This window comes from Pantoea anthophila, from assembly GCF_026104315.1.
In the GTDB taxonomy this organism is placed as follows: Bacteria; Pseudomonadota; Gammaproteobacteria; order Enterobacterales; family Enterobacteriaceae; genus Pantoea; species Pantoea anthophila.
Map to the genome: position 1 here is coordinate 283,064 of NZ_CP110471.1, position 115,343 is coordinate 398,406.

A 115,343-nucleotide genomic window follows, 5' to 3' on the forward strand; every position below is an offset into this window, starting at 1 on the left:
CTGAACCTGCCCGACACCCTTAAGGGTCAGCACACCGCGCGGCTGACCACCGGCCACTGTTTTTACTCTGATATGGGTCGCGTCCTGGCGGCTATCGTGGCGGACAGCTGCGGCTGGCATGACCCGTTCGGCGGCGTCCTTAACGCCGAAGAGACGCACGACAAGTACGGCAGCGGACGCTATCAGGAACTGCGCAACGGTTTCTACCGTAACGGCGTCGATAACCTGCTGGTGGAGATGGGTAAATGGGATCTCGGCCTGCAAGACCTGCTGATGGTGGTGAACTTTTTCAGCAAAGTCACGGTGGATGAGGCGGGGCGCTTTGCCTTCATTTCAGGCAACAGTCAGCCCGGCGATTTTGTTGAGCTGTATGCGCCGATGGACGTGCTGATCGTCCTGACCGCGCTGCCTCACCCTCAGGATCCCGCCACTGAGTATCTGCCACGCCCGATTCAGCTGAACTGGTATCAGGCCGATGCGGGTCAGGCCCTCAGCGACGTCATTTTCACCCGCGATGAAAATCAGCGCGCCATGCAAAACACCCAACACTTTTCCCTGTAAGGAGGCTGTGATGACAGCGATTACCCCTGATTATCATCCTGAAACGGCAGTCTGGCGTCATGTGATCCCGGCCGGGGAGCCCTGTCTGTTTGAGGTCAAAAAAGGGCAGCGGCTGCGGCTGCTCGACCTCGAAGGTAACCAGGCGATCGATACCCTGTTCTATCGCGCCGATAACCCCCGCGAGCGTTACGATCCCCAGCGCACCCTGCGTCGTCAGGGAAAGGTCTATCTGACTACCGGCAGCGTGCTCTACTCCAATCTCGGTAATCCGCTGCTGACCCTGGTTGCCGATACCTGCGGACGCCACGACACCCTGGGCGGGGCCTGCTCCCAGGAGAGTAACACCGTGCGCTATGCCCACGATAAGCGCTACATGCATAGCTGCCGGGATAACTTTCTCTGCGCCTGCCTGCATGATGGCCGCCTTCACAAGCGCGATATCGGCGCCAATATCAACTTTTTTATGAACGTTCCGGTGACGCCGGAAGGGCGGCTGACCTTTGAAGATGGACTGTCAGCCCCCGGCAAATATGTTGATCTGATCGCGGCGTGTGACGTGATGGTGCTGATCTCGAACTGTCCCCAGCTCAATAATCCCTGCAACGGCTGGAACCCGACGCCTGCAGAGGTGCTGGTGTGGAACTGAATCTGCATCCGACAGCGCAACATCCGGGCCTGACATTCCCGCTCTGATCGATCGCCTGTCTGCCTCTACCGCCGCTGCACTGTCAGGTGCCGGTCATCCCCGGGGACGGCCCCAGGGAATAGCGAATTCTGCGGGACGACCCGCCTCCCTGTGAGCATCACCTATGTTTGATACGTTACTGATTGCCAATCGCGGCGCGATCGCCTGCCGCATTCTGCGTACCCTGCACGCCATGCAGGTGAAGGGCGTCGCCGTTTACTCTGAGGCTGACCTGAGCAGCCTGCATATCCGTGAGGCGGATAGCGCGATCAGCCTGGGCGACGGGCCCGCCGCGCAAACCTATCTGGTGGCGGAGAAGATCATCGCCGCCGCACGGCAGAGCGGGGCGAAAGCGATCCACCCCGGCTACGGTTTCCTCTCGGAAAATGCCGCCTTTGCCGAGGCGTGCGAGGCGGCGGGCCTGATTTTTGTCGGCCCCACGCCGCAGCAGCTGCGTACTTTCGGCCTGAAACACACGGCACGCGCGCTGGCGAAAGCCGAAGGCGTTCCGCTGCTGGAGGGAAGTGAACTGCTGGCGGACCGCCATGAAGCCCGCCGGGCAGCGGCCCGGGTCGGCTATCCGGTCATGCTGAAAAGCACCGCAGGCGGCGGCGGCATCGGTATGCGCGTCTGCCGCGATGAGGATGAACTCGCCGACGCGTTTGACACCGTGCAGCGTCTTGGCCAGAACAACTTCAGCGATGCCGGGGTCTTTCTCGAAAAATATATCGAACGCGCCCGTCATCTTGAGGTGCAGATTTTCGGTGATGGCAAAGGCGGAGTGATCGCGCTGGGGGTGCGTGACTGCTCGGTTCAGCGCCGTAATCAGAAAGTCATTGAAGAGACACCTGCACCCAATCTGCCTGACGGCATGGCAGAGGTACTCTGTTCCGCCGCCATCGCGCTGGGCAAAGCGGTGAACTATCGCAGCGCCGGAACGGTTGAATTTGTCTATGACAGCGCGGCGCAGCACTTCTATTTTCTGGAAGTGAACACCCGCCTTCAGGTCGAACATGGGGTCACGGAGCAGGTGTGGGGGGTTGACCTGGTGCAGTGGATGATAGAACTGGCCGCCGGGGAGCTCCCGCCGCTGGATCGTTTAGCCGCCACGCTGAAACCACAGGGCCACGCCATTCAGGCCCGGATCTACGCGGAAGATCCGGGACGGCAGTTTCAGCCGTCACCCGGCCTGCTGACCGATGTTTTTTTCCCGCCAGCCGGAGGAAAGACGCTGCGTATCGACCGCTGGGTGGAGGCGGGCAGTGAAGTGCCGCCCTTTTTCGATCCGATGCTGGCGAAAACCATCGCCTGCTGTCCTACTCGCGACCAAGCCATTGCCACGCTGGCTCAGGCGCTGGTGGAAACCCGGTTATATGGTGTCGAGACCAATCGCCTCTATCTGCTGCAGATACTGGCTTTTGCGCCATTCACCACGGGGGAACCCTGGACCCGCTGTCTGGAGCAGCTCGGTTATCAGGCGGCCACGCTGGAGGTCTTGAGTGCCGGAACCCAGACCAGCGTGCAGGACTATCCCGGCCGTCTGGGCTACTGGGCGGTGGGGGTGCCGCCTTCGGGACCGATGGATGACCGCGCGCTGCGCTTCGGCAACCGCCTGCTGGGCAACGCTGAGGGCGACGCCGCGCTGGAGATCACCCTTAACGGCCCGACCCTGAAACTGAATACCGACGTGCAGGCGGTGGTCTGCGGAGCGCCGCTCCCCGTCACGCTGGAGGGGGTCGATCAGCCGATGAATACCGTCTTTACTGTTCCGGCGGGCTCAACGCTGAAGCTGGGCGCGATCGCCGGTTCAGGCGTCAGAAGCTACCTCTGCCTGAGCGGCGGGATTCAGGTGCCGGATTATCTGGGGAGCAAAAGCACCTTTACGCTCGGCCAGTTCGGCGGACACGGAGGCCGGGCGCTGCGCAGCGGCGATGTGCTTCACCTGGCACCGCGCCCGGCAGACGTGACGGGCACATCACTGCCCGCCTCGCTCTGCACGGGGCTGGCCGCGGTGCGCACGCTGAGGGTAATTTATGGCCCCCACGGCGCGCCGGAGTTTTTTACGCCCGACTATATCGGGACTTTCTTTGCCACCGAATGGGAAGTGCACTTCAACTCCAGCCGTACCGGTGTTCGCCTGATTGGACCGAAGCCGATCTGGGCCCGCGAGAGCGGGGGTGAGGCAGGACTGCATCCTTCCAACATTCATGATAATCCTTACGCGATTGGCGCAGTGGATTTCACCGGCGATATGCCGGTCATTCTCGGCCCCGATGGCCCCAGCCTGGGCGGCTTCGTCTGCCCGGTGACGGTCATCGAAGCGGATCTCTGGCAGCTGGGGCAGCTTAAAGCCGGTGATAAGGTGCAGTTTGTGGCGGTGGACATTCCCACCGCCCGCCGACTGGCCGCAGGAGGACGTGCCGAGCTGGCAACGCTCGAGCCACAGGCGATCGCCTGGCAGCCGGCACCGCTCACGTCGCCTGTCGTGATGACCTGCGGTGAAAAGGATAAGCGTCTGGTGGCGCGTCTCTCAGGCGATACGCATCTGCTGCTGGAAGCTGGCGAGCCGGAACTGGATCTGGTGCTGCGTTTTCGCATCCACGCGCTGATGCAGGCGATGGAAGCGCAATCCCGTCCGGGGGTCGTTGATATCACGCCCGGCATCCGCTCCCTGCAGATCCATTTCCAGCCGGAAACCCTGACCCCGGAGGCGCTGCTGGCGTGGGTGCGGGAGGCGTGGGAGGGGGTCTGCACAAGTGATGACCTTCAGGTGCCGACGCGCGTGGTGCATCTGCCGCTCTCCTGGGACGATCCCGCCTGTCAGAAAGCGGTCGAAAAATATATGACCACCGTGCGGCAGGACGCCCCCTGGTGCCCGGACAACCTGGAGTTCATCCGCCGGATCAACGATCTGCCGGATAAACAAGCCGTATGGCAGACGGTGTTTGATGCCCGCTATCTGGTGATGGGGCTGGGCGACGTCTATCTCGGCGCGCCCGTCGCCACACCGCTGGATCCCCGCCATCGTCTGGTCACCACGAAATATAATCCGGCACGCACCTGGACAGCCGAAAACTCGGTGGGCATTGGCGGGGCTTATCTCTGTGTCTACGGCATGGAAGGGCCTGGCGGCTATCAGTTTGTTGGCCGCACGCTGCAGATGTGGAATCGCTATCGCGATGTCGCCGATTTTGGCGGTAAGCCCTGGCTGCTGCGCTTTTTCGACCAGATTCGTTTCTATCCGGTTTCGGCTGATGAGCTGCTGCAGATCCGTCGCGATTTTCCCGTAGGACGCTATCCGCTGCGCATAGAACAGGGCACGCTGCGGCTGGCGGAATATCAGCATTTCCTCGACCGCGAAGCCGGAAGCATCAGCGCGTTTCGTCAACATCAGCAACAGGCGTTCAATGCTGAGCGTGACCGCTGGATAGCCAGCGGACAGGCACATTACACCACTCAGGAGAGTGAGGTGGCGGAAACGGGAGACGCGCCGCTTGAGGCCGGGGAGCAGGGCGTTGAGAGTCCGGTTTCCGGCAACCTGTGGCAGGTTCAGACCGCAGCGGGATGCCGCGTGAGGGCGGGCGATACGCTGGTGGTGCTGGAATCTATGAAAATGGAGATTCCGCTGCTGGCCCCCTGTGACGGGGTGATTCAGCAGGTCAGCGTGCAGCCGGGCAGCGCCGTGCGGGCAGGACAGCGGGTGGCCATCATCCTTGAAGATCGGTCTTAACAGTTCTGCGTGACAGGGTCACCTGTCACGCAGAACGCTTCTTAGCCTGCGCCCGCTTCACGTAGCCAGGTAATCAGCGCCTCGCTGCCCGGCTGACTCAGCGTGCGCTGCGGCCAGGCAAGATAATAGGGTTTGCTCAGCGGCAGACTGAAATCGTCGACAATCACCAGTTCGCCCCGCGCCAGCTCCGCCGCGATCAGGCGGCGCTGCCCCAGCAGCAGACCGGCCCCCGCCACGGCAGCATCAATTGCCAGCGAGGTCAGATTGAAACTGAATGCGGGCTGCGGAGCCGGTTCATCCACGCCTCTGGCCTGAAACCAGCTTCGCCAGTCCGGCAGGAACCGGCCCTCATTGCCCCAGTCGAGGTGAATTAAAGGTGCCTGACGGAAGATCGTTTCTGACGTATAGCGCTGGAGTAAGGCGGGGCTGGCAACCGGCAGCACCTCATCATGGAATAACCACTGTTTGTCCAGCTGCGGATAGCGATCTTCGCCAAAGCAGATGACGAAGTCTGCAGGCATCGCTGTGAAATCAACCTGCGCGTGCGTGCCATGTAACGACAGATCGCTATCGGGGCAACAGGCGCGCCAGCTCGCCAGCCGGGGCAACAGCCATTTGGACGCCAGCGCTGGTAAGGCATAGAGCGTGAGTGTCGGCGCTTTCGCCGCATGGCGGATATTCTGCTGACCCAGGTGCAGGATATCAAAGGCTTCGGTGACGTAACGCAGATAGGCCTTGCCGGTGTCAGTCAGCATCACGCCGCTCTGGGTGCGTAAAAAGAGCGCGCTGCCGAGCTGCTCCTCCAGCTGACGAATCTGCTGGCTCACCGCCGCCGGCGTCAATGCCAGCTGGGCCGCCGCTTTCGCCAGGCTGCCCAGTTCGGCGGCCACTTTAAAGGACTGGATAACACTGATTTTAGGCAACCGGGGTGAGTGGGCAGGCATTAACGCTTCCTTATCAGGGTATTAAGTTTTTATCGTTACACAGGCTTAGCAGGCGACAGGTAGAGTAGCATCACTCCTGCTCATGATGAGAACTGTTGCTATGACTGACTCCCTGGTTCGTCTCGATCTTCATCCGCTGGCCGATCGTGGCTGGCGTCACCGCTGTCGTGAACAATTAAATCACGCTGGCGCGCTGGTCCTGCGTCAGTTCTTACAGACCGCCGCTCTGGAAGCGATAGTTCAGGAGGGCAACGCGCAGCGTCACCTGGCTTATCACACGCTCAGCAAACATAACGTTTATCTGATGAAACCTGATGCGGCCTTCAGCGCCGATCATCCGCGCAATCGTGACGTAATCAGCACCAAAGGCTGCATTACCGATGACGCTATTGCGACCGACTCCCCGCTGCGTCAGCTTTATACGGATGAGCTGTTCAAACAGTTCCTGTGCGACGTGCTGGGAGAGAACGCGCTCTATCCCTATGCCGATCCGCTTTCGTCGATCAACCTGCATTATGCGCCTCACGGCCAGGAGCTGGGCTGGCACTTTGACAACTCCTCTTTTGCTATCACCCTGCTGGTGCAAAAACCGCAGGCGGGCGGGGTGTTTCAGTATGTGAAGGATCTGCGGGATGCCGATGCCGGTGAGATGAATTATGCAGGCGTCGCGGCGGTGCTGGATGAACGCCAGCCGGTCGAGGCCCTGGCGATTGAGCCCGGCGATCTGGTGCTGTTTCGCGGGCGCAACTCCCTGCACCGCGTGACCCCGACCGAAGGTGAGGTGACCCGCATGCTGGCGGTGCTGGCTTACAACACGCAGCCCGGCATTGCGCTATCCGAAACCGCGCGGATGACTTTTTACGGCAGACTGTGAAATCAGGGCACGCCAGCCGCGCTCAAAGATTTGCTGCGTGCGGAAAGCCACTAACGCCCGCCAGTCTGCATCGCAGGGCCAGAATCCTTCGACAAGGTTTGCTTTGATCCTCTGGCCCTCTGCACTGGCGGGGTCGCCAGAGAGATGAAGCCAGTGATCGTCCCGCACCCGCCGATGCATCTCTTCCCCTTCATAAGTTCCGCATTCGACCACCAGCGGTAAAATCAGCGTACCGTCGAGGGCGGTAAGCAGATACTGTGACAGATAGCCTGTTGCGGTTGCCGTAATGCCGGTGGCGCTGTCCCGCCCGGCGCCGGTATAGAGCAGCGTCAGCCACTCGCTATAAATGTCTTTGCCCCACTCATGGGCGGCATAATGCTGCTCTGCAATGGAGAGCAGCATGGGATGGCCCCAGGCTCCGGCTCCGGTGTGGAGATCGAAGCTGATGATGGTTTTCGCCACGGAGAGATGCTGCGCAACGATCTCCGCCATCGTGTTAAAGGACCAGGCGGGCTGTGTTCCACCAAAGAAAAAGCCTTCAGCAGACGTATACTGTCCCGCTTCTGCAATGCGTTTAACTGCCTGCCAGCCGGTGTCACGCAGGACTTCGGCCAGCTGCCGATCAGCGCTGTCACGGTCGCCATGATATAGGGAGTGTAACCCGGCGTAGGCGGGGTTAGCGGGCAGCGGCTGGCTGAAGTCGATAAAATGACGGTTAAGATCGATATTATCTTCATTGACACGCCGCAGATGAGCTGCGCCCCAGGGATTAAGCAGATGCACCAGCACCAGCGCCGTGTCAGCAGGGAGCGCGTTTTCGTCGCGCGTCTCCAGCCAGTCTATCTGGCAATCCGAACCATAATAACCTTCGACGCCGTGTATGCCGGAGATAACCAGCATCACGCGTGACGCGTCGGCAGGACCCCGTCGGGCCACATCCGTATAGAGCGCCTCGCCCTGCGGGCCAGGCAGGGGATGGCGGTAAGAGGTCACCACCGCACCTGTGCGCTCTGCAGCCACCAGAAAGCGTGCGCGCTGAACCTGATAGTCGGGCAAGGCCATAGTATCCAGACGCCTGCAATCGTCGCGCGGGACCGTCACGGGTAAACCCTGAATCTGAAGTACTTTCTGGTCAGCTGGTCGTAGGTGCCGTTGTGATGAAGCTCCGCCAGCGCCGCGTTGATCATCTTCAGGTTAGCATCATCGCCCTTGCGTAACGCGATACCCACACCATCGCCAAATATCGCTTTATCCACCAGGGTGCCTTTAATGGCGTAGGGTTTGCCTTCCTGAGTGGTGAGAAATCCCTGCTCAGCGGAGACCGCGTTGGCCAGGCTGCCATCGAGACGCCCGGCAACCAGATCGGGATAGACCTCCATCTGATTAGGGTAAGAGATGACTTTCACGCCCTGGCCTTCCCATTTAGTTTTGGCGTACGTTTCCTGAATGGTGCCCTGAGCCACCCCGATCGTCTTGCCGCGCAGTGAGGCAACGTCGGTCGTCAGATTACTGGCCGCCGGTGCCAGTAACGCACTGGGGGTGTTATAGAGCATGTCACTGAAAGCCACCTGCTGGCGACGCTTATCGGTCATCGACATCGCTGACAGGATGGCATCAAATTTCTTCGCCTGAAGGGCAGGGATGCTGCTGTCGAATCCCATCTGCACCCACTGACACTTCACCTTTGCCTGCGCACAGATGGCATTACCAATATCGATGTCAAAACCCTGAAGCGACCCATCTGCCGCCTTAGATTCAAAGGGGGGGAATGTCGGGTCAACCCCGAAGCGCAGCGTCTGCTGCGCCAGAGCCACCTGTGAGAAAGCGGTGAGCGAAAACAGTAACGCGAGAGAGACGTTCTTTTTCATGTTTATTTCCCGGAATCAGGTGAATGTCATAGTGACCTCAGATTTAATAGCATGGGGGTTCTCTCATCACCAGCGAATAACCGCACTGAACCAGAGCAAAATCTTATAGTAATAAAGGGGTTAGCGGGTTTTTATGCGGTATTAACTTTTGCTTAATTACGGGCATTTATCCTCTGAGGGACGTGAGCCGCTGATGCAGGAAATCGATAAACGATCGAACTTTCTCAGGCACATGGCGCGTATTGGGGTAGAGCGCATAAATCCCCTGCTGCGGAAAGTGATGATCGGGCAGCAAGCGCACTAATCCGCCATTCGCAATGTCATCTGCGACAAGCCACTCAGGCAGGATCGCCACACCTGCCCCTGATAACGCAAAAGCCCGTAAAGATGAGGCGCTGTCGGCGACAATCCTGGCGGGGTGACGGGCACTGGGAAGCACACTCTCTCCGTCCGGGGTCACTATCTGCCAGCTTAAGGGCGTCGACAGACGACTGTGCGCTATCCATGTTGCTGACGCGAGCTGTTCGGGATTCTGGATGGCGGAGTGAGCCAGGGTGTTGAGGTAAGAGGGCGCTGCGACCGCATAAATCGCAAACTGATCGAGGCGTCGCGCATGATGAGTCGAATCGGCAAGATGACCCAGTCGTATCGCCACATCAAAGCGCCCGGCAATAAGGTCATCGGTCTGAGACGATGACACATGCTGTATTCGCAGTTGAGGATGTTTTTCCGCAAACGCAGCCAGGGCTGGCACAATGACGCGCGCACCATACTCAGGGGTAGTCGTAATCCTGAGTGAGCCGCTTAACCCTGTGTGGTCGCCGCGAACATCCTCCAGCACGCTTTCCGCATCCTGAAGCAGCTGAAGGCAGCGATGATAAAATCGTTCGCCGGTATCGGTGGCTGAAACACGTCGGGTGCTTCTGACGAGTAACGAGACACCCAGCTCTTCTTCAAGCTGTTTGATGTTGAAGCTCACGACGGCCCGTGTCAGTCCGAGCGTCTGAGCGGCCCCGGTAAAACTGCCAGCCCCGACGACGGCGACGAAGATTCCCAGCCGCTGCATATTGATCATTGTGCTTCCTTTGGATGAAACCATTGTCAAAACAATTTTGACAGTGTAACAAGCGGCAGTGAATTTATCCCCATTCTGGCTCCCCCTATACTGCGTGCCTCCTGTTCTCTACGCCGGAAAAAATATGAGTTATCGCGGGCGCGTGGCCAGCCTCTATCTGCTGGGTTTTTTCGTCGACTTAGTGAATATGTTTATCGCCAATGTGGCATACCCTGAGATCGGCAGACAGTTTGATGCACCGGTGAGCCAGCTGGCTTGGATAAGTAATGGTTACATCCTGGGTCTGACACTGGTCATCCCGCTGAGTGGCTGGCTGGCCAGACGTATAGGGTCCAGACGCCTGTTTATGCTTTCACTGCTGGTTTTTATGGCTGGCACCTGTGGCACAGGCGCATCAACCTCAATGGCTCAGCTCATCCTGTGGCGTTTCATCCAGGGTCTCGGTGGTGGGCTGTTGATCCCCCTGGGTCAGACGATGACTTATCAGCTCTACAGGAGCAGTGAACGCGCAAAGTTATCGTCTGCCGTCATGCTGGTAGCTTTGCTCGCACCTGCACTTTCGCCTCTGTTGGGGGGTGTGCTGGTGGAGAGTCTGAGCTGGCGCTGGGTGTTCCTGAGCAGCCTGCCACTCGCGTGTGTGGCGTTTGTCCTGGCGGCATGCTGGCTGAAAGCAGAGAGGGCGGAGGAATCATCTGAAGCTCTGGACCTGGTGGGTTTAATCAGCAGCTGTACCGCACTCACGCTGATCCTTCTCGGACTGACCGCGCTGGGTGAAGCTGACCGCTTTGCTCAGGGGGCCGGGATGCTGCTTATGGGTGTGATAACGCTGGCTGGCTACGTGAAGAACGCGCTGGGAAAGCGCCATCCCCTGATTAACCTGCACCTTGTCAGGGAGCCGCTTCTGCAGACCGCCATGCTGATTTATCAGTTCATACCCGGGGTGTTCACCGGGGTCAGTATGCTCACCATGCTCTATCTGCAAAACCAGCTTGCTATGCATGCAGGCTTTGCGGGCGCACTGATGCTGCCATGGTCACTGGCTTCCTTTGCCGCCATCAGTCTGACCGGCAGGCGATTTAACCTCTGGGGACCGCGCCCGCTGTTTATCGCTGGATGTCTGGTGCAGGCCGCAGGCATTGGCATGCTGGCAATGACAGACCAGCCAGCAGATGCCGTTGTTTTTGTCATCGCATTCACGTTGATGGGATTGGGTGGCAGCTTGTGTAGCAGCACGGCTCAGAGTTCTGCATTTATTCAAATCACCCATAACGATCTGGCTGATGCCAGTGCCATATGGAATATCAACCGGCAACTCAGTTTTTGCCTGGGTGTCACACTGGTCAGCCTGCTGTTTAACCTGCTGGTGAATACAGGCTTCCCGGTGATGCGCGCTTATCATCTCTGTTTTGTTATAGCGGCATGCAGCGCTGTCATCCCTGTGCTGTGCTGTTTTCGTATTTCAAATCAAAAGGTTGTCAGTACACTTAATGAGGAGTGAAAAATGAACCGTTACTGTCAGGAAGTTCTGGATGCCCATACGCTGATCAGCCGCTGGCTCGGCGATGAAGCGGCTCACGATGACGTTTGCGAGAAACTGCTGGGCCGTTTTAGTCCTGCGTTCTCCATGGTGACACCGGGCGGCGCCGTGATGGACTTTGCTGCTCTGAACACTTTTTTCCGCACGCAGCGCGGGGCAAGACCGGGTCTGAACATTGATATCGGCGATATGCAGGTCATTGCTGAAGGCGAAAAATCTGCCACCGTCGTCTATAAAGAGTGGCAGCAGCTTCCCGGACAAAGCGCCACACTCCGTTTTTCTACGGTGGTGTTTGAATCAGAGGATGATGGCAATATACGATGGCGCCATCTGCACGAGACAGCGTTGCCGCAGGCATAAAATCAGATGGCTGCTAAATGCGCACAATCTATCTTATGTTAAATGTGAGGCTTTCTGATACAATAACGAGCGGCTTAATTCGGCAAGTATTTCATTCAAGATATTATCATCCCTATCTTTGATGACTGAAAAGGCCGTCAGTGCGGCCTTAAAAATGACCAGCTCTAGATATAACCATTATGTTCATAACAAGCGGATTTTCTGTTAGTTCATGAAGTTATTTTGAAGTGAATTGAACCGCACATTAATAAAGTTCATTTAAAAAATAGATATGGTACATTCATCTTATAAGCTGGATACTCGCCCGACATAATTTAAATTCCCTACTAAGTTCCTTTACTTCACCGTTTACATCCACACATAGATAAATCAATACGTTGTGTTTTCAAAAACACTCCTCGTTTCATGCGTTGGGTTCAGAGTACAGTTATTTAACAGCCACATAGAATATCATGTAACTTACACTGATATGCTAAGTTATTGCTTTCTTTGCAAGAATATTTACACAAATACCCGCACTTCAGCGTGGTGTGTTCACGGGGAAGGAAATGCGGGGATACCAATTTGAAGAAAATCAACCCTGTATATGGTTATAATTACACCAAGCTGTGAATGGCGTAACATTTTGATAAGCCCATGTCCATGCATGCATACCGATATAAGGCTCGTGGATCTTATCTTGTTCGGCCATCATTCTGGAGTGTTCGGTGTAGTCAGTACTACTACTTACCGCCCTGTCCATCTCAGCTTTTACGGCCGGAGATGCACTAATATATTCCTCAGAACCCTTCACTTTTTGCGTGACACTGATTTTTGCGTCTTCTGGTTTCACTACATTATTCAGTTGATGATTATAATCAGCCGCGGCCTGTAAAATAATGGAACTGACCTTGCTACAATAATCCTGAACTTTGCCTTGAAGTGGATCGCCTGCCGCCATCGTTGGTACAGAAAAGGCTGATGCGGCTAGAATGATTAATAAATTCTCTCTGAACATAAGCTAATTTTCCTATTATCAATTAAAATACACCAATTTATTACTGCTTATAATCACCGGCTTTCATTATATTGAAATATTCAACCTCAGAAAGGTTACACTGGCCAAACGTCAGATAGATGACCCTAGCGGTTGCACATCTTGCGTCTAACATATTGTCAGTTGAATTACTTTATATCTGGTATCAACTTGCAGCCAAGAGCATTGCTTATTTCTCGAAGTAACGAGCCAGAGACTGGAAAAAGGCTATGGACGTTAACCGATATAGAATCCACGCTCCTTGACATCAGAACCCCACCCAATTGAAAATATAGACATGAATCCGATTCATAACCATTAACCCGATCGACATTGATAATGGGTAAACCAATTTCCATCTCCAGGCTAGATAGCACCCCTCTGTTCTCATAACAATGCTTCAATGCCTCTTTTAGAGTATCAAAATCAATCTCAGCGAAAGTTCGTATAATACCAGCCTTTAATAAATGAACCTCATTCTTATGTATAGTATAAAATGCATAAGCATAGTCACCATCTTTAAGGCTCTGTGCCTCATACTTAACTAATGGATATCTATTGTGTTTCAAGTAGTTATTAAGTTCCAAAAAAATATTATACTTATGGCCAAAACCTGTTCTATTGCAGTAAAGGAAATGCGTAAGACGGTAATATTCCTGAATGGCCTCGTTGGGAAGAATGTCAATCTTCCCATTTTTTTTCGTCAATTCTAAGAATGCAGGATCTTCAGACTTAAGCACCCTCCATTTAACCAGCTCTTCTTTAAAAACATCACCCCACATAAAATAAAACTCATTCCATATGTCGTTTTTAGGCTCAAACTTCTCTTCAAGAATTGGTTTTAAACGTTGTAGATATTTACTCCATGACTCTTTCTTTGTAATTAACTCGTTAGTGATCTTCTTATATTGAACGCTATTAATAACATCTAAAGGGGCATTCATCTTAGTTGCAATGGCGATATAATAATAATCTATCAATGACGCATATGCATTCAACAATGAATCTGCATTAACTTGAGATTTAAAAAACACATCATTATCGATTGGATTAACATTATTGCTTCCAAGTTTTAAAAAAAGATTAATAGCATCTGTAAGTGAAGAATTAAAACTATTAGCGAGGTATGTTATTTTTTGAGCTTGATACTTGATATTTTCAATTGCTTCCTGATACATATATTCATTATACATATACTATCCCTTTTAAAAATAATCTTACCAATCAGAATTATTTTTAACCCTATCAGAGCAAAATAGTAAGGGTTATAATGCCTTGTAAGTCTTACAAACTGCACCAACATGCCACTAGTACTCGCTTCACCCCCGCTCGTCCAACATAGATCTCAACAGTCCTCTAACCAGACTGATACCCCTCAGATAAAACAAGCCTGCCTTGGCAACGCTGCCGCCCTTAGCGATATCAGTTCTGGTTAAGTATTGTTGATGTATCTATACATTAACGTAATTCATAAATTTCTCAAGAAGGCAAACAGATAAACCCTAAAAATTTATGATACTGGCTATGCGATTACGAAAGGTAATAGCCCATGAACTGGATTAAAATAAGCTGACATTAAATTCCCATAAGAAGAACATTCTATTTTAATTCATTGACTTATATGTAAATTAGTTGGTTTCTAAATTAGCAATTTCCATTTAAAAAATTTTATGCGGCGCATTTGCTTTATGAACTGAATACTTACCTAACATAGTTTAAATGAGCAAATTCAGCGAGCACACCACTATGCGAACCGTTGTTGTTGTGCCCTACGATAATCAATGGCCTGCACTGTTTGCGGCCGAAAGTGTCATGCTAAAAACATTACTGAATGGCGCGGTTATCGGCCTTCATCATATCGGCAGTACGTCAGTACCCGGACTTGCGGCCAAACCCATCATTGATATCCTGCTGGAAGTGACTGACATCAATGCACTGGATACCTGTTCCCCTGCATTGAGCCGCGCCGGATATCTTGCGCGCGGTGAATCGGGCATTGCCGGACGCAGATATTTCACTAAGGGAGGCGATCAGCGCAGTCATCATCTGCATGCGTTCGCGGCGGGAGATAAAGAGATTTTGCGGCATCTTGCCTTTCGTGATTACCTGAGAGAAAACAGACGGGTTGCTGATGATTACGCTGAGCTTAAACAGGCGGCAGCTTCACTGTGCCGCAATGACAGCCAGCGTTACAGCGCGCTCAAGACCGATTTTATAGAACACCATCTGCGGATGGCGCTGCGTGCCATGAACAGTCAGTCGTGACGCGCCGTTATGTTAAATAAGCATGCATCTGGTCAATCCGGTGACTGACTTCCGGCAGAGAAGACAACCCTCTGACATTTATGTAATCATTCAGTAAAATTCCTGTTCTGGTTATGCCTCTATGCTCTCGGTGCCCTTTCCCGTCATTACGCTGATTGCTCTGCTTTTGCTGATCGCGGCCCTCTGCACAGCAGGCGCGCGCCATAATGGCGCACTGCGTTTTCTTTTTGCCAGCTTCATCCTGATATTAACCAATACGCTGCGCTGGGAGTTTCACTCCGATCTACTGAGAAACCTGCAGTCAGTCATGGCCAATTTTCTGCCCGCTATTGCATGGAGCAGTTTCGTGCCGCCCGGCGAGCACAGGCAGAAGCGCTATGTGCTGATGCTATTTGTACCCGTCGTTTTGTCACTACTGATCCGACTGCTGTGGGCGCCGGCTACAGATGTCGTGCTGGGCATACTGTTTTTCAGTTATGGCGTGGCTCTTTTCAGAGCGACGGGAAAGCCCCCCTTTCACTCTCTGCGACCGGGTGAGATTTCTCACTCTGACAGGCTCGCGCTGTTTGCGGGTTTCTTTCTCTGCTCCTCTGCGCTGACTGACCTTCTGATTGCTGTCGACTTCGGCTTCAGCGGGGGGAAATATGCCACCTCGATCGTGGCAGTTACGCAATTTGCGCTGCTGCCTCTGGTGGGAACGCTTATCTTCAGACTCATCAATCCGCCCACGCTCATCGGGTCAGCCCCCGGTCAGGAGCAGAACAGAGATAAAGAGAGAGCCGGGACGGCTGAGTTGACCGCCTTATACAGTAAGCTGGAAAAGCAGGTTCGTGAGGATGAACTCTACCTGAATCCGGATGTGACACTGGCGCTGCTGGCGAGGAAAACCGGCATACCTGCCCGCCATGTTTCTGCCGCCGTTAACTCGGTCAGACAGTGCAATGTTTCACAGTGGATTAATGGATTCAGGATTGAACGGGCAAAAGCGTTGCTGATTAACACCGCTCTGCCCGTGACGCACATCATGATGGAATCAGGCTTTATGACGAAGTCTAATTTTAATCGTGAATTCCTGCGGCTTTCCGGAACGTCGCCGGGGGCGTATCGTCAGCAGGCGCGGGATAATTCAGGGCTGACTGCAGAAAAAGCGTGATTTGACTCGTCAGTTGCTGATGCAGTGCTCTGCGGTCAGCGCCCCGATCATCCTGACACACGATGCCGTCACCGGGAGAAGCTTCATCTATAAGCTTCTCGCCACCCGGTTTGCATAACTGCATAAAACTGAAATGCGTAGCCCCCTTAACGATGCGGTAATGGTGCAGAGATGCAGGCAGGTTATCCGCAATATAGGCAGACTCCTGCGCCGCGGGTAGCTCTCCCAGGCTGTCATTACCCGCCGCCAGGATAAGAATGGGCAGCGTCATTCGGGTGAGACTTTGGGAAGTAAAACCCGGCGCTAAACCCGCATCGAGTGAAACCACGGCACCGATCCTGCTATCACGAAGATCAGAGAAGCGATCCTGTGCGGCCACCTCATTCATTCCCAGCTTATTTGTCAGCCTGCAGTCACCACGACGTGGAAATCGCTGACAGTTGCTCAGGAAAAGCGAAGGGTCGAAACGCGCTCCGGCCAGTGAAAGCACCGTCCATCCGCCAAGCGAGTGCCCGATAGCCGCGATTCGTGTGGTGTCCGCAGCGCCAGCAAGATCGGAATGGAGGCTGATGAAATCAATTACCCGCGAGAGTTCACGGGGGCGCCGCCACAGTTTTTTGGCCGCGTCAGGATTCTGATCGAACGTCGTCGTACCGGGATGATCGGGAGCGGCGACAATGTATCCCTGCGCGGCCAGGGCGGCTGCCAGCCAGGAGAGATTTCTCCAGCTTCCGTTGTAGCCATGTGAAATCACAACGAGAGGATGCCTGCCAGGTATCGGGGAGGCATCAGGGATCACGCTGATCCCGACAAAAGCGGCATTTTCTCCGACCGTTTCTCTCTTCCCTTGCTGGATTGCCGGATACCAGATGGCCACACTGAGAGGACTTCCCGCTGAGTCTGATAACTCCACCTGCCGGAATCCCGGCGCTGCCTGTCCTCCTGCACAGAAAAATAAAAGGGATAACGCGATAAGGCGTGTTCTGACCATGAGTGATGCCCTGCTGTAATGAGTGAAGGCACAGTAATAATCCGCTGCAGGGTTTCAGCGCGTCCTCAAACACGATCCAGGTCCTGATTTTTACCGGCTGCGTGGTTTTTCGCGCTTTCAGACCCTCAACAGCCTCATGACGTGACCCGATTCAGAAGGAAGATCCCGACGTGCCCATCGGCAGCGTCGGGACAGCAGGGGGCGTTACTCTTTCGCGATCGGCGTCTCGCTCTCGTCAATCTTCGTCTCGCCCTGAATGCTTCTGATGCGTTTCTCTACGTCACTGACCTGCTCGCTGCTGTGCAGCAGGGTGTAAGTCAGATCAAACGCGGTGCTGGCACCCGGCTGCAGCTGCTTCACGCGCTTCTGCTCACGTTCAATCGTCACCGGATAGGCATAACTGGTACCGGGTTCAATGCCGGTGACATAACCCTGTTTCAGGGTGTCGGTATTTTTCCACAGGGTTAGCAGCGGCAGCTGGCGGGTATCAAACTGAATTGAGGCACCGCCTGTCCCGGCTTTATTGATGACTGCGGCAACGGTCTGGTGATTGCTGTCCGACAGCGGCTTGATGTTAAACACCATCTCATCAAAATCTTTGGTCGGACCTTTATAGTTCTGCCACTCTTTTAATCCGGCTTTGGCATAGTCGTTGAACGGACTGATACCGGACATCGGTGCCAGGAAGCGTGCGCCCTCTTCCAGAATCGGCGTGCCGAAGTTGCTGTGATAGATGATCTGATAGTCATGCGGATAGTCAGCATGGTTGGTCAGCACATCATGCAGGCTGAAGCTGTTACTGCCCGGCACATAGCGCAGTTCGGTCAGGGTCTGCAAATCGGCTTTCTTAAAGGTGCTCTCTTTAATCAGACCCCGAATGCGGATCTCATGGGGTGCCGCATCAGCCACTTCAACTTCCAGCTGAGAGACAGGTGTGTTACCGGCTTTGCCGTGCAGCGTATAGATGCGCCCTTCGTCCGTCACCGGATGACCGGTCCATTCATAGCCGCAGCGCACCATCATCTCATTAAAGCCATCCAGCCAGCCCAGGCCATTACGGCTTTCAAGATTGATGTAAGCCGGGTTGACCACCTCTTTCACGGGAGAATCCCAGCCCATACGGGAACCAAATCCTTCCACGCGCAACAGATTCATCCCGCGGGTCGGACTCAGCGTAATGGTCAGGCCATCCTGACTGCGAATCGTCAGGATCTTACTGCCCTCCTGCTTACCGCCGTGGAGCACTTTCTGTTCGATGCTGAACGGTTTACCCTGCAACTTCAGCTCAGCGCTGGAAATCTGCCAGTTTCCCTGCTCCGTGCCCTGTTCAGCACTCGTCAGCACCCAGGTTTTTGCCGCAGCAGAACCTGAAACCAGCACCGCCAGTACCGTTAACGCCAGTTTAATCTTCATTCATCGCTCCGTTAGCTGAATCGTTTTTTCATAACATAAGTAAAATTTACTGACTGAAGGTTAAAAGAAACGTGACGATGCTCACCTGACGTGAAATGGCTCTGTTTTAGCGACAGTAATGCGGACTGAATCACATAAAAAGCGTCCGGAAATGAATAATCACGACGGATTTTGTGAAACTGAACAGGCCTGGCTTTACTCGATTCAGCGTGTAACACGCACTGTTCGCATAACCGGCAGATAACAGTCGATTAAAAAAACGATAAAAAAATTTTCAGACGCCGCAACTTTTTCCGTTTTTGAACGAACCTGTTTACAGGGACGTCAGACAACCCCGTCTGATCGTCAATGGAGAGAGAGTAAAGCCAATGAAAAAGACCCTGAAAACCCTGGCTGTCGCGACGCTGCTGGCCCTGAGTGTTCCGGCAACCTCCGCCTTTGCGGCATTACAGGCTGGAGAGAAAGCGCCAGATTTTAAACTGGATGCGGCCCTGGCGGGTAAATCCACCACCTTTTCACTGCAACAGGCCCTGAAAAAAGGCCCGGTTGTGCTCTACTTTTTCCCTGCGGCCTTCAGTGCGGGCTGTACGCTGGAAGCGCACGATTTTGCTGAAGCGACCGACGAGTTCAGTAAACTGGGTACGACCGTCATTGGCGTGACCGCGGGTAACACCGATCAGATTGCGAAGTTCTCTCAGCTTGAGTGCCGTGACAAGTTTACCGTTGCCGCCGATCCGGGTGCGAAAGTGGCCGCAGAGTATAAGAGCACGATGGAGATGAAGGGGCAGAAGGTGTCAGACCGCACCTCTTACGTCATCGCGCCCGATGGGAAAATCCTGCTGAGCTACACCGATAAAAACCCTGACGCGCATATCCAGAAAGCCATGGATGCCGTTAAGAAATATCGTCAGGCCAACCCGGCATAACTTCATCATCTGAGCAGGTAAACCATGCTGACTGCGATTGCAGCCGCCTTTCTGGGCGGCATTATACTGAACCTCATGCCCTGCGTGTTTCCGGTGATTTCACTGAAAGCGCTGAGCCTGATCCGCCATCACGCTACCCCTTCGCACGCCAGAGCGGAGGGCGTGGCGTTTCTGCTGGGCGTCGTGGTGACCATGGTCGCCCTGACGGCGGTACTGCTGCTGGCACGGGCAGGCGGTGCATCGGTGGGCTGGGGCTTTCAGCTGCAATCGCCACTGGTCATTGCTGCCCTGATTCTGGTGATGCTGGGTTCGGCGCTGAACCTGCTCGGACTGTTTGAAGTCGGGCTGTCGATACAGCGGGTTGGCGGCGTGGGAAGCGACCGCGGTGGTCTGGTGGGGTCGGCACTGACCGGCGCGCTGGCTATTATCGTCGCCACACCCTGTAGCGCACCTTTTATGGCGAGCGCAGTAGGCTACGCGCTGACGCAGCCCCCGCTGGTCAGCCTGGTGATCTTTATCGCGCTGGCGCTGGGCTTCGCTGCCCCCTTCACCCTGATCTCCTTTTTTCCGGTGCTGGCGCGGATTCTGCCAAAACCGGGCGCCTGGATGAACACGCTCAAACAGGGCCTGGCCTTCCCGATGCTCGGCGCGGTGGGCTGGTTGATCTGGGTGCTGGAACGTCAGGCAGGCTCAGCCGCTCTGGCCGCGATCCTGGCCTGCTGCCTGCTGCTGAGTTTTGCAGCGTGGCTGTATGGCATGGCGCAGAAACGCCGTATGATGGGTCAGCGTCACGGGATGCTGCATGTCGCCACCGCGTTTTTCCTCGCGCTGGTCGTGGTGCCTTTGATGAACCTCAATAGTTTTGCCGCCGCGCCTGCCGACACAGATACCGCCTCACAGGCGGCCGCTGCCGTTGCCTGGTCACCGCAAAACGTTGACGCGATCAAAGGCCAGGGCAAGCCCATTCTAGTGAACTTCACGGCCTCCTGGTGTATCACCTGTCAGGTCAACGACCGCACCTCGCTGTCGACGCAGGCGGTAAAAGCCGCGATGGCGCGCACCAGTACGATCTACATGGTGGCGGACTCTACCCAGTACAATCCTGATGTGGAACAGGCACTCAGCGACTTCGGTCGTGGCGGACTTCCGCTCTACGTGGTCTACCCGGCTGACGGGGGGAAACCGGAAGTGCTGCCACAGGTGCTGACGCCGGGGATTGTCATATCAGCGCTGGATAAGGCGACGGAAAAAGGAAAGAAAACCTGAAACGACTGAACCAACAGGCGCCTGGGGCGCTGACCGGCTGATGTCCGATGCCAGAAACTGATCGGCGCGCACAGCAGTGGCCAGCGCTGATGGCACGCGCACAGGCGGGCGACAGAGCGGCCTATAACCAGTTACTGAAAGCGATGGTTCCGGCCATCCGGGCACTGGTGTGCAAAAAAATCCGCGACGAGGCCCTGGTTGAGGATGTGATTCAGGAGACGCTGCTGGCGATCCACCGGGTGCGGCATACCTACGATCCGCAGCGGCCTATCCTTCCCTGGGTAGCGGCTATCACCGCTGCCCGGACCATTGATGCGCTGCGTCAGCATGGCCGACGTCAGGAAGTCCAGGATGAGGAGGTGCTGCAACGCCAGCCTGCTGCAGGGGCTGACACCGCCGCCGATGCCGATATCCTCTCGGGTTATCTGGACACCCTTCCGCTGCGTCAGCGGGAAATTGTTGAATCCGTACATCTGCGTGAGCAGAGCCTGGCGCAGGCGGCCGCTGAAACGCATCAGTCGCTCTCTGCGGTTAAATCCCTGTTGCATCGCGCAATGGTTAATCTTCGTAAATATGGACGGGGTCATCATGAAAAATCATGACCAGTTAATCAATCAGCTCAGCGCCTCTGCGCAGCCGGTACGACGGGTGTGGCCAACACCCTGGCGCGTGGCGGGCTGGATCGCGCTGGCCCTGCCGTGCGGTGCGCTGAGCAGCTGGGCATTTCACACCAGGCAGACAGACTGGTCACAGCCCGGCGCGTTACTGGCGCTTGCTGGCCTGGTGCTCTCACTTATCATCGCGGGCAACATGCTGGCGGCGGCCTTTACACTGAGCATTGCGGGCAGGAAACCTCTCAGCCTGCGCGGTTCGGCGGTGCTGATGGCAATCTGGCTGGCGCTGAATCTGATTAACATGTCATCGTCGGAACCGCCAGCGGGTGCTGGCCGGTTTGGTGAAGGGATACACTGCTATCTGTTTATGCTCTCTGCCAGTGTGCCGATGATGCTAATCTCTGTGGTTGCCCTGCAGCGCACCCGATCACTCCATCCGGCGCGCAGTCTGGCCCTGACCGGCTGCAGCAGCGCATTCACCTCATCTATGCTGCTGTCGCTATGCCATGAAACCCACCTGCATGCCATCGACTTCTCCATGCATCTGGCCGCAGGCCTGACCATCGTGGCTCTGACGGTGCTGGCGGGCCGCCGCTGGGTCAGGCTGGAGAGGTAACCGCGACGGCGTTCACACTCTGCAGCCACTTCACCCCGCGCTGACCACCCCCGCTCTCCGTGTTAACAACAAATCCGGCGCGGAGGCTGCCAAAACTCAGGCTTTGGCGTAGGCTGAAAGCTGGCTGGAAACACGACACGGGAGAAGGCAATGCATGAAGAACTAACGGCTCAATGCCACTGTGGCGCAGTGGCATTCAGGGTGACGCTGAAAGATGGGTTTAACACGGTGCGCCGCTGCAACTGCTCATTTTGCCGGATGCGCGGCGCAGTCGTGGTATTTGCCACTAACGTGGCGTTAACGCAGGGTGACGCGCAGCTCACCGAATATCGCTTTAACAGCAAACAGGTGGGACACTACTTCTGCTCGGTCTGCGGCATCTACACCTTCCATCAGAGCCGCTCGCAACCCGATCAGTTCGGCGTGAACGTCGCCTGCCTGGACGGGGTTTCGCCCTTTGATTTCACCGACGTGCCGGTCTCCGATGGCATGAATCACCCCAAGGATGGCGGTGCCGGTGGGATCGCGGGTCATCTGGTTTACACGCCGACCCGCTGAGCCAGCCGGGAAGCACTATTCCCGGCTCGGTTTGCCGCTGAAACGGGTGATCGGTTTCTCCTCTTCCCTGTCGATCTGCTGAGAGAAGACATCCAGCGCCGTCAGGAGAGGACGCAGGCCGCGCCACAGCTCCTCATCATTAAGCAGACGGATGATGCCGCGAATGCCCGGCGCGGCTTTTTCCTGACGGGCCTCTTCCCGCGCCGGTTTGACGGCCATTGCCGCATCACGGATCGCCTGCAACAGATGATTGAACCGCTCGGGCGGTACGCTGCCCAGCGTCATCATCAGCAGCGAAATGTTCTGAAGGGCATTCTGCGTGCCGGGCTGATTAAGACCCGACACCAGAATCTTACCCACCTCGCTATTCGACTTCACCAGATCGTTCGCCAGGCGCAGAAAACCGTGCTGGTGGAGATTTTCAATCAGCTCATCCATCGCCTCTCTGGCGGTCGGTTCGGTTCGCGCAGGCGTAACCTGATGTGTTATCCGTTCAGCCATTAAAATTTCTCCGGTTTTTCAACATGTTCAGGCGGCTCACGATAGCCAGCCTGCTGCCACTTTTGCTCAATGGGCAGATGATCGAGTGGGGTCCGGCTGCCGTGCCGGAAGTTGTGAAGCGGCATCGGATCGGGCTGCGGCCGGCGGTCAATGCGCTTCATATTGACGGCAATCTCTTTATAGGCGGGTGTGTTGACATCAGGATCGTGATGTTCCCCGGTCAGGGCATTAACGCCATCCTTTCCGTGGTGGATTGGCATAAAGAGAATATGACCGGCCACGCGTTCGGTAATGACAACCGGCACATCGACCGAACCGCGCCGCGAGGTGATACGCACCCACTCCCCTTCGGTCAGGCTGCGCGACGCCGCCAGCGCCGGTGAGATCTCCACAAAGGCGTTGGGCGAGAGTGAGAGCATGCGTCCGCCCTGCCCGGTCTGATTCATCGACTGAAAATGCTCCAGCATCCGGCCGTTATTCAGCAGCAGATTATATTCCGCATCCTCCTGCTCGGCGGGAGGCTGCCAGCTCAGCGGATAGAGCCGGGCTTTGCCATCCGGGAAGTTAAACCGCTCGGTATAGAGCCGCGGAGTGCTTTCGCCCGCCGCGCTCACCGGCCAGAGCTGCGACTGCCAGCCGACCAGCTGTTCATAGCTGACGCCCGCAAAGATTTCTGCAATCCCTGCTGCCTCCGCCATGATCGCACCGGGATTCGGATAGTGCCACGGGTGGCCCAGACGGGCGGCGAGTTCGGTGAAGATCTGCCAGTCAGGCCGGCTGTCACCCAGGGGTTTCATCGCCGGAGAGAAGTGCTGGATACGCCGCTCGGTGTTGACATAGGTGCCCTCTTTTTCGACGCTCGGGCAGCCAGGCAAAACAACATCGGCAAATTCAGCGGTGCGCGACATAAAGATGTCCTGCACCACCATAAATTCCAGTTTACTGAAGGCAGCGTGCACCGACGCGGAATCGGCATCGGCAAACGCCGTATCCTCCCCGGTGATGTACATTGCGCGAATCGTGCCCTCACCGGCCTCTTTCACCATTTTAAAGTTATCGGCACCCACTTTATCGGAGAGCGCTTCCGGTGCCACGCCCCAGGCACGCGCCCATTTTTCACGCATTGCCGGATCGGTCACTTTCTCATAGCCAGGGTAGAGATTACTCAGACAGCCAAAGTCACTGGCGCCCTGCACATTGTTATGGCCCCGCATCGGATAGCCACCGGTGCCGGGCCGGCCATAGTTGCCGGTGACCAGCAGCAGATTCGACAGTGCCGTGCTGGTGTCTGCGCCGTGGCTGTGCTGCGTGATGCCCATCGCCCATAAAATACAGGCACTGCCCGCCTGGCCGATCATCTCTGCGGCTTCGATCAGCGCCGGTTCGCTCAGGCCACAGATCTCGCTGGCAAAAGCCAGGGTAAAGGGAGCCAGTGAAGCCCGGTACGCCTCCACCTGATTAACCCGCTGCGCCAGAAACGATTCATCGGCATAACCGTGGTCAAACATATATTTCGCCATCGCTGAGGCCCACACCAGATCGGTGCCGGGACGGATGCGCAGATAGCAATCGGCACGCTCTGCCATTTCATGACGGCGCGGATCGACAACCAGCAGCTTCTGACCGCGATGTTTGTGACTCTGTTTGATGTGAGAGGCGATAACCGGGTGATTTTCAGAGAGGTTACTGCCTACCAGGACTATCAGTTCCGTCTGCTGCAGGTCTGCAATCGTTCCGGCGTCACCGCCATAACCCACCGTGCGAAACAGTCCCTCTGTCGCCGGGTTCTGGCAGTAACGGGAGGAGTTGTCGACGTTGTTAGTGCCGAAGATCAGCCGGGCAATTTTCTGCGTCAGATAGGCTTCTTCGTTGCTGGCTTTACTGGAGCCGATAAAGCCAATCGCATCCCCGCCGTGACGCTGCGCCACGGCCTGCAACCCCTCCGCCACCCGTTGCAGCGCCTCATCCCAGCTGGCGGGGCGGAAACGTCCGTTTTCACGGATCAGCGGGGTGGTCAGTCGTTCAGGACTGTTCACGAAGTCCCAGCCGAATTTGCCTTTCACGCAGGTCGAAATACCGTTGGCGGGGGCCTCTGCCACCGGCTGAATTTTCAGGATGTGGCGATCGCGGGTCCAGATTTCAAAACTGCATCCGACGCCGCAGTAAGTACAGACCGTTTTAGTCCGTTTGATTTCCGACTGCCGCAGTGCCACATCAATTTTTGAAACGCCGGTGATCGGCTCCATGCCGATGCTGTTCTCCAGCGCTTTTACGAAGTCGATAAGCGGGCGCTTCAGCCCTTCATCCATCGCCGTGAACGGCCCCGCATCGGGCTGCATGGTTTTTTCCAGCAGCGCATTACAGGGGCAGACGGTGACGCAGTGACCACAGCTGACGCAGCTGGAGCCGGCGATTTCGGTGCCGCCATCCCACAGCACACGCGGGTGCGCCTGGGTGTAGTCAATGGAGAGCGTCTCGTTAACCTCGACATTCTGGCACGCTTCAACACAGCGGCCGCACAGGATGCACTGGTCAGGGTCGTAGGTGTAAAACGGATTAGAGTGATCTTTCGCGTAGGGCTTGGGCTGATGAGGATAGTACTGAATCGGAATGTGCATATCGGCCACGGCGTTATGCAGCGTGCAGTCCCCGGTATTGTGTTCGCAGACGGTGCAGTAGAGCTCATGACGGTTAAGCAGGCGATCCATCCCCTCCTGCTGCATCGCCTCCAGCACCTGGCCTTCACTCTGCACCGTTAAGCCCTCTTCGGTTCGCAGCGTACAGCCCCGCACCCGCTCACCGTTGGCTTCCACCCAGCAGACATCACAGCTCTGTAAGGGCGACAGCGCCGGATGGTAACAGACATGAGGCAATTTTTTTCCCTGGGCATCCAGAAAATCGATCAGCGGCTGGTCGGCCAGGCCCTGCATCCGTTCACCATTGAAAACAATAGTGCAGTAATTTTCACTCATATAAGCCCCATGGCGACATTGCGAATAGCTTCCGGCTGGAAAAATACCCCTGAATTTATAGGGTTGCCTCACAAGCTTAGTGAGGATTAGCCACTACGCCATCTGTACGGCTACGCTTATCCGGGTTAATCGCTGACAGTTAAGGCTTTTTTTAAATGTAATGACTTTTTACCAGACAGAATCAGCGCGCCTGATGAGACAGGCGTCGGACGATGCCCGCCTCAATGGGGTTCCGCTGCTAAGCGATATTTATGCCGCTGCTGAAGAAGGGTGTCCAGGCCTCTTATCAGGTATGTTGTAACTATGAAAAAGTGAGAAGCCATTTATCTGAAACGTCACGCGCGTTTTATCCTGCCTTGTATAACGCTTTTTTCGGCAGAAAACGTCTCCGTGTTTATCTGACAGGTGCCGGTTTACCGTACCGCTTATTAACTGAGTGTAATAACGCACCGTCACTTCATTATTTCAGACGAAATAAGGCTGAAACGATTTTATCGTCTCGGCCGCTCTATGGATTATTATGATGCCGCAACAGTCCTATTCTCCTGTCCGCTGGTCACTCCTCTCAGCCTGTTATAAACAGGAGGATGAACTGAGCCTGTCCCGATATTGCCCACCGTGAAATTCGCGATCATATCAGGCGTGGGCGCTCATCATTTAGCCATACCAATCAGCCATTTATCCGAATCAGTGCGCCCCTGCAATAAAAGGATGATAATGATAATTGTTATGGTAATATCCTGTTAACCCTGCCCGTGACTTTCTTATCAGGGCCTTCTGGTACGTCATGATTAATTAACTGACCAGTAAACAACTGGCTGGAATGAGGTTCCAATGAATCCCATCGTATATATCGTTGACGACGACGCAGCAGTGACCTCTGCATTGTGCAATCTCTTTATTGCTGACGATTACACGGTTATCGCTTTTTCTTCTGCGCAAGCGTTTCTGGCGCACACGCTGACGTCCCTGCCCTGTTGCCTGATTCTGGATATTAATCTGCCGGACGCAGATGGGTTTGATATCGCCCGGTCGTTAATCGATCGCGGATATGCCATTCCCACCATCTTTCTGACCGGCTTCGGCACGATTCCGGTCACGGTGCGGGCGATGAAAACCGGCGCGTATGAGTTTCTGACCAAACCGGTCGATCCCGACCGTATATTGCAGGCGGTATCGGAGGCCTTACGCATCGCTGAGCAGAATATGGCTTCCTCTGAGGAGCGGCGTGAGTTACTGCAGCGACATCAGACGCTGACCCCGCGTGAAAGTGAGGTGATGCTGCTGGCAATCAGTGGCCTGCTGAACAAGCAGATTGCCGCCGAGATGGGCGTCAGTGAAATCACGGCAAAAGTCCACAAGCGGCGGGTGATGGAGAAGATGAATGCGCGTTCGCTGACCGATCTCGTCCGGGCGGCAGAACGGCTCAACATCGATCATACCCGGCGTCGCTGAGTGCCTGCGCAGCGACGCCGCGCCATTATCCCAGCGGAAGCGTGAACCAGAAGCGGCTGCCGCCTTCCGCCCGGTTCTCCGCACCTAACTCACCGTGATGCTTTTTGATGATCCCTTTGCTGATGGTCAGTCCCATCCCCATGCCGCTTTTTTTCGTGGTGTAGAACGACTCAAAGATCCGCTCACGCACCTCATCCGGTAAGCCGCAGCCGCTATCCTGCACCTCAAACCGCAGCGTTTCCGGCGTCGGGTTTTCGGAGGTGAGACGCAGCAGGGCTGCACGGGGTAATTCATCGGACATGGCATCGATAGCATTGATCACCAGATTCAGCAGCACCTGCTGAATCTGCACGCGATCGCAGAAAATATCCGCCTTTACGGCCCTGAACTTCAGCTCCAGGGAGATCCCCCGTCGCTCCAGCTCAATCCTGGAGAGCGCCAGTATATCCCGGGCGATCAGATGCAGATTCTCAGAGGCGAAGTTCGATTCGTTGTTGCGGGTCAGCGCCTGCAGACCACGAATAATCTCCCCGGCTCGCTTACCCTCATTGATAATCTCATTAAGACCGCTGGTAACATTTTCCAGCATCAGCGGTTCCCGCTTTAACCAGCGCAGGCTGGCTCCGGCGTTAGCGACTATCGACATCAGCGGCTGATTAATTTCGTGCGCGATGGACGCAGTGAGTTGCCCGACCGTGTTAGCGCGTGTTACCCGCGCCAGATCGGCCTGCGCCATTCGCGCACTATCTTCAGCCGCGCGCTGTGAGGTGATATCCGTAATCGTGCCGAAGTACTCTTTAACGTCGGGGTAGTTTTCCACCGGTTCGCCGATGCCTTTGATATAGCGACACTCACCGTCCGGTCTGAGCACGCGGAACTCAGCCTGCATACTGCGTCCCTGACTGACGCTGTGCGTAACGAGTTCACTGATGCAGGTGTGGTCATCGGGATGCACCCGGGTCAGAAAGTCAGCCATCGACAATCTTTTCTGGCCGGCGGGCAGGCCCATAATGCGGCCATACTCATCGGATACCCGCATCATGTCCTCAGTGACCTCCCAGCGCCAGGTGCCGGTATGGCTGATCTTCTCGCCGAGCATCAGCGAGGTTTTACTGGCGCGCAGCTGTTTCTCTACCCGTCGCCGGTGGTTGTTCTCCTCCAGCAACTCGGCATAGAGCCGTGCCGTCTCCAGCGAGACGGCTGCCTGCGCACTCAGGGTTTTGACAATGTGCGAGTGTTCAGCGGTAAACGCGTCGGGCATCAGGCGATTTTCCAGATAGAGCACGCCAACCAGCGTCGCCTGCCTGAACATCGGCACACACAATACGGCGGCACCCGACGCCACCAGATAGGGGTCCTGACTGAAGGGGCTGAACGCTTCCGGTTTGCCGGTGCGGATCTCCTGACCGGTGCGGATGACGGCAGAGAGAACCGACAAAGGGAGATCGGTCGCGACAGGTCGCTCTTTGACTATCTGCACCCGCACGCCATCGGCCGTACTTTCGGCCCAGGCCTGCGTCTCCGGAAGACTGCCCTCCAGAACCCGGATGAGCCTGCAACGCTGGGCCCCGGCGCGTTCCAGCAGCATACGCATCAGGGTATGCACCAGCCGATCCAGATTGATCTCCTCGGTCAGGGCACGCACAGCCGTCAGCATGCTCTCCAGATCGTAAAAAGAGGCATTCTGCATAAAGGGGATGGTGGTCAGTGCACTCTCCGGTACTGGCACGGTCTGATGCGGAACGTGCTGCTCCAGCTGGTGCACCAGCGCCTGCGCACCCCAGTTTTCCCAGCTCGCCATCGCCGCTTTAAGATAGGCGTCCGCGGCGGTATCAAGCTGCAGGGCTTTGCAGCAGCGGCCCGCCAGCTGATTCGCCAGCGCATGAATGTGCAGATAACCCGCCTGGCGTGAGAGCCGGATCGCCTCCTCATACAGCGTCAGCGCATCACCTGTCTCCTGCCTGAGGCGCGCGCGCTCTGCCCGCAGCAGGGCAACTTTGTCAGCAAACAGTCCCGGGTTGAGGCGAGCCCAGCCCGAAAACGTCTCCAGATGGTGATCCAGCGCCGCGCGGTCTGCTGACCGGCGCTGCTGACACAGTGATAAGGCGCTGTAAAAATGCAGATCCATCAGGTAGATATAAGCCGGAACCGCGCTGATCAGTGGGCGAATCTCCGCAAAACAGCGCAGTGCGTCATCATATTCAGTGGCATAAAAATGCGCCATTCCCTGATAGAGACCGGCCCAGAAGCGCACCATCGCTTTAGGGCCAGCGACCGGGCCCGGTTCACTGCCCGCCACCAGCGGCAGAGAATCTGCGCGATCCCCGGCCCTGAACCCATTGCGGTCACGCAACTGCACCACCAGGTGCTTCTGCATCACCAGCACGTTTTCGACATCGGGATAATGCGTTTCACGCGTAAAGGCGAGGCCCCGCTCAATGGAGGTCTGCACCGACTCAAGATGATCGCCCCGCGTCAGCATGTTCATAATCTGATGACGCAGCGCGAGGCAGGCAAAGGAGCGATCGCCATGCTGCACCGCAACACGGAAACTCTCCCGGGCAGATTCCACCGCAACGTCAATGGGCTGTGTCCAGATCCCGACCTGATCCAGCGGCAGCATCGTGCGCGCTTTATAGCGGGCAAAATCATGCTGCTCCACCAGCTCACGGGCTACACGGCCACAGGCATAGGCAAACTGCCAGGCCTGATAGCGTTCGCCAATCAGCACGCTCAGCCAGGCCAGGCTGAACGCAGAAGCGCCGGTCATGCCGTGATCCAGCGTCATCTCCAGCATACGGCAGACCAGTAACAGATGCAGTTGCGGACAGTCGTAGGCGGAGACATAAATGGTGCTGGCCATCAGATCGAGCACCGCTTCAATGTCACGATTCTCGTTCAGCGGCAGGCGGGAAAAGGCGGCATGCGGCGAGTCGCCCATTCTCGCCCTGAGCGCCTGCCAGGCGGCGTCAATCTCCGACTCATCCGGGTCACGCCTGAAGTGCACGCCGGAAACTGCCAGCCAGGCGAGTGCGGTTTCCAGCGCGAGATGGTTGTCAGACTGCCGCATATGAATTTCGGTAGCCAGACAGGCTGCCAGCGATTTCTCACTGAGCGTGCCCGGTTTGCTCAGCAACTGGCTACAGAGCATTTGCGCGGTGGCGAGATTGCCCTGTAAAAACTCGCACTCCGCCTCATCGATACGCAGCATAAAATCACTCCCGCTGACGCCCTGCTGACCCAGCCGTTGCGCAGTGCGCAGATAGCGCAACGCTGAAAGATAGTCCCCGGCGCGTTTCGCCGCCTGTGCGGCACGCAGGCAGAGCGGATAATAACGCTCGCAGTCGGTGGCGCAGAGCGGCAGTTCAGCAATTCTGTCCACGTGATAAACCGTTCTGAAGAGCGCCTCATGACTTTCAGCGGTAACGGCGGCGGCTGTCAGCCAGGCCGCGGCTTGCTGATGAAGATGCTGTTGCTGCCGGAGATCGAGCAGTAAAAACGCCGCGTGATGGACCCGGTCATGGGTAAAGGCGTACTCCCCGCCCGTCAGGGTAATGAAGCGACCGCTGACGGCCGGTTCAAGCCATTCGATAATTTGCGCCACAGGATGCGCGCTGATATGAGCGATCAGGGCGAGCTCACCACTGGCACCCAGACAGGCCAGCGATCCCAGCAGCTGGCGGGTGATCGCCGGGAGCTGCGCCAGCTGATCGAGGACCAGACCGGCGACATTGTCAGTGTACTGTCGCGCAATCAGCTGCCCGCGGTCGTAATGCCACTTCAGCGGGCTCTGACGCACCGCAATCACCCCATCCTCAACCGCCTGCCGAAAGAAGGTCTGAACAGAAAGCGGATTGCCGCCGGTTTTCTCATAGAGGATCTGTGCCAGTTCGCGATGGCCGCAGGGGCGGGAATGCAGCATGTCAGCCAGCCAGCGGGCGATGCCTTTAACGCTGAGCGGCTGGGGCGTCAGCACCACCACCCGCGCCGCGGAGGCTCTGATCCGCAGCAGAAATCCGGCCACCATCGGACAGGGCATCGCGTCTCCCTCCCGGAAGGCCAGCACCAGCATCCAGGGCAGATGGGCATTACGGGTGACCAGATGCTCCAGCAATTGCAGCGTGGCATTGTCTGCCCAGTGAACATCATCAATCAGCAACACCAGCGGCCGCTCAGGCGTGGCAAAAGCGTCAATAAGCGCAGAAACCATCAGATTGAACTGATCGCGGGCCTCCTGGGCAGGGCGCACCACCGGCTGCACCGCCCGGAGGTTGAGCAGCTGTTTCAGCTCCGGCACCAGTTCAATGGCCAGATCGGCATAGCCGCTCAGGCGCTGCCGCAGGCGAATTCGCCATTGGCTGACCTCCGGAGCGGACAGTCCTGACAGGTAAAGCGTTACGCTGCGCAGCGCGGAGGCGAGCGGGGCATAAGGGGCCATCGGCGAAAGCGGGTCGGCCTTGCTTGCCGCCAGCAGTACCTGTCGGCGCTGCAGGTTTTTCAGAGCAGAGGCGATAAGGGCCGATTTGCCTGAACCGGGCGCGCCGCTCAGCATGACCAGGCGCTGCGTACCGCTGCGGCTGACGTCATCCAGCGTTCTCAGCAACTGATGCGCCTGCGGATGCTGCATAAACAGACCCGTGGCGCGAAACCCGGCGATAAACGGTTCCTGCAGGCCGGGCGTGAACGGTTCGATGGTGTTCTCTGCTGTCAGCGTCGCCTGACAGCGGCGTAAGTCAGCCATCACGCCCTGAGCCGTCTGGTATCGCTCAGCGGGTGATTTGGCCAGCAGGCGCAGCAGAATGGCAGAGAGAATGGCTGGCACCGCCTCTCTGACCTGATCGGCGGGCCGGGGAGCGGTGGCAATGTGATGGTGGATCCACTCCGCCTCACCCGCACAAGGAGAGCCAAAGGGAAGCCTGCCGGTCAGGTATTGATAGAGCACCACGCCCAGGCTGTAGAGATCGCTGAGCGTGCTGACCGGATGGGGTGTCCGCCCGGTATGTTCAGGTGACATGTAGGCCAGGGTCCCGCCAGAGGCGCGCAGACCCTCCGCCGACTGCCCCGCCAGGGTGGCGAGCCCGAAATTGCCCAGCAGAAAGCGGTCATCGTCACCGATGAAGAAATGGTCTGGCTTGATATCCCCATGGACGATGCCCTGATGATGCGCCTGACTGAGCGTGGCGCAAAGTCGCAGCGCCACCTCGAGAAAATCCGCCAGGGTGCCCGGAGGATGCGCCAGCCTGTGCGCCAGGGTCTGAAAGGGAAAGGCGGGATAAACGAGCGCATAACGATTCTGGTAGCGGGTGGAGCCTGTGGCGGTGATGGCCCAGCGTGGCGAAAGATATCCCGCCAGCGCCCGTTCATTCTTAAGCCGCTGCGTGGCCTGATACGTGACCTCGTCACTTTGAGGCGTCGCGATAATGAATGCGTCGCCGGAAGGACGCTGAACCGCTATCCAGCACAGGCAGCCATCCTGCGCCAGCGTGGTCAGCGTGTCGGTTTCGTCAGGGGTGGAGCCCGCGTCGTCACCCTCATGAACAGTGAGTGAAAGAGTGCTCATCAGCGCGCTTCTCCCTGAGATAACGCACAACGGATCAGCGTCAGCAGCGTATCAACATCAATGGGCTTGCGCAAAAAGGTCACGGCACCCAGTGCCACGGCATACCAGAGCGTTGTCTCTTCCTGATCGGCCGAGATAAAAATGACCGGCGGCAGGCCGGGCCGCTGTTTCAGAAGCGTAAACAGCTCAAAACCGGACATCCCCTTCAGTCCGATATCAATAATCAGCATCGCCGCCCCGGCCAGCGCATCATCATCGTTCAGCAGCGCCTCACCGGACTCAAATAATCGGGTGGCGTAGCCGTCTGAATGCAACAGATTGCTCAGTCCACTGCGGACCGCGCGTTCATCATCAACAATGATAATACGCTGTGACAGCGTCATGCAGATATCCTCTGGAACGCCTCACCCTGTGGCAGGCGAGGACTTAGGGCGTTTTATCGCCGTCGGGCGGCGGTGTGCCACTGATTTTTGGCACACATTCATGGCGAAACCACCTCAGCGTGACGGGCTGGCGGCGGCACAGACGCGTCGCCAGCGGAACCAGCTGCTCCCCCACCAGCATGCCAAAGAGTCCCAGCAGCGCCATGACAGGCGGTGCCGGTGAATTGACGTTGATCAGGGCATAGATTACCCCAGCCAGCAGACCCACCGCGAGAGAAATAATGTAGGATTTCAACATGATCGGCTTATCCCGTTGTGGCTGTCACAGGCCGTGCAGGACTCTGCTGCTGGAGAGTGGCAGGCTGCTCAGCAGGCAGGATCGCATCGATCAGCGCCCCGCCCAGCAGCATCCCCAGCAGTCCCACCAGCGCAATCGCTGGCGGAGCGGGCGAACGCACCTTAAGCAGGCCATAAAGCACACCGATTACACTCCCTGCCGCCAGGGAAAGAAGAAAAGGATTCATCACCGGACTCCTGTTTTGCCACGCTGCTGACCGGACCAGGGGCACCGATCAGCAGCACGCGACTTAGCGGACGGGTGCGTGCACCGGAGCCAGGGTACGGTGTTCACTCTTCTGACGGGATGGCGCTTTGTGCACCATGGTATAGGCGTAATCCACACCAATGCCGTAGGCACCTGAGTGTTCTTTGGCAATGTTCATCACCGCATCGTAAGTGTCACGGTTGGCCCAGTCACGCTGCCACTCCAGCATCACCTGCTGCCAGGTGACCGGCACCACACCCGCCTGAATCATGCGTTGCATGGCGTAGTCGTGCGCTTCTTTGGTGGTGCCGCCAGAAGCATCCGCCACCATGTAGATCTCGTAATCCCCTTCCAGCATCGCGCACAGCGCAAAGCTGTTATTGCACACTTCCGTCCAGAGGCCTGACACCACCACCTTTTTCTTTCCGTTTGCCGCCAGCGCGTCACGCACTTTCTGGTCATCCCAGGAGTTCATTGAGCTGCGCTCCAGAATATCCTGTCCTGGGAACACATCCAGCAGCTCCGGATAGGTATGACCGGAGAAACTTTCCGTTTCGACCGTCGTGATGATGGTGGGGATATTGAAGACTTTCGCCGCCTTCGCCAGGGCGACCGTGTTGTTTTTCAGCACCTGACGGTCAATGGACTGCACACCAAAGGCCATCTGCGGCTGCTGGTCGATAAAAATAATCTGGCTGTTATGTGGCGTAAGGACTTCAAGCTTAGCGTTGGACATGCGTTCACCCATAGAGGTTAAGTAACGGAATTCCGCCAACCGGCGCGGAGCAAAAGGAGCAGCCTGTACCGGGTTAACACCCCGCTGCTGGCTGTCTGAACCCAGTTTAGGGTGAGCTGTCACGGCAAACTATTATCTCTGCGTATAACTATACGAAGGTATAGGTATCCCTCTGTATAACTAGACGCGCCCTCAGCCCGCTCACCATAATCCGCCTGATTCGTGGCCGCCTGTCTGCGGCACTTCCTGTCCGGCGCGATGCCGGACAACCCCATTGAGGAGGATCTATGGTTACGCTGGGTAAAGCTGAACTGATACTGACCCATGGCAAATTTCATACTGTTGACCGCAGCAATCCGGTGGCAGAAGCCGTTGCGATTCGTGACGGAAAATTTGTTGCGGTGGGAACGCTTGCCGACGCGATGGCGTTTCATTGCGACGGCACCAGGGTGATCGATCTTAAAGGTCACACCGCCGTGCCTGGTCTTAATGACTCTCACTTGCACCTGATCCGCGGTGGCCTGAACTACAACCTTGAGCTGCGCTGGGAGGGCGTTCCCTCTGTCGAGGATGCGCTGAGGATGCTGAGAGATCAGGCACTGCGAACCCCGACGCCTCAGTGGGTACGGGTCGTGGGCGGCTGGACGGAATTTCAGTTTGCCGAGCGGCGCATGCCGACGCTGGATGAGATCAATGAAGCAGCGCCCGACACACCGGTCTTCCTGCTGCACCTCTATGACCGCGCCCTGATCAACCGCGCCGCGCTGAAAGCGGTCGGCTACACCAGAGAGACGCCCAACCCGCCGGGGGGAGAAATCCAGCGCGACAGCAACGGTAATCCTACCGGCCTGCTGATCGCCCGTCCCAACGCCATGATCCTTTACGCCACGCTGGCGAAAGGCCCGACGCTGCCACTGGAGCAGCAGGTCAACTCAACCCGGCAGTTTATGCGTGAGCTGAATCGCCTGGGGCTGACCAGCGCCATTGATGCGGGCGGCGGCTTCCAGAACTATCCCGAAGATTACGAGGTGATTGCAGAGCTGCATCAGAAAAAGCAGATGACGGTGCGCATCGCCTATAACCTTTTTACCCAGCGTCCGGGCCATGAGCTGGAGGACTTCGAAAAGTGGACTGACATGCTGACGCCAGGTCAGGGCAGCGACTATTTCCGTCACAACGGCGCAGGTGAAATGCTGGTCTTCTCAGCCGCCGACTTTGAAGACTTTCTGGAGCCGCGACCCGACCTGGCCCCCGGCATGGAGGATGAGCTGGAGCGCGTGGTGCGTCATCTGGTGGAACATCGCTGGCCTTTCCGCCTGCATGCGACCTATGACGAATCGATTAGCCGGATGCTGGATGTATTCGAGAAGGTCGACCGTGACATTCCGTTCAACGGGCTGCACTGGTTCTTCGATCACGCGGAGATGATCACACAGCGAAATATCGACCGTATCAAAGCGCTGGGCGGCGGCATTGCCGTGCAGCACCGCATGGCCTTCCAGGGGGAATATTTTGCGGAGCGTTACGGCATTGAGGCGACCCGCGATACGCCGCCGGTGCAGAAAATGCTGGAAACCGGCGTTCCGGTCGGACTCGGCACCGATGCGACCCGCGTGGCCAGCTACAACCCCTGGACCGCACTCTACTGGCTGGTTTCCGGCCGCACCGTGGGCGGCATGCAGATGTATGACGTCAATGCCCGCCTTGACCGCGACACGGCGCTGATGCTCTGGACCCAGGGCAGCGCCTGGTTCTCCAGTGAGCAGGGCAAAAAAGGTCAGATCCAGGTCGGACAGCTGGCGGATCTGGCGGTGCTGAGCAAAGACTACTTCAGCGTGCCGGAAGAGGAGATCAAGGGCATCGAGTCCGTGCTGACCGTGGTGGATGGCAATATCGTCTATGCCGCCGGTGCATTCAGCACGGAGGCACCGCCCGGCATTCCGGTTCTGCCAGAGTGGTCGCCGGTGGTCAGGGTTCCCGGCCACTATCGCAGCGCGCCGCCGGTGGCACAGAGCCGTGCCGGGATGATGCCTGCCGCGCACCATTGCAGTGGCCCGTGCGGTGTCCATCGCCATTCGCACGAAATTGCCCGTGGTGCCGGCGTGCCGGTCGCTGAGGATAACGCCTTCTGGGGGGCGCTGGGCTGCAGCTGCTTTGCATTCTGATGATGAAGAACGTATCTGCTTACTCGCCCCGTCTTAATGCGGGGCTGTTCTTCCTGCGCCTGACCGGCAGCCTGCTGCTGTTACAGGTGCATGGCGTGCCGAAAATTCTGCATTTCAGCGAAGAACTGACGCGTATCGAGGACCCGTTTGGGCTGGGCCCGATGATGAGCCTGCTGCCGGCCATTCTGGCGGAAGTGATCTGCCCGATCCTCATTATCTTCGGCTGGGGGAGTCGGATTGCCTGCCTGCCCATCATCGGGGTTCTGCTGGTCGCGATGCTGGTGGTGCATCCGGACTGGTCACTGGCGGAGGGCCAGTTCGGCTGGCTGTTGCTGATCATCTTTACCACGCTGGCACTGACCGGGCCGGGCGACTGGCGGCCGGGCGCGGCAAAACCCCGGGAGGTTCGTCATGGCGCAGGCTAAGGATATTCAGCTGTCTGAACAGGCCCAGCCTGGTGAACAGCCCGCTGGCGAGGTGTCGCCCTTAGCGCCACTGCGCCAGCCGGTGTTCCGCATGCTCTGGATTGCGACCGTGGTTTCCAATATTGGGTCATGGATGAACGATGTGGGGGTCAACTGGAGCATGCTGACGCTGAGTGCTGACCCGCTGGCCGTCGCGCTGGTTCAGGCGGCCAGCAGCCTGCCGATGTTTCTGTTCGCGCTGCCTTCCGGCGTCATGGCCGATATCATTGACCGTCGTAAATACCTGCTCTTTTCTCAGATCTGGACATTTATTGCCGCCGCCGGTCTGACGCTGCTCGCCTGGACCGGACAGGTGACACCGGAATACCTGCTGGCCGCCGCCTTTTTACTGAGCGCCGGGGCTGCCATGAGTTCGCCCCCCTTCCAGGCAATCGTGCCGGATCTGGTCGCAAAAAAGGAGCTGGGTGCCGCGATTGCCCTTAACTCGCTGGGTATCAATATCAGCCGCGCGATAGGTCCGGCGCTGGGCGGCCTGATCCTGTCGTTTACCGGCCCGTGGATGGTCTTTCTGCTCAATGCGCTGTCGGTGCTGGGTGTGACCTGGGTGCTCTGGCGCTGGAAAGCGGAGCCGGCCATTCAGCGTCTGCCCCCTGAGCACTTCTTTTCGGCGGTGCGCGCCGGTCTGCGTTATGTTCACGCTGCACCGGTGTTGCGAAACGTCCTGGTTCGCACCCTGGCATTCTTTCTGTTTGGCAGTGCGGGCTGGGCGCTGCTGCCGCTGGTGGCGCGGCGTGAACTCGGCCTTGGCCCCGGCGGCTACGGCATTATGCTGGCCTGCATCGGTGTCGGCGCGATTACCGGCGCGGTGCTGCTGCCGCGTCTGCGGCGTCATTTCAGTTCCGATCGCCTGATGGTCATCGCCAGCCTGATCTTCGCCCTGACCCTGCTGGCACTCGCCTTTGTGCGCCACTTCTGGCTGCTGAATGCGTGTGAGTTTTTCACCGGGCTGGCCTGGATTACGGTGCTGTCGACGCTGAATCTCGGCGCACAGCGCAGTGCCGCGAAGTGGGTGAAAGCGCGTGCGCTGGCGGTCTATCTGACGCTCTTCTTCGGTTCCATGACCGCAGGCAGCGCAATCTGGGGACAGCTCGCCTCCCGCTTCAGCATTCCACTGTCACTCTGCATCGCCGCGGCAGGGATGGTCATCGCCAGCGCGACCGTCTGGCGCTGGCGGCTCGATCAGGACCCCGATCTCAATCTCGACATAATCGGGGATGGCGTCACACCCCCCGCACTGGATATCCGCCATGAACGCGGACCGGTGATGGTGAATTACGAATATCGGGTTACGCTTGATGATGTACACGCCTTTACGATCTGCATGCAGGATATGCGGCGGGTGAGGCGTCGCGGCGGCGCCATCAGCTGGTCTCTTTATGAAGATATTCTGCAGCCCGGCATTTTCGTGGAAACGTTTGTGGTGGGCTCCTGGGTCGAACATCTGCGGCAGAAGGCGCGCTACACCATGAACGATAAAAAGATTGAGCGGCGGGTTTTCGCCTTTCATCAGGGTGAAACCGCCCCTGAAGTTCGCTATCTGGTGGCCCCGGTTTAACGGGCGCATCACCGACATATCATCCATCACGTCAGACAGAGGGCAATATCATGAGCACCTTTAAAGCAACCGACGGCACGCAAATCTATTTTAAGGACTGGGGCACCGGTAAGCCTGTTTTATTCAGTCACGGCTGGCCGCTGGACGCGGATATGTGGGATAGCCAGATGAACTTCTTGGCCGGGCGCGGTTATCGCGTGATTGCCTTTGACCGCCGCGGTTTTGGTCGCTCCGATCAACCCTGGAACGGCAATAATTACGACACCTTTGCCTCAGATATCAACGATCTCATCACCCATCTGGATCTGCAGCAGGTGACGCTGGTCGGTTTTTCTATGGGTGGCGGCGACGTGACGCGCTACATCGGCCAGTATGGCAGCGATCGCGTGGCGGCGCTGGTGCTGCTGGGTGCAGTCACACCCATCTTTGGTAAAACGGCAGACTATCCGCAGGGGGTGGATATGTCGGTCTTTGAAGGTATCCGCGACGGCCTGCTTAAGGATCGCGCCCAGTTTATCAAAGAGTTTGCCACTCCCTTCTATGGCACCAACGCCGGGCAGACCGTTTCCGAGGGCGTTCTGACGCAGACGCTGAACATTGCCCTGCTGGCCTCGCTGAAAAGCACCGTGGATTGCGTGACGGCCTTTGCCGAAACCGATTTCCGTGCAGACGTGGCGAAGGTGAAGGTGCCGACGCTGGTGATTCATGGCAGCAACGATCAGGTCGTTCCGTTTGAGTCTACCGGCAAAGTGGCGGCGGAGATGATTGAGGGGGCGGAACTGAAGGTTTATGACAATGCGCCGCATGGTTTTGCGGTGACGCATCAGGATCAGCTGAATCAGGATCTGCTGGCCTTCCTGAACGCACTCTGACCCACACAGGGCGCAGCCGCGACTGCGCCCTTTTCACCCGCCTGAGCGCCTTGCCAGCGACAGCCGGTTCATGCCGGATTGTCCCCCACTGTCGCTTCACCTCCCGTCATTGTGCCGGAATCCGCATCTTTAACCACTGGCCCGCACCACCAGCTTAGCCGGCATCACTACCCGCTGCGGCGGCACATCGGGCTGGGCGATTTTTTGCAGCAGCAGCTCGCAGGCCCGGCGCCCCATCACGCCTGAAGGCTGTGCCAGGGTCGTTAACGGAGGAGACACCATCTCCGCCAGGTCGCTGCCATCGAACCCCACCACGGCAATATCCTGCGGGATCCGCAGGCCCGCCTGCTGGATCGCCGCCATCGCCCCTGCCGCCAGCGTGTCAGACACGGCAAACACCGCATCGGGCCGCGTCTCCCCGGCCAGCAGCGCAAGCATCGCCGCTTTACCGGCGCTGAAACTCAACGCGCTGGCGCAGATGATGGTCTGCCATTCCCGCTGCTCCTCTTCCAGTTGCCGGAGGTAGCCCTGCTGCCGCAGCCGGGCATATTTGTAGCTCAGATCATGATTGATCAGCGCAATACGCTGGCGTCCCTGGGCGGCCAGATGTCGCACCACAGCCTGCGCGGCACGCTGATCGTCAATGCCGACGCAGGAGACCCGCCCCTCATCATCGTGTTCGGCGCACTGCACCCAGGGTGCCGCGCCAATCAGCTGACTCAGCTCCGGCAGCTTACTGAAAGCGTCCATGGTGATGATGCCATCCACCATCTTGCCGGAAAGCAGTTGCAGACTGGAACGTGATCGGGCGATATCGGCCCCCGAATTACAGAGCAGAATGCGATACCCCTGTTGCTCCGCCTGCGCCTCAATGCCTTTCACCACTTCAGCGCAGAAGGGGTTAGAGATATCGGAGACCAGCACCAGAATCATCGAGCTGCGGGCGGTGCGCAGCTGTCGCGCCAGCAGATTGGGCTGATAGCGGCTCTCTTCTATCGCCGCCAGCACTTTCTCCCGGTTGGCCGGTTTAACCCGGTCGCTGTTATTCAGCACTCTGGAAACCGTGGCGACGGACACCCCGGCCATCCGGGCGATTTTCTGAACAGACATAGCGCTCCCTGTTTTAATCCTGTGCGGTTCCGGTTATCCGCGCACTTCACGCATCGCGATCCAGCCCCAGCTGCTGACGCACTGACGGGCGGTTTTCACCGGACGCGGCAAAATCATCAAAGGCGCGATCGGCCACCGGAATAATATGACGCTGGATAAACGCCGCACCTTCCCGCGCGCCCGTCTCACCCGCCTTCAGGCAACACTCCCACTCCAGTACCGCCCAGCCGTCATAGTCATACTGCGCCAGCTTACTGAAGATGTCGCCGAAGTCTATCTGGCCGTCGCCTGGCGAGCGAAAACGCCCGGCGCGCGTCAGCCAGGGCTGATAGCCGCCATAGACCCCGCTACGCCCGTTAATCTGATACTCCGCGTCCTTGACGTGAAAGGCTTTGATGCGTGAATGGTAGTGGTCGATGAACTGCAGATAATCGATGTGTTGCAGGTGAAGATGGCTGGGATCGAACAGGATATTGCAGCGGGGATGATGATTGACCTCAGCCAGAAAACGTTCAAACGTGACACCGTCATGCAGATCTTCGCCGGGATGGATCTCATAACAGAGATCAACACCGTGCTGGTCAAAAACGTCCAGCAGCGGCAACCAGCGGCGCGCCAGTTCGGCAAAGGCTTCTGCAAACAGCGCGGCATTGTGGGGCGGCCAGGGATAGAACCAGGGCCAGGCAAGCGAGCCGGAGAAGGTGGCGTGAGCGCGCAGGCCGAGCCTTTCCGACGCGGCTGCGGCACGTCTGAGTGTGGTCATCGCCCACTCCGTGCGCCTGGCAGGATCGCCACGCAGCGTTGCCGGTGCAAAATTATCGAAAGCGCTATCGAAGACGGGATTGACGGCAATCAGCTGCCCTTCGAGATGCGTCGACAGTTCGCTGATTTCGAGGCCAGAATCGGCCAGCACCCCCCGCACGTCATCACAGTAAGTCTGGCTCACCGCCGCCTGTTCGAGGTCAAAAATGGCGGGCTGATGGCAGGGGATCTGCAGCGCCCGGTATCCCAGTCCCGCCGCCCATTCCGCCAGCCCGGCCAGCGAGTTGAACGGAGGCTGAGAGGTAATGAACTGTGACAGGAAGAGTCCCGGCCCTTTAACTGTTTTCATCTGTCGCTCCTGCGCGCCGCCAGCGCTTATTCACGGAAACGGAAAGAGAAGAAGAAAATAATCGCGATCAGCGCGGCGGCGCCCGCAGGAATCCACCAGAACAGCGCCCAGTTCTGCGCACTCACCTGACCCGCAACCAGATGGTTGTAGAGCGCGCCGGAGATTTGCGAACCCAGCAGCATGCCGATGCCATAGGTGAACATCACCACCATGCTCTGCGCCTGTCCCTTGACCTTTTCACCGGCGATGCGATCGGTGTAGATAAATCCCACCACAAAAAAGAAGTCGTAGCAGACGCCATGCAGCAGAATGCCGAGGTAGATCAGGGTGCGCGTCTCATCACTCATGCCCAGTGCAAACAGGGCATAACGCACAAACCACGCTGACATGCCAATCAGCAGCATCGCCTTCACGCCGAGGCGGCGAAACAGCAGCGGGATGATCAGCATGAAGAGAATTTCAGACATCTGGCCCAGTGACATCAGTGTGCTGACGTTGCGGACACCGGCATCCGCCAGCCAGGAGGCGGTGAAGGCGTAGTAGGTGCCCAGCGGAATCGAGATCAGGGTGGCGCACAGCGCGAAGACAAAGAAATGACGCTGTTTAAGCAGGGCAAAGGCATCCGCGCAGAAGAGATCGCGGACTTTCACCGGCAGACCTTTAGCGGGCGCTGGCGTGTGCGGCAGCGTCAGGCTGTAAAGAGCGAGCAGCACGGAACAGAGTGCGGCCAGCTGGAACACGGCCACACTGTCGGCAATGGCGGCCACGCCAATAAAGATCCCCGCCGCAATCCAGCCGATAGTGCCGAAAACCCTGACGATGGGAAAACTCTTCTCACTGCTGGCGAGGCTGTGAAAAGCGATGTTGTTTGCGAGCGCCAGCGTCGGCATAAAGCAGAGCGTGTAGCCAAATAAGAGCGCGATCAGCAGCGCTCCGTTCTCTGCCATAAGCGCCTGTGGCACAAACCAGAGAATCATCGCACCGGCCAGATTCATCACCGCCATCACCTTCTGGGAAGGGAAAAAGCGATCCACCAGCATGCCGAGCACAAACGGCGACAGAATCGAGGCGATAGGCCCGGCAGAGAAGGCATCCCCGATCAGCAACGGCATGTTGTGGCGGGTCATGACCAGGCCCAGCGTCACCGACCAGCTGCCCCAGATAAAGAACTGCATAAACATCATCAGAGAGAGGCGCGGAACCAGCAGCTTATGCTGCACCCGCTGGCCTGCACTCTCCTGCACCGTTGCAATCATAGGAACCTCACCCGTGAGTCATCGATTACCTTGTCTGAGTGTAAAAGTAATCGATTACAAAATGAGCTTCTCTCGCCGGGATCACAAATTATTAACGCTGCGTTATCATTACGCGCTTTACACACGCGCCGGACGCTGCAGATCATGAGCTGACATTCGCCATCTGCGTTTTGCGGAAACGATAACGCTCATAGAGCACGGCGTAGAGACCCCCTGTTACCACCAGAATCGCACCGACCATGGTGGCAGAGTCCGGCAGGTTGCCCAGCAGCAGATAGCCCACCGCCACCGACCAGATCAGGGTGGTGTAGTCAAACGGGGCCAGTAGTGAGGCCTCGGCGTAGCGCAGACTCAGCGTCATCAGAATCTGGGTGATGCCGCCCAGCAACCCGCAGCCCACCAGCAACGCCAGTTGATTGCCCTGCGGCACCTTCCATCCGGCAGGCAGCGTAACCAGCGACGTTAAGGCGGTGGTGATGGCGAACCAGAAAGCAATAGCGCCCGGTTTCTCTTTGCCGTTAAGAAAGCGGATCTGAACCAGCGCACAGGCGGTGCAGAATGCGGCCATTAACGCCAGCAGGATCCCGGCCGACGCGGAGAGCGAGAAGCTGCCCTGCTGCGTCAGCGAGAGATGCCCGGAGAACATGACCAGAATGCCGGTGAATCCCATAAAGACGGCAACCCAGCGGTGATGACGGACTTTTTCACGCAGCAGCAGTGCCGCCAGCAGCACGGTAAACAGCGGCGCGGCATAGTTGATCGCGGTGGCATCCGTCAGTGAGATATAAAGCAGCGAAAGATAGCTGAAATAGAGCCCACCGGTCCCCGCCAGCCCGCGCACAACGTGGCCGCGAATGTTACGGGTGCGGATGCCGTCCAGCACGCTGCCCTGGATACGCAGCCAGATTAACAGCGGCACCAGCGCCAGCAGCGAGCGAAAAAAGATCACTTCGCCAACCGGTATCGCCCCATCCAGTTGTTTTACACAGGCCAGCATCAGCGTGGAGCTCAGCGCAGCCATGACCTTCATTGCAATGCCAGCAGAGGCGTTCATAGAGCAGATAACCTTCCGGGTGGTAAACGTCAGCAGGAGAAGTTCTTTGCCTCTATAGTCGCACAGCGATAAACGGCTATCTGCCGCGATAAGCCTGCTGACGGCATTTTATCTTTTTTTCTCACCGTTTTACGGCATGAAGAGGTCAGCGGCTCATCCGCTGTCAGGAGGGAGTGGCTTAATGGCAGGCTTCAAAACGCAAAAAACCCGCACAGGGCGGGTTTTTTCAATCATCAATGCTCGCTTAACTGCTCAGGCTGTTGCCGTCATCGCTATCGTAAGCCGCATTGATCATCAGACGTTACATCGGGACAACGTTTGCCGCTGATGGGCCTTTCGCGCCGTTTTCAATGGTGAATTCGACCTGCTGACCTTCATCGAGGGTTTTATAATCGTTGCTCTGAATGGCAGAGAAATGAACGAATACATCTTTGCTGCCATCCTGCGGGGAGATAAAACCAAAACCTTTGCCCGCATCAAACCATTTTACTAAACCAGTCATTTTATTCGACATCGATACTTCCTTAATAATGAGCCACGATGTGGCAGAGATGGCCTGTCTTCCAGAAATAAACTTACCAGGATTTTAGGAGGAGACTCACGAAGAAGGGGTATCTTGAGATATCGCTTGCACTGAGGACTGCTTGACTAAAACTGCTTTGATAAGGTCTGTGTTCCAAACCGATGACGCTATTAAGTCATGCCTGCCCGACATTAGCAAACATTATTTTAATTTAATTTTAACATCCAGACGGCCAGGCATCTTTACTGATTTGTCTGGCCTTTTTTATTTCCCGAACGGCGGAAAAGATAACGAACGCTGAATCTTCATAGCCGCAATCCGGTTCAGAGGCTGGCTGCACCCCGTTTCCCATGGGTTTCAGCCAGCCCCGCGCAGCGACAACCCCGGCTGCCGCTGCGCCCTGCCCGGCGGCTATCAGGCCAGTTCAGCCTGCTGGCGGGCGGCATGCCGCGCCGTCATCACAAAGACCATCAGGCCGCCGACCCCCAGCGCCACGCCAACCCACGCCGTTGACAGCCAGCCATAACCCAGCGACACCGTCAGGCCACCGAGATAGGCGCCCATCGCATTGGCGATATTCAGCGCCGAATGGTTCATCGCGGCCGCCAGGGTCTGTGACTCATTGGCAACATCCATCAGGCGGATCTGCAGTGATGGCAGCAGCACTGAACAGGTGCCGATCAGGAAGGTCGCCAGCAGGCCGGTTGCCACATGCTGGACCAGCACCGGGAAGGCCAGCATCACCAGCACGTTCCAGAGCAGTGTCCAGCCGATAATGTTCAGCACCGGCCCATCCGCCAGACGACCACCGACCAGATTACCGATGATCATCCCCAGCCCGAACGCCACCATCGCCCACGGGATCAGCGAGGGAGAGATACCCGCAATATTGATCAGCGTCGGGGCGATATAGCTGAAGATCGCAAACATGCCGCCAAAACCGACGGCGCCCACCAGCAGAGTCAGCAGCACCTGCGCGTTTTTCAGCGCACCCAGTTCACGCAGCGGATGAGCCTCTGTATCGCCAGGTGTATAAGGCACATAGCGGCCAATCAGCAGACAGGTCAGCAGACCAATCGCGCCGACAAAGGTGAAGACCACGTGCCAGCTGAACAGCTGACCTATCCAGGAGCCGAGCGGCACCCCGATCAGGGTGGCCACCGTCAGTCCCAGCATCAGCGAGGCCAGCGCACGACCCCGTCGCGCCGGCGACACCAGTGACGCCGCGACCAGTGAGGCCACGCCAAAGTAAGCGCCGTGCGGCAGGCCGGTCAGAAAACGCGCCACGATCAGGCCGTGGTAACTGTCGGCCATCGCGCTGGCGACGTTGCCGATGCTGAACAGTGCCATCAGGATGAGCAACAGCGATTTACGCGCCATCCGCGCCGCCAGCACCGCAATAAATGGCGCGCCAACCACCACCCCCAGCGCATAACTGGCGATAGCGTTGCCCGCCTGCGGTTCGGTGATGGCGAGCGAGCGCGACACGTCCGGCAGCAGGCCCATCATGATGAATTCGCCGGTTCCGATGCCGAAGCCGCCCAGTGCAAGGGCCAGCAATGCCCAGCGGACAAAACCGGCATCGTCGGTTTTATGATCTTTTCTTAACAAAATGGATTCCCAATGGCCTGAGCTGAAAAACTGAAGTGAGCCGGAGGAAGGAAGCAGAGCGTGTTCCGTCCGGATGAAGCGGCCAGACTATAAAAAGTCAGGCCGCGCATGGCAACCCATTTTGTGATCTGGCGCACATTCCATCCGCACAGGCGACTATGGCATGCCGGTATTCACCCGACGGCCGATGTCTTTCAGCTGGGAATACTTCTCCAGCAGCTGAGGGCCATCATCGAGGCTCATGGCAAACATCCACATATAGGTCATCACCGAATAGATGTGACCCGCGCTGGTGCCACCCCGGCCCGCCATTAACGCGATGGTGCCAGCAAACAGCAGCGCGGCCATGCTGCCGATGGCCAGATAACCGCAGGCTTCCCGATTAGAGAGACGGATACGCAGGCTGGCTAAAACCCCATAATGACGGCTGAGTGAAGCGGCGTTCGCATGGGTAACGAAATTCACCTCTTTCTCCAGCCGGTTGTTAAGTCGATTAAACAACGCATCATTTTTGCGGGTAAAGCCTGGCAGAAAACAGGCGAAAAACAGCAGGATCGCCAGGCACCCTGCGCCAGTCCAGAACTCAATGGCCAGCAGCATCACCGCCGCCCCGGTCATCGACGCCAGCGAGGTAATCAGCACCGGCAGATGCTTCTCAAAGAAATCGACAAACTCGCGTGATAACGCCACCCTTGCCGCAATCGTCGACGCGCTCTGATTTTCGCTGCGCTGCGCCACAATCACTGGCACCGCCAGCTCCGCATAGATGCGGGCAAAGGTGTGGGTGTCGACGCTGCGCCGGGCTGCGCCAATCGCCCACATAGTAAACACCATCGCCGCATAGAGTATCGCCTGCCAGGTTCTGCCGGAGAGGATGGCATTGATAGCAAAGCCCGCCAGCAGCGGATAAAGCAGATACATGACATTTTCCGCGACCACCAGCAGCAGCGTAAAGAAGAGCTTGCGGCGATGGCGACGGCCGAGCGCTTTCAGTGTCAGAATAGCGCTGCGGGGAGCCGTAACGGGAAAGATAAGTTTAGAGGAAGACATCGTTTCTGTTTCTGATAGTGTTATCCTTGAGCGGTTGCTCAAGTATGAAAAAGAGTCTATTTGAGCATTTGCTCAAAGTCAATGTGAGAGTCATGATGAAAGCGTCAGCAGAAGCACTGAAGACAAAAATCCTGGATGCCGCGATAGCATTATTTATTGAGAAAGGGATAGAAAAGGTCACCACCCGCGAGCTGACCGAGTCGGTGGGCATTTCACGCAGCCACATTTATCACTACTTCAGTAACTGGCAGAGCCTCTGTCTGGCCGCACTGGAGCGCTTCATGCGGCAGGATTATGAAGCCTTCGCAGATTCCCTGTCCGGCCTCATGCCGCGTCAGAAACTGCTGCGCCTCTTTGAAAGCCATCTGCCCGCCGCACCGGATGCCACCTGGCAGCTCTATGCCTCCTTCTGGCAGAGTGCGGCACACTATCAGCCCTATGCCGGGCTGGCAGAGACGATGACGGCAGAGTGGCAGGAACTGATGGAAACCATTATCCGTGACAGCGTCACTGACGGTACACTGCGCTGCGCCGATATCGCCCGCACCGCCAGACAGATCAGCGCCATGCTTAACGGTTATGCCGACTTACTGACGGTTAATCCCTCAGAAGCGAAGGCGCGTGAAGCGCTGGCGGATTTAAACCAGTTTATAGATTGTGTGCTGGGATAAAGGGATTTAAACGCGCACTGACCCAACTGCAACGGGACGTTTTTAATTAAATGTTAAAAAAAGGTTTATTATTTTAATTGGTCATTACATCTATAGCGGGATATATGCAGCTTCGCTAATTAAACTGACTTATGCTTTTTCTGTCTGAAAAGTGCCCTTTTTGATAGCGTTTCGGCTCCGAAACAGCTGTTTACACAGATTATTATCATTGACTTAGCACAGGCTGTGAGCTGTAAGCCGGTGTTTTTTCGCCATTTATTATTTAACCATTAGCGAAGCGGCAGTAAAGCATGCGGTCACAATCTCAACAACTGGTTGATAACTATAGTAAAGAAGCACTTTTTTTCTGATCAAATTAATCATTGAGTCGGACCTTAAAAACCCCTATATTGGCCGCGCTTTAAACATACCCATGACTTTTTTAATTCATTTATTCAACTGAGACGTTACTCCCGTCGCGGTTGTAGGAGAGATATGATGACGGATAAAGTCCGTATTGACAGTTCGAATGCACAGACATTAAACGCAACCAATGAGACCTATTTAGCCCGTCAGGCCGAATTTGAATCTAACGTTCGAAGTTATCCGCGCAAATTGCCGTTCGCTATTGCGAAAGCACAGGGTGTCTGGATCACCGACGTCGAGAACAATCAGTATCTTGATTGTCTTGCGGGTGCCGGAACGCTGGCATTGGGCCATAACCACCCAGACGTTCTGCAGAGCATTCAAAATGTCATTACCAGCGGCTTGCCGTTACATACTCTGGATTTAACCACGCCGTTAAAAGACGCGTTTTCTGAGTACCTGCTCTCCCTGTTACCAGGCCAGGGCAAGGATTACTGCCTGCAGTTTACCGGCCCGTCCGGCGCCGACGCCGTGGAAGCGGCGCTGAAGCTGGCGAAAAAGCACACCGGCCGTTCAGGTGTTATCAGCTTCTCCGGTGCCTACCACGGTATGACCCATGGCGCGCTGTCAGTGACCGGTAACCTGTCACCGAAAGAAGCCGTTGACGGCATGATGCCGGAAGTGCAGTTCATGCCTTATCCGCACCTCTACCGCTGCCCGCTGGGCATTGGCGGCGAAGCGGGCGTGAAAGCGCTGACCTACTATTTCGAAAACCTGATCAACGACGTTGAGAGCGGTGTACGTAAACCTGCGGCGGTCATTCTGGAAGCCGTTCAGGGTGAAGGCGGCGTGAACCCGGCTCCGGCGGAATGGCTGCAGCGCATCCGTAAAGTCACCCAGGAGCACGGCATCCTGCTGATCCTCGACGAAGTTCAGGCAGGCTTTGCCCGTACCGGTAAATTCTTCGCCTTCGAGCACGCGGGTATTGAGCCAGACATCATCGTGATGTCCAAAGCTGTGGGTGGCGGTCTGCCACTGGCCGTGCTGGGCATTAAGAAAGAGTTCGATGCCTGGTCACCGGGTCATCACACCGGCACCTTCCGCGGAAACCAGCTGGCGATGGCAACCGGCCTGACCACGCTGAAACTGCTGAAAGAGAACAACATCGCAGATAAAGTCGCGGCACAGGGCGAACTGCTGAAAGGCAAACTGAACGAACTGCAGCAGCGCTACCCGGTGATTGGCAACGTCCGTGGCCTGGGTCTGATGATCGGTATCGAGCTGGTGAAACCTGACGAAGCCGCTGATCACATGGGCAGCTTCCCGGCTGACGGCGAGCTCTCTGCGCTGGTACAGAAGAAATGTTTCGAGAACGGCCTGATCCTGGAGCGCGGCGGACGTCACGGTAGCGTATTGCGCCTGCTGCCTTCCCTGCTGATCACCGATGCTGAACTTGACGTGTTTATGGATAAATTTGAAAACGCCCTGCTGTCAGCTGGCGTGAAACCAGTATAAGTGGAGTGAATGCAATGTCCCGGTTAAACCCAATCCTGGCGGCCTCATCTCAGAGTACCGAGGCCTACCAGCAGGCGATCGCCCAGAGTAGCGCGGCAGTCGTTAAGTGGCTGGAACAACCTGAGATGTATCAGGGAAAAACCGTCGCAGAGCTGCGCGAGCGTATTACGCTGGACTTCAATCCTGACGGCCTGGGCAACCAGGCTGCGATTGAACGTGCCATTGAGTACTTCCTGAAAGACAGCCTGTCGGTGCATCACCCACAGTGTGTGGCGCACCTGCACTGCCCTAGCCTGGTGATCAGCCAGGCGGCGGAAGTGCTGATCAACGCCACCAACCAGAGTATGGACTCCTGGGATCAGGCGCCCTCTGCAACCCTGATTGAGATGAAGCTGATCGAATGGCTGCGTACTCAGGTGGGTTATCAGCCGGGCGATGCCGGTGTCTTCACCAGCGGCGGCACTCAGAGCAACCTGATGGGCCTGATGCTGGCGCGCGACGCGTGGTATGCCCGTCAGGGTCATTCTGTTCAGCAGGATGGCTTAACCGGTGACCTGAAGAAGATGAAAGTCTTCTGTTCAGAAAATGCGCACTTCTCCGTTCAGAAGAACATGGCGCTGCTGGGTCTGGGTTATCAGTCCGTCACGCAGGTGAAAACCGATAGCTTTGCCCGCATGGATATGGATGACCTGCGTCACAAGCTGGCCGCAGCCAAAGCCAACGGCGAGCATATTCTGGCGATTGTTGCCACCGCAGGCACCACCGATGCCGGTGCGATCGATCCGCTGCGTGAAATTGCCACGCTGGCGGCTGAAGAGAACATCTGGGTTCACGTGGATGCTGCGTGGGGCGGCGCACTGCTGCTCTCCGAGCTGTATCGCGACTATCTGGACGGCATTGAGCTGGTGGACTCCATTACGCTGGACTTCCACAAGCAGTTCTTCCAGACCATCAGCTGTGGCGCTTTCCTGCTGAAGGAAGCACGTCACTACGAGCTGATGCGTTACCAGGCTGCGTATCTGAACTCTGAGTTTGACGAAGCGCAGGGCGTACCGAATCTGGTGTCGAAATCCCTGCAGACCACCCGCCGTTTTGATGCACTGAAACTGTGGATGGGTCTGGAAGCCCTGGGTCAGAAACAGTATGCCGCCATCATCGACCACGGTGTGACGCTGGCACAGCACGTTGCAGCGTATGTGGATGCGCAGCCGGCGCTGGAGCTGGTAATGAAGCCGCAGCTGGCGAGCGTGCTGTTCCGCTACCGTCCGGCGCATCTGGCGCACCTCAGCGACGCGGATATCGCGCTGCTGAACCAGCGTATCGGGGATGCCCTGCTGGAGTCGGGCCGTGCTAACGTCGGCGTGACCGAGCACGATGGCGTGACCTGTCTGAAGATGACGCTGCTCAACCCGACCGTGACGCTGGAAGACATTAAAATCCTGCTGACGCTGGTAGAAACCACGGCTCAGCAGCTGGTTTAACAGTTCTGCTAAAACTCTGAAGGGCGCCTGAAGGCGCCCTTTTTTTATGCCGCTGTTTCCCTCTTTTCCCGCTTTCCGGTCAATTCAGTATCAGGATCAAAGAATGCGATCCCGCCATCAGGCACTCTCTATGGGTGTTGTAATTAAAGCCGAGCTGGCCAGCCGTTACGGCCCCGGTATCAGATCTCACTGAACTGTCAGGAATACACATTTACTATCATGCGTAAAATTTTCATCCTCCTTCTGGCGTTAGCGATGGCCGCCATCATCCTGATCGCCGATAGTCACGGGACCAAGGTTCACAACCGCGATCAGATTTTCAGCCTGAATGCCCCCTCCGGGCGCTGAGCCTGCGGTCACCCCTCATCCAGCGCTCGCTTATGATCGTCTTTGTTCAGCGTCATCAGCGCCACAATACTGACCAGTGCGGTCGCCATGACATACCAGGCGGGAATATCGGGATTGCCCGTCTCTTTAATCAGCCCGGTGATGATCAGACCGGCACAGCCTGAGAAGAGCGCGTTAGAGAGTGAATAGGCCAGGCCCAGACCGGTATAACGCACCCGCGTCGGAAACATCTCTGACAGCATCGCCGGTCCCGGCCCGGCCAGCAGGCCCACCACACCCCCTGCGATAAAGACCACCAGCCCTTTCAGCCCGGTTGCGGTGTTCTCAGCCTGCAACAGGTTGAGCAGCGGCAGAGAGAGCACCAGCAGCAGGATCGCCGCCGAGACCATCACCGTCCGGCGGCCAATCCTGTCGCTCAGCATTCCCGCCGGAATAATCGTGACGGCAAAACCGAGGTTCGAAATCACCGCAATCAGCAGCGCCTCATTAAAGCCGGTGTGCAGTGAGGCCTGCAGGTAGGTCGGCATAATCACCAGCCAGGTGTACCCGGCCGCCGACCACACCATCAGCCGGCAGATGCCGAGCAGAATCGTTTTCAGGGTGTCACTCAGGCTGGCGGTCACTTTTTCGCGGGGCTGCGTCTGCTGCCGGATAAACGCCGGAGTCTCCTCCATGCCAGCCCGCAGCCAGAGCGCGATCCCCCCCAGCGGCAGGGCAACAAAGAACGGGATGCGCCAGCCCCAGCTCAGCATCTCTTCCGGCGTCAGCAGCCGCGAAAGCAGCGCAACAATCGCTGCACCCGCCAGCAATCCCAGCGCAACGGTAAAGGATTGCCAGGCACCATACAGGCCACGCCTGCCAGGCGGAGCAAATTCGGTCATCAGCGACACCGCCCCGCCATACTCGCCTCCGGCAAACAGCCCCTGCAGAATACGCAGCCCGGTAACGATCAGGGGAGCCAGCACGCCCAGCTGGGCATAGGTCGGCACCAGGCCGATAGCCGCGGTGGCCAGCGTCATCATGATCAGCACAAAAATCAGGGTGGGCTTGCGCCCAATCCTGTCGCCCATCCGGCCAAACAGCACGGCGCCAAGCGGACGGAAGAAAAAGGCGATGGCAAAAGAGGCGTAGGTCAGCAGGATACCGGTCAGCGCGGATTCGCCCTGAAGCCGGAAGAAGTTCTCCGCAATCAGAGTAGCCAGGAAGCCATAAACGGCAAACTCATACCATTCAATGAAATTTCCGACCGACCCGGCAATCAGGGCACGTTTGCGGCGGGGGGAGCTGAGCAGATCAGTATCGGAAGCGGACATGGCAGGCGATCCTCAGTCAATCATGGGTCGCTTATGATTAGCACAACTGCTGCCCGGCTGCGCACGCTTCTGCCTGCCGCGTTAGCGCGGACACAGAAAAAGAGCGATAGCACTGTGTGACAGACCTTTTTCATCCTCAGCCCTTGCACATCCGCTTTACCGTTGTCAGGATGTGCGCCATTGACTGAATCAGGCGAAAAGATAATGAACGCTCACACCTCAAAAGATCCTCTGCACGGCGTCACCCTGGAGATGCAGATCAACCATTTAGTCGCGCAGTATGGCTGGGCGGAACTGGGAAATCGGGTCAACATCAACTGCTTTAAAAACGATCCCAGCGTGAAATCGAGCCTGAAGTTTCTGCGACGCACCCCCTGGGCGCGGGCGGAAGTGGAAGCGCTCTATCTCGCCTCGCTAAAAGCGTAACGCGGCACACTTGTTTCACTGAAGCAGAACCGGGGTAAGTCTGAGCTTATCCTCTGTTATTATTGATGCTGCACCTCCCGGCATGAACAAGCCCGCGGGTGAACATTATGCGCAGCATCACTTTCAGCGATAGCCCGGACAAGGGCAATCCTTCGCCCTGCCAATCTTAATCCTGACGATGAGCAGTCTCTCTGGCTTTCCACAACGCGAATAGCGTAATCGCCAGTGCCAAACTGACGTACAAAGAGACCCACAGCGTGCTGCCCATTTCTTTAAATAACGTGGTGATGATCAGGGGCGCAAAGCCCCCGCCGACAATGCCCGCCAGGGTATAGGCCAGGGATGAACCCGCGTAACGCACATGTCCCGGAAACTGCTCAGTGACAAACGCGGCCTGCGGCCCGTACATCATCGCATGGATCAGCAAACCGCCAATCACCGCCAGCACGATCAACACCGGATGCGCGCTATCAAGCAGCACAAAGAACAGAAATGACCATACAATCGCCAGCAGCGCGCCGGTAATGTAAACCGGGCGTCGTCCCCACCTGTCTGAAAGCGCGCCAAACATCGGCACCGTAATCGCGTTAACTATTGCGCCCAGCATTGTAGCCATTAACGCCAGCGGTCGCGGTAATTGCAGCACGGTGGTGACGTAGGTCAGCGTAAAAACGACCACCAGCGCGTAAAGGACATCCGAGCCGATGCGCGATCCTCCGGCAATGAGTAGCTGTTTCGGATAGTTTACGAAAACCTCTTTTAACGGGGTGTGCGTGGTTTTCTCCTGTTCCTGCATTGCGACAAAGGTGGGTGTCTCTTCCACACCGCGACGCAGCCACAGGCCAAATATGACCAGTACCAGGCTTAGCAGGAACGGAATGCGCCAGCCCCACGCCTGAAACTGATCGGCGCTCATCATCACCGTAACCAGCGTAATAAAGCCCGTGCCGATCAGCGTGCCGCAGGATGGACCAACCTGCGCAAAGGAGGCGTTACGCCCGCGTTTATTCGCGTCACCATGCTCCATCGATAACAACACGGCCCCTGCCCATTCGCCGCCCAGCGCGATGCCCTGCACAAACCGCAGTGCGACTAACAGAACCGGGCTCCAGATGCCCCAGACCGCATAGCCCGGCAGCAGGCCCATTAGCGCCGTGGTCACGCCCATTATCACCAGCGTGATGATCAACACCGCTTTGCGCCCCGCGACATCGCCAAGGTGGCCGAACACAAAGCCCCCCAGCGGACGTGAAATATAGCCTACCGCATAGGTTGAAAACGCCAGAATGGTGCCGACCAGCGGATCGAAGCTGGGGAAAAAGATATGGTTAAACACCAGCGCGGCCATGATGTTGTAAACGGTAAAGTCGTACCACTCAAGCGCGGTGCCAATCGAACTGGCAGCAGCCAGACGCCCGGTCTTCGATTTGGTGCGTACGGCGCCTGCTGCATGTTGCAGAGAATCGGTATCAGCCATGGGTCAGCTCCTGTTTTGTTAACTGCCAGTTGAGGGCATAACGCTGTATCTCTCCCGCAAACAGCTGTGCCGCGGCCGCAGCGAGGCGATCGCAGCTCCGTGCATCGCTGCAATGAATCAGCAGCATCGGCTGCATTTTCCGCTGTTCCTGGTTTTCCTTCGGTAACGGCGAACTCAGGACGCTGTCTGGCATCAGCACGCAGGAGGAGATGTAGCCCGGCGTCTGGCTTATCTGCTGCTGCCAGGCGCTGAGCGCACTGCCATCGATCGCCTGCAGCGTCAACACCGCTAACTGATTGCCCGTGCCTTTGCCATGCTTGTGCGCGACCGTGCTCACCCGGCGCATGGGGTTAACCATTTTTTGCAGATTCTGTACCGACCATGCCGTCTGGTGCGTGAATGCGGCGTGATAATCGGCGCTGGTAAAGGCGTCCAGCGAGTCGGTTTCATATAAACCGAGATATCGATACTCAGCGTTAACTGCCTGATAGCGTGTACCGCTCAGGAATCCCGTAATGGCTACACGCTCCTCTACGTGTTCATGGTCATACCACTGGTTAAAGTCAGCCTCATCTTCAGCGCCAATGTTGGTGGCGACATACAGCATGCCGTGGGGTTGAGTCATCATCAGGATCTCCGGTTAAGGGCAGTTTCCACGGCAAGCGACCAGCTGATTAAGCGGGCGTCATCACCATGAATCGAAGCAAGGCTCAGGCCAACCGGAGCAGAGCCCGGTTGATGGCAGGGTAAAGAGAGCGCACAGCCGTCCAGCATGTTGATAATGCTGGGGTTGCGCAGCATCAGCGCGTTAATCTCCATATAGCGCTGCGCATCATTGAGTGACGCGATAGTGGGCGCGACAAGCGGAACGGTTGGCATGAGTAACGCATCAAAATCCCCTAGCGCTGCGTTAATGCGCTGTTGCCATGCAGCACGCTGCTGGTAAAGATCGGTGGCATCCTGCACGGTGAGATGGCTGCCGCGCTGGATGCGGGCCAGCACCTGGGGATCGTAAGCTTCGGGGTATGCCTGCGCGCTTTTTTTATGCCATTGCCAGGCTTCATAAGCCGTAATGCCGCCACGCGCATTCATAGCATTCAGTTCATCCAGCTCAGGCAACGTGATGTCGGTAACTGTCGCACCCGCCTGCTTCAGAAGCGTGATGGCTCGCTGCCAGGCCTGCGCCACATGCTGATCCAGACCATCCAGTACGCGCGTTTGTGGCACGGCAAAGCGCGCGTTTCGCAGATCCAGCGACTGTAACGCCAGCGGCCGATCGGCAATGACGCTATCCAGCAGCCAGCAGCTGCGTACGTCGTCCGCGATCACCCCGATGCTGTCGAGTGAGGTCGAAAGCGGCAACGTTCCCCGCTGGTTGATGCGCTTTGCCGTGGGTTTGAAGCCGGTCAGGCCACAGAGTGCAGCAGGGATCCGCACCGAACCGCCGGTATCGGTGCCAACAGCAGCCAGACACATGCCCTCAGCAACCGCCACGGCCGCGCCAGAGGACGATCCGCCGGGGATACGCTGCTGTTCGCGCTGCCACGGATTGACTGGCGTGCCGTAATGGGGATTGATGCCTAAGCCGGAAAAAGCGAACTCCGTCATCGTGGTTTTACCAACGATGGCGGCGCCCGCCAGCAGTAGCTTATCGACGACGCTGGCATTGGCAGCCGCCACGGGCGCATCGGCCAGTAAGCGTGACCCGGCCGTGGTCGCCTCTCCCTCGACATCGAACAGATCTTTAATGCTGACTGGCAGTCCATCGATGGGACTTAGCGCCTGCTTTGCCTGCAAGCGGGCGTTTGCCGCGCTACAAGACGCGGCGTAGCGTTGCGTGAACACCAGTGCACCCTGTTGTTCAGGATCCTGCGCGGCCTGCAACGCGGATTCAGTAAAGGCTTCGGGCAGAGCATCGCCGCTCTGCAACTGCTGACTGGCTTGCCAGAGTGTGGTCATCGGCGCTCTCCTCATGCCACCACCGGCAGCGCGCCGGTGGTGTAAGTGTGTTCCAGCGTGCGATTAAGCACCGGGTCATGCAGCGCCATGCGGAACTGGCTGGATGGCCGGATGCCGCCAATGGCGCCCAGCGTGCCGCAGGACATAGCAACGCCCTCTTCCACGACACCGCCAGCAAAATAGCGAGCGAGCAAATCCTGTGGTGTCAGCAGAGAGGCCAGCGTGCCCTGCTGATAGATGACCCATTGACCCTGCTCTTTAATCCATGAGCTGAGTTCAAGCACATCCCAGTGTTCGGTAACGTCGCTCATGCGCCATGCGGCGCTGGCAACCGGCTTGATACACGCCTGCTTAGAGAGCGCAACGCTGAAGGTTTCCAGATGGCGGTCGGTATGATCAGACGTGAGGGACACCCACAATTCGCCGCGATGCGAGAAAACGAAGGGTTCGGCTTCGCCGGAGGTCTGCTCGCCTACCACTTCAAGCTCTGACTGCTGGCTGAGCTGATTAACCGCAACCCGGTAAAAAAGCGGAACTGCACCGGGTGCGGGCACGCCGAGGGCTTCTAATTCACGAATATGGTGCAACACGGCTTCCTTATCGCGGCCGGCCCAGCCAGCAATAATGAAATGCGTAATGTCCACGTTCAGTGTGGTCGCGGCTTTGTCGCCCGTAGAGAATCGCAACTGCATGAGAAAACCTCCGGTTGAAAAATCACAGTGAAATTTCACAGTAATTTTAAACTAGCGATTTTCATGCCAGATTTTTGTGTAAGATGTCTTACAGGTAAAAAAAGGAACGTGGTGATGAGTGAATCAGTGGCGGAAAATGTGAACCCAGGCAGTGCAGATAAAAGCCTTTCTCTTAATGAACAAGCCTATCTGGCTTTCAGGCACAAGCTCATTACATTGCGTTATAAACCTGGCGAATACCTTAATACCGCTCAGGTGATGGATGATCTGGCGATAGGTCGTACACCGGTTAATCAGGCGGTTCATCGCCTCGCAACCGAAGGTTTACTGCAAATTATCCCGCGTAAAGGTGTCATGGTGGCGCCATTATCGATTGATGATGCACTGGAGTTGATTGAAGTACGGCTGGTAAATGAAACGCTCTGTGTTGAGCTTGGCAGCCAGAAGGTGACGGAGGCGCAGCTTGAGCGTCTGCGTCATCTTAATCAGCAAATTGATGAGGCGAGCCAGTTACGCAGCCGCGAACAGATGATGCTGCTGGATCGCGAGTTTCATCAGGTCCTGGCCGAGATTGCCGGTAATCGCCATCTTGCCGATATCCTTAGCGTGATTCATGCACAAGCGCAGCGCTTCTGGGCCACCACCCTTTCCAACGTGGCGCATATGGATGAAGTGATCGCTGAGCATAATGAAATCATTGCCGCGCTGAAATCAGGCGATACGCAACGTGCAGCCGAAGCCGCACGTGCGCATATTTTCTCATTTAAGCGCGCCCTACTTTCCGCTTAAAGACCAGGCCGCGAGCCGTCACAAGCCCCCTTTCTGACAGCGCCTGATCGATTTCAGTTTATGCAAGACCCGGTTGCTGCGGGCGGCGCGCTAATGATGGCTGGCGGCTGATATCGTTTTCAGGGGATCAGCGGCTTTCGCGAACATGATATGTCCGTTGGGGAGTGTTGCCGGTTCGCTGTTTAGCCTGGGGCAATCGCGTTGAAGCGGGGGCATATTCGCTTGGTGCCAGAAGCGGACGATGCTTGCGACATGGTATGTTAGTTTACGGAGGGCTGGTCAAAACGGATCATCCTCCCGCACCACCTGTCTCAATACTGTGGCGGAAGTAATATGTGAAAGTAATTAGCAGGCTACCTTCACCGTACAGATTTAAACAAATTTCAGGACCATATGAGATCCCTGGGTTTTTTTGACTGCTTCATCAATATAATGCTGGCGAACAGCATCAGTCACAGGTTCACTTTCATAGGGGGGTTCAAACTGTTTCATGGTGCTTTTTTCAGCCACAAAACCACCCACGACCATTTCACCTTCTGCCCTGATTTTTTTGCCCTCGATATCAAGCATCACATATGAACTTGTGCCTGTAATTTTCATATCAGTTATCCCTTACAAATATGACTTTTTCCGTCTGCGATACTGGATCGATCGTACTGATTTTCGTGACATTATCATTGCCCATCAGGCGCGGTAACTCAACGTTTTCCCATATATTACCTTCACGCAGTGACTGCCCCACTACGGCCCTGACTTCTCCAGAGACCTGTTTTGCATAAGACGCGGAGACATCCTCCCAGGCCTTGATGCTCTGCGGGTTATCGAAATCCCATTCAGGCATTTTAATATTTTTATCTTTGATTGTGGATTCGAGCGTAACACCGCCCCGGGACTTCGCGATGGCTTCTGCGACGTCAGGACCGCCGACACCTTCAGTGCGCCCTGACCAGAAAAAGGCACTGTCCGGATCAGTGGCCAGTTGGGGTTCTATTTCTTTAAGGTTGATGAGGCTCTTAGGCGTGTTACGCCACGCATTAAAGGCTGCGCCTCCTTTTGCGCCGGCAAGGCCGCCTGCAAACGCACCGCCCAATGAAAGCCACTTCTGACCGTCAGATCCTTCTCCCCATAACTTCCCGCCTATGTAAGCGCCGCTATAACCGCCACCAAGACCTCCCGCAAAACCCAGCAAGGCTATCGCCGGTCCTGCCAGAACGGTCGTGGCCGCAAGGCCCACGCCCAGCAGTACTCTGTCCACCCAGTCAGGAATTTCAGGACTGATTACGTCAGTCTGCTCTTTAATGCCACCAATAATGACGTTAGTAGATCCGCCGCTAATGACCCCACTGCAAGTCAGGGGTCCCCCATCCTGGCAGCGGGCAGTCCGTTAATATAGACGCGTGAAGATCCTTCTGCCACCCGCTGTAAGGCCGGGCCATGCTCGTCACAGTCACCTACAGACATATGCGACATCACCGCCGGTCTTCCGTTGATGAATACGTTTGATGAACCAGTAACCAGATGGCCGGTTTCGTGGTGGGGTGCCCATGACATACTGCCGAGAACTTCTCCCAGTCCGCCGCCGCCAGCCGCGCCTGCGAGCGTCGCGGCCAGGACTACTGTTCCGACGCCCCCCGTGGCCAGCGTGAACGCCGCATCGGCAATGGCCCCGCCTATCAGACCGAGCACCAGCCAGCCTTTAGAGGCGGAGTGTTCTATGCCGTCCCCCACGCGTGCAGCGGAAAAAGCTTCAGCGGCACCACTCATTTTTCATTTATCCGCTGGCGGAGGTAAGCCTCAACGACTTCAGTGGTATCAAGGCCGTCAATACCCCGGACAGTTCTGGCCAGAAGCAAACTTGATATCAGTCCAGGTCTCCTGGTACCTGCCATCTCCCACAGCGCAAAGCGGCCAGCATGCTCGCCATCAGGTATCGGAGACAACATCAGTGGTTCACCGACAGCGTCAAAGAACAGATAGTTGCCGTTCCTGGCCCGGCTGAGATCAATCGATGAGTAGAGGTCAGAAATTGAAGGGAACACATTCAGTTCGCGGCTATCACGGTCAAAGCTAAAGAAGAGTTCCTGGCTGTCGGCGGGGATCTGGCTCCCCCTTGCGGTAGAATCTGGTGCATCGTCCGGAAAGGTAATGCTGTCCGTGATGTTGTCATAGATACGGCCATGGTAATCGTCAAACGCATCCGGGCAGGTGCCAATGAAACAGAGCAGCTTTTTACCCGTATTATTTTCAGATGTCAGTACCACCCTCTGCTTCTGAAAGATGATTCTTTCGCCAGATTTGAAACTGTAAAACAGTTCCAGGGCCTGCCTGCCATTCAGTTCAGTGAGCCGGGCATGATTGAGTGAGAGATCCTGCAAAGTCGCCTGCAGTTCGGAAGACAGTCTCTGGGATACTGACTGAAGCGTGTCTTCTGCAGCAGCGGTTGCACGTGAAATCACAAAGGTGAATTCATTGGCATTCGTATGGCTTAGGGTAAAGAGGTTCATGGTGCGATCGCGAAATACGTCAGGCACCGTAATGTTGCAGTCCTGCAAGGTATATTCAGACATGTAAAGCTTCTCCGGTCCGTGAGTCCGGACCAGAATATCAACGTTTATTAAATGATCCCCAGGTAATACTGATTTAAGTTTGATCTAATTCAAAGGTGTTCTTTACACCTTCTGACCTGCTACCTGATAATTCACACAGAAGGCTGTTATCAATGTCCGCTTTTCGCTCATAGCGGACAATAAACTGCAATACCTTTAGTTTTAAAAAAGTTACTGATTTCTAATAGAAATTCTCCTGCGTGTACAATGTAAAGGTGACTTTGCCGCTGTTGTATTCCTCAGGTATTTCACCGTGTTCGAGATAACTCAGCAGGATGTCTACTGACAGCTGCGCATGTCGTGCCGTGTTTTGATCCAGCGTAAGGGCCAGTGCGTTTCTGGCAAACAGTGCTTTAGTGGTAGAATACAGTTCGTGAGTTATGAGTGTGCAGGCCTGCGTCAGACGATGTCTCGCCAGAGCCTCGCTGATTTCGGTATTCCCCAGGCCGGTATTGTAAAGCCCCACCACCTTATCTGACTGCACCAGCTCTTTTTCGAGCAGTTTGCTGATGGTTATTCGACTTTCCTGACCCGCCAGCACCTCCCGCAATGTCACGTTGGGAAAGCGCTTTTCAAGGACATCGCGGAAGCCCTGAATACGCTGCTGATGGGCGCGGTATTCACTGCGTCCACTCACCACAATAACATCGCCTTGCGGTCTGATCAGGCTGCCCATCATCAGCCCGGCTGTGCGGCCTGCCTGTAGCTGGTCAATGCCAACATGACACAGCCTGTGCGCGCCAGGCAGATCTGTGACGAGGGTCACCACTGGCACTCCGCGCTGTCTGCAGCACTGCAGTGCCTGATAAACAGCGGGATGTTCATGGGCAAAGATAATCAGGGCGTCACGTATTTTGCTGCGTTCTTCAATGAGCACAGCCAGTCTGTCCGGGCAGGACTCCGGCACAAAAGTGCGGTGCAGCACTACGCGGCGATAACCCAGAGCATTGGCGATGGCGGAATAATCGCTGGCAAGCTGTCTGAAAAAAAATGCGTCATCGCCACTCAGCAGTACCTCGATCTGCCAGGCATGACGATGCTCTTCAGGCAGAATGCGCTTCAGGCCGGCCTCACGCGCGGATTCGAGCACTTTCTGTACAGTTTGGGGCGAGACGCCGCCCCGCTCATTGAGCACGCGGTCGACCGTAGCCAGACTGACGCCCGCCCGTTCTGCCAGCATTTCAAGAGTCAGTGATTTCATCAGGGCTCCTGCTGAGGTAATTCCCTCAAAACATACATTTCTCAGGGTATGCAGGCAGGCTAATTTGGCAACGTCTTTATTGCTGAACTTTGACCTTCAGACAGGAAATTATCATGACGCAGAAAAAACGTTTTGCCCTGATTGGCTGTGGCTTTATCGGACAGGTGCATGCCACAAATCTCGCGATGCATCCTGATGTTGAGCTTGCAATGCTGACCGACCTGGATTCGGTCCGCGCCACAGCACTGGCCGGACAGATGAAGTGTGCGGCGGGCGAAGTCAGCACCGCTATCAATAGTGACAATATAGATGCAGTGCTGATTGCCAGCGCAACGCCGTCACATGCTGAACTGCTTGAAGCCGCAGCGCGGGCAGGTAAAGCCGTCTATTGTGAAAAACCGATCGATTTGTCGCTGGCAAGAGCAGCCCACGTCGCTGAAAACGTTCTGCCACTGAAGACAAAAATTACGGTCGGCTTCAATCGCCGTTTTGACAGCAGCCATCAGCAGTTAAAGCGTCAGCTGGAACAGGGAACTGTCGGGCGTCCTGAGTTAATCCATATGGTCTGCCGTGCGTCGGAACTTCCGTCGCTCAGCTACCTTAAATCTTCCGGCGGTCAGATGCGTGACCAGGCGATCCATTTTTTCGACCTGCTGCGCTGGCTGACAGGCGATGACGTTATTTCAGTGGGCGCTATGGGTGCCGCACTGGCAATGCCTGCCATCAGCGAGTTCGGCGACGTGGATACGTCGGTGCTGATTATGCAGATGCAGCAGGGCGCGCTTGCGCAGCTCGATAACACGCGTCGAACGGGCTATGGCTATGATGAAAGGATCAGTGTGATGGGCGAAAAAGGACTGGCAGAGTCAGGCTCCCAGAGCCCGCCGGGGATGACGCTTTACCAGGGAAAGGCCATTATAAAGCAGGGCCTTTATGCAGACTGGTTCAGCCGTGTCCAAGGCACCTACTATCGGCATCTTGACGCGTTTGTCCGCTCTCTGAACGGGGAGGATGTGGCTGATTTACCCGGACTGCTGGATGGGATTCAGGCGCAGGCGATCGCAGAAGCCGCGACTAAATCCCTGACAACCGGAATGTTCTGCCCGGTCGACAGGATGTTGTGATAAAGGTCCGGGGCCGCTCCTGTCAGGATATGGCTCCGGAAGCTACGGATACTCGGCCCTGGCTGCTGCAGATTTCAGCGCTCTTCATTGAATACGATCCCGAGCTGTCCCCTCACCGTATCCATCGCTGTCAGAGTACTGAGTACAACGGACAACGGGCGAATGGGCGAGTCGTTTAACCCCTGCCCCACGCACCATGAAAAATGCCGGATTTCATGACAGAGCTGTGCGTAACGGCTGGCGGTTTCTTCCCAGCACAGCGTGTGGCTACCCTGGCTTGAGGTCAGCACAAATCCGCCGGGTGCATAAAACTGTCCCGCCAGAACCAGAGTGGCATCGCGTCCCGCAATCACCGCACTGCCGGGCGTATTACTGAACAGGGTCGTGTTCAGCACCGAATGCATGCCACAGGCATGTTCGAACAGCATAGAAGCCTGCCCGTTAACATTCCGTTCTGCCGGTTGTCCGCTGGACTGGATGCGGACCGGCGCACCTGCCACCATCACGCTTAGTGAAACCAGATAACTACCTAAATCCAGCATCGGACCTCCGGCCAAATCGGCATTAAAGATGCGGTGATCCTGCGTAAAAAACTCGCCGTGATCGGCAGTCAGGGTATGAAGATCACCCAATACCCCGTCGTTTAAAAGCTGACGCAGCACATCGTATTTTGGCGCGAAATCACACCACATGCCTTCCATACATAGCAGACCTTTCTGACGGGCCTTCGCCTGCAGGGTTTTCGCCTCTCCGGCATTCAGCGCCAGAGGTTTCTCAATCAGAACATGTTTACCTGCACTGAGTGCTTTCATGCCATCCGGAAAATGATGGTTATGGGGTGTGGCGATATAGATGGCGTCCAGATCCTTCATTGCCAGCATTTCATCTGTGCTACTGAAGGCCACGGGAATGGCCCAGCGCTCGGCGAATGCCTGTGCTTTTACTTTATTTCTTGCTGATACTGCAACCAGCTGCTGTCCGGTGTGCGCTTTCAGCGCACGGGCAAAGTGTTCAGCTATCCAGCCAGGGCCAATGATGCCCCAGCGCAGTACGGGTATCGACTTTTCAGATGGCAATCGCGGGACGGGCAGGGAAGAGGGAAACATAGTGATTCCTTTTAAGCATTCTTCTGGCGGTTGCCTGCAACTGCAACCCACTGACGGGATATAATGGACTGCTCTATGGCGGTCAGGATTTGCTGGTTCTGCAGGCCAAATGCAAAGTTCGGATAACAGTCGCCGTCGCTGCAGACCCCCTGAACCAAGTCATGAACTTCGATGACTTTGACATCAAAATACCCGAGCCCGCCGCCACCAAAATCGAATCCGAAGAAGCCGGAATAGGCCGGGATCTGGCTGCCTGCATACAGAATCTTGAAGCCCCGATCGTGTCTGTCATCACTGAAGCGATAAACCTGCAGCTCATTGAAACGTTCGCCGTCCATATAAAGTGTGCCCTCTGTACCGGAAACCTCCCAGAACACACCAAAAATGCGACCGGCTGCCAGGCGTGAGGCTTCAATCACGCCGGTGGCTCCGCTTTCAAAGCTGACGAGACACTGAACCTGGTCGTCATTTTCAACTTCACGCCATTCTGCCTGTTCATCAATGCGACTGGCATAACCGGCGTCCACCTGAGGAACAGGACGCTGCCGGAGGTAGGTTTGCGCGCTGGCCGTTACCTCGCTGATCTCCCCCATAAGAAACTGCGCGATGGAAAGGGTGTGAGCCCCCAGATCGCCCAGAGATCCGCTGCCGCCCAGGCTTTTAGAGCAGCGCCATGACCAGGGCAGCGCCGGGTCATTGTAAAAACCCTGGTCAAAGGTGCCGCGAAAGCGGATTGGTGTGCCGATATCGCCGCGCTCAATAATCTGTTTTGCCAGCAACGCTGCTGGCGTTTTGATGTTGTTAAAGGCCACCATCGTTTTGACGCCGGCTTGCTCTGCTGCCAGCGTCATCTGCAGTGCCTCCTGCGAACTGACGGCCAATGGTTTTTCACAATACACGTGCTTGCCTGCCGCAATCGCTGCCAGCGCCATTTCAAAGTGCAGATGGTTGGGTGAGGTGATATCGACCACGTCAACCTGCGGGTCGTTAATCAGGTCACGCCAGTCCCCATAGGCTTTATCGGCCCCGAAGCGTACCGCATTCGCGTCGGCTAAAGCCTGAGTCTGATCGGCCAGTGCATAGAGACGAGGGCGCTTCGGCAGGTCCGGATAAATCATTGCTGCGCGGCGGTAGGCATCAGCATGCGCCTGCCCCATGAATCCCGAGCCGATTAAACCAATATTGAGATTGTCTTTCATTGGGCAGTTTCCTCTGCAGAATGAGACTGTGAAAAAGTGTCTTTTGCCCAGCGAAACGCCCGGGAAACAGCAGCAGACGGCTCTTCTTTTTGCGGGTCCTGCTCCGCCTCGACTATCAGCCAGCCCTGATAGTCTGAGTACGCAATGAAGCCAGTCAGCGGAGAATAATCAATGCAGCCCTCCCCCGGCACCGTGAAGAGTCCCGCACGTACCGCATCATTGAAGCTGAGGTTGTTCTCCCGTACCCGATGCAGCACATCAGCCCGGACGTCTTTCAGATGTATATGCACTATACGATGACCAAATTTTTCTGTTATCTGAGCCAGGTCAACACCAGCCGCGAAAGCATGTCCGGAGTCCAGAACCAGTCCGACACTGTCAGAAGTTTTAGTCAGAAACTCTTCCAGTTCATGATGCTGTTCAACCAGCATCATCAGATGATGATGATAGGCCAGTTTCAGGCCGAACCTGTCCATCAGAATATCGGCAAACCTGCTCACTTTGCGGGCATATTCATCAGCATCCAGGCTGCTCAGGGACGGCGAAAGAGAAAGGGGCTGGTCCAGCGGATGACTGCCCGGCATACAGCCGCATTCGCCGTAAACCATAACTTCGGCCCCTGATGCTCTGAGAAGTCCGGCATGGGATTCCACGGCCGTGATTTCATCAGCAACGCTGCGTTCGGCAAGGAAACCGCTGTGCCAGCCCGAAGCGAGCTGAAGTCCGGCCTTATACAATAGCGGGGCTAACTCCGCATGGGTACGGGGGAATTTTCTGCCCAGTTCAATCCCCTGATAACCGGCAGATGCAGCCTGTGTCAGGCAGGTTTCAAGGGCAATACTGTCGCCCAGATCGGGCAGGACATCATTCGTCCAGCTCAGCGGGCTTACACCTATTCGAATACGTGAAGTCATCAGGATACTCCTTCTTTCAGGTCAGTCTGAGAGCACTATAGAAAAGGTGTAAGCAGAATCGTTACCGGTTCAATGAGGTAAAAACCTCAACCGGAGAAAATATAAAGTCTGCTGTTTCACATTGTTATTTACCGGAAGAAACTTGAATGTTAATCCGCTCTTTAGGTTAATAAGTCGCCTCGCTCTTCTCCTTTTACCTCTTACCGTCCTGCGGCCGGAAATCGTCAAAGGTAAACCGCAGGGCATCCACTTGATGCCGGGCGAATAAATAAGGGGCTAGAATATGCCTACCTTGTGATAATCGGGAATAACGTCTGGATAGGGCTGGGGTCTCTGTTCTTCCCGGCGTCACACTTGGCCCGGATAGTATTATCGGCGCCGGCGCGGTCGTCCTCAGGAGTGTACCTTAAGGCGTACAGGTAGCAGGAAACCACGCGAGACTTGGCAGATAAACAACTGAAGGAATCAAACGACGAAACGTCTGAACAGCTTTGCCTTAACTTTAATAGCGGACGCAAAGACCCTTATATATATGTTTTTATCCAAAGGTCCGCTTTTCGCTCATAGCGGACATCATCATGCAGACTGTTTTTCGTGAACAGTCATGATAAAAACTAAGGGGTTTTCCTCCCGGTTTTCATAGAAATGAGGAACATCCGTTCTGGCAGCAGCTGAACAACCTGTTTTTAACAAGTACTCATGGTCCTGTACCCCAAGCGTAAGCGAACCCGCCTGAATATAAAAAAGTTCAATCGTTCCTTCTGTATGTCCGGGGGAGGCAAACTTTTCACCTGCCTGCATTTCCCACATCCAGAGTTCTGTCATATCAGGGCCGCCAGAACCAGCAAGCAATTTTGCACTGCCACCTTTTTCTCCTTTCCATAGTTCCGGTATTTCATCTGATGAAATAAGGCGGACTGCCGGTTTTGTACTGACATCCACAAAGTCAGCCACTGAAACCCCCATCGCGGCAGCCAGCCGGCATAGCACCGCAATACTGGGATTCGCCCTGCATCCCTCTATCTCAACCAGTGTCCCCTTGCTCACGCCAGCCCGGCGGGAGAGTTCATCAAGAGACATTTTCTTTTGCTGACGAAACAACTTAATACGCTGAGATACGGCTTCATTAACTGTGTCAGCAACAGCATTCGCATCGGTCAGTAAATTGACTTTTTTGGTCATCGGTTATTATCATGATATAAATTGGTCATTAAAGGATTATCCCGTGTTAAGAGTATCTCCGTCAATCGCGCCTGAAATTTATCGCATTGCACCTGGATTTCGGGCATTAAGTATCGTCGTGCAAGCCGCACCGGTGATGAATCCCGATGCAGGAGAAGCGGCTCTGCAGTATGCATGCGGAGCCGTTCTGGCTGGTCAGCCAGAATGGGCGGAGTCTCATCTGGCCGCCTGGGGCGAAGTTTTCCAGAAATTTGGCGCTAAACCTAAACGCACGCCGTGTTCAGCTGATGCACTGCGTAAGCGCGTGTTGCGCGACGAAACAATGCCGGCGCTCGATCCCATTGTTGATCTTTATAATGCTGTCAGTCTTCGTTATGCCGTTCCGGTCGGTGGTGAGAATATCTCTGCCTACCGGGGTGCACCACGCCTGGCTGTAGCAAAAGGGACAGAACCTTTTGATACCGTTAAAGAGGGTGAGCCTGCCATTGAATATCCCTCGCAGGGTGAGATTATATGGTGTGATGATGCCGGTGTGACCTGCCGGCGCTGGAACTGGCGACAGGGGATCAGAACCCGCCTGGACGTGGAAGCTCAGCAGATGTGGTTTATCCTTGAGAGCCTCCCCGAGATGCCGCTGGAGATGCTGAACGAAGCCGGGAAGATGCTGACAGACGGTCTGGAAAAAATGATGCCCGGTCTGTGGTTTGACGTTTCGCTCATCGAAGAATCACACCCTTAATATCATTCAGGAGAAACGTTTATGTTTACCGGCCTGTTGGCGTTTCCAATAACCCCGGTTACCGCCAGCGGCGTGGATGAAAGGGGTTTCAGCCATATTCTTTCACGCCTCACTGAAGCGAGGGTTGACTCTGTGGGCGTCCTTGGTTCCACCGGAAGCTACGCCTATCTGACCCGGGAGCAGCGCAGGCGTGTGACAATTGTGGCAAAACAGCATGCCGGAAACATCCCTGTTATGGTGTGTGTGGGGGCTGTCAGCACCGATACCATTCTGCATCTCGCAGATGATGCGCAGGCAGCCGGCGCAGATGCCCTTTTACTCCCGGCCGTCAGTTACCAGCCACTCCGTGATGAAGAGGTCTTTTCATTATTCGAAACCGTAACCCGGCACGTGTCTGTACCGGTTTGCATTTATGATAATCCCGGCACGACTCATTTCACCTTTACGGATGAACTTCACGGCCGTCTCGCATCACTTGAAAAGGTGCATTCGGTCAAAATACCCGGCGTTCCTGACAGCCCGACAGCAGCGACTGAGCGAGTGAGTGCATTACGTCGACATCTGCGTCTGGGGGTGGCCATCGGTGTCAGCGGAGACGCTTATGCCGGGCTGGGATTAAATGCTGGCTGTGAAGTCTGGTATTCAGTGTGTGGTGGTTTATTTCCGCTGATGGCTAAACAGATTACTGAAGCCGCAATGGCGAAAGATTATGAGCTTGTTACTACCCTGACAACGCGACTGGAACCTTTATGGGCTCTTTTCCGTAAATATGGAGGCAGTATTCGCGTCATGTCTGCAGCAGCAGGCATATTAGGACTGACCGACATGGATTGTCTGCCCCGGCCTCTTCAGCCGCTACCGGCAGGAGCTATTGCGGATATTGCCGGGGTAATGAACGCACTGGAACTCAGGTAATCCTGAAAGGGATCGGGTCTTCAAACACCCTCTTTGCCTGACACTAAACACAACTGCTCGCCTGCCGGGAAGCCGTGACTTGGCAAGCCGTCAGCCTGAAGCACTGAACAGCGCGCAATAAAAAAGCCCGCGCAGGGTGACCCGCGCGGGCTTTTCACATCAGGACGCGATTACAGCGCCATGTCGTGTTTGGCTGAAGGCGCTGCCTGCTCAGGCTGAGCCGCTGGCGCCGGTGCTGATTTGCCATCCATGTTGATCACAGGCGGCGTGGTCAGCTGCAGGGTTGCCGCAGTGTCATTCCAAACCTGCTGCAGCAACGGCACGTTGTCGTTCAGCTTCTGGCCATAGCCAGGGATCATTTTGTGGATCTTGGCCTGCCACTCTGCTGACTTAAACTCTTCCGGGAACAGTTTCTGCATCACGCTTAACGCGATCGGAGCAGCGGTTGACGCGCCCGGCGACGCACCCAGCAGGGCTGCGACAGTTTTCTGCTGATCGGTCACAATTTCTGTACCCAGTTTCAGCACGCCACCTTTCTCAGCATCTTTCTTGATGATCTGAACACGCTGACCGGCCTGAATCAGTTTCCAGTCCTCTTTCTTCGCGTCCGGATAGTACTCTTTCAGCGCGTCGAAGCGATCTTCATCACTCAGCATCACCTGACCAATCAGGTATTTCACCAGGTCAAAGTTATCGATACCGACATCGGTCATTGGCACGATGTTATGGGTCGTGGTGGTGCTCAGCAGGTCAAACAGCGAGCCGTTTTTCAGGAACTTGGTAGAGAAGGTTGCAAACGGTCCGAACAGCACGACGCGCTTGCCATCCAGATAACGGGTATCCAGATGCGGAACAGACATCGGTGGTGCACCGGTGGAAGCCTGACCATAGACTTTCGCCAGGTGACGATTCGCAATCGCGCTGTTTTCGGTCACGAGGAACGAGCCGCCAACCGGGAAGCCCGCGTAGTTGTCTGCTTCCGGGATGCCGGTTTTCTGCAGTAACTTCAGCGCGCCGCCACCGGCACCGATGAAGACATATTTCGCATCGACCGCGCGCTCGCTGCCATTTTTGACATCTTTAATGGTGACGTGCCAGGAGTTGTCGCCGTTGCGCTTGAACTCGGTAACTTCAGATGAGGTTTCCAGACGGAAGTTGTTATTCTTCTTCAGGCTGCCGATCAGCTGACGGGTAATTTCACCGTAGTTAACATCGGTGCCGACCGGGGTCCAGGTTGCCGCGACTTTCTGCTGCGGATCACGACCTTCCATGACCAGCGGCGCCCACTGTTCGATCTGCTTGTGATCGGTGGAGAATTTCATGCCCTGGAACAGCGCGGTTTTCTGCAGTGCAGCATAGCGCTTGGTCAGGAAGTCGACGTTGTCGCCCCAGACAAAGCTCATGTGTGGTGTAGAGTTGATGAAAGAGCGCGGATCGTGCATCACGCCCTCTTTGACCTGTGCGGTCCAGAACTGGCGTGAAACCATAAAGGCTTCGTTAATTTCCAGCGCTTTGGACACGTCGATAGAGCCATCTTTACGCTCAGGCGTGTAGTTCAGCTCCATGTTGGCAGAGTGACCAGTACCGGCGTTGTTCCAGCCGTTTGAGGATTCCAGCGCCACGCCATCCAGCTTCTCAACCATGATCTGTTTCCAGCCAGGCTGCAGCTCTTCCAGCATGGTGCCCATGGAGGCGCTCATGATGCCGCCGCCAATTAACAGAACATCGGTTTTTTCTGGTGAGGTTTCAGCGTGAAGTGCGGATGAAACTAACAGGGCCGCAAGAGACAGCGCGGGAATAACTTTTTGTGAATTCATCATTTTAATCTACAGCTCGGACCGTACTGGTTAAAAAAAGTCCTCAAAGTTTAAAATAATGTTATTTACGAGTTAATGCGAAATTAGTTATAAAATTAAAAATAGCAATTTAGCCTTAATTTAATTACAAAAGGCTTACTTTATTGAGCGATTATTTTAACCACACATTAAGGGGGTCCTTTGAATTATACAATCCCCTAACACAAATATTCTTACTGAAACCGACGGCGGTCAGGCCGCTAAAACTGTACTGATGCGGCGAGTTAGCGTATGTTTCCCGGCGATCTCCCATCCGTACTGAAAGCCTATGACAAGCCAACCACAGAACCGACACGCCGTGACGAAACGACCCATGAAACTCAGTACCCTGACCACACTGATGATGACCGCGGTTATCTTCACCGTACTGCTGGCTGTCCATCTGCTCTATTTCGTTCAGATCGATAACTTTGCCCAGTCGCACCTGAAAGATAAGGCGATGGCGGTCGCCCGAACGCTGGCGGACAGCCCGGAAATTCAGCGGGGATTGCTGTTGCCTGACGGCAGCAGCCAGATCCAGCCGCTGGCTGAGGCGGCGCGTAAACGCAACGGCCTGCTGTTTGTGGTGGTGACGGATATGCGCGGCATTCGCTTTTCGCATCCCAATGCTGCGGTGATCGGCAAGCACTTTGTCGGTAACGATATCTATCCCACCCTGAGCGGTCGGGAGAATGTGGCGGTCAATCATGGTGTGCTGGTGGAAGCGTTGCGGGTCTTTACACCTGTGTTTAACGCGCAGCATCAGCAGATCGGCGTGGTGGCGATCGGCATTGCGCTGAATGATGTGGCGGCGCAGATTGCGAAAAGCCGCTGGAACATCGTCTGGACCAGCCTGTTTGGCGGCGTGGTCGGGCTGCTGGGTATCCTGATTCTGGTCCGGCGGCTGAAAACCATCCTGCTGGGCCTGGAGCCACACGAGATTTCCAGTCTGTTTGAGCAGCGCCAGGCCATTCTTAACTCCATCAAAGAGGGGGTGATCGCGGTAGACGATCACTCCCGCGTCAGCCTGATCAATCAGGCCGCGCAGCAACTGCTGCATGAGACCACACAGAAAACGCCAGCCAGCGGCGATCTGATTGCTGAAGAGAGCGTGATGCACCGCCACCAGCAGGATGCGCTGCATGCCGGGAAAGCCTGGTATGATGAAGAGCTGACGCTGGGAAATCGCATCCTGATCACCAACACTGTACCGGTGCGCAGCCGTGACCGGATTATCGGGGCGGTGACCACCTTCAGGGACAAAACCGAGATCAGCCAGCTGATGCAGCGTCTGGACGGCATGGTAAACTATGTAGATGCGTTGCGTGAGCGGTCCCATGAATTCATGAACAAACTGCATGTCATTCTGGGCCTGCTGCATATGAAGAACTATGCGCAGATGGAAGAGTACATTCTCAAAACCGCCAATGCCTATCAGACGGAGATCGGTTCACTGCTGCAGAAGATCAAATCGCCGATCATTGCCGGTTTCCTGCTCAGTAAAATCAACCGGGTTACCGATGAGGGCCATCAGCTGATTATCGATGAGGCCAGTTTTTTGCCTGACTGCGGCAGTGAGGAGCAGAGTGCGGTACTGATTACGGTGCTGGGCAATTTAATTGAGAATGCGCTTGAGGCGCTCGACCCGGAGACCGAGGGTGAAATCCACCTCATGCTGCACTATCAGAATGGCTGGTTAGCCTGCGAAGTGAGTGATGATGGTCCCGGCATTGATGCCGCGCAGCTGAACACCATCTTTGAACGGGGCGTCTCCACAAAGGGTGAGGATCGCGGTGTCGGACTGTTTCTGGTCAGACAGCAGACCGAAAGCCTGGGGGGTAGCGTCAGCGTCGAGTCAGAACCCGGCGTCTTTACCCAATTCTTAGTACAACTTCCGTGGGAGAGAGGAATGATTACCCAATGATTAATGTGTTAGTTGTCGATGATGACGCCATGGTCGCGGAGCTGAACCGCTGCTATATCGGGCAGATCCCGGGATTTACCTGCTGCGGAACGGCCTCGACGTTACAGCAGGCGAAAGAGCGGCTGGCCCAGGCCGAGCCGCAGGTGGATCTGATTCTGCTGGATATCTACATGCAGCAGGAAAACGGTCTCGACCTGCTCCCGGAGCTGCGCAGCGCAGGCCGTCCTGTTGACGTGATTATTATCTCGTCCGCTGCCGATGCCGCCACCATCAAAACCTCACTTAACTACGGGGTGGTCGATTACCTGATCAAACCTTTCCAGTTTTCCCGGTTTGAAGAGGCGCTCACCGGCTGGCGACAGAAGAAGTCGCTGATGGATAATCATCAGTTTTACCAGCAGTCAGACGTGGACCAGCTTCTGCATGGCAACCCGCCGGGGGCCAGCGAACAGAAACGCCTGCCGAAGGGACTGACGCCGCAGACGCTGCGGACGCTCTGCCTGTGGATCGACGCCCATCCGGGGACCGAGTTCTCGACCGACGAACTGGCAACCGAGGTGAATATCTCCCGCGTCTCCTGCCGCAAATACCTCATCTGGCTGGCGCAGATCAATATTCTGTTCACCAGCATTCACTATGGCGTCACCGGTCGCCCGGTCTACCGCTACCGCCTGCAGCCGGAATATCACACCCTGCTCAAACAGTACTGTCAGTGAACCAGCCGGTAATCGTCATCCAGCAGCTGAAACGAAAAGTGACGTTGTGACGAACAGATGACCCGCCTGTCGCGGGTCACAAACAGGGCTTCAATACCCGGTTTGTCCGCCAGACAGGCAATGCCCTGTTCCACGCCCAGACCGTATAGCAGCGTGGTGTAGATATCGCCATCCAGCGACCGGTCAGAAATGACGGTAACGCTCAGCAGTTCGTTATCCAGCGGGTACCCGGTGCGCGGGTCCAGAATGTGGTGATAACAGATCCCGTTCAGCTCGAAGTAACGTTCATAGATGCCGGATGTCACCACGGAGCGATTGTTCACGCCAATCACGCCGATCAGCTCGTCGGCTGCGCCAAACGGTTTTTTCAGTCCGATTGCCCACGCCTGTTCATCAGGGGGTGCCCCCACGGTCTGCACGTTGCCACCCAGATTGATCAGCGCATGGCTGACCTGCTGCTGACGCAGAAAGGCCTGCACAAGATCGGCGATATAGCCTTTGGCGATGGCCCCCAGGTCAATCTCCATGCCCGGTCTGGCCAGCATTACGCTGCGGGCGTCGGCGTCAAGAATGACCTCATGGGGATCGATGAGCGCCCTGCGAGCCTGAAGCTCCGCTGGTGACGGCACGCTGTGCCCCTGAAAGCCGATTTTCCAGCACTTCACCAGTGGACCGATCGCCAGATTAAACAGGCTGTCGGGCAGCAGGCTCACCGCATGCGCGCAGGCGATAAGATCGAACACCGGCTGGCTGACCACCACCGGATGCTGCCCTGCTGCATGGTTGATCGCCATCACCTCAGACGTGGCGCGGTTCACGGTGAAGAGATTCTCCTGCTGTCTGATGAGCCGGAAAACCTGTGCGGCCAGGGTCTGATTGTCTTCGAAGAGTTTGAGCAGGATGGGCGATCCCATCAGGACGGCGGAGTAAGCATAGACACGCGCTTCAGTTAACATAGGCGACTCTGCTTCAGAATGGGAAAACCGGCACCCGCCAGAGGCGGATGCCGGAAAGGACCGTTAACGTCGGGCGTAAGCGGCGGCATTACCACCGGCCAGAATACCAAAGATGATGATATCGGCGACGGCGTTCCCGCCGATACGGTTCGCGCCGTGGATACCGCCAACCACCTCACCACAGGCCCAGGCACCGTTGATTACCTGTTTCTGAGTGTCCAGCACCGCTGTCGTGGTGTCGATGGTCACGCCCCCCATGGTGTGGTGAACACCCGGTGCGATACGAATCGCGTAGAAGGGGCCTTCACTCAGCGGGTGACGCAGCGCGGTCTGACGACCAAAATCTTCATCTTTCTGCTGGATAACAAAGTTGTTGTAACGGGCCAGTGTCGCTTCCAGGGTGTGATGTTCGCCCATGTTAAGTTTCACCGCCAGCTCCGCCACGGTAGGCGCGCTGATGACAAAGCCTTTAGCGATATACTCGTCGGCCGCTTTGTTATTCATCCGCACCTGTTCGTCAAACACAATCCAGGCGCTCTTCTCAGGCAGGGCGATAATCTGCGCCGAGACTTTGTCGCGGGTCTCCATTTCATTATAGAAGCGCTTGCCCGCCTGGCTGACCAGGATAGCACCGCCGCCGCGAATGGATTCAGAGACCAGATAAGAGGTGGTCTGCTCCACCGTTGGGTGAATCTGGATCTCACCCATATCCACCGTGCCCGCGCCGATTTTCTCCAGCATCGCAATCCCGCTGCCGGTAGCGCCTTTATGGTTAGTGGTGACAAAGCCATCGAGTTCAGGACGGTATTTCACCACCAGCTCGCGGTTGGCACTGAATCCGCCGGTCGCCACAATCACGCTTTTCGCGTAGAGGATGCGGCTGTCGTTGTATTCATCGACCACCTTCACGCCGGTGACCGCGCCATTTTCATACAGGATTTCTGCGACTGAGGTCTCCAGCAGGACTTCGATGTTACGGCTGTTGATGTTTTTCACCAGACCGCTGATCAGGAAGCCCCCCACCGCGGAACGGTCAGCCGGACGGTGAGTCCGGTCAATGCTCATCCCGCCGGTAATGGTAATGTCGTTGAGTTCGATTCCGTGGTTAGCCAGCCATTCGATCGCTTCCGGTGCCAGATCCACAAACTCACGCAGCAGCACCGGGTTGTTTTTGAACTGACCGCCCTTCAGCGTCTCTTCATAGAACAGCTCTTTGCTGTCCTCGATGCCTTTGAGTTTCTGGAAGCGGGTTTCGGCAGCATTCATACCGACCGACGCCTTGATGGTGTTACCCCCAATGGTCGGCATCTTCTCGATGATGACGACGCGAGCGCCCTCGTCGTGCGCCTGAATCGCCGCAGCCAGACCTGCCCCGCCACTGCCGACAATCACCACATCGTAATTCTGCGGTGCATTCGGGTTGCCCCCCTCTTCAATCACATGCGCTTTGCTGGAGGTGGTCATGGCGCGTGAAACCGCTTTTTTCAGCGCCTCACTCTGGGTGGTTGCGCCGGTAATGGCGTCGACGTGCGGGCTGTTTGCTACCAGAATGCGGTTACGCAGGCTTTCAAACGTGGTGGTGAAATCGACATCCAGGGTGTCATCCGGCACCAGTGAAATGTCGGTGATACGGTCCGTGTCGAGCGTCACGTTGATTTTCAGCTTCAGCGCTTCTGCTTCCACTTTTTCCTGATAAACGCCCGCTTTGTATTTACGGCCCGATTCGCTCATGTCGCGGATCATCGCGTCGACCAGCGAGAAGCGCCACAGCGGTTCCGGGATCTGCAGCTCTTCGCGTTTGTTGCTGTCGATATAGAGTTCAAGGTGCTCGTTGTTGATGATCCGGTCAGCCCAGTTCGGGTAGGCAATACAGGCTTTACCAATCGCCACCAGATCGTAGCCTTTTTCCAGCGCCATCTCGGCATCGGCCCGGTTTACAACGCCGCCGACGCCAATCACCGGCACTTTTGCCAGTTCAGGCGACCGCATGGCGAGGTACTTCTCGATCAGCGGCGTCGGGTCCTGGGTATCCACAATCGACGGACGCAGCAGCTGGCCCACAGAGAAGTGGACATAATCCAGGCCACGCGCGGCCAGTTTTTCCAGCAGATAGAGGGTGTCGTCAAAGCGAATGCCGGGCACTTCGATCTCTTCAGGCGAGAAGCGATAGCCGATGATGAAGGAGTTGTGGGCGAAGCGTTCCGCCATCTTGTGGGTGATTTCCAGCACTTCCAGCGGGAAGCGGGCGCGGTTGTCGCGGCTGCCGCCCCACTTGTCATCGCGCTGGTTAGAGTTGGGTGAATAGAACTGCTGGATCAGATAGGTATTGGCGCCATGAATTTCCACACCATCGAAACCCGCCTTGATCGCACGGTTCACCGCATCACCAAATTTGGTGATCATGGTGTCGACTTCTTCTGCGCTGAGCGCCAGGGGTTTGGTGGCACCTTCTCGCGGAGCCGCGATGGCGCTCGGCGCAACCGGGGTTTTCCCGCCAATCAGCTCCGGCTCGACCATACGGCCGCCGTGATAGATCTGTAAAATGGCGGTAGCACCTTCAGATTTGATCGCGTCCGCAATGCGTTTCAGACCGGGGATTTTATTGTCGCTGTCGATGGCAATGGCACCCGGAAAGGCCGGGCCGCGGTTATCGATAAAGCAGCACTCGACAATCACGGTTCCGATGCTGCCTGCCCGTGCGCGATAGTATTCAACCAGTTCACTGGTGACCGTGCCGTCATAGAAACCGGTACAGGTGGTCATCGGGGCCATCACCAGTCGGTTTTTTAACACGGCGCCATTTGGCAGGGTCAGTGGATTAAGGATGGGAGTGAGTGTATTCATTGCGATAAACTCCAAGATTTAAAAGTCTGGAAATTTTTTAGCGGACGCAAATTATCGCTTAATTAAGTGGTCCGATGTCATGCTGTTAATATACGCCTTTCTTTGCTTACGTAAGCTATAAATTTACTTATTTAACTTTTAAAGCATCTGGAGTTTTTATTTGCTGAATGGCGGAACTAAAGTTATATTTATTGTTAATCAAGGGTAACCAAAAATCAACCATTTGTTTACATTGAAATAAGATCATTCATTATCATAAAGTTATGTGATATCTTCCTGCTTTTCCGCCCTGCTCAATTGTTGACCCGCTTCACAAAAGTGTCAGAATGCCGGTGGCAGAAATATAAATAGAAAATAAATGTTAAAAAATCGCGAATAATGAATTAATTTCTTTGATCTGGATCAAAATTTATATTTGCAGAAATCGCATCATATTTACAGGCTTTTAAAAATGCTGCTCAATCCTCAGGCAGCGGATTAAAAAAATCAGTGCATCGCGGTTTATTCACACTGTCAAGAATAAGAACGAAATTCATCAGTGAAGGTCCGGGGCGCAAATCGTATTCTTCTTAACTTGCAGATAAAACACTATGAAAACACTCTCAGCTGTAACTGAACCCCCAAAAGCCGCACCTGCGGGTGCGGGGAAAAAGAAAGCGATCATGCTGGCTCTGCCGGTGCTGGTGGCCGTGCTGCTGTTACTGGTGCCGACACCTGCGGGCCTTGAACCCTACGCCTGGCACTTCTTCGCCATCTTCGTCGGCGTCATCGTCGGCCTGATCTTTGAACCCCTGCCCGGTGCCGTGATCGGCCTGACGGGCGTTGTCGTCATCGCGCTGTTCAGTCAGTTCCTGCTTTTCAGCCCGGCAGAGCTGGCTAATCCGAAATTCAAAGTCGCCAGTGAATCCTTTAAGTGGGCGGTCAGCGGTTTCGGTAACTCCACGGTCTGGCTGATCTTCGGTGCCTTTATGTTCGCCGCAGGGTATGACAAAACGCAGTTTGGTCGTCGCCTGGCGCTGATCCTGGTGAAATATCTGGGTCGCCGCAGCCTGACGCTGGGTTATGCCATCACCTTTGCTGACCTGTTGCTGGCACCCTTTACCCCGTCAAACACCGCGCGCAGTGGCGGCACCATCTATCCGATTATCGCCAACCTGCCTCCGCTCTACGGCTCTAAACCGAATGACCCAAGCGCCCGCAAAATTGGTTCCTATCTGATGTGGGTCGCCATTACCGCCGCCTGTATCACCAGCTCTATGTTCCTCTCTGCACTGGCACCCAACCTGCTGGCCCTGGCGCTGGTGAAAAGCATCATCGGTTTTGATATCTCCTGGGGCATGTGGTTCCTGGCCTTCCTGCCGCTGGGTCTGCTGCTGATTCTGACCATGCCGCTGCTGGCTTACTGGTTCTATCCGCCTGAAGTCAAAATCAACGATGAAGTGCCAAAATGGGCGATGGCTGAACTGGAGAAACTGGGCAGACTGACCCGCAATGAGATCCTGCTGCTGGTGTTCGTGGTCTGCGCCCTGCTGATGTGGATCTTCGCGACCTCGTGGATTGAGCCCGCCCTGGCGGCACTGCTGGTCGTGGTCCTGATGTTGTGGACAGGGGTGCTCAGCTGGAACGACATCACCAGCAATAAACCCGCCTGGAACACCTTTGCCTGGTTCGCTACCCTGGTGGCGCTGGCGGACGGTCTGGCTCGCGTCGGTTTCATCACCTGGTTAGGTAAAGAAGGTGGCATGCTGCTGCAGGGCTATGACCCGCAGATTTCAGCCGTCGTCCTGTTAATCGCCTTCTTCCTGCTGCACTACCTGTTTGCCAGTACCACCGCGCACACCACTGCGCTGTTACCGGCCATGCTGACCATTGCCGCCTCGATTCCTGGCATCAATATGCCGGTCTTCTGCCTGATGCTCTGTACCTCTCTGGGTGTGATGGGCATCATCACCCCTTACGGCACCGGCCCAAGTCCGATTTACTACGGCAGCGGTTATCTGCCGACTAAAGACTACTGGCGTCTGGGTACCATCTTCGGCGCTATCTTCCTGGTCTCCATGATGGTGATTGCTTATCCGTGGATGGTGTGGATGTTCTGACGGATACAACATGCAGATCAACGCGTTATAAGATACCATTCCTGCACTTCCCCGCGGCACCCGCGGCGGGGAAGGATAATAAACGATTAATTCGCCTATGATGTTGCGCCCCGCAGCCTGCTCGCGGTGGTTCAGCCGGTCATTAAGTGAGAAAAAATGTCGAACAAACCTTTTGTCTATCAGAACCCTTTTCCGCTGTCCCACGAAGAAACCGAATACTATCTGCTGAGCCGTGAGCATGTCTCAGTCGCCGAATTTGAAGGTCAGGAGATCCTGAAAGTTGACCCGCAGGCGCTGACGCTGCTGGCTCAGCAGGCCTTCCACGACGCCTCTTTTATGCTGCGTCCGGCTCACCAGCAGCAGGTTGCCTCAATCCTTGCTGACCCGGAAGCCAGCGACAACGACAGATATGTCGCCCTGCAGTTTTTACGCAACTCTGAGATTGCCGCCAAAGGCGTGCTGCCAACCTGTCAGGATACCGGCACCGCTATCATCATGGGTAAAAAGGGTCAGCGCGTCTGGACCGGCGGCGGGGATGAGGCCGCGCTGTCGCAGGGTATCTATAACACCTACATCGAAGATAACCTGCGCTACTCCCAGAACGCCGCACTGGATATGTACAAAGAGGTGAACACCGGCACCAACCTGCCTGCGCAGATTGACCTCTACAGCGTGGATGGCGACGAGTACAAATTCCTCTGTATTGCCAAAGGGGGCGGTTCTGCCAACAAAACCTATCTCTATCAGGAGACCAAAGCGCTGCTGAGTCCCGGCAAGCTGAAAAATTACCTGGTGGATAAGATGCGCACCCTGGGCACGGCTGCATGTCCGCCGTACCATATCGCATTTGTTATCGGAGGCACCTCAGCGGAAAGCACGCTGAAGACGGTTAAGCTCGCCTCGACCCACTACTACGATGGTCTGCCGACCGAAGGCAACGAACATGGTCAGGCATTCCGTGATGTGCAGCTGGAGCAGGAACTGCTGGAAGCCGCGCAGAAGCTGGGTCTGGGCGCACAGTTTGGCGGCAAATATTTCGCGCACGACATTCGCGTGATTCGCCTGCCGCGCCACGGTGCCTCCTGCCCCGTCGGCATGGGCGTCTCCTGCTCCGCTGACCGTAACATCAAGGCGAAGATCAACCGCGAAGGCATCTGGATTGAGAAACTGGAAGCTAACCCGGGCCGACTGATCCCGGAAGCGCTGCGTCAGCAGGGCGAAGGTGAAGTCTTACAGGTTGATCTGAACCGTCCGATGGAGCAGATTCTGGCGCAGCTCTCCGCCTACCCGGTCTCTACCCGTCTGTCTCTGACCGGCACCATTATTGTGGCGCGTGATATTGCGCACGCGAAGCTCAAAGAGCGTATCGATAACGGTGAAGGGTTGCCGCAGTACATTAAGGATCACCCGGTCTATTACGCTGGCCCGGCCAAAACGCCTGAAGGTTACGCCTCCGGTTCACTCGGCCCGACCACCGCCGGACGCATGGACTCCTACGTGGATCTGCTGCAGGCACACGGCGGCAGTAAGATCATGCTGGCAAAAGGCAACCGCAGCCAGCAGGTGACGGATGCCTGTCACAAGCATGGCGGTTTCTATCTCGGCAGCATCGGCGGCCCGGCAGCGGTGCTGGCGCAGCAGAGTATTAAGAGTCTGGAGTGCGTGGAGTATCCGGAGCTGGGGATGGAAGCGATCTGGAAGATTGAGGTCGAGAACTTCCCGGCCTTTATCCTGGTCGATGATAAAGGTAACGACTTCTTCCAGCATATTGAGCGCGCGCACTGCGCGAAATGTGTGAAGTAAGAGATGCGTTAAGTTATGAAAAAGCCCCCGGTTTCGGGGGCTTTTTTTTGAAGATCTCAAAGGAAAAGCTGGCTGTGGTAGCGAGCCTGCGCAGGGAACGGGGTCAGATCGGAAAGACGCAAAAGCCGTCATCCATGACACGCTCGGCCCGCGCCGTCCTGGCGCGGGCCGCTTTCCTCCTCTGACCCCGTTCCCCGCGCCCTGAGCGAATTTACTGCTGTCAGATTCACCCTGCTTTGTCTTCAGCGTCGGTCTGCAAAAAAGGCTATCGAATTCTTTTTAGCCACGCTGCAACCGCTGCAACGCCTCATCGATCGGGCTGTCGCCCTGAGTCAGTTCGATGATCTGATATTTAATGGCTGGCTGTTCGATCAGTCCGACCAGGGTTGCCGCCACATCTGCCCGCGGCACCACGCCATAGGGGATCGCCAGGTCGGCATGAATCCGTCCGGTGCCCGCTTCGTCAGTCAGCGTGCCAGGGCGCAGGATCACCCACTCCAGGCGGCTCGCCACCAGCTCAGCATCAGCCTGTCGTTTGACCCGCATGTAGTTCTCAAAACCCTCTGAAGGGGTTTTGCCGCGACCTGCATCGGGAAAAGCCGAAACCAGCATAAAGCGTGGAACATCTGCCTGCTCTGCCGCCGCCACGGCCAGTGTCAGCCCCTCACCATCAATGGCATTGGTCAGCGCGATTCCGGCACCACCGGCCCCCGCCGTAAACACCACGACATCATGCTCAGCCATCAGCTGTGCCAGCTCCGGGACGCTCAGCTGCTGAAGGTCGCCTGACACAGCCGTTGCGCCTGTTGCCTGCAACGTCTCAGCCTGCTCCGGTTTGCGGTGCAGTGCCGTTACCCTGTGCCCTTTGCTGCTCAGCTGACGGGTCAGCTGCTGACCCACCTTGCCCGCAGCCCCGATAATGAAACATCTCGCCATGGGTTCTGAACCTCCACTGAATGATCAAATATGCCGGAAACAAAACAGGCGCCGGATAGGGCGCCTGCGGTTTTTTACTCAGGGATCACTTTTTCCGCTTTCAGCTTATCGAACAGCTGGGTAAAGGAGTCCAGCGTGCTACGGTAGCCGGTAAAGCCCGCTTTGCGGCTCTTACTCATGTCGGTAAAGGCTTCCATCGGACGTCCCAGATCGGCATCGGTATGCCACCAGGAGGCGAGTTTATTGATATCCGCCTCACGCAGCTGATGCTTCTCTGCAATCGCCTGCCATGCGCTGGCGGCCTCATCCATCCGCCCTTCCAGCGGCATCATCTGCGCCGGATAGTCCGCGGCCTCAATACCAAAGTATTCTGCCAGTTTCGGCCACATCCAGTTCCAGCGGAAGACATCGCCGTTTACGGCGTTAAAGTCCTGGTTAGCGGCATTAGGCGAGGTGGCGGCCCAGAGCAGCTGCTCAGCCAGCAGACCCGCATCGGTCATATCCGCCACACCGTTCCACTGCTCAGGCGAACCCGGGAAGATAAACGGCCAGCCCTTCTCTTTACACAGAGTGGCGTAAACGGCCAGCGTCTGCCCCATGTTCATCGCATTGCCTACCGCATAGCCGATGATGGTGTGCGGACGATGCACGCTCCAGCGATAGTCATACTTTTCAGCGCCCGCGAACAGTTCATCTTCCTGCGCGTAGTAGAAGTTATCAACCGGCTGACGGCCCTGCTCTTCGCGGAATGGCGTAACCGGCACCGCACCTTTACCGTAGGCTTCAAACGGGCCCAGATAGTGCTTCAGTCCGGTGACCAGCGCCACGTGAGAACCCTGCAGGCGGTCGCTCAGTGCTTCAATCACGTTGCGCACCATGCCGCCGTTGACGCGGATATTCTCTTTTTCATTCTCCTGACGCGCCCAGACGCTGAAAAAGAGCGCATCCGGTTTGACCGATTTCAGCGCGTCACGCACCGCATCGGCGTCGGTCAGATCGGCGGTCAGGCTGGTCGCGCCCGCTGGCACGGCACCACGGCCGCGTGACAGGCCGCTGACCTGCCAGCCTTCCTGCTGTAATTTGTCTGCCAGTGCGCGACCGATTACGCCGCTGATGCCCACAATCAAAGCGTGCTTTTTCATTTGATTTCTCCTCAATTTGCGTAATGCTAAGCCTAATAGAGAATTCAGTTCTTATCTCTGTCATTTATTCACATCATTCTCAACCTGAGTTCACGAATCGATGCACGATCATCGCCTGAAAGACATCCTGCCGTTTGTTGCCAGCGTCGAGTGCGGCAGTTTCACCGCGGCGGCCGAACGTTTGCATGTCACCGGCTCGGCGGTCAGTAAAAGCCTCAGCAGGCTGGAAACACGCTTAGGCTCGCGCCTGCTGGAACGCACGACGCGCAGTCTGCAGCTGACCGACGCGGGCAGCGCCTATTACCAGACCTGCCTGCGGGTGCTGGAGGATCTGGCCGAAGCAGAAGCGGTGCTGGCGGCGCAGCGCACCATTCCTTCCGGCCGCCTGCGGCTGGCTGTGCCCACCACCTATGGCCGCCTTAACGTCATGCCGTTGCTGATGCCCTTTTGTCAGCAGCACCCCGAACTGGCGCTGAGCCTGAGTCTGTCCGATCGCTTTGTTGACCTGTTTGAAGAGGGGGTGGATGTCGCGGTACGGATTGGCGGGGCGCCTGACCTGCCTGCCTCACTGGGCTGGCGCAATATGGGTCGCGAGAAGATGCAGTTCTGTGCGTCACCCGCTTATCTGGCACGTGAGGGACGCCCGGAAGATGAGGCGGCGCTGCTGAATCACCCCGCCATCCTTTATGAGCGGGTAGATGGCAGCACCAAACCCTGGCTGTTTACCACCCAGGATGGGCAGGCGCACTGGCGGGAGGTGCCCTGGCGGCTGGCTGTCGGGGACGTTGATGCGCAGTTACAGGCGGTTATCGCCGGGCTGGGTGTGGCACAGATGCCATCCTGGCTGATCCAGCGCGCCGTGGACGCGGGTGAACTCGACATTATTCTGCCGGAACTGCAGCCTGACGGGCTGACGCTGAGCGTGGTATGGCCACGGCGCAAACAGTTCCTGCCCAAAGTGGACGCGCTGCTGTCGGCGCTGAATGAACTGACCATCCGCTAATCTCTCTTCGTGCGGCAGGCGCGCCACGCTGCCAGCGTCGTGTCATAGCGAGGCCGGAACCCTGGGCCCGGCCTGCCAGAAGGATTACGGCGCCGTGATCACGATGGCCACACGGCGGTTCTGCGCCCGCCCCTGAGGAGTGCTGTTGCTGGCCACCGGGGCGCTCATGCCTAACCCGCGTGTGATGATATTCTCAGGGGGGATCGCGGCGCCCTGCGCCCACTGTGCCGCGACCGCGTTTGCCCTTTTCAGTGACAGCTGCTGGTTGTAATCCGGTTTGCCATAGTTGTCGGTGTGCCCGTCAACGCGCACATGCTTAATACCGGTCGAGGCCAGGTTTCTCGCCATCGTCTGAATGGTCGTTTTGCTGGCAGGGGTCAGTTCGGATTCGTTGATACCAAACAGGATTTTATCGGACAGGCCCAATCCCCAGCCCTCCATGTTCTGCGTAAAGCCGGCGCTTTTCATCGCAGCGATCTGCGCCTCACTGAAGCGCGCCGTCGACTGACAGCCCGCCAGCGCCATCACAAGTAATACCAGGGAAAATTTCATTCTCATCTTTTCGCCTTACCTGCTCGTTTATTCCTGTACATGTTCATATCGGCACGTTCGAGAATGGCCGCGACCGTGTCACCCTGCTGTGACCAGGCATAGCCAACGGTCACCGAGGTCGTTATCTGCGTATCCCCGGCAAGCGTGATCGCCTGCGTGATAACCTCATGAATGCACTGCACCAGACGCTGAAGCTCCTCCTCACTGACGCGACTGCTCACCAGCATGGCAAACTCATCTCCCCCCAGGCGGGCAACCAGATCCTGATCGGCCGCCAGAGACAGGAGGCGTGAGCCTATCGCTTTTAAAACGTCATCGCCTGCGGCATGCCCCCAGCTGTCGTTGATGCTCTTGAAACGGTCGCCATCCAGAAACAGCAGAGCAAAGCGCCCCTTCTCCTGCTGTCGATCCAGAAGCCGGGCGAGATGCGCCGTAAAGGCGCTGCGATTGGCCAGCCCGGTCAGCGGATCTTCCAGCGCTTTGGCCGCCAGCGAGCGATTGTCACGGATCAGCGAAGCCTTCAGCGACTGCATCTCCTTCAGCAGCGAATTGAGATCATCGGAGAACAGCTGAAACTCACTCGTCGGGCTGCCGGGTATGCGCAGGGAAAAATCGCCCGAATGAATCACATAGTGAATGGAACTGGTAATGTTGCGCAGCGTCGCGACGATACCCCGATGCAGGAAGGCGCTCAGCATCAGCGAGACAATCAGCACACACAGCATTCCGCTGGTCAGGATCAGGAAGGAGTAGCGAATAAATCGCATCGCGCCGGTCACGGTCCCTTCCAGCGTCAGTGTGCCGACCGTGACGTCAGCGTGATTGATGGCGACATTAAGCGGTTTGCTATACATCCACTCGCGTAACCAGCGTGAATACCAGCCCGTCGGTTCCTGCTGCGCATGCCAGCGGACCAGTTCAATATTATCCCGGGTGACGAGCTTTGCAGAGGCATAAAGGCCCTGCTCACCGAGCTGTTCAATTTTATTACGCGCATCATAACTGTCGGCAAAAACGGTCGCGGCGGTCAGCGTCGTGCTGAGCGTGGAGCCGATCAGTTCGAGATTACATTTCTCATAATTTTTAATGAAGAGCAGCGAGGTCGAGGAGAGCAGCAGCCAGCACAACAGTAATATTACCGCCGCATTGATGGTGCTTATTTTCTGCAGCTTATTACGTATTGATGATTTGTCGTTTCTTACTTTATCGAATTTCATATTATTCGACTCTCTGGCGGGAGAGCAAAAGCACATCCGGACTCACCCTGACGCCACTTCTGGCAAGCGAATCAAGGTTAACGGAAAAAAGCGTTCGGTCCGGTTGAAATATCAGGCAAAAAGCGGCCCCCACGGTGCACTCCGGGCTGCTCTCTGCAAGGGTAAGCACCGCTCTGCCCTGTAGCTGCTGAATAGTTTTTGCCTGCTGCTGCGAGGTTTCCGCGCCAAAATAGAGTGCATCGCACCGGCGCGTCGCAAGCTGGCTGACAGTCGCTATATAGACAACGGTAAAGGTTGCAGCAGGCGAAGTGATATTTTCCGGCAGGGAGAGATGCCGTGCCGATGAAAAGACACATAACTGGGGCGGACTGTTCAGGCCGGGCCAGTGGCTGAAGCTGATAATTCCGCTGACGATACGATTGGCTTTGCCATCCCGTATTTCGCCATAAGCCAGATGAGGAATGAGCAGCAGCAGAATAATGAGTGTCAGGACGCTTCTGCAGACAGGGAGCAGGGAATGCAGCAAACAGGCATTCAGATAAAAAGGATATTTTACGGTCATACTGCGTTCCCGGAAATAGATCGCTCGGCAGGACACCTGAATAAGCGCCGGAATATTAACACAGCGTTAATAAGAATTGTACCGGATGAATAATTAAACAGGGTGGTGGAAAACTATATTGTCTTTCTGTCACCGGGATTGTGACGCGATGCTGACCGGGAGACGGACATCGCGTCAGACGTCAGACATAGCCCATCATTTTCAGCAGCGACTGCACCTGGTTCATCGCTTCACTGCGGTGAGAAACGCCCAGCTTCTGATAGAGATTGCGGATATGGGTCTTGATGGTGGTGGAGGCCACAGCCAGCTCCCCGGCAATCTGATCGTTGCTGTAGCCCGAATAGATAAGCCCCAGCACCTGCCATTCACGCTGTGTCAGCGGGCTGGTGCGGATCAGCTCCGGCACGTCAGGATGGTTGAGCAACCGGCTGACAAACCCCTCATCGAAATGGGCAAACTTGTGACGGTGATATTTATTGATCTCCAGCAGGATGCGGCGGGCGCGATGGCTGTCCAGCTCATTCAGGGTATTCAGCTGAATCAACTGCCGCAGCTGTTGCGCCATCATCTCGCCTTCAATCACAAAGTGACTGATAAAACCGGTACTGCGCGCCAGTTTCAGCGCCTCAATCAGCACACGCTGCGCCTCCGCTTTGCGTTCAGTCTGCCAGTAGATCTGATTCAGCAGCAGCAGGTTGCGGTTCAGATCGCTCATCAGGCGCAGGGCGCGGGCATTCTCGTTCAGCTCTTCCAGCACCACTTCCGCCTGGCTGACATCGCCCAGCAGGATCTGCGCACGGGCAATGTTGCGCCACTGCCCCTGCAGAAAATGGTTGTTGGCAAAGGCAGGTTTTGGCGTCTGACGCATCCAGTCGCGTGCGTTCTGACTGTCGCCGGTCATCTGCCAGTAGATCACCCGGACCTTATCGGCATTGGCAATCCAGTCGCTGTGCCAGTTGCCGTTGTTCAGCAGGTTTTCCAGCCGGTTCAGGTAGCTGCGGGCATTATCCAGATTGCCCCGCGCCAGCGAGCACTGCACCAGCAGGCCCAGACACTGGATCTGCTGCTGCGGCTGAAAACCGTTCAGTACGCTGATGCCGTCGCGGGCGGCCTGTTCCGCCTCTTCCAGCCGTCCCCAGGCCCACAGCAACTGAGCGCGAATGCGCAGCAAAAACTCATGCAGCGGGAACTGCGCCAGATGCTGCTCTTCCACCAGCACAAAGGCGCGACTCTGGATTTCGTAGGCTGCCTGCAAAAAGCCCTGCGCAAACAGAATTTCGCTCTGCTGAATCAGGCTCCAGAGGGCGTAGTGCCACACCTCATCGCGGCGCGCCAGCTGCTCGGTCTGACGCATCAGCTTGAGGGAATCCTCAAGCTCGCCTTTGCAATGCATCACTTCGCCATGCACCGACATCGCCACAATACGGCTGTAGTGACGATTGCCGGGCAGCGTGTCGAGCGCCACTTTTGCCAGTCGCTCCGCTTCGTCGATGTTGCCGTCGTTAATCGCTACCTGAGCGCGTAATGCATTAAATTCGCCGCGCAGCGCCGCGTCAATCTCGCAGCGGCTGGCCTGTTCAAAGCGTGCCAGCAGGCTGTCCACCTCGGAAAAGCGGTGCTGAGTCTGCATCAGCCAGGCCTGCAGCAGCACCAGCATCGGGTTGTCCAGCATCATCTCCCACGGCAGCGCCCTGAGGGAGTTCTCCAGCAGCGGCAGCTCACTCTGGTTGAACAGTGTCCAGGCGTGCTCCAGCAGCACGTCGCGCAGCATGCTGGCGTCGCCGGACGCCAGCGCATGATGAATCGCCTCGCCAGGGAAACCCTGCGCCATCCAGCTCTCAGCCGCCGCCCGGTGCAGCGCGGGCAGCTCCGCCGCCAGTTCCCACTGACAGCGCTGCCGCAGGAAATTACCGAACAGCGGGTGGTAACTGAACCAGCAGCCGGAGTCATCCATGCGCTGCAGGAACAGCCCCTGACGCTCGATCTCTTCAAGCCGCATCTGGCCGTTCTCTTCGCAGGTAACCCGGGCGATGAGTTCATCATTCATGGAGCGCAGCAGCGCGGTTTTCAGCAGGAAATGGCGGGTGGGGAGATCGACATGATCCAGGACCTCCTCCACCAGATAGTCAGAGAGGTGGCTGGCATTGATGCCGGAGAGACGCCGGGCCGAATGCTGAGCCGAACTGGCTCCCTGCCGCGCCGACAGCACAATCAGCTGCAGCGCGGTCGCCCAGCCCGCCACATCGTCACATAACCGGCTGCTCTCTTCGCTCTCCAGCGGGGCCGCCAGACGACAGTCGAAGAATTGCCGCGCCTCCTGATGGGTAAACGCCAGCTGCTGACTGCCAAGTTCAATCAGTTGCTCGCGCACCCGGAGGTTGGCAATACCCAGCTGGGGCAGATTGCGCGACATCAGGATCAGCGTCAGATTTTCAGGCTGGTGACGCAGGAAAAAGCGCATTGCATCGTGGATCACCGGATTGGTGATGAGGTGGTAATCATCGACGATCAGCCACAGCGGCTGCTGCCACTCCACCAGCTCGATAAAAAGCTGTGAAAACAGGGCGTTAAGATTGACATACTGCCGCTTCTGCGCCAGCTGTTCGCTGCGCGGACAGCCACCGTGGGTGGCCTGCTGCAGGGCCGCAATCAGGTAATCGGCAAAACGCTCCGGCTGGTTGTCGCCCTCATCCAGAGAGACCCAGCCCAGATCGCTTTTCCCCGCCGCCCACTGTGACACCAGCGTGGTTTTGCCGTAGCCCGCCGGACTGGTGACCAGCACCAGACGATAGTTTCCGGCTGCGGTGAGCTTTTGCAGCAGGCGCTCACGGATGACGGTGCCATCAAGACGCACCGGGCGGCTGAGTTTAGCGGGTATTAACATGGGCGCGCGTATCTCCGTTTGTCGAGCGCAGCATTATTTTACGCTTCGTAATTATTCCTTACACAGGTTCAGCATTTCGTCAGATGAATGCAAGCAAACCCATTAATTAAACTTTACAAAAGTGTGCGCTATCACACTCCTGAACCGATTTCGGATTAGCCTCATCCTCTCCACCCTCCCTATCCTCCTGCGCTAATTCTGTTCAGGAGGAGGAGCGCCAGCTTTCGCGCGGGCACACTGTCGCCATATTGACCCCTTTTTCTGTTTTTCCAGGAGAGCAACCATGACACAGCCCGAATTTAACCCGATTCAGTTCAACGCCGCCCTGACCCGTCAGTGGCAGCGTTTTGGCCTGCGCGAACCGCAGGAGATGACCCCATCACAGTGGTGGCAGGCCCTCAGCGGTGCGCTGGCGGATATGCTGGCCGCACAGCCAGGCGCCCCGGCACCCGCAACACAGCGCCACGTTAACTATCTGTCGATGGAGTTTCTGATTGGCCGTCTGACCGGTAACAACCTGCTGAATCTGGGCTGGTATGACGCGGTCAATGACGCGCTCTCTGCGTGGCATATTTCGCTGACTGACGTGCTGGAAAATGAGACGGATCCGGCGCTGGGCAACGGCGGACTGGGTCGGCTGGCCGCCTGCTTTCTCGACTCTATGGCCAGTGTGGGCCAGCCTGCAACCGGCTATGGCCTCAATTATCAATATGGCCTGTTCCGCCAGCGCTTCGAACAGGGGGCGCAGCACGAAACGCCGGATGAGTGGCAGCGCGATCGTTACCCCTGGTTCAATCATAACGCGGCGCTTAACGTTCGGGTCGGACTCGGCGGCAAAGTGGTCACCACAGAGGGGCAGCCTCAGTGGCAACCGGCGTTTGAACTGGTGGGTGAGGCCTGGGATTTACCGGTCGTTGGCTACCGGAATGGCATTACCCAGCCGCTGCGTTTGTGGCAGGCGAAACACGCTGAGCCGTTTAACCTCAATCGCTTCAACGACGGCGACTTTCTGCGCGCAGAGCAGCAGGGCATCGACGCTGAAAAACTGACGAAGGTGCTCTACCCCAATGACAACCATCAGAACGGTAAAAAACTGCGTCTGATGCAGCAATATTTTCAGTGCGCCTGTGCGCTGGCGGACATTCTGCGCCGCCATCATCAGGCCGGACGGTCGATTGAAACCCTGCCCGATCATGAAGTCATTCAGCTGAATGATACCCACCCTACGCTGGCGATCCCGGAGCTGATGCGTCTGCTGCTGGATGAGCACCAGCTGAGCTGGGATCAGGCCTGGCAGATTACCCGCCACACCTTTGCCTACACCAACCACACGCTGATGCCGGAAGCGCTGGAGTGCTGGGATGTCCGGCTGGTACGCAGCCTGCTGCCGCGCCATATGATGATCATTAACACGCTCAACGCCCGGCTGAAAGCCGTGGTCTCAGCACGCTGGCCGGAGGATGAGGCGAAATGGGCGAAGCTGGCGCTGGTCCACAATAATCAGCTGCGGATGGCGAACCTCTGCGTCACCAGTGGTTTTGCGGTAAACGGGGTGGCCGCGCTGCATTCGAAACTGGTGGTGCAGGATCTCTTCCCGGAGTATCACCAGCTCTGGCCGGAGAAATTTCACAACGTGACCAACGGTATTACCCCGCGTCGCTGGATCAATCAGTGCAACCCGGCGCTAAGTGCCCTGATCACCCGAACCCTCAACACGCCATGGCTGAACGATCTGGATGCGCTGCAGGGGCTGGAAGCCTTTGCGGATGACGCCGCGTTCCGCGCCGAATACCACGCCATCAAGCAGCAGAACAAACAGGCGCTGGTCGGCTGGGTCAAAAACCGCACCGGCATTACGATCGATCCCACGGCGCTGTTCGACGTGCAGATTAAGCGCCTGCATGAGTACAAACGCCAGCATCTGAGCCTGCTGCATATCATCGCCCTGTGGCAGACGCTGGTGATCGATCCGCAGGCGAATCGTGTGCCGCGCGTGGTGCTGTTTGGCGCCAAAGCCGCGCCGGGTTACGCCCTGGCGAAGAACATCATCTATGCCATCAATAAAGTGGCTGAGGTGGTCAATCACGATCCCCGCATCGGTAACCGTCTGAAGGTGGTCTTTATCCCCGACTACAACGTCTCCGTCGCGGAACGGCTGATCCCGGCCGCCGATCTCTCCGAGCAGATCTCGACCGCCGGCAAAGAGGCTTCCGGCACCGGTAACATGAAACTGGCGCTGAACGGTGCCCTGACCATCGGCACCCTCGACGGCGCAAACGTTGAGATCGCTGAACAGGTTGGCAGTGACAACATCTTTATCTTTGGTCATACCGTTGAACAGGTCGTGGCCTTAAAAGCTGGCGGATATGATCCCGCTCAGTGGCGTAAAAAAGATCCGCAGCTGAACCAGGTGCTGCAGGCGCTGGAGGATGGCACCTTCAGCCAGGGCGATCGTCACGCCTTTGACGCGATGCTGCACAGTCTTGGCCCGGAGGGTAGTGACCCCTATCTGGTGCTGGCCGACTTCCAGCCCTATCTGGAGGCCCAGGCGCAGGTGGAAGCGCTCTGGAGCGATCAGGAAGCCTGGACCCGTGCCACTATCCTGAATACCGCGCGCTGCGGAATGTTCAGCGCCGACCGCGCTATCCGCGATTACCAGCAGCGCATCTGGCAAGCGAAACGCTGAGGAACGCCATGAAAACGAATCCGGTTAAGGATGATTTTTCCGTGGCGGGTATCGCTGCGGAATATATTAACGCCCACGGCAGGCCGCAGGCGATCCCGGCCCTGACCCGCCAGCGTCTGCTGGCGGTAATGCAGCCACCGCGTCAGCAGAGCACGCCGCTGCCGCCGGTGGTGATCTTTCGCAGCGGCGATCTGCTGAGCCTGTCACCTCAGCTGACGGGGGATGCGCAGTGGCAACTCACCCGTGAGGCGGGAGAAGTCACTTCGGGTCGCTGTCATCCCGCTCAGCCGCTGCATCTGCCGCCGCTGCCGGAAGGCTACCATCAGCTGACGCTGCAGCAGGGCGCCCGACAGTGGTCGTGCCGGATCATCATTGCTCCGCCCCGCTGCTATGAGCCGCCAGCGTTGCAGGCGGGGGAATCGCTGTGGGGAGCCTGTGTGCAGCTCTATACATTACGTTCGGCGGAGAACTGGGGCATTGGCGACTTTGGCGATCTGCGCCGGATGCTGCCCGCTGTCGCGGCACGCGGCGGCGCGTTTATCGGGCTGAATCCCATTCACGCGCTGTTTCCCTCCAGCCCGGAGAGTGCCAGTCCTTACAGCCCCTCCTCCCGGCGCTGGCTCAATGTCCTCTATATCGATGTGAATGCGGTCAGTGACTTCCGGCAGAGCAGCGCCGCCCAGGCCTGGTGGCAGCAGCCGGAGACACAGCAGGCGCTGACGCAGGCGCGCGCCGCGGAGTGGGTCGACTATGCGGCGGTCACCCGCCTGAAAATCACGGCGCTGAGCCTGGCATGGCCGCAGTTCAGCCGGCGTGAGGCCAGCGATCCTGAGGTGCAGGCATTCCACGCCTTTATCAAAGAGGGTGGCGTCAGTCTGCAGCATCAGGCGCTGTTTGATGCCCTGCACGCCGATCAGATTGCGCAGGATAGCCAGCGCTGGGGCTGGCCGGTGTGGCCGGAGGCGTTGCAGGACCCTGCCAGCCCGGCGGTGAAAACCTTTCTGCAGCAGCATGCCGATCAGGTGCGTTTCTGGCTCTGGCTGCAGTGGCTGGCCGCGCAGCAGTTTGCTGACTGCTGGCAGGGCTGCCAGCAGCAGGCAATGCAAATCGGCCTTTATCGCGATCTGGCGGTCGGGGTGGCCAAAGGAGGGGCCGAGACGTGGAGCGATCGCGACCTCTACTGCATGGAGGCGAGTATCGGAGCCCCGCCCGATATCCTTGGTCCGCGCGGTCAGGACTGGGGACTGCCGCCGATGGACCCGCAGGTGATGCAGCAGCGCGCCTGGGAGCCGTGGATTGCCCTGCTGCGCGCGAATATGCGCCACTGTGGCGCACTGCGCATCGATCATGTGATGGCGCTGATGCGACTCTGGTGGATACCGGCCGGGGAACCGGCGATGCACGGAGCCTATGTTCACTATCCCATCGACGATCTGCTGGCAATTCTGGCGCTGGAGAGCCAGCGACATCGCTGCATGGTGATTGGGGAAGATCTCGGTACGGTGCCGGAGGCGATTGTCGATAAGCTGCGGGATGGCGGCATTTACTCCTATAAAGTGCTCTGGTTTGAACAGACCTCCCCGTCGGGATTCCGTCCACCCGCCGCCTGGCCGCGGCAGGCGATGGCCGTCGCGACCACCCACGATCTCCCGACGCTGCGCGGCTGGTGGCAAAGCGACGACCTGACCACGGGTGCCCGGCTGGGCCTCTACCCGGACAAGGTGGTGCTGGCCGGGCTGTATCAGGATCGGCTGCGGGCAAAGCAGGCGCTGCTGAACAGCCTGCATCAGGTGGGCGCCCTGCCGAAACGGGCTGGACGGTCTGCCGGACGTACCGGGATGAGCAAGGCGCTGAACCGGGCAATGCAGCGCTATCTGGCGGACAGTCACAGCGCCCTGCTGGGTCTGCAACCGGAGGACTGGCTGGATATGGCCACGCCGGTCAATATCCCCGGCACCAGCGATGAATACCCGAACTGGCGGCGCAAGCTGAGCGTCACGCTGGAGGCGCTGTTCAGTGATGCGGAAATCCGTGCACTGTTGCGGGATCTGACGGCGCGACGGAAGCAGTCAGCATGAATCAGGAAAGCTGAAATCAGCGCGGATCAGGGATGACCGCGCTGTATTGCATGAAGAACGCTTTAACCTTAATGGCAGACAACGGCTCTTTCTCCTGACATCTCTGTCACTGAATGCGCTCACAGGTCATATCTCCCCCTCATTCAACATTATTTCAATCCAAAAAAAGGTGCGCCGGAGCGCACCAGATGGGACAACATCCCTGGTGTCGGGGCGGTTTCACCCCTTGCCTTTAACACCACGGATAAAGGTTTGCCGGGCAGAGGTGGAACCCAGCCGTTCAGCTTCATCCAGCAGCTTCAGCGCTTTGTCGATATTGCCGCTGTTAATCGCCTGAGTGATCTGCTGATTAAAGTAGCGCTCAGTGTCACTCATGATCGGTTCTGCCGCTGTTTTCGTCGCGGGCAAAGGCGCGGCCGTGGCGGCAGGGGTTGAACGATAAGCGGGCGCAGGCGCGGTGTTACCGACGGTGACCGGGCCGGGACCGGACGATCCAAACAACGGCCCGACCAGAATGGAGGAGCCGGAACTGGTCTGCATTTTCAGTTTAAGGGTGCCCTCCCGGCTGTGGCTGGCGATAGGGTCGGGGATGTCCGGCACAGCATGGCCGGTGCCCTGCGCGTAGGCTTTAGCCGGATCGAGCAGGGTGGTGGTCTGGGTCAGATCGCTGTCGGTGGTGAACACCAGCAGGTAAATTTTTTGCTGGCCCAGCGCCGGGGTCAGTTTCATCACCCCTTCCAGCCGGTCTGCCGCCATCACGCCTGGCTTCTGGTAGGTAAAGTAGCGGCTGGGGAACCAGGCGGCGGGCCGCAGAGTTTCATCCAGTACCAGCACGTTAGGCGCAAAAACCTGCCCGTTGGCCACTTCACTGCTCAGCGTCAGCGTCAGTTCGCCGATATTCGCTGGCAGGCTGTAGGCCGCCACCGGTCCGGCAATGTGCGGCGCGTTGAGCGTCTGCCCGCTGCTGGCGAGTTTTGTCGTCTGGGTCTGTGAGGCGGCCAGCGGCTGCCAGCTCAGGTGTTGCAGGGTTTCAGCAGGGACAACCGGGGCGGAGGTGAGATCCTGCGGCACCAGGTTGACGTCCGCCAGGGCGGGCAGGCTCTGTCCGGCCAGTAATGCTGCACTCAGGCAGAGTGCGGTCAGCGTCTTTTTCATTTTCATTATGCGTACCTTATTACAGGTCGCGGCATGCACCAGGCAATGGCACACCGCGACCAGAGAGATTCATCAGGCGTGCAGGCACGCCCGTCAGAAACGGTGCGGGTTTACCACCAGATTTCCATCTGCGCGCCGAAGGTAAATTCATCGTTATTACCGCGGCTGTTGGTCAGGATGCCGTTGCCGGTAGAGTCAGCCGAGGCGAAGGTGGTGAGATCGCCGGCGCTGTCTTTGTTGTAGCCCCACTTCTCATCCCATTTGGCATAGGTAGCGAACAGACGCAGCGCCGGACGTGACCAGATGCTGTCACCCGCCTGCCACTGCTGTGCCAGCGTCACTTTGTACTGGCCGTTGCGCTCGCTGGCCTGCTGTGACTTCACATTGTCATAGCCCAGTTCCAGCAACGTACTCATGATCGGCGTCCATTTGTACATCGGACGCACGCCGACGGTGTACCACTCGGTGCCGCGGTCGTTATCCAGATCGATGTTCTGATACATGGCGACGTACATCAGGTCCCAGCGCTCTGCCAGCGAGATCGCCCCGTGGTCGAGGATACGGTACATGTCACCGTTGTTATTGAGACTGGTGCCCTGCGGCACCCCTTTGCCCTGCGAGGTCATCGCGTCGGTGGCGTACTGCAGTACAAATTTGTTGTAGCCCTTAAGCATGCTCTGGGTATGCTCGGCGGTGAACATCCAGCCATCTTTTGAGGCGCCATCTTCCAGACGATAGTCGTCACGGGCATTGGCACGACCGTAATCGACCCCCAGCTCCAGCACGCCATCCGGGTTGGTTTCCAGACCCGCCAGACGCACATCAAACACGTCATTCGCGGTGCTGGTGGCGAAGTCACGGATACGATCGCTGGAGAAGGTGTAAGAACCGCCCGCTTCCGAGGAGCGGGTTGCCGCGAAGGAGAGTTTACCGAAGCCGAGATCGACATCTTCCAGACCGGCACCCGGTCCGGAGATATCCCAGTAGTAGAAGTCGATCATATGAACGTCATGACGCTGATAGAAACGCTTACCGGCCCAGAGGGTCGATCCTGGCAGCGCATCGATCAGGTTTTTTCCTTTCACATTGGCTTCACGGAATGCCGGTGAGGTGGCTTCCCAGTCGTTCTGCTGGGCTACGGAGTAAGCCACGTTGGTGTCGAAATAGAAGCTTTTGTCGCCCTCTTTCCACACTTCCTGACCTAATTTCAGTTCGGCGTAGGTTTCACATTCGTTGCCCAGACGGTATTTACTTTGAGCACCGGTGGCCTGGAAACATTGCTGTTCGCCACCGCTGCCGGTCCAGCCGATGCCGGAACGGGCATAGCCGGTGAAATCGACCGCCATCGTCGGGGCGGAGAGCGTGCCCACCGCGACGGCAACGGCAAGGGGAAGTTTGCGCAGAGTTAACATTTTCTATCTCCTGAGGTCATGGCTTTTATTGTTTTGGCAGGGCTACACACCCGGCTCCTGGTACAGCCTGCGGCACGCGCTCCCGTCCTCGCGGAACAGGTGACAACGCTCGGGCGGCAGGCCAATCGCCAGGATCGCGCCCTCTTTTACCAGCACGACGTCCTCCTGGCGGTAGACCAGGTTCTGACGGATTGCGGGAATCTCGATGTGGATCTGTGTTTCATGCCCCAGCTGTTCCACCACCTGCACTTCCCCTTCAAGGGTGACGTCGGCGATATCGCTGGAGAGCAGATGTTCCGGGCGAATGCCCAGTGACATATTGCTGCCGACCAGTACGCCGGCGCTGTCAACCGGCAGCCAGACCAGCTGCTGATTCGGCAGACGGACCTGAACCTGATCGAGGGCGGTGGCGGTCACTTTGACCGGCAGGAAATTCATTTTGGGTGAGCCGATAAATCCGGCGACAAAGCGGTTGGCGGGATAGTGATAGAGCTCCAGCGGCTTGCCGACCTGCGCGATGCGCCCGGCATCGAGCACCACAATTTTGTCAGCCAGCGTCATCGCTTCGATCTGATCGTGGGTCACGTAAATCATGGTGCGCTTCAGGCGCTTATGCAGACGAGAGATCTCAATGCGCATCTGAACGCGCAGGGCTGCGTCGAGGTTGGACAGCGGTTCATCCAGCAGGAAGACGCGCGGTTCCGCCACCAGCGTGCGGCCGATGGCGACGCGCTGACGCTGCCCCCCTGAGAGGGCTTTTGGCCGGCGATCGAGCAGGTGCGCCAGCTGCAGAATTTCGGCCACCTGATTGACCCGCTGATGGATTTCGGCCTTTTTTACCCCGGCCAGTTTCAGGCCAAAAGACATGTTTTCCGCTACGGACAGGTGCGGATAGAGCGCATAAGACTGAAACACCATGCCGATGCCGCGCTCGGCAGGCGGCACCTCATTCATGCGCCGGTCGCCAATCAGCAGCTCGCCGCTGGTGATGGTTTCCAGTCCGGCAATCATGCGCAGCAGCGTCGATTTGCCACAGCCCGACGGGCCGACGAAAACAACAAATTCCCCTTCACGAATGGTGAGATCGATCTCTTTCGACACCACCGTTTCGCCCCAGGCTTTTGTGACATTGCGTAGCACAACGCTCGCCATGATCCCTTCCCTCTTAGCTGCACATTCGTGTCTGCTCAGCGGCAGACGGGTTCCGGGGCTCACTATGCGAGAGGAAACCGGCGGTCACATCCTCCACCGCAGCGCAATCCACTGGGGGAGGAGACGGGAGGAGGAGAAACCGTGGCAGACGAGGCAACCAGCGCGCCGCCGCGGTTTTTTGTGATCGTTCACGCAGACCTGCACGATTTTTTGCCGCGCCATCTCCCGCTCCGGACGCTTTTTGCCAGCGCGATCACAGTGATGGGCGGCGGGGCGTAGAGCAGAGGAGGATGAGATGCCGGTGTGGATACGCACAATGATGCCGACAGAGTCTTCACCACTTCCGCTAACAGGATGAATTTATGACGATGAAAACCGGAGCAAGAATTCTGGCCCTCTCGGCCCTCTCTGCCGTGCTCTTTTCGGCCAGCGCGATGGCAAAGATTGAGGAAGGTAAACTGGTCATCTGGATCAACGGTGACAAGGGCTATAACGGTCTTGCTGAAGTGGGTAAGAAATTCGAGCAGGAGACCGGCATCAAAGTCACCGTTGAACATCCTGACAAAATGGAAGAGAAGTATCCCCAGGTGGCGGCGACGGGCGATGGTCCGGACATTATCTTCTGGGCGCACGACCGGTTTGGCGGCTATGCGCAGTCGGGCCTGCTGGCGGAAATCAGCCCGGATGCCAGCTTCCAGCAGAAGATTTTCCCCTTCACCTGGGATGCGGTTCGCTTTGACGGCAAGCTGATTGGCTACCCGATCTCGGTCGAGTCACTCTCGCTGATCTACAACAAAAAGCTGCTGCCCAATCCGCCCAAAACCTGGGAAGAGATGGCCGGTCTCGATAAGCAACTGCGCGCTAAGGGCAAAAGCGCCATTATGTTCAACCTGCAGGAACCCTACTTCACCTGGCCACTGCTGGCCGCTGGCGGAGCCTACGCCTTTAAGCTGACCGACGGGCGCTATGACGTGAAAGATGTCGGCGTGGATAACGCGGGCGCGAAAGCCGGGATGCAGTTCCTGGTCGATCAGGTCAAAGCTAAAACCCTGAATGCGGACACCGATTATTCGATTGCCGAGGCGGCCTTTAACAAAGGGGAAACCGCGATGACGATCAACGGCCCCTGGGCATGGAGCAACATCGACAAGAGCGGGATCGACTATGGCGTGACCACGCTGCCAACGCTGAACGGTAAACCCTCTAAGGCGTTTGTTGGTGTGCTGAGTGCCGGGATCAACGCCGCCAGTCCGAATAAAGAGCTTGCGAAGGAGTTCCTGGAGAACTACCTGCTGACCGACGCCGGTCTGGATGCGGTCAATAAAGATAAGCCGCTGGGCGCGGTGGCGCTGAAATCATTCCAGCAGACGCTGGAGAAAGATTCCCGTATCGCCGCCACCATGACCAACGCCCGTCAGGGTGACATCATGCCGAATATCCCGCAGATGGCCGCATTCTGGTACGCGATGCGCACCGCCACGCTGAATGCCCTGGGAGGTCGTCAGAGCGTTGACGCCGCACTGAAAGATGCCCAGGCCCGTCTGAAGAAATAATTTTTCCCTGCCGCCGGGGCAACCCGGCCTGAGTGACCGTTAAGGAAAACCGCATCATGTCAGGAAAACCGAAAACGCACAGTCTGCTGTTAAAGGGCGTTCTCATCGGAATGGGCTGTCTGCTGGTCGGCTATCTGCTGGTGCTGATGTACGCGCAGGGCGAATATCTGTTTGCGCTGCTGACGCTGATCCTCAGTGCCACCGGGCTGTGGATTTACGCCAACCGTCGCGCCTATGCGTGGCGTTATGTCTATCCCGGCGTGGCCGGGATGGCGCTGTTTGTCCTGTTCCCCCTCGCCTGCACCGTGGCCATTGCGTTCACCAACTACAGCAGCACCAATCAGCTGACCTTTGAGCGCGCGCAACAGGTACTGCTGAGCCGCACCTTCCAGTCGGGGGACGCCGTCAGTTTCTCACTCTTCCCGGCAGGCGACCGCTGGCAACTGGTGCTGAACGATGGCAAAGCAGACTTTGTCTCGCCGCCGTTTCAGTTTGGCGCTGAACAGACGCTGAAAATGGCCCCCGCGACGCCACCAGCGGGTGAGCGGGCGACCCTGAGGGTCATCACATCCAATCGCCAGGCGCTGAGCCAGATCCGTGCTGAACTGCCGGATGGCCGTCAGCTGCGGATGAGTTCGCTGCGCCAGTTCTCCGGAACTCAGCCGCTCTACCGGGTGGGCGCGCCGGATGAGCTGATCAATCAGCAGAGTGGCGGGCACTATCGCGCCAATCCGCAGACCGGTTTTTATCAGGCCGTCAACGCCGCGAACAAATGGGACAACGAAACGCTGAGCCCCGGCTTCACCGTGAATACCGGCTGGAAAAACTTCGCGCGGGTCTTTACCGACGAAGGGATTCAGAAACCGTTCCTGGCGATTTTTGGCTGGACGCTTTTCTTCTCGCTAATCACCGTGGTGCTCACCGTCGCCGTCGGCATGGTGCTCGCCTGTCTGGTGCAGTGGGAGGCGCTGCGCGGCAAAGCCGTTTACCGGGTGATGCTGATCCTGCCCTATGCCGTGCCCGCGTTTATCTCGATTCTGATTTTCAAAGGGCTGTTTAACCAGAGCTTCGGTGAGATCAACGTGATGCTCAGCGCGCTGTTTGGTGTGAAACCCGCCTGGTTCAGCGATCCGACGCTGGCGCGTACCATGCTGATCATTGTGAATACCTGGCTGGGCTACCCCTACATGATGATCCTCTGCATGGGGCTGCTGAAGGCGATTCCGGACGATCTCTATGAAGCCTCGGCGATGGATGGCGCAGGCCCATTGCAGAACTTTTTCCTGATTACCCTGCCGCTGCTGCTGAAACCGCTGATGCCGCTGATGATTGCCAGCTTTGCCTTCAACTTTAATAACTTTGTGCTGGTGCAGTTACTGACCAACGGCGGGCCCGATCGTCTCGGTACCACCACGCCAGCCGGGTATACGGATCTGCTGGTGAACTACACCTGGCGTATCGCCTTTGAAGGCGGCGGCGGGCAGGACTTTGGTCTGGCGGCGGCGATTGCCACCCTGATCTTCCTGCTGGTGGGTGCGCTGGCGGTGATCAACCTGAAAGCCTCGCGGATGAAATTCGACTAAGCGTCTGGCCCGACAGGCGCAGACCCGAACCGTGAGGATGATAAGCACGATCCGGGTTCAGACTGACAAATCAAATCGCCTGAGGGACCAGGTTTAAGGAGCTGTTATGGCTATGGTACAACCCAAATCGCAACGGCTGCGTCTGCTGACCACGCATCTGCTGCTGCTGTTATTTATCGCGGCGATTCTGTTTCCGCTGCTGATGGTGGTGGCGATTTCGCTGCGCGCCGGTAATTTCGCCACCGGCAGCCTCATCCCGGAGCAGATCTCATGGGAGCACTGGCGTCTGGCGCTGGGTTTCAGTGTGGAACATGCGGATGGACGGGTCACACCGCCGCCCTTCCCGGTGCTGCTCTGGTTATGGAACTCGGTTAAGATCGCGGCCATCAGTGCGCTGGGCATCGTGGCGCTCTCCACCACCTGCGCTTATGCGTTTGCCCGCATGCGCTTTACCGGCCGTGCCAGCCTGCTGAAGGGGATGCTGATTTTCCAGATGTTCCCGGCGGTGCTGTCGCTGGTGGCGCTCTATGCGCTGTTTGATCGTCTCGGCCAGTATCTCCCGTTCATCGGGCTGAATACCCATGGCGGCGTGATCTTCGCCTATCTTGGCGGCATTGCGCTGCATGTCTGGACGATAAAAGGCTATTTCGAAACCATCGACGGTTCGCTGGAAGAGGCGGCGGCGCTGGATGGTGCCACCCCGTGGCAGGCGTTCCGGCTGGTGCTGCTGCCGCTGTCGGTGCCGATTCTGGCGGTGGTGTTTATTCTTGCCTTTATCGCGGCGGTGACAGAGGTGCCGGTCGCCTCGCTGCTGCTGCGCGATGTTAACAGCTACACCCTTGCGGTCGGGATGCAGCAGTATCTCAATCCGCAGAACTATCTGTGGGGCGACTTTGCCGCCGCCGCGGTGCTCTCTGCGATTCCGATTACCCTGGTCTTCCTGCTGGCCCAGCGCTGGCTGGTCAGCGGCTTAACCGCGGGCGGGGTGAAAGGCTAAACGATCATCATTGTACGTTGCCACTGCTTACACAACATCTGTTGTGGTTGAAGGATTCGGCGGCCTGCGGGCCGCCTTTTTTTACGTTTCCTCTGCCGGTGTACGGCTGCCTGCCACCAGCGTCACGACAAGCGCGGTTATCGCCTGCTCGCCTGCCTGTTTATCGATATCGCCCCGTGCCACCGCGCCTGCGATAGCATCCGCGCCCCCCAGCAAGCCCCACATGCCTGCTTCGTCCATCCCGCTGCTGCCCGTAAACGGAGCAAACCAGCGCTGACAGCGGGCGATAAAGTCGAGCTGATAGTGACGTTTTACCGCAGCGAGTTCAGGCGTGGTGCTGAGCGCGGAAAGCAGTTCAGGAATTTCACGTCCTTCCGTCATCACACAATCCACGTAACAGGCTGCGAGCACGGCCGCTTTTTGCTGCATCTGCATCGGCGCAGCCTCCATGGCTGCTTCCATCCGATCGGTCTGGCGGCGGTCGAAATCGTCATACAATGCCGCCAGCAGACCATGACGGGTCGTGAAGTGATCGTAAACGACGGGCTTACTGACGCCCGCTGCCTCACCCACCCGGGCCAGCGTCAGCGCCTCGCTGCCTTCGGCCTGCATGATCTGCCAGGCGACTTCTGACAGCTGTCGGCGACGCGCCTCGCGTGACAGACGTTTAGGGGAAGACTTTTTCGCGGTCATGCGCTTTCCTCACGGGCAAAAATCCGTTGCCCCCATTGCTGCGCCCGCTGATAGTGTGACTCAGGAAACCCCTCGTCGCTGGTCAGTAGCAGCTCGCTGGTAACCACCGGCGCGCCACAATAATCAAAGATGCCGTGATCGATCAGATTCCGCATGCTGCCGAAATAGCCGCGGCGCATAAAAGTTCGCGTATCGGCTGCACCCAGCGCGATCAGATGCACGGGAAGATGCCCGAGGCGCTTCACTATCCGATCATCCTGCTCGTCAAAGGCCCAGCCTGCAATAAAGACCCGGTCGATCCAGCCCTTGAGCTGTGCCGGAAATGACCACCAGTAAATCGGGTAGACCAGCACCAGTGCATCAGCGCGATCCAGCCGCTGCTGCTCGGCCAGCACATCCGGCGGAGTTGCAGCCTCACCGTTAAAACGTTGATGATCGCTGAGCGTAAAACGCGGGTCGAACCCCTCAGCGGCGAGATCGGCCTGTTCAACCGTATGGTGGCCTGAGGCCATAACGCCCTGCGCAAGCTGGTCCGCAATGCGATGGGTGTGAGCATCATGATTGGGATGGGCAGTTACTATGAGTGCATGCATCGTCGTCACCTTACCTGATTAGCTATTAAGTTACTAAAGGTAGGTTACGGTTAGTAGGTTAGCAAGCGGTAACGTATGCAGAGATTCTGCTGACCGCATTCAGGGTTAAACCCGGTCATCGCCCTGCGGCCAGCCGTTAACGACGATAAGCCAGCGAGCGCACCAGCCAGTCGCCCAGTTTCTGAATCAGCATCACCAGCGCCAGCAGCACGACAATGGTCGCTGCCATAATCTGATTATCGAAGCGCTGATAGCCGTAGCGAATCGCCAGATCCCCCAGTCCGCCGCCGCCGACCACGCCGGCCATCGCCGAGAAGCCAATCAGCATCACTATCGTCAGGGTAATCCCTGCCACCAGCGCAGGCAACGCCTCCGGCAGCAGCACGCGGCTGACGATATGCCACAGATTGCCCCCCATCGACACCACCGCCTCAATGCGGCCGCGATCGACTTCATCCAGCGCGTTCTCCACGATGCGCGCAAAGAAGGGAAACGCCCCCAGGGTAATCGGTACAATCGCAGCCGTACTGCCCAGCGTGGTACCAACCAGCAGGCGGGTAAAGGGGATAAGCGCGATCAGGAGCACGACAAACGGCAGCGCGCGTCCGGTATTCACCAGCGTATTCAGCAGGAGAGAGATGGCGCGATTGGGCAGAATACCCTGTGGACGGGTCAGAAACAGCAGGACACCCACCGGCAATCCGATAGCGACGGTAAAAAGCGCTGCCAGCAGCACCATATAGAGCGTTTCGCCCGTGGCATTCAGCAGCAGTTCCTGAAAACGATCGCGGGTCATGCTACGCATCGGGTAAGAGCCTCCCGCTGATATTTTTCGATAAACGCCCTGTCCGCCTCGCCATCCTTCAGCAGCATCGTGCGGAGACGGCCCTCTTCGCGTCCCATGATCTGGCTGAGAGTGCCGCTTTCCACCAGCTGCCCCTTCTCCAGCAGCGCGGCACCGTCACAGATACGCTTCACGACCGCCATCTCATGCGTGATCAGGACGATGGTGATATTCAGCTGCTGCTGAATATCTGCCAGCAGATCAAGAATGGAGAGGGTGGTTTCCGGGTCCAGTGCACTGGTCGCCTCATCGCACAGCAGATAGCGGGGACGGGCCGCCAGCGCGCGGGCGATCCCGACACGCTGTTTCTGTCCCCCGGAGAGCTGTGAGGGCCAGGCCGTTGCAAAGGCTGTCAGTCCCACCAGATCCAGCAGCGAAGTCACGCGGGCGTGGCGTTCGGCCCTGGGTATCCCGGCAATCTCCAGCGCCAGGTCAATATTGTCCCGCACGTTGCGGGAATGAAGCAGATTAAAGTGCTGAAAGATCATCCCCATCTGCTGCCGTTGCTGCCGGAGCTGCGCCAGACTCAGCCGGGAGATATCTTCACCATCGATCTCAATCAGACCGCTGGAGGGACTCTCCAGCCGGTTCAGGCAGCGCAGCAGCGTGCTTTTACCCGCCCCGCTTCGCCCCAGTATGCCGAAGATCGACCCTTCACTGATGGTGAGAGAGATATCGTCTAACGCTGGCGCGGGTGCGCCAGCATAGTGTTTGCTGAGGTGACGGATATTAATCATGCTGATTATCCGCGACCGGAATCACGGAGCCCTGGTAGTTTTTCCGGATAAACGCGGCCACCTGCGGCGAACGCAGATCCTTTGCCAGCTGCACGACGCGGGGATCTTTTTCCAGTGCCGGGGTGGTGACCAGCAGGTTGGCATACGGGTTATGCGCAGCGGACTCCAGACCCAGCGCATCTTTGGCCGGATTCAGCCCCGCCTCCAGCGCATAGTTGCCGTTGATGATCGCGGCATCAACATCATCCAGCGAGCGTGGCAACTGAGGCGATTCAATCTCGATGATTTTGATTTTCTTCGGGTTTTCGCTGATGTCCTTCGGCGTCACCAGCGTGGATCCCGCTTCACCCTGCGCCCGGAGTTTAATGACCCCTTTATCCTGCAGCAGCCACAGCGCACGGCTCAGATTGGTGGTGTTGTTGGGTACCGCAATGCTGGCACCCTCTGGCAACGCCGCCAGCGACTTCACTTTGCGCGAGTAGATCCCCAGTGGCTCAATGTGCACACTGGCGACGACGGCAAAGGTCTTACCCAGCGCCTTTTCCTGATCTTTCAGGTAGGGCAGATGCTGGAAGTAGTTCGCATCCACATCCCCGGAGGCGAGCAGTTCATTGGCGTTTACCCCACCGCTCAGCTCCACGATCCTGATGTCGAGTTTGGGATCCAGCGTTTTAACGTACTCCAGAATTTCGGCATGTGGCACCGGATCCGCAGCCACACGCAGCGGCGCAGCCTGCAGACTTTGAGCAATCAGCAGTGAAAGACCGGCCAGAGCCAGAACGCGCTTTTTAATCATCATCATTTATCTCTTATGGTTTTAGTGGGAGGTGTGTTCAGGATAAAAACGCTCTGCAACTTCCGGATGCGAACGCAGCCGGCCTTTGAGGTAATTCCAGCCGACTTCACGCAGCAGCGGGTTGAGCGGATCGCTGGCCGGTCCCTGAGCCAACCCGGCCAGCTGTGGGGGCAGCGGGTAGATCGGCACAACGGCATCGAGCTGCGCACCGAGGAAAAAGGCGATGGAGAGGCGCTCGCGGCTTTGCAGGGGCGATACCACCCGATGAACGGTTGCGCGCAGATAGCCATTGGTCGCCAGCTCCAGCAGCTCGCCAATGTTCACCACAAACGCGCCCGGTTTCGGTAAGGCGTCAATCCAGTTGTCCGGCGTCACTTCCACCTGAAGACCCGGCTGATCGTCCTGCAGCAGCATCGTCAGGAAGCCGGAATCTTTGTGCGCGCCGACGCCCTGGCGGGATTCGCCCTCGCTACGGCCGGGGTAGCGGATAAGCTTGATATGTTCGTTGGGATAGTCGCCATAGAGATTGTCAAAGGCGTTGCGCGGCAGATGGAGCGCTTCGGCAAAAGCGCGCAGCAGCTCCAGCGCAACGGCGGTCATCTGCTGCTGCCAGCGGGTGACGACGGTCTGCAGTTCCGGCAGGGCTTCAGGCCACTGATTGGGGCCCTGCATCCGTTGCCAGGTGGGCGAGTCGGCGGTCACGGGCAGCGCTTCGCGTTCAGCACCAATATCAAACTGCTCGCGAAAATCGGGCTGGCTGCGGGTTATCTCCACGCCAGCCAGGTTATAACCGCGAAAATGAGGCGAATTGGCCATCCTGACGGCGCTTTTGTCCGCCTGTGGCAGGGCAAAAAACTGGCGTGCGACCTGCTGAACCTCATCGGATAACGCGCGGTCAATCCCGTGGTTGATCAGATAGAAGAAACCCACCTCACGCGCCGCCTGGCTGAGTTTCTCACGTGACTGTTGCTGCTGCTGTTGATCTCCCGATAACAGTGCGAAATCAATAATCGGTAATTCTGCTGATGTTAACGCGCCCATGTTTAACACTCTGTTGGTCTGGAATAGCAGTACACTGCCACTGCATTTATGCGTTAACTACCAACTAATCCTGCTATGGATATGCGGCGAACGGAAATATCGCGCTGCACCGCAGTTAAAAGATCCGCAGATTACGCTGGTTGCCGGATGAGACATTCTGGCGCGCGTCAGGCCTGGCGACGCCTGCTGGCCGGAATCATCCTGCGCCGGATGTTACGAAATGTTTATGGCCGTAAGCAGAGATGAATAAGATTACTATGCTGACTTTGTCAGTAAAAGTAGTTATTTCCGCTGAAAACTTGCAATACCTTACAATTGTGGTCTAAGGTTTGCCCCTGCGGTTAATTGCCGCTTCACTTAAAACTTATTCGGCTTCTTATAGCTTTCATTTCCACGGTTTCTTCTGACCCTTATTTTCGGCTGCGAAAGCTATAAGACTCCTTCATTCAGCAGTTGAGGAGTTTATGGACACCAGAAACAGATCGTCTGACCACGCAAAGAAACATTTCTGGAACAGGAAGCAAAAAGAGCTGACTGTTGATGACATTACCGTGATCGATAACGACATGCTGAAGCGTGCCGTTGGCGCAGCCGCGTTAGGTAATGCGATGGAATGGTTCGACTTCGGCGTTTACAGCTACCTCGCCGTTATCATCGGCAAGGTCTTCTTCCCGGACGCCAACAACGCCGTGCAGCTTATCGCCACCTTCGGTACGTTCGCAGCGGCCTTCCTGGTCCGTCCGATTGGCGGCCTGGTGTTTGGCCCACTGGGTGACCGTATCGGCCGACAGAAAGTGCTGGCGATGACGATGATCATGATGTCGATTGGCACATTCTGTATCGGCCTGATTCCGGCCTATTCCTCTATTGGCATCATGGCACCGATCCTGCTGCTGGTGGCGCGTCTGATCCAGGGCTTTTCGACCGGCGGGGAATATGGCGGCGCAGCGACCTTTATTGCGGAGTACTCTACCGATAAACGCCGAGGCTTCATGGGCAGCTTCCTGGAGTTCGGCACCATTGGTGGTTACCTGCTGGGTGCCAGCCTGGTGACGGTGATGACCACCCTGATGTCAAACGAGGCGATGATGTCCTGGGGCTGGCGCGTGCCCTTCTTTATCGCCGCGCCGCTGGGTCTGTTTGGTCTCTATGTGCGACTGAAGCTGGAAGAGACTCCGGCCTTCCAGCAGCACATGGAAAAACAGGAGGCGCTGGAGCAGAGCAAACCGCGCCTGACCCTGATGCAGATGCTGAGCAAATACCGTGCGCCGATGCTGAAATGTATCGGTCTGGTGCTGCTGTTTAACGTCTCTAACTACATGCTGACCTCCTATATGCCAAGTTATCTGACCGGCGTACTGGGTCTGCCTGAACTGAGTGGCCTGCTGCTGGTGATGGTGGCAATGTTTGTGATGATGCCGCTGACGCTGCTGTGGGGCCGCTGGACGGACCGCATCGGGCGTCGGCCGGTGATTGGCTTTGGTGCGGTGGGTCTGATCCTGCTCGCGATTCCGAGCTTTATGCTGATCGGTTCCGGTAACATGTGGGCAGTATTCGGCGGCCTGCTGATTCTGGGCGTGCTGCACACCTGCTTCAGCGGCACCATGCCTTCAACGCTGCCTGCGCTGTTTACGACCGATATCCGTTACAGTGCGCTGGCCATTGGCTTTAACCTGTCGGTCTCCCTGTTTGGCGGAACCACCCCGCTGATTACGGCGTGGCTGGTCGATACCAGTAAAAACACCATGATGCCGGCCTACTACATGATGGGTGCGGGCATCATCGGTCTGCTGACTATTCTGACCGTCCGTGAAACCGCCCGGCAGCCGCTGACCGGTTCATCGCCAGCGGTGGCGACCAAAGCGGAAGCGCATCGCCTGATTGATAAGCTGCGCAAGCGCTCAAAACCTTCAGCGCCCGCCGCGCATTAAGCCTGAAAACACCCTGCTCTGCAGGGTGTTTTTTTATCTGTCGCCTCTTCCTCTTTTTCCGGCATCACCTTAGCGCCCGGAGTCGTCATCCCTTTGACTTCACGCCCTGCCGGAAACGCGCCACTTTCGCCCGATTACCGCACAGCGCCATGCTGCACCAGCGACGGCGATGCGCTTTGGTACGATCGTAAAACCACAGGTTACAGGCGGGATGTTCACAAGCGCGTACCCGGCTGAAATCCGCCTGGGCCAGCAGGCTGGCAGCCTGTTCTGCAACCCGCCCCAGTCGCTGCATTGCGCTCTGAGCAGGATAAATCCGGCGGATCTGCAACGTCCCCTGCTCTGTGACGAGCTGCATATGGCTGATCGCCTCGCCCAGCCAGGCATTCAGCACCCGCACATCTATCGCTTCACCCGCCTTCTGTTGCTGCACCATGTCGCGAATGTTGTCCCGCAGCTGACGGGCAGCCTGCAACAGCGTGCCAGCTTCAGAGTGCGCTGCCGGGCCGTCTGTAGCCAGTCCGGCCTGCTGAAGCCATGCGTCAACATCCTCATCGGTTTGCCAGAAATCGTGCGGCTGACCGTCCACGATGGCGACGGTATTAATGAAGTCCAGCGCCGGATGATCGGCCAGAAACCACGGCCCCTGCGCGGTGGATGATTGTGTTTCTGCCATGTTAATGCCTCTCCTGGGAGTCTCGCCTGACACCAGTGTCACCGATAAAAAACGCATTATACAGTTACAAACAGACCGTGTAACCACTTAAATCATCATTGACAGGTTACCAAAAGGCAGCATAATCAGCATCAGTAACCCCTAATAAACGAATTTACCAGTTACAGGAGTGTCAGCTATGACCGACCACGCTATTCAACATCGCTATCTGCAGGCCGATGGGGTCAATATCTTCTATCGGGAAGCGGGCGATCCTTCCCACCCGGTACTGTTACTGCTGCATGGCTTTCCCACCTCGTCACATCAGTTTCGTCACCTTATTCCTCTGCTGGCTGACAGGTTTCACCTTATCGCGCCCGATCTGCCCGGCTTTGGCTTTACTGACGTTCCCGCTGAGCGTCACTACAGCTGGACTTTCGACGCACTCGGTCAGACGCTGACCGCTTTCGTGGATGCGCTGGGTCTGAAACGTTATGCCCTGTATGTTTTCGACTATGGTGCCCCTGCCGGTCTGCGTCTGGCCCTCGCCCGGCCTGAGCGTGTCAGCGGACTGATATCGCAAAACGGCAATGCCTATCTGGAGGGACTGGGAGAAGCCTGGGCGCCGGTGCGTGCTTACTGGGACGACCCCAGCGAAGCTAAGGGTCAGGTGGTGCGCGACACCGTCCTGACGCCGGAAGCGATCAAGTGGCAATACACGCATGGCGTCAGCGATCCGCAGTTAATTGCGCCGGAGACGTATACGCTGGACACCCTGCTGATGGAGCGACCCGGTAATAAAGCGATTCAGCAGGCGCTGTTTCTCGATTACGCCAGTAATTTGCAGCGCTACCCGGAATTTCAGGCCTTTTTCCGTCAAAAGCAGCTGCCGACGCTGGTGATCTGGGGGAAACACGATCCCTTCTTTATCCCGCCGGGGGCAGCAGCCTGGCAGCGTGACAATCCGCAGGCGGTGGTTGAGATGCTGGATAGCGGGCATTTCGCGCTGGAGACCCATACTCAGCACATTGCAACGCGTATCCGGGAGATGTTCAGCGGCGACTGACAAAAGGGGCACAGAAGCTATCCGATACCGCCTCTGTGCCTCTCCCTTCCTTTATTCATTACTGAACCGGCCGACCGTACTGGCCGCGCCCAGCGCATGCCCCTTCAGCTGTGCAATCAGTTCCGCCTGGGTTAAACCCGCTTTTAACTGGCCCGGCGGTAAATCGGTGGCGATCAGCACAAAGTTATAGTGGTGCAGACCGCTACCCGCTGGCGGACAGGGGCCATAATAGTGTGTAGTCCCCGGCGTATTCTTTCCGCCGGTATACCCTTTCCCCTCCGTCAGAGCGCCCTGAGCAAACGATGAACGCGTGGGGGCAATGTTGTAAGCCACCATGTGGGTGACGCCAAGCCCCCTGGCCCCCACCGGATCGGTCATCAGCAGCGCCAGACTGCGGGTGCCCGCCGGAATAGCCGACCAGTTGAGTTCAGGAGAGACATTCTCACCGGTACAGGAAGGATTACTTTTATTGGCACCGGCAAACTTTTTGTCCAGCAGCGCATTGTCGCTGAAGTCCCGGGATTGCAACGTAAACACGGATGCCGCCAGCGTGGTCATGGGCAGAACGGCCAGCGCCGCCGCGCAGAGTAATTTTTTCAACCGTCACTCCTTATCAGATAGCACCTGAGAAAATTGTCCCGCTACATTGTTTCATTGCCTGCTTATTCTGACGGCTGCGCGACAGAGGCCGCACAGCAGCGTCAGCATTTTCACTTCGCCTTGTTCAGGGCCGCAAAGACGCGCGCGACCGCGACGGCCCCCGGATCGGGCACGCCATTGAGGTTTGTGCTGTTCAGATAGGAGGAGCGACCCGCTTTTGCAGTTCCCATGGTGGCCGTCGCCTCACTGCCCTGCTGCGCCGCTTCTGCTGCCGCCTCCAGTGACTGGCCCGCCACCAGCGCCTCTATGGCCGGTTGCAGTGCATCGATCAGTGTCCGGTCGCCCGGCTTTGCCCCGCCATACTCCTTCATCTTCTCCAGCCCCTGCTGCAGGGCGACAGGCAGGGTATCGCCCTCCGCCAGTTGCTGGGCGGCAGCGGTAAAAAAGATCGCCATCAGCACGCCGCTGGAGCCGCCCATCACCGTCGCCAGCCGCTCTCCCGTGACCGCGAGCAGCTCGGGTAAAGCATTCAGTGGCAGCTGATTATCGGCACATTCGCGCTGGATCTGACGCGCGCCCGCGGCAAAGGTCGAACCGGTATCACCGTCCCCGACCTGCGCATCCAGCCGGTTCAGCTCACTTTCGCAGGCCATCAGGGTTTCACAGATAGTGTTCACGTAGGCGGCAACCTGGGAGTTTGCAGAGGGCTGGACCGGGTGGGCTGAAGCCGGAGTGGCGGCACTTACCGGTTCCAGTGGGGCGATTCTCACTGGGGTTACCCAGCCGGTGACCTCAACCGGCGCGCAGAGGGCCTCTTCGAAGAGGGGAGTCAGCCTCATGCAGGTCACGGAAAACCCTTTCATGTCCAGTGCGGTCATCAGCGGCGCAGGCCCCATCAGATAGTTACTGCTCCGGCTGAGCGGCGACGCAATCAGATCCCGCGTCACCAGACTCATCTCCAGCGCGGACATGCCGCCCAGATTATTCACCAGCAGCGCGCAGGGTTCCTCATTCTCCGGCATTACCTTCTCCAGCAGCTGCTGAACAATCTGCTGACTGTTCTGGCTCTGCATCACCTCAACGCCCGGTTCCCCGTGAATGCCCAGTCCCATTTCGACACTGCCTTCCGGCACCCGCTGGCTGACCGGCTCATCCGGCAGATGGCAGCCGGAGAGCGCCACGCCCATCGACGCGATGGCCTGGCTGGCCGCCTGCGCGGCCGCGGTGACCGCCGCCAGGTCGTCACCCCGTTCGGCGACGAAGCCCGCCACCTTGTGTACCAGCAGGGTACCGGCCAACCCGCGCGGCTGAGGATTCTCCGGCAGGGCCACATCATCACCGACAATCACCATGTTGACGCGGTATCCCGCCTTACGCGCCTTCTCTGCCGCCAGGCCAAAGTTAAGCCGATCGCCGGTGTAATTTTTTACAATGAGCAGGCATCCGGCTTCCCCGGTAAGATTGACGATGGCGTGATACACCGCGTCTACGCTGGGTGAAGCAAAGAGATCGCCACAAACGGCGGCCGTCAGCATCCCTTTACCGATAAATCCGACATGCGCCGGTTCATGTCCGGCTCCCCCGCCGGAGATCAGCGCCACCTGCTGTTTCTGCCAGTCCCTGCGCATGACAATGCGGATTCGCGGCGCGACCTGTAGCCGCACCAGATTGCGCCACGGGCTGGCGTAAATCATGCCATCTAACGCGCTGTCGACGAGGTCGTCCTTGTTATTCAGTACAAATCGGGTCATCTCTTCATTCCTCATGGGCGTGCGAAGGGGAAGTAAACAAGTGTTGCACATAACCGACAGACGGGGAGAAATCCCCTGCGAAACCCGGCGTATCAGCCCGTCTCGTTCAGCGCCTGGCGCGGCATCTGGCAAAGGCATCGCGCCACTCCGGACTAATTTATTGATTTTTATCAAATATCTTTATCCGAAACTGAGAGGTTCTGCGCAGAACCCTGATAGGGAATGGCGGAAGTTAGAGCGCATTCACAAACAGAGGATGTTTTTATGACTCAACGTATGATTCTGAATGAAACGGCCTGGTTTGGTGCCGGCGCGTTACGTCATCTGCCGGAAGAGGTAGAGCGTCGTGGAATGCGCAAAGCCCTGATTGTTACTGACCGTGCACTGGTGGCAGCCGGTGCGCTGAAGCGGGTGACCGATCGGCTGGCCAGCCACCAGCTTGCCTGGGCGGTGTACGATGAGGTGGTACCCAATCCCACCATTCGGGTGGTGCAGCAGGGCGTGGCGGCCTTCAGGGCATCGGGCGCAGATTATCTGATAGCGATCGGGGGCGGTTCACCTCAGGATACCAGCAAGGCGATCGGTATGATTATCAACAATCCCGAATTTGAAGATGTGCGCAGCCTGGAGGGCGTGGCCACCACCCGCCATCCCTGCGTTCCGATTATCGCTATCCCGACCACGGCAGGCACCGCCGCAGAAGTCACCATCAATTACGTTATTACCGATGAAGAGAAACGCCGTAAGTTTGTCTGTGTCGATCCGCATGCCATTCCGAAAGTCGCGATTGTTGATGCGGAAATGATGGCGAGTATGCCCGCCTCACTGAAAGCCGCAACCGGTATTGATGCACTGACCCACGCGATTGAGGGCTATATCACGCGTGGCGCCTGGACGCTGACCGATATGCTGCATCTCAAAGCCATTGAGATTATCAGCCGGTCACTGCGCAAGTCGGTGGCGGGGGATCCCGACGCGGTGGAGCAGATGGCGCTGGGACAGTATGTCGCCGGGATGGGTTTCTCCAGTGTCGGACTCGGGCTGGTTCATGGCATGGCTCATCCGCTGGGCGCCTTTTATGATGTGCCACACGGCATTGCTAACGCCATTCTGCTGCCGCAGGTGATGGCGTGGAATGCCGCCTGGACCGGCGAAAAGTATCGCGACATTGCGCGCGCCATGGGCGTGAAGCAGGTCGACACCCTCTCGCTGGAGCAGGCGCGGGAGGCCGCGGTTGATGCCGTTCGTCAGCTCTGTCGGGATGTGGGCATCCCGCGTTCCTTACGTGAAGTGGGTTTACAGCAGGCCGATATCCCGGCCCTGGCGCAGGCCGCGCTGGATGATGTCTGTACCGGTGGCAACCCGCGCACGCCCGATCTTGAGGCGGTGATGGCGCTCTACAGTCAGAGTTAACGCGCGCCAGCTTATCCGCCGCTGACGTCAGGCCCGCTCACGCCAGCGGGCTTTTTTATCGCGCTGGATCTGTCGCGATTCGCCAGGGCGGATAAAGCCAGTCAGCGCGGTGACGGCCGGGGTTTTCTCGATTTTTCTGATGCCCATTTCAGCCTGAAATCGCCCGCGAGTTTTCTGCAGGTTCCGGTGCATGCGCCACCTGACCGGATGATTTCTTTAGATGCTAAACCCTGAGTCACTTGATCTGGATCACAAAAATCCGCATCATGCGCAGCGAAAACCTTTACGATGCTGCGGAGATATTGATGACACTGTACCAGGGTATGCTGATTTTTTATGCCGTTGTTGCACTGTTCGCTACGCTGATCACCTTCTTTATCGCCAAAGATAAGCTCAGCATTAAACTGCTCAGCGCCTTTCTGGTGGGTGCCACCTGGCCGATGAGTTTTCCCGTTGCGCTGATGTTCGCGCTGTTTTAATTGACATTTTCGCCTTACCGACCACACTCAGATTAGACGTCACTGACCCGCTCTGCGCCGATCGCTGATGTCGGCTTGCTCATCACTCATATAAGGAGCGGTTATGCGCGTAATCAGTGTGGCGATTCTGATTTCCCTTCTCAGTGCCTGCAGCGGACCCTGGGGCGCCGAAAAACCGGTCCCGGCGGCAGAAACCCGTCAGCAGACCTGCCAGCCTGGCACCAATCCCAGCCAGAATGACTGCGGTCACTTTCCCGAA

Annotated in this window: 95 protein-coding genes and 3 pseudogenes (2 of these 98 running past the window's edge); 42 read left to right on the plus strand and 56 right to left on the minus strand. The window is 57.0% G+C overall.

Annotated features, from left to right (window positions below):
- From OJ965_RS01375 to uca, 3 genes are all read left to right on the plus strand, one after another.
- Positions 1-561, plus strand: partial view of an urea amidolyase associated protein UAAP1 gene (locus OJ965_RS01375; protein ID WP_265135342.1) — the 3' portion only. 168 nt of this gene lie to the left of the window's left edge; 561 of the gene's 729 nt are visible here — the last part of the coding sequence; its start codon lies beyond the left edge, outside the window; it ends in the stop codon at positions 559-561.
- A 10-nt stretch (positions 562-571) separates the two neighbouring features.
- Positions 572-1,207: an urea amidolyase associated protein UAAP2 gene (locus tag OJ965_RS01380; RefSeq protein WP_009092979.1), complete on the plus strand. Its 636-nt coding sequence runs from the start codon at positions 572-574 to the stop codon at positions 1,205-1,207.
- A gap of 163 nt (positions 1,208-1,370) precedes the next feature.
- Complete coding sequence (gene uca / locus OJ965_RS01385; RefSeq protein ID WP_265135343.1) at positions 1,371-4,976, plus strand: urea carboxylase; 3,606 nt, start codon at positions 1,371-1,373, stop codon at positions 4,974-4,976.
- Between the two features lie 41 nt (positions 4,977-5,017).
- On the opposite strand, the gene OJ965_RS01390 is transcribed toward uca, so the two are convergent.
- The gene (locus OJ965_RS01390) at positions 5,018-5,920 is read right to left on the minus strand and encodes a LysR substrate-binding domain-containing protein (protein WP_265135344.1); all 903 of its coding nucleotides are present in this window, start codon (positions 5,918-5,920) and stop codon (positions 5,018-5,020) included.
- Positions 5,921-6,020: 100 nt separating this feature from the next.
- Between OJ965_RS01390 and OJ965_RS01395 the strand changes: the two genes are divergently transcribed.
- The gene (locus OJ965_RS01395; protein ID WP_265135345.1) at positions 6,021-6,794 is read left to right on the plus strand and encodes a HalD/BesD family halogenase; all 774 of its coding nucleotides are present in this window, start codon (positions 6,021-6,023) and stop codon (positions 6,792-6,794) included.
- On the opposite strand, the gene OJ965_RS01400 is transcribed toward OJ965_RS01395, so the two are convergent.
- From OJ965_RS01400 to OJ965_RS01410, 3 genes are all read right to left on the minus strand, one after another.
- Positions 6,753-7,856, minus strand: a complete 1,104-nt coding sequence (locus tag OJ965_RS01400; protein WP_009092983.1) for a DUF2817 domain-containing protein — start codon at positions 7,854-7,856, stop codon at positions 6,753-6,755. The genes OJ965_RS01395 and OJ965_RS01400 overlap by 42 nt on opposite strands.
- A gap of 35 nt (positions 7,857-7,891) precedes the next feature.
- On the minus strand, positions 7,892-8,662 hold the full coding sequence (locus tag OJ965_RS01405; protein WP_058958086.1) for an ABC transporter substrate-binding protein: 771 nt from the start codon (positions 8,660-8,662) through the stop codon (positions 7,892-7,894).
- 166 nt (positions 8,663-8,828) lie between these two features.
- Positions 8,829-9,737 (minus strand): LysR family transcriptional regulator, encoded by a 909-nt coding sequence (locus OJ965_RS01410; RefSeq protein ID WP_265135346.1) that lies wholly within the window; start codon positions 9,735-9,737, stop codon positions 8,829-8,831.
- A 124-nt stretch (positions 9,738-9,861) separates the two neighbouring features.
- Here OJ965_RS01410 and OJ965_RS01415 point away from each other — a divergent pair, with 124 nt between their 5' ends.
- Both OJ965_RS01415 and OJ965_RS01420 read left to right on the plus strand, forming a co-directional pair.
- The gene (locus OJ965_RS01415) at positions 9,862-11,235 is read left to right on the plus strand and encodes an MFS transporter (RefSeq protein WP_265135347.1); all 1,374 of its coding nucleotides are present in this window, start codon (positions 9,862-9,864) and stop codon (positions 11,233-11,235) included.
- A 3-nt stretch (positions 11,236-11,238) separates the two neighbouring features.
- The gene (locus OJ965_RS01420; RefSeq protein WP_009092987.1) at positions 11,239-11,634 is read left to right on the plus strand and encodes a hypothetical protein; all 396 of its coding nucleotides are present in this window, start codon (positions 11,239-11,241) and stop codon (positions 11,632-11,634) included.
- Between the two features lie 574 nt (positions 11,635-12,208).
- Here the strand turns inward: OJ965_RS01420 and OJ965_RS01425 are convergent.
- On the minus strand, positions 12,209-12,631 hold the full coding sequence (locus OJ965_RS01425; protein WP_265135348.1) for a hypothetical protein: 423 nt from the start codon (positions 12,629-12,631) through the stop codon (positions 12,209-12,211).
- A gap of 167 nt (positions 12,632-12,798) precedes the next feature.
- Positions 12,799-13,842 (minus strand): hypothetical protein, encoded by a 1,044-nt coding sequence (locus OJ965_RS01430; RefSeq protein WP_265135349.1) that lies wholly within the window; start codon positions 13,840-13,842, stop codon positions 12,799-12,801.
- Between the two features lie 553 nt (positions 13,843-14,395).
- On the opposite strand from OJ965_RS01430, the gene OJ965_RS01435 reads away from it, so the two are divergent.
- Both OJ965_RS01435 and OJ965_RS01440 read left to right on the plus strand, forming a co-directional pair.
- A complete protein-coding gene (locus tag OJ965_RS01435; RefSeq protein ID WP_265135591.1) occupies positions 14,396-14,914 on the plus strand; it encodes a GrpB family protein in 519 nt (172 codons plus the stop codon).
- A gap of 121 nt (positions 14,915-15,035) precedes the next feature.
- Positions 15,036-16,067, plus strand: coding sequence for a helix-turn-helix domain-containing protein (locus OJ965_RS01440; protein WP_265135350.1), 1,032 nt, complete (start codon positions 15,036-15,038; stop codon positions 16,065-16,067).
- On the opposite strand, the gene OJ965_RS01445 is transcribed toward OJ965_RS01440, so the two are convergent.
- Together OJ965_RS01445 and OJ965_RS01450 are read right to left on the minus strand one after the other, a co-directional pair.
- Positions 15,973-16,944, minus strand: a complete 972-nt coding sequence (locus OJ965_RS01445; protein WP_338117905.1) for an alpha/beta hydrolase family protein — start codon at positions 16,942-16,944, stop codon at positions 15,973-15,975. The genes OJ965_RS01440 and OJ965_RS01445 overlap by 95 nt on opposite strands.
- Positions 16,945-17,262: 318 nt before the next feature.
- The gene (locus OJ965_RS01450) at positions 17,263-18,471 is read right to left on the minus strand and encodes an aldose 1-epimerase family protein (RefSeq protein ID WP_265135352.1); all 1,209 of its coding nucleotides are present in this window, start codon (positions 18,469-18,471) and stop codon (positions 17,263-17,265) included.
- Between the two features lie 368 nt (positions 18,472-18,839).
- On the opposite strand from OJ965_RS01450, the gene OJ965_RS01455 reads away from it, so the two are divergent.
- From OJ965_RS01455 to OJ965_RS01475, 5 genes are all read left to right on the plus strand, one after another.
- Positions 18,840-19,397, plus strand: a complete 558-nt coding sequence (locus OJ965_RS01455; protein WP_265135353.1) for a peroxiredoxin — start codon at positions 18,840-18,842, stop codon at positions 19,395-19,397.
- Between the two features lie 24 nt (positions 19,398-19,421).
- A complete protein-coding gene (locus OJ965_RS01460; RefSeq protein ID WP_046102650.1) occupies positions 19,422-20,663 on the plus strand; it encodes a protein-disulfide reductase DsbD family protein in 1,242 nt (413 codons plus the stop codon).
- A gap of 47 nt (positions 20,664-20,710) precedes the next feature.
- A complete protein-coding gene (locus OJ965_RS01465; protein WP_140029191.1) occupies positions 20,711-21,265 on the plus strand; it encodes a sigma-70 family RNA polymerase sigma factor in 555 nt (184 codons plus the stop codon).
- On the plus strand, positions 21,252-21,893 hold the full coding sequence (locus tag OJ965_RS01470; RefSeq protein ID WP_265135354.1) for a DUF1109 domain-containing protein: 642 nt from the start codon (positions 21,252-21,254) through the stop codon (positions 21,891-21,893). The genes OJ965_RS01465 and OJ965_RS01470 overlap by 14 nt, the downstream gene beginning before the upstream one ends.
- Before the next feature lie 150 nt (positions 21,894-22,043).
- Entirely contained in the window at positions 22,044-22,451 is a 408-nt protein-coding gene (locus OJ965_RS01475; RefSeq protein WP_154928727.1) for a GFA family protein, read from the plus strand.
- A gap of 15 nt (positions 22,452-22,466) precedes the next feature.
- Here the strand turns inward: OJ965_RS01475 and OJ965_RS01480 are convergent, their stop codons facing one another.
- Both OJ965_RS01480 and fdhF read right to left on the minus strand, forming a co-directional pair.
- Positions 22,467-22,952 carry a helical membrane plugin domain-containing protein gene (locus OJ965_RS01480; RefSeq protein WP_265135355.1) on the minus strand — a complete coding sequence of 162 codons (486 nt, stop codon included), beginning with the start codon at positions 22,950-22,952 and terminating at the stop codon, positions 22,467-22,469.
- Positions 22,952-25,924, minus strand: coding sequence for a formate dehydrogenase subunit alpha (gene fdhF, locus OJ965_RS01485; RefSeq protein ID WP_265135356.1), 2,973 nt, complete (start codon positions 25,922-25,924; stop codon positions 22,952-22,954). Before fdhF ends, OJ965_RS01480 begins: the two co-directional genes overlap by 1 nt.
- Positions 25,925-26,758: 834 nt before the next feature.
- Here fdhF and OJ965_RS01490 point away from each other — a divergent pair.
- Complete coding sequence (locus tag OJ965_RS01490; protein WP_009092998.1) at positions 26,759-27,379, plus strand: response regulator transcription factor; 621 nt, start codon at positions 26,759-26,761, stop codon at positions 27,377-27,379.
- Positions 27,380-27,404: 25 nt separating this feature from the next.
- Here the strand turns inward: OJ965_RS01490 and OJ965_RS01495 are convergent, their stop codons facing one another.
- The 5 genes from OJ965_RS01495 to OJ965_RS01515 form a co-directional block, all read right to left on the minus strand.
- Positions 27,405-32,939, minus strand: a complete 5,535-nt coding sequence (locus tag OJ965_RS01495) for an ATP-binding sensor histidine kinase (RefSeq protein WP_265135357.1) — start codon at positions 32,937-32,939, stop codon at positions 27,405-27,407.
- Positions 32,939-33,322: a response regulator transcription factor gene (locus tag OJ965_RS01500; protein ID WP_009093000.1), complete on the minus strand. Its 384-nt coding sequence runs from the start codon at positions 33,320-33,322 to the stop codon at positions 32,939-32,941. The genes OJ965_RS01495 and OJ965_RS01500 overlap by 1 nt, the downstream gene beginning before the upstream one ends.
- Before the next feature lie 43 nt (positions 33,323-33,365).
- Positions 33,366-33,620: a XapX domain-containing protein gene (locus tag OJ965_RS01505; RefSeq protein ID WP_009093001.1), complete on the minus strand. Its 255-nt coding sequence runs from the start codon at positions 33,618-33,620 to the stop codon at positions 33,366-33,368.
- Positions 33,621-33,627: 7 nt separating this feature from the next.
- Positions 33,628-33,846, minus strand: a complete 219-nt coding sequence (locus OJ965_RS01510) for a DUF1427 family protein (RefSeq protein ID WP_009093002.1) — start codon at positions 33,844-33,846, stop codon at positions 33,628-33,630.
- Between the two features lie 63 nt (positions 33,847-33,909).
- Positions 33,910-34,602, minus strand: coding sequence for a hydrolase (locus OJ965_RS01515; protein WP_010670331.1), 693 nt, complete (start codon positions 34,600-34,602; stop codon positions 33,910-33,912).
- A gap of 287 nt (positions 34,603-34,889) precedes the next feature.
- On the opposite strand from OJ965_RS01515, the gene OJ965_RS01520 reads away from it, so the two are divergent.
- From OJ965_RS01520 to OJ965_RS01535, 4 genes are read left to right on the plus strand one after another with little or no spacing between them, the layout of a single operon-like run.
- Positions 34,890-36,767, plus strand: coding sequence for an amidohydrolase (locus OJ965_RS01520; RefSeq protein ID WP_265135358.1), 1,878 nt, complete (start codon positions 34,890-34,892; stop codon positions 36,765-36,767).
- Positions 36,768-36,769: 2 nt separating this feature from the next.
- A complete protein-coding gene (locus OJ965_RS01525) occupies positions 36,770-37,192 on the plus strand; it encodes a DoxX family protein (RefSeq protein WP_265135592.1) in 423 nt (140 codons plus the stop codon).
- Positions 37,179-38,807 carry an MFS transporter gene (locus OJ965_RS01530; protein ID WP_265135359.1) on the plus strand — a complete coding sequence of 543 codons (1,629 nt, stop codon included), beginning with the start codon at positions 37,179-37,181 and terminating at the stop codon, positions 38,805-38,807. Before OJ965_RS01525 ends, OJ965_RS01530 begins: the two co-directional genes overlap by 14 nt.
- Positions 38,808-38,857: 50 nt before the next feature.
- Positions 38,858-39,679, plus strand: coding sequence for an alpha/beta fold hydrolase (locus OJ965_RS01535; RefSeq protein ID WP_046102644.1), 822 nt, complete (start codon positions 38,858-38,860; stop codon positions 39,677-39,679).
- A gap of 129 nt (positions 39,680-39,808) precedes the next feature.
- On the opposite strand, the gene OJ965_RS01540 is transcribed toward OJ965_RS01535, so the two are convergent.
- The 7 genes from OJ965_RS01540 to OJ965_RS01570 form a co-directional block, all read right to left on the minus strand.
- A complete protein-coding gene (locus OJ965_RS01540) occupies positions 39,809-40,789 on the minus strand; it encodes a LacI family DNA-binding transcriptional regulator (RefSeq protein WP_265135360.1) in 981 nt (326 codons plus the stop codon).
- 46 nt (positions 40,790-40,835) lie between these two features.
- Positions 40,836-41,900 carry a sugar phosphate isomerase/epimerase family protein gene (locus OJ965_RS01545; RefSeq protein WP_265135361.1) on the minus strand — a complete coding sequence of 355 codons (1,065 nt, stop codon included), beginning with the start codon at positions 41,898-41,900 and terminating at the stop codon, positions 40,836-40,838.
- A gap of 26 nt (positions 41,901-41,926) precedes the next feature.
- On the minus strand, positions 41,927-43,156 hold the full coding sequence (locus tag OJ965_RS01550) for an MFS transporter (protein ID WP_265135362.1): 1,230 nt from the start codon (positions 43,154-43,156) through the stop codon (positions 41,927-41,929).
- 142 nt (positions 43,157-43,298) lie between these two features.
- On the minus strand, positions 43,299-44,210 hold the full coding sequence (locus OJ965_RS01555) for a DMT family transporter (RefSeq protein WP_265135363.1): 912 nt from the start codon (positions 44,208-44,210) through the stop codon (positions 43,299-43,301).
- Positions 44,211-44,511: 301 nt separating this feature from the next.
- Positions 44,512-44,724 (minus strand): transcription antiterminator/RNA stability regulator CspE, encoded by a 213-nt coding sequence (gene cspE, locus OJ965_RS01560; protein ID WP_003855207.1) that lies wholly within the window; start codon positions 44,722-44,724, stop codon positions 44,512-44,514.
- A gap of 423 nt (positions 44,725-45,147) precedes the next feature.
- Positions 45,148-46,344: an MFS transporter gene (locus tag OJ965_RS01565; RefSeq protein ID WP_140923454.1), complete on the minus strand. Its 1,197-nt coding sequence runs from the start codon at positions 46,342-46,344 to the stop codon at positions 45,148-45,150.
- Positions 46,345-46,500: 156 nt separating this feature from the next.
- On the minus strand, positions 46,501-47,394 hold the full coding sequence (locus tag OJ965_RS01570) for an ABC transporter six-transmembrane domain-containing protein (RefSeq protein WP_140923455.1): 894 nt from the start codon (positions 47,392-47,394) through the stop codon (positions 46,501-46,503).
- Positions 47,395-47,489: 95 nt separating this feature from the next.
- Between OJ965_RS01570 and OJ965_RS01575 the strand changes: the two genes are divergently transcribed.
- The 3 genes from OJ965_RS01575 to OJ965_RS01585 all read left to right on the plus strand — a co-directional run bounded on the left by OJ965_RS01575 (position 47,490) and on the right by OJ965_RS01585 (position 51,406).
- The gene (locus OJ965_RS01575; RefSeq protein ID WP_265135594.1) at positions 47,490-48,065 is read left to right on the plus strand and encodes a TetR/AcrR family transcriptional regulator; all 576 of its coding nucleotides are present in this window, start codon (positions 47,490-47,492) and stop codon (positions 48,063-48,065) included.
- A gap of 474 nt (positions 48,066-48,539) precedes the next feature.
- Positions 48,540-49,925, plus strand: a complete 1,386-nt coding sequence (locus OJ965_RS01580; protein ID WP_009093017.1) for a diaminobutyrate--2-oxoglutarate transaminase — start codon at positions 48,540-48,542, stop codon at positions 49,923-49,925.
- 14 nt (positions 49,926-49,939) lie between these two features.
- On the plus strand, positions 49,940-51,406 hold the full coding sequence (locus OJ965_RS01585) for a pyridoxal phosphate-dependent decarboxylase family protein (protein ID WP_058957822.1): 1,467 nt from the start codon (positions 49,940-49,942) through the stop codon (positions 51,404-51,406).
- A gap of 356 nt (positions 51,407-51,762) precedes the next feature.
- On the opposite strand, the gene OJ965_RS01590 is transcribed toward OJ965_RS01585, so the two are convergent.
- Positions 51,763-53,067 (minus strand): MFS transporter, encoded by a 1,305-nt coding sequence (locus OJ965_RS01590; RefSeq protein WP_167431685.1) that lies wholly within the window; start codon positions 53,065-53,067, stop codon positions 51,763-51,765.
- Between the two features lie 204 nt (positions 53,068-53,271).
- Here OJ965_RS01590 and OJ965_RS01595 point away from each other — a divergent pair.
- Positions 53,272-53,484: pseudogene (locus OJ965_RS01595) on the plus strand (VF530 family protein); the annotation flags it as partial.
- A gap of 175 nt (positions 53,485-53,659) precedes the next feature.
- Here the strand turns inward: OJ965_RS01595 and OJ965_RS01600 are convergent.
- Genes OJ965_RS01600 through OJ965_RS01615 form a run of 4 tightly spaced genes read right to left on the minus strand, consistent with a single transcriptional unit; the run spans position 53,660 to position 57,621 of the window.
- Complete coding sequence (locus tag OJ965_RS01600) at positions 53,660-54,970, minus strand: MFS transporter (protein ID WP_265135364.1); 1,311 nt, start codon at positions 54,968-54,970, stop codon at positions 53,660-53,662.
- Positions 54,963-55,598 carry a DUF4286 family protein gene (locus OJ965_RS01605; protein WP_265135365.1) on the minus strand — a complete coding sequence of 212 codons (636 nt, stop codon included), beginning with the start codon at positions 55,596-55,598 and terminating at the stop codon, positions 54,963-54,965. The genes OJ965_RS01600 and OJ965_RS01605 overlap by 8 nt, the downstream gene beginning before the upstream one ends.
- The gene (locus tag OJ965_RS01610; protein WP_265135366.1) at positions 55,598-56,929 is read right to left on the minus strand and encodes an amidase; all 1,332 of its coding nucleotides are present in this window, start codon (positions 56,927-56,929) and stop codon (positions 55,598-55,600) included. The genes OJ965_RS01605 and OJ965_RS01610 overlap by 1 nt, the downstream gene beginning before the upstream one ends.
- 11 nt (positions 56,930-56,940) lie before the next feature.
- Positions 56,941-57,621: a DUF2848 domain-containing protein gene (locus tag OJ965_RS01615; protein WP_140029206.1), complete on the minus strand. Its 681-nt coding sequence runs from the start codon at positions 57,619-57,621 to the stop codon at positions 56,941-56,943.
- A gap of 114 nt (positions 57,622-57,735) precedes the next feature.
- On the opposite strand from OJ965_RS01615, the gene OJ965_RS01620 reads away from it, so the two are divergent.
- Positions 57,736-58,410, plus strand: coding sequence for a GntR family transcriptional regulator (locus tag OJ965_RS01620; RefSeq protein ID WP_111207135.1), 675 nt, complete (start codon positions 57,736-57,738; stop codon positions 58,408-58,410).
- Between the two features lie 372 nt (positions 58,411-58,782).
- Here OJ965_RS01620 and OJ965_RS01625 read toward each other — a convergent pair whose 3' ends face one another.
- From OJ965_RS01625 to OJ965_RS01640, 4 genes and pseudogenes are all read right to left on the minus strand, one after another.
- Positions 58,783-59,010: an Imm74 family immunity protein gene (locus tag OJ965_RS01625; RefSeq protein ID WP_111207136.1), complete on the minus strand. Its 228-nt coding sequence runs from the start codon at positions 59,008-59,010 to the stop codon at positions 58,783-58,785.
- A gap of 1 nt (position 59,011) precedes the next feature.
- Positions 59,012-60,174: pseudogene (locus tag OJ965_RS01630) on the minus strand (PAAR domain-containing protein).
- On the minus strand, positions 60,171-60,977 hold the full coding sequence (locus tag OJ965_RS01635; protein WP_046102947.1) for a DcrB-related protein: 807 nt from the start codon (positions 60,975-60,977) through the stop codon (positions 60,171-60,173). The pseudogene OJ965_RS01630 and the gene OJ965_RS01635 overlap by 4 nt, the downstream one beginning before the upstream one ends.
- Positions 60,978-61,197: 220 nt before the next feature.
- Positions 61,198-62,217, minus strand: a complete 1,020-nt coding sequence (locus OJ965_RS01640) for a LacI family DNA-binding transcriptional regulator (RefSeq protein ID WP_046102930.1) — start codon at positions 62,215-62,217, stop codon at positions 61,198-61,200.
- A 113-nt stretch (positions 62,218-62,330) separates the two neighbouring features.
- Between OJ965_RS01640 and OJ965_RS01645 the strand changes: the two genes are divergently transcribed.
- Positions 62,331-63,341 (plus strand): Gfo/Idh/MocA family protein, encoded by a 1,011-nt coding sequence (locus tag OJ965_RS01645; protein WP_046102929.1) that lies wholly within the window; start codon positions 62,331-62,333, stop codon positions 63,339-63,341.
- 74 nt (positions 63,342-63,415) lie between these two features.
- On the opposite strand, the gene OJ965_RS01650 is transcribed toward OJ965_RS01645, so the two are convergent.
- From OJ965_RS01650 to iolE, 3 genes are read right to left on the minus strand one after another with little or no spacing between them, the layout of a single operon-like run.
- Positions 63,416-64,447, minus strand: a complete 1,032-nt coding sequence (locus OJ965_RS01650; RefSeq protein ID WP_111207139.1) for a Gfo/Idh/MocA family protein — start codon at positions 64,445-64,447, stop codon at positions 63,416-63,418.
- Between the two features lie 11 nt (positions 64,448-64,458).
- Entirely contained in the window at positions 64,459-65,646 is a 1,188-nt protein-coding gene (locus OJ965_RS01655) for a Gfo/Idh/MocA family protein (protein WP_111207140.1), read from the minus strand.
- Positions 65,643-66,563: a myo-inosose-2 dehydratase gene (gene iolE / locus OJ965_RS01660; protein ID WP_046102926.1), complete on the minus strand. Its 921-nt coding sequence runs from the start codon at positions 66,561-66,563 to the stop codon at positions 65,643-65,645. The genes OJ965_RS01655 and iolE overlap by 4 nt, the downstream gene beginning before the upstream one ends.
- A gap of 231 nt (positions 66,564-66,794) precedes the next feature.
- Here iolE and OJ965_RS01665 point away from each other — a divergent pair.
- Positions 66,795-66,970 (plus strand): annotated as a pseudogene (locus OJ965_RS01665) (DapH/DapD/GlmU-related protein); the annotation flags it as partial.
- Between the two features lie 166 nt (positions 66,971-67,136).
- Here the strand turns inward: OJ965_RS01665 and OJ965_RS01670 are convergent.
- A complete protein-coding gene (locus tag OJ965_RS01670) occupies positions 67,137-67,742 on the minus strand; it encodes a helix-turn-helix domain-containing protein (RefSeq protein ID WP_046102925.1) in 606 nt (201 codons plus the stop codon).
- Between the two features lie 43 nt (positions 67,743-67,785).
- On the opposite strand from OJ965_RS01670, the gene OJ965_RS01675 reads away from it, so the two are divergent.
- Positions 67,786-68,481, plus strand: coding sequence for a B3/B4 domain-containing protein (locus tag OJ965_RS01675; RefSeq protein WP_154928702.1), 696 nt, complete (start codon positions 67,786-67,788; stop codon positions 68,479-68,481).
- A 21-nt stretch (positions 68,482-68,502) separates the two neighbouring features.
- The gene (locus OJ965_RS01680; protein WP_265135367.1) at positions 68,503-69,396 is read left to right on the plus strand and encodes a dihydrodipicolinate synthase family protein; all 894 of its coding nucleotides are present in this window, start codon (positions 68,503-68,505) and stop codon (positions 69,394-69,396) included.
- Between the two features lie 170 nt (positions 69,397-69,566).
- On the opposite strand, the gene mqo is transcribed toward OJ965_RS01680, so the two are convergent.
- Positions 69,567-71,216, minus strand: coding sequence for a malate dehydrogenase (quinone) (gene mqo, locus OJ965_RS01685; protein WP_046102922.1), 1,650 nt, complete (start codon positions 71,214-71,216; stop codon positions 69,567-69,569).
- A 304-nt stretch (positions 71,217-71,520) separates the two neighbouring features.
- Between mqo and OJ965_RS01690 the strand changes: the two genes are divergently transcribed.
- Complete coding sequence (locus tag OJ965_RS01690; protein ID WP_071987833.1) at positions 71,521-73,155, plus strand: sensor histidine kinase; 1,635 nt, start codon at positions 71,521-71,523, stop codon at positions 73,153-73,155.
- Positions 73,152-73,871 (plus strand): two-component system response regulator DcuR, encoded by a 720-nt coding sequence (dcuR, locus tag OJ965_RS01695; RefSeq protein ID WP_058957816.1) that lies wholly within the window; start codon positions 73,152-73,154, stop codon positions 73,869-73,871. The genes OJ965_RS01690 and dcuR overlap by 4 nt, the downstream gene beginning before the upstream one ends.
- Here dcuR and OJ965_RS01700 read toward each other — a convergent pair.
- Both OJ965_RS01700 and OJ965_RS01705 read right to left on the minus strand, forming a co-directional pair.
- Positions 73,865-74,827, minus strand: a complete 963-nt coding sequence (locus OJ965_RS01700; protein WP_058957815.1) for an FAD:protein FMN transferase — start codon at positions 74,825-74,827, stop codon at positions 73,865-73,867. The genes dcuR and OJ965_RS01700 overlap by 7 nt on opposite strands.
- A 63-nt stretch (positions 74,828-74,890) precedes the next feature.
- Complete coding sequence (locus OJ965_RS01705) at positions 74,891-77,671, minus strand: flavocytochrome c (RefSeq protein ID WP_265135368.1); 2,781 nt, start codon at positions 77,669-77,671, stop codon at positions 74,891-74,893.
- A gap of 590 nt (positions 77,672-78,261) precedes the next feature.
- On the opposite strand from OJ965_RS01705, the gene OJ965_RS01710 reads away from it, so the two are divergent.
- Both OJ965_RS01710 and fumA read left to right on the plus strand, forming a co-directional pair.
- Positions 78,262-79,770, plus strand: coding sequence for a DASS family sodium-coupled anion symporter (locus tag OJ965_RS01710; RefSeq protein WP_033736769.1), 1,509 nt, complete (start codon positions 78,262-78,264; stop codon positions 79,768-79,770).
- Between the two features lie 156 nt (positions 79,771-79,926).
- On the plus strand, positions 79,927-81,573 hold the full coding sequence (gene fumA, locus OJ965_RS01715; RefSeq protein WP_009093034.1) for a class I fumarate hydratase FumA: 1,647 nt from the start codon (positions 79,927-79,929) through the stop codon (positions 81,571-81,573).
- A 279-nt stretch (positions 81,574-81,852) separates the two neighbouring features.
- On the opposite strand, the gene OJ965_RS01720 is transcribed toward fumA, so the two are convergent.
- Both OJ965_RS01720 and OJ965_RS01725 read right to left on the minus strand, forming a co-directional pair.
- Positions 81,853-82,509, minus strand: coding sequence for an SDR family oxidoreductase (locus tag OJ965_RS01720; protein WP_265135369.1), 657 nt, complete (start codon positions 82,507-82,509; stop codon positions 81,853-81,855).
- Between the two features lie 74 nt (positions 82,510-82,583).
- A complete protein-coding gene (locus OJ965_RS01725; RefSeq protein WP_058957812.1) occupies positions 82,584-83,651 on the minus strand; it encodes an SDR family oxidoreductase in 1,068 nt (355 codons plus the stop codon).
- Positions 83,652-83,751: 100 nt separating this feature from the next.
- Between OJ965_RS01725 and OJ965_RS01730 the strand changes: the two genes are divergently transcribed.
- Positions 83,752-84,654 (plus strand): LysR family transcriptional regulator, encoded by a 903-nt coding sequence (locus OJ965_RS01730; protein WP_009093037.1) that lies wholly within the window; start codon positions 83,752-83,754, stop codon positions 84,652-84,654.
- Positions 84,655-84,738: 84 nt separating this feature from the next.
- On the opposite strand, the gene yfiB is transcribed toward OJ965_RS01730, so the two are convergent.
- The 4 genes from yfiB to malT form a co-directional block, all read right to left on the minus strand.
- On the minus strand, positions 84,739-85,212 hold the full coding sequence (yfiB, locus tag OJ965_RS01735) for an outer membrane lipoprotein YfiB (RefSeq protein ID WP_082668203.1): 474 nt from the start codon (positions 85,210-85,212) through the stop codon (positions 84,739-84,741).
- Positions 85,209-86,423 carry a diguanylate cyclase DgcN/YfiN gene (gene dgcN / locus OJ965_RS01740; RefSeq protein WP_058957810.1) on the minus strand — a complete coding sequence of 405 codons (1,215 nt, stop codon included), beginning with the start codon at positions 86,421-86,423 and terminating at the stop codon, positions 85,209-85,211. The genes yfiB and dgcN overlap by 4 nt, the downstream gene beginning before the upstream one ends.
- 1 nt (position 86,424) lies before the next feature.
- Positions 86,425-86,985: a regulatory sequestration protein YfiR gene (gene yfiR / locus OJ965_RS01745; RefSeq protein WP_058957809.1), complete on the minus strand. Its 561-nt coding sequence runs from the start codon at positions 86,983-86,985 to the stop codon at positions 86,425-86,427.
- Positions 86,986-87,166: 181 nt separating this feature from the next.
- Positions 87,167-89,869, minus strand: coding sequence for an HTH-type transcriptional regulator MalT (malT, locus tag OJ965_RS01750; RefSeq protein WP_058957808.1), 2,703 nt, complete (start codon positions 89,867-89,869; stop codon positions 87,167-87,169).
- A 283-nt stretch (positions 89,870-90,152) separates the two neighbouring features.
- Between malT and malP the strand changes: the two genes are divergently transcribed.
- Together malP and malQ are read left to right on the plus strand one after the other, a co-directional pair.
- A complete protein-coding gene (gene malP / locus OJ965_RS01755) occupies positions 90,153-92,555 on the plus strand; it encodes a maltodextrin phosphorylase (RefSeq protein WP_058957807.1) in 2,403 nt (800 codons plus the stop codon).
- 8 nt (positions 92,556-92,563) lie between these two features.
- A complete protein-coding gene (gene malQ / locus OJ965_RS01760; protein ID WP_265135370.1) occupies positions 92,564-94,633 on the plus strand; it encodes a 4-alpha-glucanotransferase in 2,070 nt (689 codons plus the stop codon).
- Between the two features lie 219 nt (positions 94,634-94,852).
- Here the strand turns inward: malQ and malM are convergent, their stop codons facing one another.
- The 3 genes from malM to malK form a co-directional block, all read right to left on the minus strand.
- Positions 94,853-95,794 (minus strand): maltose operon protein MalM, encoded by a 942-nt coding sequence (gene malM, locus OJ965_RS01765; protein ID WP_265135371.1) that lies wholly within the window; start codon positions 95,792-95,794, stop codon positions 94,853-94,855.
- Positions 95,795-95,898: 104 nt separating this feature from the next.
- A complete protein-coding gene (locus tag OJ965_RS01770) occupies positions 95,899-97,200 on the minus strand; it encodes a maltoporin (RefSeq protein WP_009093047.1) in 1,302 nt (433 codons plus the stop codon).
- A 42-nt stretch (positions 97,201-97,242) separates the two neighbouring features.
- Positions 97,243-98,352: a maltose/maltodextrin ABC transporter ATP-binding protein MalK gene (malK, locus tag OJ965_RS01775; RefSeq protein WP_009093048.1), complete on the minus strand. Its 1,110-nt coding sequence runs from the start codon at positions 98,350-98,352 to the stop codon at positions 97,243-97,245.
- A gap of 362 nt (positions 98,353-98,714) precedes the next feature.
- Between malK and malE the strand changes: the two genes are divergently transcribed.
- The 3 genes from malE (at position 98,715) to malG (ending at position 102,485) form a co-directional block, all read left to right on the plus strand.
- A complete protein-coding gene (gene malE, locus OJ965_RS01780) occupies positions 98,715-99,905 on the plus strand; it encodes a maltose/maltodextrin ABC transporter substrate-binding protein MalE (protein WP_009093050.1) in 1,191 nt (396 codons plus the stop codon).
- Positions 99,906-99,961: 56 nt separating this feature from the next.
- On the plus strand, positions 99,962-101,488 hold the full coding sequence (gene malF / locus OJ965_RS01785) for a maltose ABC transporter permease MalF (RefSeq protein WP_265135372.1): 1,527 nt from the start codon (positions 99,962-99,964) through the stop codon (positions 101,486-101,488).
- 106 nt (positions 101,489-101,594) lie between these two features.
- Positions 101,595-102,485 carry a maltose ABC transporter permease MalG gene (gene malG, locus OJ965_RS01790; RefSeq protein ID WP_009093054.1) on the plus strand — a complete coding sequence of 297 codons (891 nt, stop codon included), beginning with the start codon at positions 101,595-101,597 and terminating at the stop codon, positions 102,483-102,485.
- Positions 102,486-102,566: 81 nt separating this feature from the next.
- Here the strand turns inward: malG and OJ965_RS01795 are convergent, their stop codons facing one another.
- From OJ965_RS01795 to OJ965_RS01820, 6 genes are all read right to left on the minus strand, one after another.
- Positions 102,567-103,178, minus strand: a complete 612-nt coding sequence (locus OJ965_RS01795; protein WP_265135373.1) for a TetR/AcrR family transcriptional regulator — start codon at positions 103,176-103,178, stop codon at positions 102,567-102,569.
- Positions 103,175-103,771 carry an NAD(P)H-dependent oxidoreductase gene (locus OJ965_RS01800; protein WP_111207156.1) on the minus strand — a complete coding sequence of 199 codons (597 nt, stop codon included), beginning with the start codon at positions 103,769-103,771 and terminating at the stop codon, positions 103,175-103,177. Before OJ965_RS01800 ends, OJ965_RS01795 begins: the two co-directional genes overlap by 4 nt.
- Positions 103,772-103,907: 136 nt before the next feature.
- Positions 103,908-104,576: a methionine ABC transporter permease gene (locus tag OJ965_RS01805; RefSeq protein WP_033736777.1), complete on the minus strand. Its 669-nt coding sequence runs from the start codon at positions 104,574-104,576 to the stop codon at positions 103,908-103,910.
- Positions 104,564-105,352 carry a methionine ABC transporter ATP-binding protein gene (locus tag OJ965_RS01810; RefSeq protein ID WP_140923509.1) on the minus strand — a complete coding sequence of 263 codons (789 nt, stop codon included), beginning with the start codon at positions 105,350-105,352 and terminating at the stop codon, positions 104,564-104,566. The genes OJ965_RS01805 and OJ965_RS01810 overlap by 13 nt, the downstream gene beginning before the upstream one ends.
- Positions 105,345-106,148, minus strand: coding sequence for a MetQ/NlpA family ABC transporter substrate-binding protein (locus tag OJ965_RS01815; RefSeq protein ID WP_033736835.1), 804 nt, complete (start codon positions 106,146-106,148; stop codon positions 105,345-105,347). Before OJ965_RS01815 ends, OJ965_RS01810 begins: the two co-directional genes overlap by 8 nt.
- 21 nt (positions 106,149-106,169) lie before the next feature.
- The gene (locus OJ965_RS01820; RefSeq protein WP_265135374.1) at positions 106,170-107,189 is read right to left on the minus strand and encodes an isopenicillin N synthase family dioxygenase; all 1,020 of its coding nucleotides are present in this window, start codon (positions 107,187-107,189) and stop codon (positions 106,170-106,172) included.
- Between the two features lie 464 nt (positions 107,190-107,653).
- Between OJ965_RS01820 and proP the strand changes: the two genes are divergently transcribed.
- Positions 107,654-109,120, plus strand: coding sequence for a glycine betaine/L-proline transporter ProP (gene proP / locus OJ965_RS01825; RefSeq protein WP_009093065.1), 1,467 nt, complete (start codon positions 107,654-107,656; stop codon positions 109,118-109,120).
- Between the two features lie 85 nt (positions 109,121-109,205).
- Here the strand turns inward: proP and OJ965_RS01830 are convergent, their stop codons facing one another.
- Complete coding sequence (locus tag OJ965_RS01830; RefSeq protein WP_265135375.1) at positions 109,206-109,796, minus strand: CGNR zinc finger domain-containing protein; 591 nt, start codon at positions 109,794-109,796, stop codon at positions 109,206-109,208.
- A gap of 178 nt (positions 109,797-109,974) precedes the next feature.
- Between OJ965_RS01830 and OJ965_RS01835 the strand changes: the two genes are divergently transcribed.
- Entirely contained in the window at positions 109,975-110,841 is an 867-nt protein-coding gene (locus tag OJ965_RS01835; protein ID WP_009093067.1) for an alpha/beta fold hydrolase, read from the plus strand.
- A 51-nt stretch (positions 110,842-110,892) separates the two neighbouring features.
- On the opposite strand, the gene OJ965_RS01840 is transcribed toward OJ965_RS01835, so the two are convergent.
- Together OJ965_RS01840 and OJ965_RS01845 are read right to left on the minus strand one after the other, a co-directional pair.
- The gene (locus tag OJ965_RS01840; RefSeq protein WP_167428665.1) at positions 110,893-111,441 is read right to left on the minus strand and encodes a YbhB/YbcL family Raf kinase inhibitor-like protein; all 549 of its coding nucleotides are present in this window, start codon (positions 111,439-111,441) and stop codon (positions 110,893-110,895) included.
- A 110-nt stretch (positions 111,442-111,551) separates the two neighbouring features.
- Entirely contained in the window at positions 111,552-113,192 is a 1,641-nt protein-coding gene (locus OJ965_RS01845) for a dihydroxyacetone kinase subunit DhaK (RefSeq protein ID WP_265135376.1), read from the minus strand.
- A gap of 264 nt (positions 113,193-113,456) precedes the next feature.
- Here OJ965_RS01845 and fucO point away from each other — a divergent pair, with 264 nt between their 5' ends.
- From fucO to OJ965_RS01860, 3 genes are all read left to right on the plus strand, one after another.
- Positions 113,457-114,605, plus strand: a complete 1,149-nt coding sequence (gene fucO / locus OJ965_RS01850; protein WP_265135377.1) for a lactaldehyde reductase — start codon at positions 113,457-113,459, stop codon at positions 114,603-114,605.
- A gap of 305 nt (positions 114,606-114,910) precedes the next feature.
- The gene (locus OJ965_RS01855) at positions 114,911-115,084 is read left to right on the plus strand and encodes a GhoT/OrtT family toxin (RefSeq protein ID WP_009093071.1); all 174 of its coding nucleotides are present in this window, start codon (positions 114,911-114,913) and stop codon (positions 115,082-115,084) included.
- A 103-nt stretch (positions 115,085-115,187) separates the two neighbouring features.
- Positions 115,188-115,343, plus strand: the 5' portion of a protein-coding gene (locus tag OJ965_RS01860) for a YdgH/BhsA/McbA family protein (protein WP_167428668.1). It continues 15 nt past the right edge of the window; 156 of the gene's 171 nt are visible here — the first part of the coding sequence; it begins with the start codon at positions 115,188-115,190; the stop codon falls past the right edge of the window.

Coding starts and splice junctions, on each gene's coding strand:
- OJ965_RS01510 (WP_009093002.1), bottom strand. CDS start 33,846: ATGAATCCTTTTCTTCTTTCCCTGGCGGCAGGGAGTGTAATCGGTGTG.
- OJ965_RS01645 (WP_046102929.1), top strand. CDS start 62,331: ATGACGCAGAAAAAACGTTTTGCCCTGATTGGCTGTGGCTTTATCGGA.
- OJ965_RS01820 (WP_265135374.1), bottom strand. CDS start 107,189: ATGGGCGCGTTAACATCAGCAGAATTACCGATTATTGATTTCGCACTG.
- fucO (WP_265135377.1), top strand. CDS start 113,457: ATGACTCAACGTATGATTCTGAATGAAACGGCCTGGTTTGGTGCCGGC.
- fdhF (WP_265135356.1), bottom strand. CDS start 25,924: ATGAGTGAAAATTACTGCACTATTGTTTTCAATGGTGAACGGATGCAG.
- OJ965_RS01475 (WP_154928727.1), top strand. CDS start 22,044: ATGCATGAAGAACTAACGGCTCAATGCCACTGTGGCGCAGTGGCATTC.
- OJ965_RS01470 (WP_265135354.1), top strand. CDS start 21,252: ATGAAAAATCATGACCAGTTAATCAATCAGCTCAGCGCCTCTGCGCAG.
- proP (WP_009093065.1), top strand. CDS start 107,654: ATGGACACCAGAAACAGATCGTCTGACCACGCAAAGAAACATTTCTGG.
- OJ965_RS01535 (WP_046102644.1), top strand. CDS start 38,858: ATGAGCACCTTTAAAGCAACCGACGGCACGCAAATCTATTTTAAGGAC.
- OJ965_RS01700 (WP_058957815.1), bottom strand. CDS start 74,827: ATGTTAACTGAAGCGCGTGTCTATGCTTACTCCGCCGTCCTGATGGGA.
- OJ965_RS01540 (WP_265135360.1), bottom strand. CDS start 40,789: ATGTCTGTTCAGAAAATCGCCCGGATGGCCGGGGTGTCCGTCGCCACG.
- OJ965_RS01690 (WP_071987833.1), top strand. CDS start 71,521: ATGACAAGCCAACCACAGAACCGACACGCCGTGACGAAACGACCCATG.
- OJ965_RS01505 (WP_009093001.1), bottom strand. CDS start 33,620: ATGTTGAAATCCTACATTATTTCTCTCGCGGTGGGTCTGCTGGCTGGG.
- OJ965_RS01520 (WP_265135358.1), top strand. CDS start 34,890: ATGGTTACGCTGGGTAAAGCTGAACTGATACTGACCCATGGCAAATTT.
- OJ965_RS01410 (WP_265135346.1), bottom strand. CDS start 9,737: ATGATCAATATGCAGCGGCTGGGAATCTTCGTCGCCGTCGTCGGGGCT.
- OJ965_RS01500 (WP_009093000.1), bottom strand. CDS start 33,322: ATGACGCTGTCACAGCGTATTATCATTGTTGATGATGAACGCGCGGTC.
- OJ965_RS01425 (WP_265135348.1), bottom strand. CDS start 12,631: ATGTTCAGAGAGAATTTATTAATCATTCTAGCCGCATCAGCCTTTTCT.
- OJ965_RS01400 (WP_009092983.1), bottom strand. CDS start 7,856: ATGGCCTTGCCCGACTATCAGGTTCAGCGCGCACGCTTTCTGGTGGCT.
- OJ965_RS01620 (WP_111207135.1), top strand. CDS start 57,736: ATGAGTGAATCAGTGGCGGAAAATGTGAACCCAGGCAGTGCAGATAAA.
- OJ965_RS01480 (WP_265135355.1), bottom strand. CDS start 22,952: ATGGCTGAACGGATAACACATCAGGTTACGCCTGCGCGAACCGAACCG.
- OJ965_RS01800 (WP_111207156.1), bottom strand. CDS start 103,771: ATGCATGCACTCATAGTAACTGCCCATCCCAATCATGATGCTCACACC.
- fumA (WP_009093034.1), top strand. CDS start 79,927: ATGTCGAACAAACCTTTTGTCTATCAGAACCCTTTTCCGCTGTCCCAC.
- OJ965_RS01395 (WP_265135345.1), top strand. CDS start 6,021: ATGACTGACTCCCTGGTTCGTCTCGATCTTCATCCGCTGGCCGATCGT.
- OJ965_RS01585 (WP_058957822.1), top strand. CDS start 49,940: ATGTCCCGGTTAAACCCAATCCTGGCGGCCTCATCTCAGAGTACCGAG.
- OJ965_RS01845 (WP_265135376.1), bottom strand. CDS start 113,192: ATGACCCGATTTGTACTGAATAACAAGGACGACCTCGTCGACAGCGCG.
- yfiR (WP_058957809.1), bottom strand. CDS start 86,985: ATGACCGTAAAATATCCTTTTTATCTGAATGCCTGTTTGCTGCATTCC.
- OJ965_RS01525 (WP_265135592.1), top strand. CDS start 36,770: ATGAAGAACGTATCTGCTTACTCGCCCCGTCTTAATGCGGGGCTGTTC.
- malQ (WP_265135370.1), top strand. CDS start 92,564: ATGAAAACGAATCCGGTTAAGGATGATTTTTCCGTGGCGGGTATCGCT.
- OJ965_RS01465 (WP_140029191.1), top strand. CDS start 20,711: ATGCCAGAAACTGATCGGCGCGCACAGCAGTGGCCAGCGCTGATGGCA.
- OJ965_RS01515 (WP_010670331.1), bottom strand. CDS start 34,602: ATGTCCAACGCTAAGCTTGAAGTCCTTACGCCACATAACAGCCAGATT.
- OJ965_RS01805 (WP_033736777.1), bottom strand. CDS start 104,576: ATGCGTAGCATGACCCGCGATCGTTTTCAGGAACTGCTGCTGAATGCC.
- OJ965_RS01650 (WP_111207139.1), bottom strand. CDS start 64,447: ATGTTTCCCTCTTCCCTGCCCGTCCCGCGATTGCCATCTGAAAAGTCG.
- malK (WP_009093048.1), bottom strand. CDS start 98,352: ATGGCGAGCGTTGTGCTACGCAATGTCACAAAAGCCTGGGGCGAAACG.
- OJ965_RS01580 (WP_009093017.1), top strand. CDS start 48,540: ATGATGACGGATAAAGTCCGTATTGACAGTTCGAATGCACAGACATTA.
- OJ965_RS01605 (WP_265135365.1), bottom strand. CDS start 55,598: ATGATGACTCAACCCCACGGCATGCTGTATGTCGCCACCAACATTGGC.
- OJ965_RS01430 (WP_265135349.1), bottom strand. CDS start 13,842: ATGTATAATGAATATATGTATCAGGAAGCAATTGAAAATATCAAGTAT.
- malT (WP_058957808.1), bottom strand. CDS start 89,869: ATGTTAATACCCGCTAAACTCAGCCGCCCGGTGCGTCTTGATGGCACC.
- dgcN (WP_058957810.1), bottom strand. CDS start 86,423: ATGAAATTCGATAAAGTAAGAAACGACAAATCATCAATACGTAATAAG.
- OJ965_RS01795 (WP_265135373.1), bottom strand. CDS start 103,178: ATGACCGCGAAAAAGTCTTCCCCTAAACGTCTGTCACGCGAGGCGCGT.
- OJ965_RS01720 (WP_265135369.1), bottom strand. CDS start 82,509: ATGGCGAGATGTTTCATTATCGGGGCTGCGGGCAAGGTGGGTCAGCAG.
- OJ965_RS01625 (WP_111207136.1), bottom strand. CDS start 59,010: ATGAAAATTACAGGCACAAGTTCATATGTGATGCTTGATATCGAGGGC.
- OJ965_RS01725 (WP_058957812.1), bottom strand. CDS start 83,651: ATGAAAAAGCACGCTTTGATTGTGGGCATCAGCGGCGTAATCGGTCGC.
- OJ965_RS01855 (WP_009093071.1), top strand. CDS start 114,911: ATGACACTGTACCAGGGTATGCTGATTTTTTATGCCGTTGTTGCACTG.
- malG (WP_009093054.1), top strand. CDS start 101,595: ATGGCTATGGTACAACCCAAATCGCAACGGCTGCGTCTGCTGACCACG.
- malE (WP_009093050.1), top strand. CDS start 98,715: ATGACGATGAAAACCGGAGCAAGAATTCTGGCCCTCTCGGCCCTCTCT.
- OJ965_RS01770 (WP_009093047.1), bottom strand. CDS start 97,200: ATGTTAACTCTGCGCAAACTTCCCCTTGCCGTTGCCGTCGCGGTGGGC.
- OJ965_RS01415 (WP_265135347.1), top strand. CDS start 9,862: ATGAGTTATCGCGGGCGCGTGGCCAGCCTCTATCTGCTGGGTTTTTTC.
- OJ965_RS01575 (WP_265135594.1), top strand. CDS start 47,490: ATGAAAGCGTCAGCAGAAGCACTGAAGACAAAAATCCTGGATGCCGCG.
- OJ965_RS01490 (WP_009092998.1), top strand. CDS start 26,759: ATGAATCCCATCGTATATATCGTTGACGACGACGCAGCAGTGACCTCT.
- malM (WP_265135371.1), bottom strand. CDS start 95,794: ATGAAAATGAAAAAGACGCTGACCGCACTCTGCCTGAGTGCAGCATTA.
- cspE (WP_003855207.1), bottom strand. CDS start 44,724: ATGTCGAATAAAATGACTGGTTTAGTAAAATGGTTTGATGCGGGCAAA.
- OJ965_RS01460 (WP_046102650.1), top strand. CDS start 19,422: ATGCTGACTGCGATTGCAGCCGCCTTTCTGGGCGGCATTATACTGAAC.
- OJ965_RS01655 (WP_111207140.1), bottom strand. CDS start 65,646: ATGAAAGACAATCTCAATATTGGTTTAATCGGCTCGGGATTCATGGGG.
- OJ965_RS01390 (WP_265135344.1), bottom strand. CDS start 5,920: ATGCCTGCCCACTCACCCCGGTTGCCTAAAATCAGTGTTATCCAGTCC.
- OJ965_RS01610 (WP_265135366.1), bottom strand. CDS start 56,929: ATGACCACACTCTGGCAAGCCAGTCAGCAGTTGCAGAGCGGCGATGCT.
- OJ965_RS01435 (WP_265135591.1), top strand. CDS start 14,396: ATGCGAACCGTTGTTGTTGTGCCCTACGATAATCAATGGCCTGCACTG.
- malP (WP_058957807.1), top strand. CDS start 90,153: ATGACACAGCCCGAATTTAACCCGATTCAGTTCAACGCCGCCCTGACC.
- OJ965_RS01555 (WP_265135363.1), bottom strand. CDS start 44,210: ATGAACGCCTCTGCTGGCATTGCAATGAAGGTCATGGCTGCGCTGAGC.
- OJ965_RS01455 (WP_265135353.1), top strand. CDS start 18,840: ATGAAAAAGACCCTGAAAACCCTGGCTGTCGCGACGCTGCTGGCCCTG.
- OJ965_RS01530 (WP_265135359.1), top strand. CDS start 37,179: ATGGCGCAGGCTAAGGATATTCAGCTGTCTGAACAGGCCCAGCCTGGT.
- OJ965_RS01380 (WP_009092979.1), top strand. CDS start 572: ATGACAGCGATTACCCCTGATTATCATCCTGAAACGGCAGTCTGGCGT.
- uca (WP_265135343.1), top strand. CDS start 1,371: ATGTTTGATACGTTACTGATTGCCAATCGCGGCGCGATCGCCTGCCGC.
- OJ965_RS01440 (WP_265135350.1), top strand. CDS start 15,036: ATGCTCTCGGTGCCCTTTCCCGTCATTACGCTGATTGCTCTGCTTTTG.
- OJ965_RS01710 (WP_033736769.1), top strand. CDS start 78,262: ATGAAAACACTCTCAGCTGTAACTGAACCCCCAAAAGCCGCACCTGCG.
- malF (WP_265135372.1), top strand. CDS start 99,962: ATGTCAGGAAAACCGAAAACGCACAGTCTGCTGTTAAAGGGCGTTCTC.
- OJ965_RS01810 (WP_140923509.1), bottom strand. CDS start 105,352: ATGATTAATATCCGTCACCTCAGCAAACACTATGCTGGCGCACCCGCG.
- OJ965_RS01570 (WP_140923455.1), bottom strand. CDS start 47,394: ATGTCTTCCTCTAAACTTATCTTTCCCGTTACGGCTCCCCGCAGCGCT.
- OJ965_RS01680 (WP_265135367.1), top strand. CDS start 68,503: ATGTTTACCGGCCTGTTGGCGTTTCCAATAACCCCGGTTACCGCCAGC.
- OJ965_RS01495 (WP_265135357.1), bottom strand. CDS start 32,939: ATGAGCACTCTTTCACTCACTGTTCATGAGGGTGACGACGCGGGCTCC.
- OJ965_RS01405 (WP_058958086.1), bottom strand. CDS start 8,662: ATGAAAAAGAACGTCTCTCTCGCGTTACTGTTTTCGCTCACCGCTTTC.
- OJ965_RS01615 (WP_140029206.1), bottom strand. CDS start 57,621: ATGCAGTTGCGATTCTCTACGGGCGACAAAGCCGCGACCACACTGAAC.
- OJ965_RS01550 (WP_265135362.1), bottom strand. CDS start 43,156: ATGATTGCAACGGTGCAGGAGAGTGCAGGCCAGCGGGTGCAGCATAAG.
- OJ965_RS01830 (WP_265135375.1), bottom strand. CDS start 109,796: ATGGCAGAAACACAATCATCCACCGCGCAGGGGCCGTGGTTTCTGGCC.
- yfiB (WP_082668203.1), bottom strand. CDS start 85,212: ATGAGAATGAAATTTTCCCTGGTATTACTTGTGATGGCGCTGGCGGGC.
- OJ965_RS01590 (WP_167431685.1), bottom strand. CDS start 53,067: ATGTCCGCTTCCGATACTGATCTGCTCAGCTCCCCCCGCCGCAAACGT.
- OJ965_RS01450 (WP_265135352.1), bottom strand. CDS start 18,471: ATGAAGATTAAACTGGCGTTAACGGTACTGGCGGTGCTGGTTTCAGGT.
- OJ965_RS01730 (WP_009093037.1), top strand. CDS start 83,752: ATGCACGATCATCGCCTGAAAGACATCCTGCCGTTTGTTGCCAGCGTC.
- mqo (WP_046102922.1), bottom strand. CDS start 71,216: ATGATGAATTCACAAAAAGTTATTCCCGCGCTGTCTCTTGCGGCCCTG.
- OJ965_RS01600 (WP_265135364.1), bottom strand. CDS start 54,970: ATGGCTGATACCGATTCTCTGCAACATGCAGCAGGCGCCGTACGCACC.
- OJ965_RS01835 (WP_009093067.1), top strand. CDS start 109,975: ATGACCGACCACGCTATTCAACATCGCTATCTGCAGGCCGATGGGGTC.
- OJ965_RS01635 (WP_046102947.1), bottom strand. CDS start 60,977: ATGTCTGAATATACCTTGCAGGACTGCAACATTACGGTGCCTGACGTA.
- OJ965_RS01640 (WP_046102930.1), bottom strand. CDS start 62,217: ATGAAATCACTGACTCTTGAAATGCTGGCAGAACGGGCGGGCGTCAGT.
- OJ965_RS01815 (WP_033736835.1), bottom strand. CDS start 106,148: ATGATTAAAAAGCGCGTTCTGGCTCTGGCCGGTCTTTCACTGCTGATT.
- dcuR (WP_058957816.1), top strand. CDS start 73,152: ATGATTAATGTGTTAGTTGTCGATGATGACGCCATGGTCGCGGAGCTG.
- OJ965_RS01705 (WP_265135368.1), bottom strand. CDS start 77,671: ATGAATACACTCACTCCCATCCTTAATCCACTGACCCTGCCAAATGGC.
- OJ965_RS01545 (WP_265135361.1), bottom strand. CDS start 41,900: ATGAAAACAGTTAAAGGGCCGGGACTCTTCCTGTCACAGTTCATTACC.
- OJ965_RS01670 (WP_046102925.1), bottom strand. CDS start 67,742: ATGACCAAAAAAGTCAATTTACTGACCGATGCGAATGCTGTTGCTGAC.
- OJ965_RS01420 (WP_009092987.1), top strand. CDS start 11,239: ATGAACCGTTACTGTCAGGAAGTTCTGGATGCCCATACGCTGATCAGC.